Consider the following 115343-nt stretch of genomic DNA (forward strand, 5'->3'; position numbering starts at 1 on the left):
CAGAAGTGAAACGCCGTAGCGCCGATGGTAGTGTGGGGTCTCCCCATGTGAGAGTAGGGAACTGCCAGGCATCAATTAGAAGAACCCCGTACCGAAAGGTACGGGGTTTTTTGCTTTTGTTTTTCCCTCTTCCCCTCCTTGAAACTTTCTCACCTTCTGCTTGCAGACTCGACATTCAAACTATTTCTGGGTATCGTTAGCTGTCTGGATGTCTAAACGTTTATACGTATGCTGTGAGGATATAAAGTTATGCCGATTCGGGTGCAGGACGAGCTACCAGCCGTCAATTTCTTGCGTGGAGAAAACGTCTTCGTTATGACGGCTTCGCGTGCGACAGGTCAGGAAATTCGCCCGCTGAAGGTGCTTATTCTCAATCTGATGCCAAAAAAGATCGAAACAGAAAACCAGTTCCTGCGTCTTCTGTCGAACTCCCCTCTGCAGGTTGATATTCAGCTGCTGCGAATCGATGCCCGTGAGTCACGTAACACGCCTTCTGAGCATCTGAACAATTTCTACTGTAACTTCGATGATATTCAGGGGGAAAACTTCGACGGACTGATCGTGACCGGCGCGCCGCTCGGTCTGGTGGAATTTAACGATGTCGCTTACTGGCCGCAGATCAAACAGGTTCTGGAGTGGGCAAAAGATCACGTTACCTCCACATTGTTTGTCTGTTGGGCGGTACAAGCCGCGCTGAATATTCTTTATGGCATCCCCAAGCAAACCCGTACTGAAAAGCTCTCCGGCGTATACGAACATCACATTCTTCAACCGCACGCGTTGCTGACGCGCGGTTTCGATGACTCCTTCCTGGCCCCGCATTCTCGCTACGCCGATTTCCCTGCCCAGCTGATTCGTGATTACACCGATCTGGAGATCCTGGCCGAAACGGAAGATGGAGATGCTTATCTGTTTGCCAGCAAGGATAAACGCATTGCTTTTGTGACCGGGCATCCTGAGTACGATCCGCATACCCTTGCGTCAGAGTATTTCCGTGATGTCGAAGCGGGTCTAAATCCGGATGTACCGTACAACTATTTCCCGAAAGACGACCCGCAAAACAAACCGAGAGCAACCTGGCGCAGCCACGGGAATTTGCTTTTCACTAACTGGCTCAACTATTACGTCTACCAGATAACGCCATACGATCTGCGTCACATGAATCCGACGCTGGAGTAATCTTCTGCACTAGACGATCCTAAAGCGTTTCAGCTATTCAAATCAGGCACCTTCGGGTGCCTTTTTTATTTTCGAAATGTCGCTCACCATTCAATAAAACTTTAATTCCAATAAAATCAGATAATTAATTTCATATTTACATTAAAATGGAAATTGTTTTTGATTTTAGAAAAAATATAGATAGTCTTAATTCTGCTGAGCGAAAACTACCCAACGATCTTTCGTTCGCATCGGGGGCGTGATTTTGGATCTTTGATGAGGAGCAGAGTAATGACTCAACAGGCAACGACGGTCGATGAACTGGCCTTTACCCAGCCGTATGGCGAGCAAGAACAGCAGGTTTTGACGGCGGAAGCGGTAGAATTTCTGACTGAACTGGTGACTCGCTTTACGCCGCAGCGTAATAAGCTGCTGGCGGCACGCATTCATCAGCAGCAGGAAATTGACGATGGCAAGTTGCCTGGCTTCATTTCGGAAACCGCTTCCATTCGTCGCGGTGAGTGGAAAATCCGAGGCATCCCTGAAGATTTACAGGATCGTCGCGTTGAGATCACCGGTCCGGTAGAGCGCAAAATGGTGATCAACGCCATGAACGCCAACGTTAAAGTCTTCATGGCCGATTTTGAAGACTCTCTGGCGCCGGACTGGCGTAAGGTCATCGAGGGGCAGATCAACCTGCGCGACGCCGTGAACGGCACCATCAGCTATACCAACGAAGCCGGTAAAATTTACCAGCTCAAACCGAACCCGGCGGTGCTGATCTGTCGCGTACGCGGCCTGCACCTGCCTGAAAAACATGTCACCTGGCGTGGGGAAGCCATTCCGGGCAGCCTGTTTGATTTCGCGCTTTATTTCTTCCATAACTACAAGAATCTGCTGGCTAAAGGCAGCGGCCCTTATTTCTATCTGCCAAAAACGCAGGCCTGGCAAGAAGCGGCCTGGTGGAGCGAAGTGTTCAGCTACGCGGAGGATCGTTTCAACCTGCCGCGCGGTACCATCAAGGCCACCCTGCTGATTGAAACGCTGCCTGCCGTGTTCCAGATGAATGAAATTCTGCACGCCCTGCGCGACCATATTGTCGGCCTGAACTGCGGACGCTGGGACTATATTTTCAGCTACATCAAAACCCTGAAAAACTATCCCGATCGCGTACTGCCGGATCGCCAGGTTGTGACCATGGATAAACCGTTCCTGAGCGCCTACTCGCGTCTGCTGATCAAAACCTGCCACAAGCGCGGCGCCTTTGCGATGGGCGGCATGGCGGCTTTTATCCCGAGCAAAGACGCAGAGCGGAACAATCAGGTGCTCAACAAGGTGAAAGCCGATAAAGAGCTTGAAGCCCGTAACGGTCACGACGGCACGTGGATTGCCCATCCCGGCCTGGCCGATACGGCGATGGAGGTCTTCAACCGCGTTCTCGGCGACAATAAAAATCAGCTGTTCGTCACGCGTGAAGACGATGCCCCAACGGCTGAAGAACAGCTGCTGGCACCGTGCGCGGGCGAGCGTACGGAAGAGGGCATGCGTGCCAATATTCGCGTCGCGGTCCAGTACATCGAAGCGTGGATCTCCGGCAACGGCTGTGTGCCTATCTATGGACTGATGGAAGATGCCGCGACGGCGGAGATCTCACGTACCTCCATCTGGCAGTGGATCCACCATCAAAAAACGCTCAGCAACGGCAAGCCGGTGACCAAATCTCTGTTCCGCCAGATGCTGGCCGAAGAGATGCGGGTGATCCAGGACGAGCTGGGCGAACACCGCTTCAGCAGCGGACGTTTTGACGACGCTGCGCGCCTGATGGAGCAAATCACCACATCAGATGACTTAATCGACTTCCTGACCCTGCCGGGCTACCGCTTCCTGGCGTAACTCACCGCATAACAATATGGAGCATCTGCACATGAAAACCCGTACCCAACAAATCGAAGAGTTAAAGAAAGAGTGGACACAACCTCGCTGGGAAGGCATCCGCCGTCCTTACAGCGCGGAGGAAGTGGTGAAATTACGCGGCTCGGTCAATCCGGAATGCACGCTGGCACAGAACGGTGCGGCGAAAATGTGGAAGCTGCTGCACGGTGGCTCTAAAAAGGGCTACATCAACAGCCTCGGCGCGCTGACCGGCGGTCAGGCGCTGCAGCAGGCGAAGGCCGGTATTGAAGCTATCTATCTTTCCGGCTGGCAGGTCGCGGCGGATGCCAACCTGGCGTCCAGCATGTACCCGGATCAGTCGCTCTATCCGGCTAACTCCGTGCCGTCGGTGGTGGATCGGATCAACAACACCTTCCGCCGTGCGGATCAGATCCAGTGGGCTGCCGGTATCGAACCTGGCGATCCGCGCTTTACTGACTACTTTCTGCCGATCGTCGCGGATGCGGAAGCAGGTTTCGGCGGCGTGCTGAACGCCTTCGAGCTGATGAAATCGATGATTGAGGCCGGTGCAGCGGCCGTTCACTTCGAAGATCAGCTGGCATCAGTGAAGAAATGCGGACACATGGGCGGTAAGGTGCTGGTTCCTACACAGGAAGCCGTACAGAAGCTGGTTGCCGCGCGTCTGGCTGCTGACGTGCTCGGCGTGCCGACGCTGGTGATTGCCCGTACCGATGCGGACGCGGCGGACCTGATCACCTCTGACTGCGACCCGTACGACAGCGAATTCATCACCGGCGAGCGCACCAGTGAAGGCTTCTATCGTACCCACGCGGGTATCGAGCAGGCAATTAGCCGCGGTCTGGCGTACGCGCCGTACGCGGACCTGGTCTGGTGTGAAACGTCTACGCCGGATCTGGCGCTGGCAAAACGCTTTGCCGACGCCATCCACGCGAAGTATCCGGGCAAACTGCTGGCCTATAACTGCTCGCCGTCCTTCAACTGGCAGAAAAAGCTGGATGACAAAACCATCGCCAGCTTCCAGCAGCAGCTGTCCGACATGGGCTACAAATACCAGTTCATTACCCTGGCAGGTATCCACAGCATGTGGTTCAACATGTTCGACCTGGCGCACGCCTATGCGCAGGGTGAGGGCATGAAGCACTACGTTGAGAAGGTGCAGCAGCCGGAGTTTGCGGCGGGCAAAGACGGTTACACCTTCGTGTCTCACCAGCAGGAGGTGGGGACCGGCTACTTTGACAATGTGACCACGATTATTCAGGGCGGCACCTCCTCCGTCACTGCCTTAACGGGTTCAACGGAAGAAGCACAGTTCTAAACTTTTCCCCCTCTCCCCTCTCGGGGAGAGGGTTGGGGTGAGGGGGAATATATGTCGCGTGGCCTGGAATTGCTGATTGCCCAAACTATTTTGCAGGGCTTCGATGCCCAGTATGGTCGTTTTCTTGAAGTGACATCCGGCGCGCAGCAGCGCTTCGAACATGCAGACTGGCATGCGGTTCAGCAGGCCATGAAGCAGCGTATCCATCTCTATGACCACCACGTGGGTCTGGTGGTGGAGCAGCTGCGCTGTATTACCGACGGTAAAAGCCCGGACGCGGAATTTTTACTGCGCGTGAAGGAGCACTACACCCATCTGTTACCCGATTACCCGCGCTTCGAGATTGCGGAGAGCTTTTTCAACTCCGTCTATTGCCGGTTATTTGACCACCGCTCACTATCTCCTGAGCGGTTATTTATCTTCAGCTCCCAGCCCGAGCGACGCTTTCGAACCATTCCCCGTCCGCTGGCGAAAGATTTCTTTCCCGATCGCGGATGGGAAAAGCTCCTGCACCGCGTGCTAACGGATCTGCCGCTGCGCCTGCCCTGGGAGAATAAAGCCCGGGATATCGGTTATATCCACGCGCATCTCAACGAAACCTTCGGCGCGGAGGTGCTTAGCCATAGCCATTTGCAGGTGGCCAACGAGCTTTTCTACCGCAATAAAGCCGCCTGGCTGGTCGGCAAACTGGTTACGCCGACCGCCATTGTGCCTTTTCTGCTGCCCATTCACCGTACCGACGACGGGGAACTGTTTGTCGATACCTGCCTGACCACCGGCGCCGAGGCCAGCATCGTGTTTGGCTTCGCCCGCTCCTATTTCATGGTGTACGCCCCGCTGCCTGCCGCGCTGGTGGAGTGGCTGCGAGAGATCCTGCCGGGCAAAACCACCGCCGAGCTGTATATGGCCATTGGCTGCCAGAAGCACGCCAAAACGGAAAGTTACCGGGAGTACCTGCGCTATGTCACCACGGCCGATGAGCAGTTTATCGAAGCGCCAGGCATTCGCGGCATGGTGATGCTGGTCTTTACGCTGCCGGGTTTCGACCGGGTCTTTAAGGTGATTAAAGACAGATTCGCGCCGCAGAAAGAGATGACCGCCGCGCACGTTCGCGCCTGCTATCAGCTGGTCAAAGAGCACGATCGCGTCGGGCGCATGGCGGATACTCAGGAATTCGAAAACTTTGTGCTGGATAAACAGCAGATTGACCCAGCGCTCATGACGCTGTTAATGCAGGAAGCACCTGCGAAAATCACCGATCTGGGTGACAAAATCGTGATTAGCCATCTCTACATTGAGCGCCGCATGGTGCCGCTGAATATCTGGCTTGAGCAGTCCGAAGGCCAGGCGCTGCGGGATGCCATTGAAGAATACGGCAACGCGATTCGCCAGCTTGCCGCCGCCAATATTTTTCCGGGCGACATGCTGTTTAAAAACTTCGGCGTCACCCGTCACGGGCGCGTGGTGTTTTACGATTACGACGAAATTTGCTACATGACCGAAGTGAATTTCCGCGATATACCACAGCCCCGCTACCCGGAAGATGAGCTTTCAGGTGAGCCGTGGTACAGCGTCTCGCCGGGCGATGTGTTTCCGGAGGAGTTTCGCCACTGGCTGTGCGCCGACCCGCGCATCGGGCCGCTATTCGAAGAAATGCATGAGGATCTGTTCCGCGCCAGCTACTGGCGCGGGCTGCAAACGCGGATCAAAAATGGGCATGTCGAAGATGTGTACGCTTACCGCCGCAAGCAGAGGTTTTGCATTAGGTTTGCACCTTCTCTCGCAGGATGAGGACATCATGTTTGCACCCTCTCTCGCAGGGTGAGGGCATCATGTTTTCTCCCTCTCCCTGTGGGAGAGGGCCGGGGTGAGGGCATCAGGCCACAGTGTAACCCCATCGCCCGGTGGCGCTGCGCTTACCGGGCCTACGGTTCGAATGTTCGCCGGAACCCAACTTAGCGAATCCCACCATACGCCAGCGTTACCTCTTTCGCCGCCTTAATCACCAGCGCACCCAGCTCGGTCACGCGGTCGTCGGTCATCCGCGAAATCGGCCCGGAGATGGAGATAGCGGCAAACGGCTCGCGGTGCTCGTCAAAAATGCAGGCCGCGAGGCAGCGCAGGCCCAGGGCATGTTCTTCATCATCAAACGAATAGCCACGCTTGCGGGTCAGGGCCAGATCTTCTTTCAGATGCACGGGCGACACCAGCGTGGCGTGGGTGTAGGCGTGCAGCCCTTTACGGTGCAGCAGCCCCGTCACCTGCTCTTCGCTCAGCTGCGAGAGAAACGCTTTCCCCGCCCCGGAGGCATGCATCGGCAGCTTGCCGCCAATCGGTGCGGACATACGCATCAGCTGCGTGCACTGCACCTGGTCGATAATAATCGCCTGATGGTCGCTTTGGTCCAGCACCGCGAGGTTGACCGTCTCGCCGGACTCCTCCATCAGCTTGCGCAGAATCGGGTGCACAATCGCCAGCAGGTTGCGGCTCTGCAGGAAGCTGCTGCCGACGATAAACGCATGCGCGCCCACCGCCCAGTGCCCCAGCTCGCCGACCTGGCGGACAAAGCCCAGCTGCTGCATGGTGGTCAGCAGGCGATGCGTCGTGGAGTTCGGCAGGCCAGCCTGCTGGGCCAGCTCCGTCAGGGCCACGCTGCCGTGCGACTCGGCTATCCACTCCAGCAGCTTCAAACCGCGCGTGAGCGATTGAACCTGTCCGCCCTGTTGTGCGGCGGCGGCGGTGGCAGCAGGTTTTCTGCCGCGTTTAGCGGGAACGCTCGCGACCATGACGATCTCCTTTTTCTGTATCGTGGAAATCATTTTCGTTTTATTTGGTGAATTTGCAACCGTTATCCTGACTGATCGGAGGAGTGATGGTGAACATGTCTCATGTTACCGCTGTGCGGCTTTTCCACCCTGCGAGATTGTGCCAGTATGGAACGCAGCCTTTTGGCCTTGTTGAGCGTTGTCGGGAGCAAGTGTGAGCAGCAAAGTAGAGCAACTGCGTGCGCAGTTAAATGAACGAATTCTGGTGCTGGACGGCGGCATGGGCACCATGATCCAGGGGTATCGTCTGAGTGAAGACGATTTCCGCGGCGAGCGCTTTGCCGACTGGCCCTGCGACCTGAAAGGGAACAACGATCTGCTGGTGCTCAGCAAGCCGTCAGTTATTAAGGATATCCACAACGCCTACTTCGAAGCGGGTGCGGATATCGTTGAGACCAACACCTTTAACTCGACAACCATCGCCATGGCGGATTACCAGATGGAATCCCTGTCGGCGGAAATCAACCTGGAAGCCGCGAAGCTGGCGCGCGCCTGCGCCGACGAGTGGACGGCACGCACGCCGGACAAGCCTCGCTACGTTGCCGGGGTGCTTGGCCCGACGAACCGAACCGCGTCGATTTCACCGGACGTCAACGACCCGGCGTTTCGTAATATCACCTTCGATCAGCTCGTTACGGCCTACCGTGAATCGACCAAAGCGCTGGTGGAAGGCGGTTCCGATCTGATCCTGATTGAAACCGTATTCGACACCCTCAACGCCAAAGCCGCGATTTACGCGGTGAAAGAGGAGTTTGAGGCGCTGGGCGTTGACCTGCCGATCATGATTTCCGGCACCATCACCGACGCCTCCGGCCGTACTCTGTCCGGTCAGACAACCGAAGCGTTTTATAACTCTCTGCGCCACGCCGAAGCGCTCTCCTTTGGCCTGAACTGCGCGCTGGGGCCTGATGAGCTGCGCCAGTACGTGCAGGAGCTTTCCCGTATCGCGGAATGCTACGTCACCGCCCACCCGAACGCCGGTCTGCCGAACGCGTTCGGTGAATACGATCTCGATGCCGACACCATGGCGGCGCAAATCCGCGAGTGGGCCGAGTCTGGCTTCCTGAACATCGTCGGTGGCTGCTGCGGCACCACGCCGGAGCACATCGCGGCCATGAGCAACGCCGTCGCCGGACTGCCGCCGCGCAAGCTGCCCGAGCTTCCGGTTGCCTGTCGTCTGTCCGGCCTTGAGCCGTTGACCATCGGCGACGACAGCCTGTTTGTGAACGTGGGTGAGCGTACTAACGTCACAGGTTCTGCAAAGTTCAAGCGCCTGATCAAAGAAGAGAAATACAGCGAAGCGCTGGACGTTGCCCGCCAGCAGGTGGAAAGCGGCGCGCAGATTATCGATATCAACATGGACGAGGGGATGCTCGACGCCGAAGCGGCGATGGTGCGTTTCCTCAACCTGATCGCCGGTGAGCCGGACATCGCCCGCGTGCCGATCATGATTGACTCCTCCAAGTGGGAGGTCATCGAAAAAGGGCTGAAGTGCATTCAGGGTAAAGGCATCGTCAACTCTATCTCAATGAAAGAGGGCGTTGATATCTTTATTCACCACGCGAAGATGGTCCGCCGCTACGGTGCCGCCGTGGTGGTGATGGCCTTTGACGAGGTGGGCCAGGCGGATACCCGCGAGCGTAAAATTGAGATATGCCGCCGCGCGTACAAGATTTTGACCGAAGAGGTGGGCTTCCCGCCGGAAGACATTATCTTTGACCCGAATATCTTCGCCGTCGCGACCGGGATTGAAGAGCACAATAACTATGCCCAGGACTTTATCGGGGCATGTGAGGACATCAAGCGCGAGCTGCCGCACGCGCTGATCTCCGGCGGCGTATCGAACGTGTCGTTCTCGTTCCGCGGTAACGACCCGGTGCGCGAAGCGATCCACGCCGTGTTCCTCTACTACGCCATCCGCAACGGCATGGACATGGGGATCGTTAACGCCGGCCAGCTGGCGATTTACGACGATCTCCCTGCCGAGCTGCGCGACGCCGTAGAGGACGTGATCCTTAACCGCCGCGACGACGCCACCGAGCGCATGCTGGACCTGGCGGAGAAATACCGCGGCAGCAAATCGGATGAGGCGGCAAACGTTCAGCAGGCCGAGTGGCGTTCCTGGGACGTGAAAAAGCGTCTGGAATACTCGCTGGTCAAAGGCATCACCGAATTTATCGAGCTCGATACCGAAGAGGCGCGCCAGCAGGCAGACCGCCCGATTGAGGTGATCGAAGGCCCGCTGATGGACGGCATGAACGTGGTCGGCGATCTGTTCGGTGAGGGCAAAATGTTCCTGCCGCAGGTGGTGAAATCCGCCCGCGTGATGAAGCAGGCGGTAGCGTATCTTGAGCCCTACATCGAAGCCAGCAAAGAGAAAGGTTCCAGCAACGGCAAGATGGTTATCGCCACCGTGAAGGGCGACGTGCACGACATCGGCAAGAACATCGTCGGCGTAGTGCTGCAGTGTAATAACTACGAAATTATCGACCTCGGCGTGATGGTCCCGGCGGACAAAATCCTCAAGACCGCGCGCGAAGTGAACGCCGACCTGATTGGCCTCTCCGGCCTGATTACGCCGTCGCTCGACGAAATGGTCAACGTGGCAAAAGAGATGGAGCGGCAGGGCTTCACCATTCCGCTATTGATTGGCGGGGCGACCACCTCAAAAGCGCACACGGCGGTGAAAATCGAGCAGAACTACAGTGGCCCGACGGTGTACGTGCAGAACGCCTCGCGCACGGTGGGCGTAGTCTCCGCGCTGCTCTCCGACACCCAGCGCGACGATTTTGTGGCGCGCACCCGCAAAGAGTACGAAACCGTTCGCATCCAGCACGGCCGTAAGAAGCCGCGCACCCCGCCTGTTTCGCTTCAGGCGGCGCGCGACAACGATCTGGCCTTCGACTGGTCCAGCTATACGCCACCGGTGGCACACCGTCTGGGCGTGCAGGACGTGACGGCCAGCATCGAGACGCTGCGTAACTACATCGACTGGACGCCGTTCTTTATGACCTGGTCGCTGGCGGGCAAATATCCGCGCATCCTGGAAGATGAGGTGGTCGGCGAGGAGGCGAAGCGCCTGTTTAAAGATGCCAACGACATGCTCGACACGCTGAGCGCAGAGAAAACCCTCAACCCGCGCGGCGTGGTGGGCCTGTTCCCGGCGAACCGCGTGGGCGACGACATCGAAATTTATCGCGATGAAACCCGCACCCACGTGCTGGCGGTCAGCCGGCATCTGCGCCAGCAAACGGAGAAAGTGGGCTTTGCCAACTACTGCCTGGCCGATTTCGTCGCGCCGAAGCTGAGTGGTAAAGCCGACTATATCGGCGCCTTTGCGGTAACCGGCGGTCTCGAAGAAGATGCGCTGGCGGACGCGTTCGAAGCGCAGCACGATGATTACAATAAAATCATGGTGAAAGCGATTGCCGACCGCCTGGCGGAAGCCTTTGCCGAGTACCTGCACGAGCGCGTACGTAAGGTGCACTGGGGCTACGCGGCGAATGAGAACCTCAGCAATGAGGATCTGATCCGCGAAAACTACCAGGGGATTCGCCCGGCGCCGGGCTATCCGGCCTGTCCGGAGCACACCGAAAAAGGCACTATCTGGAAACTGCTGGATGTGGAAGCCCATACCGGCATGAAGCTCACCGAGTCGTTCGCCATGTGGCCAGGCGCGTCCGTCTCAGGCTGGTACTTCAGCCATCCGGACAGCAAGTACTTTGCCGTGGCGCAGCTGCAGCGGGATCAGATTGAAGATTACGCCCTGCGCAAAGGGATGAGCGTGTCTGAAGTGGAGCGCTGGCTGGCGCCAAATCTCGGCTACGACGCAGACTAAAATCACTTTTCCTTACAACAAACAGGGCGCTCATTGGGCGCCCTGTCTCTTTCTTACGTTTAAACCCTTATACTGGAAGAAGGTTCTTATCTTTTGCCCGGTGGCGCTGCGCTTACCGGACCTGCGCGTAGGCCGGATAAGGCGTAGCCGCCATCCGGCAAGACAATGCGCAACAAACCTCAGGAAAACACATAACGATAAGGAGGAAAAACTTCCGTGCTGACGTTGTTACACCTGCTCTCTGCAGTCGCACTGCTCGTATGGGGCACCCATATCGTCCGTACCGGCGTGATGCGCGTATTTGGCGCGCGCTTACGTACCGTTCTCAGCAGCAGCGTTGAGAAGAAGCCGCTCGCCTTCTGCGCGGGCATTGGCGTAACGGCACTGGTTCAGAGCAGTAACGCCACGACCCTGCTTGTCACCTCCTTTGTGGCGCAGGATCTGGTGGCGCTGGCCCCGGCGCTGGTGATTGTGCTGGGGGCGGATGTAGGTACCGCGCTGATGGCGCGTATCCTGACCTTCGATCTCTCCTGGCTGTCGCCGCTGCTGATTTTTATCGGCGTTATCTTCTTCCTCGGCCGCAAGCAGACGCGCGCCGGACAGCTCGGGCGCGTAGGGATAGGCCTGGGGCTGATCCTGCTGGCGCTGGAGCTGATTGTGCAGGCGGTCACGCCAATCACCGAGGCCAACGGCGTGCAGGTCATCTTCGCCTCCCTGACCGGGGACATCATGCTTGACGCGCTGATTGGCGCGGTGTTTGCCATCGTCAGCTACTCCAGCCTGGCGGCGGTTCTTCTGACGGCGACCTTAACCGCCACAGGGGCGATCTCCTTCCCGGTGGCGCTGTGTCTGGTGATCGGGGCCAACCTCGGCTCCGGCCTGCTGGCGATGCTCAATAACAGCGCGGCCAACGCCGCAGCCCGCCGCGTGGCCCTCGGCAGCCTGCTGTTTAAGCTGGTGGGCAGCCTGATTATTCTGCCGTTCGTTCACCCGCTGGCGAACCTGATGGACAACCTACCGCTGCCGAAGGCGGAGCTGGTGATCTATTTCCACGTGTTCTACAACCTGGTGCGCTGCCTGGCGATGGTGCCGTTTGCCGCGCCGATGGCCCGCTTCTGCGAACGCCTCATTCAGGACGAACCGGAGCTGGATGCGCGCCTGAAGCCGAAGCACCTGGATACCTCCGCGCTGGATACCCCGGCGCTGGCGCTGGCGAACGCCGCGCGCGAGACGCTGCGCATGGGCGACGCAATGGAAACCATGCTCGAAGGCTTGCAAAAGGTGATGCACGGCGAGCCGCGTGAAGAGAAAGAACTGCGCAGACTGGCGGACGATATCAACGTGCTCTATACCGCCATTAAGCTTTACCTGGCGCGTATGCCGCAGGACGAGCTGGCGGAGGAGGAGTCCCGCCGCTGGGCGGAAATTATCGAGATGTCGCTTAACCTTGAGCAGGCCTCGGATATCGTGGAGCGTATGGGCAGCGAGATCGCCGACAAATCCCTTGCCGCGCGTCGTGCGTTTTCAGGTGAAGGCCTGAAGGAGCTGGAAGCGCTGCACGAACAGCTGGTCAGCAACCTCAAGCTGGCGATGCTGGTCTTCTTCTCCAGCGACGTGCCGAGCGCGCGCCGTCTGCGTCGCAACAAGCATCGTTTCCGTATTCTGAACCGCCGCTACTCGCATGCCCACGTTGAGCGTCTGCACCAGCAGAACGTGCAGAGTATCGAGACCAGCTCCCTGCATCTGGGGCTGCTGGGGGATATGAAGCGTCTCAACTCGTTGTTCTGCGCGGTGGCGTACAGCGTGATGGAACAGCCGGATGAAGACGACGAGCGGGATGAGTATTAATCTCCGGAAGCGCCTCGCAAAACCGTTTTGCGGGGCGTGACACCTTATAAAGCGCCATTTACTCTTCAGACCTTACATTTTGAAGGGAATAGAAAATGCTCGTTTATTACGCTACACTTCGCCAATTCATGCGCATTCCGATGGGAGTTCTCATGCGCGCTACTCATGGCATCAAAAAATCAGTCAATGTGTCGTTAGCACCAGAAATCCTTGAAGAGGCGCGTCGGCTTAAACTTAATCTCTCTGCTGTACTCACGGCTGCGCTGCAAGAGCAGTTTCGGGCGCATCAGCGCGCAGAGTGGTTAGCAGAAAATAAAGCTTCTATCGAGGCCATTAACCAGTGGGTTGATGAAAACGGCTCCTTTAGTGATTCTCAGAGATCGTTCTGATGGAGCAATATTTTGCTTATGAGAATGAAGGTAAGGGGAAAACTGCCTATCCCTGGCTAATCAATATGCAGCATCCCGTGGCCAATGTGATGAAGCATGTCCTGGTCGCACCAGCAGTTGAGCTTAGCAACCTGGGAGGCATTCAGCCGCCTGCGAAAGTGTGCCCTGTCGTTGAGATAGCGGGTAAGCCCTGCGTGGTCATGATGCACATGATGGCTGGCATATCGCCAAAAGAGTTAGGTGAGCGTGTTGCCGATCTTACGCAAAACCGGGCTTCATTGCGGGATGCACTCGATTTTTTGATCAACGGCTACTAACACTTTTTTGTCAGCCGCAAGGTAAGGTATATTTCGCCCTTCACAGGAGAAACTATGCTGCCAACTCAATCAACCCGATTAAACAAATACATTAGCGAGAGCGGGATCTGCTCACGTCGCGAGGCTGACCGTTACATTGAACAAGGTAACGTGTTTCTTAACGGCAAACGCGCCACCATCGGCGACCAGGTGGTGCCTGGCGATGTAGTTAAAGTGAATGGTCAGGTCATCGAACCGCGTGATGCTGAAGACCTGGTGTTTATCGCGTTGAACAAACCGGTTGGGATTGTCAGCACCACGGAAGACGGTGAGCGGGACAATATCGTTGATTTCGTGAACCACAGCAGCCGTATCTTCCCGATTGGCCGTCTGGATAAAGACTCACAGGGGCTGATTTTCCTCACCAACCACGGCGATCTGGTCAACAAGATCCTGCGTGCCGGTAACGACCACGAGAAAGAGTACATTGTGACGGTGAACAAGCCGGTCACGGACGAATTTATTCGCGGCATGGGCGCCGGCGTGCCGATCCTCGGCACCGTCACGAAAAAGTGTAAGGTGAAGAAAGAAGCGCCGTTCGCGTTCCGCATTACGCTGGTTCAGGGCCTGAACCGCCAGATCCGCCGTATGTGCGAGCACTTCGGTTATGAAGTGACGAAGCTGGAACGCACGCGCATCATGAACGTCAGCCTGTCAGGCATCCCGCTGGGCGAGTGGCGCGATTTAACGGATGACGAGCTGATTGAACTCTTCAAGCTTATCGAGAATTCCTCGTCCGAAGCGAAGCCGAAGGCCAAAGCAAAACCGAAAACCCAGGCGATTAAGCGCCCGGTGGTGAAGGCGCCGCAGGCGGAAGATAAGGGGCGAGGCAAGCCGGGTAATGGAAAACGCTTTACCCAGCCGGGACGCAAAAAGAAAGGGCGCTGATTAGCGCCTTCCACGTGTAGACGTTGTGGCCGACCAGGAAAATGTCGCCTCTGCATCGGGTTTATAAGCCTGCTCTTTTTTCAGCTTGCGGGCTTTTTTCGCCGCGGCGTCACGCTGCGCCATCAGCTTATCGATGTACTCTTTTTTCACCTGATTGGTTTCGGCGTTCGTCAGCGTGCGGCCATGTGCGATACGGGCGCGGTCGAGAAGCGTTTTCAGTTCGCGCTGCTCGGCTTCCGTCATGTCTTTCTGGGTCAAACGTGGTGTAGCCATTGCTGAAGCCTCCTGATAGAGAGGCTTCAGTGTAAAGCAAGCCGCGCAAATTAACCCTGCTTCACCGCATCTTTTTTCGTTTGTTCATCAATCGGTTTGCCGGACCAGTATCCCGCCAGTAGCGAGCCGGAGAGGTTATGCCAGACGGAGAACAGCGCGCCAGGCAGGGCCGCCAGCGGGGAGAAGTAGATTTTACCGAGCGCCGCCGCCAGGCCGGAGTTCTGCATGCCTACCTCGATTGCCAGCGTGCGGCAGGTAGATTCGTCAAAACCGAACAGCTTCCCACCCCAGTAGCCGCCCAGCAGGCCAATCGTGTTATGCAGCACCACGGCGATGATCACCACAAAGCCCACGGAGGCAATGTGCGATGCGGAACCCGCCACCACGGCGCTGATGATCGCCAGAATGCAGACCATCGAAAACGCGGGCAGGTACGGCTCAACGGCCTTCACCACGCGCGGGAAAAGATGGTGAATGACCAGCCCCAGCGCAATCGGGATCACCACAATCTGCAGAATGCTGAGCAGCATGCCCATCACGTCCACCTGAATATGCGCGTCCACGTACAGGCGGGTTAACAGCGGTGTGGCAACGACGCCCACCAGCGTCGAAACGGACGAGATCGTGACGGAGAGCGCCACGTCGCCTTTCGCCAGGTAGATCATGACGTTGGACGCCGTGCCGCTGGCCACGCTGCCCACCAGCACCATCCCGGCCGAGAGATCGGGCGGCATCTTAAAGGCCATCGCCAGCAGCCACGCCGCAAGCGGCATCACCAGGTAGTGCAGGAAGATCCCTGCTGCGACGGGCGCAGGGCGAGACAGCACGCGTTTAAAGTCGTCAATTTTCAGATGCACGCCCATACCGAACATGATCAGCATCAGCAGCGTGGCGACCCACGGACCAATGCCCGTGAACGTGGCGGGGGTGTAATACGCGAGTACGGAGAGCAGCAGCGCCCATAACGGGAACAGCCGCGTAACGGCGGATAACATAGTGGATTCCTTGCAGTATTGTCGTGTTGTTTAGTTATGAAAAAGCCGGGTCTGTGCCCGGCTTATAGGTATTGTTTATCGTGCTAACGAATTTTATTCAAACAAATTCTGATGAAGTTTCTGCACGACCTGCTCGGCCTGATCGGCAGGCACCAGGAAGCAGAGGTTATAGCTGGATGCGCCGTAGCAGATCATGCGGATGCTGAACGGGTCGAGCACGCCGAACACCTCTTTACCCACGCCGCAGGCGCGCGACAGCTTGTTGCCGATGATGGCAACCAGCGCCAGGTCTTCTTCCACTTCCACGCGGCACAGCTCAGACAGCTCAATCAGCAGCGACTGCGTCAGCAGCGTGTCGCCGGTGGAGGTCGAGCCGGTGGTGTCCAGCGTTAGCGCAATGCTCACTTCAGAGGTGGTGATCAGATCGACTGAGATATTATGGCGCGCCAGAATGCCAAACACTTCCGCCAGGAAACCGCGGGAATGCAGCATATTGTGGCTGTGGAGCGTCACCAGCGTCTGACGACGGCGCAGGGCCAGGGCGCGGAACAGCGGTGGGTTTTCCGTTTTCTTGCAGACCAGCGTCCCGCCCGCTTTCGGATCTTTACTGGAACCCACGAAGACCGGAATATCGCTGCGCACTGCCGGCAGCAGCGTTGCCGGGTGCAGCACTTTCGCGCCGAAGGTGGCCATTTCCGCCGCTTCTTCAAAGGCGATCACATCAATACGTTTAGCCGCGGAAACGACGCGCGGGTCGGTGGTGTAAATGCCCGGAACGTCCGTCCAGATATCCACGCGCGTTGCATGCAGGGCTTCGCCCAGCAGCGCGGCGGTGTAGTCGCTGCCGCCGCGGCCAAGCGTGGTGGTGCGGCCTTTCGCTTCACTGCCGATAAAGCCCTGGGTGATCACGATACCGTCTGCCAGGCGTGGTGCCAGCTGCTGATTGGTCAGCTCCGCCAGCGCCTCAACGTCCGGCTCGGCACGACCAAAGCGATCGCTGGTACGCATCACTTTACGCACGTCAAACCACTGCGCCTGAACGTTACGCTCGCGCATGATTTCGACAAACAGCAGGGTGGACATCAGCTCGCCGTGGCTGACCAGTTCGTCGGTCAGGGCGGTGGAGGTGGCCAGAGAAGCCGCTTCTGCCAGAGTGGTAATATTTTCCAGCAGACGCTCCACTTCCTCGCGGATGACGTTCGGGTTCTGCAGACGCTCAAGAATGTCGAACTGAATTTTGCGCAGTGCATCCAGCTTCACGAAACGTTCTGTCGCTTCCAGTCCTTCAGACAGAGAAACCAGCAGGTTCGTCACGCCGGCGGATGCTGAGAGCACCACCAGGCGGGTATTCGGATCGGCCAGCACCACATCGGCGCTGCGGTTCATGGCATCGTAATCAGCCACACTGGTGCCGCCAAATTTGGCGACCACAAAACTCGTCATAACAACCTCGTGTCAGGGAATGAATAAGCGACCTTGGCACAAGAGTGAAACGAAAACAGGTGCAGGCGCAAAATACGGCCCTATAAATAAAATGCGGGGGAGGTCCTGTCAATGCTGGGATTATGCGGATTTTTTATGGGGGGGTACCCCTGAGAAACAGGACTTATAACAGCGCCAGATTTTATGCTCCGTTTTAGGGCTTTTTGACCGACATTTCGCCGCCCCAGGAGGCTCCGTCAGCAGCTATACTTTTCGGGTCTTTTCACCTGTGTTTGATGCAGGCCAGGGCAATGGCATAAAAACCATCACAATTTTTATTTGCAGGCGCTACAATCGACCGCAGTCACAATTCTCAAATCAGAAGAGTATTGCTAATGAAAAACATCAACCCAACGCAGACCGCTGCCTGGCAGGCACTCCAGAAACATTTTGATGAAATGAAAGACGTCACCATCGCGGATCTGTTCGCGAAGGATGCCGATCGTTTCAACAAGTTCTCCGCGACCTTCGACGACCTGATGCTGGTGGATTTCTCTAAAAACCGCATTACCGAAGAGACGCTGGCAAAGCTGCAGGATCTGGCGAAAGAAACCGAGCTGGCGGATGCCATCAAATCCATGTTCTCCGGCGAGAAGATCAACCGCACCGAAGACCGTGCAGTGCTGCACGTGGCCCTGCGTAACCGTAGCAATACCCCAATCATCGTTGACGGCAAAGACGTCATGCCGGAAGTGAACGCGGTGCTGGAAAAGATGAAAGCCTTCTCCGAAGCGATCATCTCCGGTAGCTGGAAAGGCTACACCGGCAAAGCGATCACCGACGTGGTGAACATCGGTATCGGCGGTTCTGACCTCGGCCCGTTCATGGTGACCGAAGCGCTGCGCCCGTATAAAAACCACCTCAATATGCACTTTGTGTCTAACGTCGATGGCACCCACATCGCCGAAGTGCTGAAGAACGTGAACCCGGAAACCACCCTGTTCCTGGTTGCGTCCAAAACCTTCACCACTCAGGAAACCATGACCAACGCCCACAGCGCGCGCGACTGGTTCCTGAAAACCGCGGGCGACAACAAGCACGTGGCGAAACACTTCGCGGCGCTGTCTACCAACGGTAAAGCGGTCAGCGAGTTCGGCATTGATACCGCGAATATGTTCGAGTTCTGGGACTGGGTCGGCGGCCGCTACTCCCTGTGGTCTGCGATCGGTCTGTCCATCATCCTGTCCGTGGGCTTCGACAACTTCGTTGAGCTGCTCTCCGGCGCGCACGCGATGGATAAACACTTCTCCACTACCGCACCAGAGAAAAACCTGCCGGTGCTGCTGGCGCTGATCGGTATCTGGTACAACAACTTCTTCGGCGCTGTAACCGAAGCGATCCTGCCGTATGACCAGTACATGCACCGCTTCGCAGCCTACTTCCAGCAGGGCAACATGGAATCCAACGGTAAATACGTTGACCGTAACGGCAACGCGGTGGATTACCAGACTGGCCCAATCATCTGGGGCGAGCCGGGCACCAACGGCCAGCATGCCTTCTACCAGCTGATCCACCAGGGCACCAAAATGGTACCGTGCGATTTCATCGCCCCGGCTATCACCCATAACCCGCTGTCCGACCACCATCCGAAGCTGCTGTCGAACTTCTTTGCGCAGACCGAAGCGCTGGCGTTCGGTAAATCTCGCGAAGTGGTTGAACAGGAATACCGTGACCAGGGTAAAGATCCGGCAACCCTGGACCACGTTGTGCCGTTCAAAGTGTTCGAAGGCAACCGCCCAACCAACTCCATCCTGCTGCGCGAAATCACGCCGTTCAGCCTGGGCGCGCTGATTGCCCTGTACGAGCACAAGATCTTCACGCAGGGCGCCATCCTGAACATCTTCACCTTTGACCAGTGGGGCGTTGAGCTGGGCAAACAGCTGGCAAACCGTATTCTGCCAGAGCTGGGTGACGATAAAGCGATTGCCAGCCATGACAGCTCGACAAATGGTTTGATCAACCGTTATAAAGCATGGCGCGCGTAATTAAAACGTCATGAAAACGTGCCGGCTTAATGCCGGCATTTTTTTATCGGATAATTCCTGATGTCTGTTAGTTAACTCAAATTCTGAATCTGAGTTTAATCCGAAAAAGACGCTTAACCCGTTAATTGCTGCGGTTTATTTTAAGAAAATACGCAGTAATCCATTAATATCTTTATATTATAAATTGTTGATTTTTATAATTTATGTATTAATGCTATTTGTCTTTCATTTCCATTTTAACCATTAGTCCGAAAACCCCCTCCCTATTTCCCCTTACGGCAAACCCACGGCACTAGTTGTGTATACTCGATTCCGCCTGAAATTCTTTTCGGGCAAATCTCCATTCATTCATTGAAGGGAAATTGTTATGAAGAAAGTACTGTATGGCATTTTTGCCATATCTGCGCTTGCGGCGACATCTGTCTATGCAGCTCCGGTTCAGGTCGGGGAAGCGGCAGGTTCGGCTGCGACGTCTGCGTCTGCGGGAAGTTCTACCGCAGCCAGCGCCAGCACCGTAAGTTCAGCCGTGGGTGTCGCGCTGGCGGCAACCGGTGGCGGTGATGGCTCCAATACCGGAACCACGACCACCACGACAACCAGCACCCAGTAATAGCGGGTGTTTTAATCATAACCACACTTCGGTGTGGTTATTTCGCCCCTTCGGAGAAGAGTCGTGAAGCGACCTGCAATCATTCTGATTTGCCTGCTGCTGCAGGCGTGCTCGGCCACCACCAAAGGGCTGGGAAACTCACTGTGGGAAAGCATGTTCGGCACGCCGGGCGTGCATCTGACCGATGACGAACTTCAAAACATGCCCTATGCCAGTCAGTACATGCAGCTAAACGATGGCCCGCAGCTGTTTGTGGTGCTCGCTTTCGATGAAAACGGGCAGCAGAAATGGGTGACGCAGGATCAGGCCACCATCGTGACGCAGCATGGCCGTATCGTGAAAACCCTGTTGGGCGGCGATAACCTGCTGGAGGTGAATAATATCGCCGACGACCCGCTAATCAAGCCGAACCAGATCGCCGACGGCGCAAGCTGGACGCGCACGATGGGCTGGACCGAACATAAGCAGGTGCGTTACGCCACGGCACGCTCGACCTTCCGCTGGGACGGCACGGACAGCGTGAAAGTCGGCAGCGACGAAACCCGTGTCCGCGTGCTGGATGAAGAAGTCACCACCGACCAGGCCACCTGGCACAACCGCTTCTGGATCGACGAGGAAGGGCAGATCCGCCAGTCCCTGCAGTATCTCGGTGCCGGATTCTTCCCGGTGAAAACCACCCTGATCAAGGTGGCGAAATCATGAAAACGCTCATCCACGTTGCGCTTCTCGCCAGCCTCGCCGCGCCGCTGGCATGGTCCGCAGGGACTGTGAAGGTCTACACGCCGGACAGTGAAAAACCCAAAACCTTAACCCACGCTGAGCATCTGCTCGATCTCGTCGGGCAGCCAAGGCTCGCCAACAGCTGGTGGCCGGGGGCAGTGATCGCTGAACGTCAGAAGACCGCTGAAGCGGAACAACAGCACAAGGCGCTCCTTGCCAGGCTGACGGGGTTAGCGGAACAGGAAGATGGCGACGACGCGGCGGCGATTAACAGCGTTCGCCAGCAGCTGCAGGCGCTGAAGGTGACGGGCCGTCAGAACGTGAACCTTGATCCCGACGAAGTGCGCGTTACGGAAAAGGGTAATCCCACGCTTGAAGGGGAGTATACGCTCTGGCTGCCGGAGAAGCCGACGACGGTGACCGTAATGGGGCTAATCAGCAGCCCGGGTAAAAAGCCCTTTACGCCCGGTCGTGACGTGGCGAGCTACCTCGACGAGCAGAGCCTGCTGAGCGGTGCCGATAACAGCTACGCCTGGGTGGTTTACCCTGACGGGCACACGCAGAAAGCCCCCGTCGCTTACTGGAATAAACGGCATATCGAACCTATGCCAGGCAGCATCATTTTTGTCGGTTTTGCCGACCATTTCTGGACGAAGGCGTATGACGGGCTTAACGCCGATATCCTTCACTCCCTGATTCAGCGGATACCGGAATAATGAAAAAAACCTATCTCTACAGCATGCTGGCGCTCTGCGTGAGTGCCGCCTGCCATGCAGAAACGTATCCGGCACCCATTGGCCCGTCTCAGTCAGACTTCGGCGGCGTCGGTTTACTGCAAACGCCCACCGCGCGTATGGCGCGCGAAGGGGAAATTAGCCTTAACTACCGTGATAACGACCAGTATCGCTACTACTCCGCCTCGGTACAGCTGTTCCCGTGGCTTGAAACCACGCTGCGCTATACCGACGTGCGTACGAAACAGTACAGCAGCGTAGAGGCGTTCTCCGGCGATCAGACCTACAAAGATAAAGCCTTCGACGTCAAGCTGCGCCTGTGGGAAGAGAGCTACTGGATGCCGCAGGTGTCCGTGGGCGCCAAAGATATCGGTGGTACCGGTCTGTTTGATGCGGAATACATCGTGGCCAGCAAAGCCTGGGGACCGTTCGACTTCTCGCTCGGCCTGGGATGGGGCTATCTCGGCACCAGCGGTAACGTGAAAAACCCGTTTTGCTCCTACAGCGACAAATACTGCTATCGCGATAACAGCTATAAGAAAGCGGGCTCCATTAACGGAGACCAGATGTTCCACGGTCCGGCGTCGCTGTTTGGCGGCGTAGAGTATCAAACGCCCTGGCAGCCATTACGCCTGAAGCTGGAGTATGAAGGGAATGACTACTCGCAGGACTTCGCCGGGAAGATTGAGCAGAAGAGCAAGTTTAACGTCGGCGCCATTTATCGCGTCACCGACTGGGCCGACGTTAACCTCAGCTACGAGCGCGGCAATACGGTGATGTTTGGCTTCACGCTGCGCACCAACTTTAACGACATGCGGCCGCACTACAATGATAACGCGCGCCCTGCTTACCAGCCGGAGCCGCAGGATGCGATTCTGCAGCACTCCGTGGTGGCAAACCAGCTGACGCTGCTGAAATACAATGCCGGCCTGGCGGATCCGAAGATTCAGACCAAGGGCGACACGCTTTACGTCACCGGCGAGCAGGTAAAATACCGCGACTCACGGGAAGGGATCGAACGCGCCAACCGGATCGTGATGAACGATCTGCCGGAGGGGATCCGAACGATCCGCGTGACGGAAAACCGCCTCAACCTGCCGCAGGTCACAACCGAAACGGACGTTGCCAGCCTCAAGCGCCATCTGGAAGGCGAGCCGCTCGGGCATGAGACCGAGCTGGTGCAAAAACGCGTAGAGCCGATCGTGCCGGAAACCACCGAGCAGGGCTGGTATATCGACAAATCGCGCTTCGATTTCCATATCGATCCGGTGCTGAACCAGTCCGTCGGCGGGCCGGAAAACTTCTACATGTATCAGCTGGGCGTCATGGCGACGGCGGATCTGTGGCTCACCGACCACCTGCTGACCACCGGCAGCCTGTTCGGCAACATCGCCAACAACTACGACAAATTCAACTACACCAACCCGCCAAAAGACTCGACGCTGCCGCGCGTGCGTACCCGCGTGCGTGAGTATGTGCAGAACGATGCTTACGTGAACAACCTGCAGGCCAACTACTTCCAGTACTTCGGCAACGGCTTCTACGGCCAGGTGTACGGCGGGTATCTGGAAACCATGTACGGCGGCGCGGGGGCGGAAGTGCTTTATCGTCCTGTCGACAGCAACTGGGCGTTCGGGGTGGATGCCAACTACGTCAAGCAGCGTGACTGGCGCAGCGCGCAGGACATGATGAAGTTCACCGACTACAGCGTCAAAACGGGCCATCTGACCGCCTACTGGACGCCGTCGTTCGCACCTGACGTGCTGGTGAAAGCCAGCGTCGGTCAGTACCTGGCGGGCGATAAGGGCGGCACGCTCGATATCTCTAAACACTTCGACAGCGGCGTCGTGGTGGGCGGCTACGCCACCATCACCAACGTCTCGCCGGACGAATACGGGGAAGGGGACTTCACTAAAGGGGTCTACGTGTCGATTCCGCTGGATCTGTTCTCGTCAGGCCCAACCCGCAGCCGCGCGGCGATTGGCTGGACGCCGCTGACGCGTGACGGGGGTCAGCAGCTTGGACGTAAGTTCCAGCTGTATGATATGACGAGCGATAAGAACATTAACTTCCGCTGATGCTTCACGCCGGGCGGCACCGCGTTTGCCCGGCCTGCTATTTTGTAGGCCCGGTAAGCGCAGCGCCACCGGGCGAATCACAAGCGGCGTAGTAGCCTCGCCGGGTTCCCGGCATAGACACCTTTCTCGACGATCGATTTTGTTACCACGCTCCCTGCACCAATCACCGCACCGTCGCAGATGGATACCGCCAGAATGGTCGCTCCACTGCCTATCGAAACATCATTCCCCACGGTAATATGGCCCCAGCTCTCACGGTCGGCGTTTGGTTTCCCCTCCCGAAACATATCGTTGGCAAACATCACGCCATGGCCAACAAAGCAACGCTGACCAATAGTGACATACTCGCAGATGAAGGTGTGCGACTGGATTTTGCAGTCGTCACCGATGCGCGTATTGCCCTGGATTTCAACAAACGGGCCGACGAATACGCCGTTGCCCAGCACACAGTCGTAAAGGTTAGCAGGTTCATATACGATCACATTGTCGCCACAGGTCACGTTGCGAACCCCGGTTTGTTTACGCTCCATCGGTTTTCTTCCTACATAAAACATAATTAAAAAATATAGATCCCCGTCACATTTTTGCGTTATACAGGAACCTCGCCCTGGAGAATGAGGTGCTGTATGACATCCCTGACTCGCCCGCGCGTTGAGTTTATCTCAACTATCCTCCAGACCGTGCTGAACCTCGGTCTGTTGAGCCTTGGCCTGATACTGGTCGTCTTTTTGGGTAAAGAGACGGTGCATCTTGCGGATGTACTGTTCGCCCCTGAACAAACCAGCAAATATGCGCTGGTGGAAGGACTGGTGGTCTACTTTCTCTACTTTGAATTTATCGCCCTGATTGTGAAGTATTTTCAGTCCGGCTTTCACTTCCCACTACGTTATTTTGTCTACATTGGGATCACCGCCATTGTGCGGCTGATCATCGTCGATCATAAATCCCCGCTCGACGTGCTGATCTACTCGGCGGCGATCCTGCTGCTGGTGATCACCCTCTGGCTGTGCAACTCGAAGCGGCTGAAACGCGAATAAAAAAATGGCGCTCCGAAGAGCGCCTAACAACAGTCACAAGTTTACTCTTCATATTTTACGCTGCTGATGCGTTGGCTGCGTTCGCTCACCCCAGTCACTTACTTTAGTAAGCTCCTGGGGATTCACTCACTTGCCGCCTTCCAGCACCGCAAAATATTTTGAGTATTGGGTCAATACAATACGTCTAAAGTTGAGGGTTGCAGTGGCATAACAAAATGAAACTTAACCTTTCACACCGCCCGCCGTCAGGCCGTTCACCAGCCAGCGCTGCGCCAGCAGGAACACCACGGTAATCGGGATGGCGGAAAGTACGGCCGCCGCGGCAAAGTCGCCCCACAGGTAGTTTTGCGGGTTGAGGTATTGCTGCATACCTACGGCCAGGGTGTAGCTGTTCACATCACGCAGTAACAGTGAGGCAACCGGTACTTCGGTGATCGCAGCGATAAACGACAGGATAAACACTACCGCCAGAATCGGCACCGACAGCGGCAGCAGCACCAGGCGGAACGCCTGCCACGGGGTTGCGCCATCCAGCGCGGCCGCTTCTTCCAGCGAACCGTCGATAGTTTCGAAATAGCCTTTAATGGTCCATACATGCAGTGCGATACCGCCAAGATAGGCGAAGATCACGCCGCCGTGGGTGTTCAGGCCGATAAAGGGTACGTACTGGCCCAGACGGTCAAACAGGGCATACAACGCCACCAGCGACAGCACGGCCGGGAACATCTGGAAAATCAGCATCCCTTTCAGCAGCGTCGCTTTCCCCGGGAAACGCATGCGGGCGAAGGCGTAGGCGCAGGTGGTGGAAAGTGCCACGATACCAATGGCGGTAATGCCTGCGATTTTCACCGAGTTCCACAGCCACAGCAGCACCGGGAACGGCGGCGGCGTGACGCGGCCATCCGCGTGTTCCACGCTGAAGCCCAGCGCGAGCTTCCAGTGCTCCCAGGAGATTTCGTCCGGGATCAGGCTCCCCGTCGCGAAGTTACCTGAACGCAGGGAGATGGCGATAACCATCAGCAGCGGGAACATGATCGCCGCGATGAAAATCAGCAGGCCTAAGTGCGTCGCCAGGAGGCGCAACTTCTGAGATTTGGGTTGTACCATAGCCATGATTGATGCCTTCCTTAATCAAATTTCATACGTGTGGCTTTCAGGTTCACAATCGCCAGAGCGCCTACCAGCAGGAAGATCAGGGTGGCAATCGCTGCCGCCAGACCGAAGTCCTGGCCGCCGCCGCCTTCGAAGGCGATACGGTAGGTGTAGCTCACGAGCAGGTCGGTATAGCCTGCTGGCGTCGTGGTGCCAAGGCGGTCCGGGCCGCCGTTGGTCAACAGCTGAATCAGCACGAAGTTGTTAAAGTTAAAGGCGAAGCTGGCAATCATCAGCGGCGTCAGCGGCTTAATGAGCAGCGGCAGCGTAATTTTAAAGAAGTTCTGGAACGGGCCCGCGCCGTCCATCGCTGAGGCTTCGTACAGATCGTCCGGGATAGCCTTCAGCAGGCCCATGCACAGGATCATCATGTACGGATAACCGAGCCAGGTGTTCACGATGATAATCATCGAGCGAGCGGTGGTCGGGTCGCTGAACCAGGCTGGTTTGATGCCGAACAGGGCGCTCAGCATCATGTTGATTTCACCGAAGCTCTGGTTAAACAGCCCTTTGAAAATCAGAATCGAGATAAACGACGGTACGGCATACGGCAGGATCAGCAGCACGCGGTAAACCGCTTTGCCTTTCAGGGATTCCCACTGGACCAGGCAGGCCAGCACCATGCCCACGGCCACGGTCAGGATCACCGTCAACACCGAGAAGACCACCGTCCAGACGAAGATGGCGAAGAACGGCTTCTGAATGCCTTCGTCGGTAAACACACGGGTAAAGTTGTCCCAGCCGATGGTGACGGTATAGCCAGGGCTGAGCTTGTCATCACCCCATTTGCCGTCGGCAGTAATGGACTGATAGAAACCAATGTCGTTATTCGGACGGTACTTCACGCCGCTCTGGTTGTTGGTCAGCGTGCCGTCGTCCGCCAGGGTATACAGCGGCTGCGTGCCGGAGAACTGACGCAGCGAGCTCATGGTCACCTTGCTTTCGTCTGGCAGCACGGCGGTGAGCTGGGTCAGCGCCTGGCGGTTCTGGGTAATGACGCGCAGGTTGGCACGTTCACCTTCCGGCAGAGCCTGTGCCTCTTTTAAGGCCAGCTTCTGCTCGCCGCCAAATTTGAAGGCGTCAGAGACGAAGTATTTCCCGCTTGCTTCGTCAGTAAGCGCTAACTTCCACTCGTTCCCGGCAGGATAGAGGCCGAAGTTAAAGGTCTTGCCTGCCTGATATGAGCGATCCAGCAGGACCTGCTGCGCGCGTTCCTGCGCAAGCTGGTTGGTGCTGCTGTAGTTGGTGAACGCAATGGCGATGGTACAAATCAGCGGGAACAGGACAAACAGCCCCATCCCGGCCACGCCCGGGTAGACATAGCGCCAGGCATAGGCTTTACGATTAGCGAAAATATACAGGCCAGCAGAGCTTAAAATCAGCGTCATGATGGCGAACAGATATTCCCCTTGTACGTACATTAAAACAACAAGGTAACCCACCAGCAGGCACAGCAGACCGATCGCTGACCACTTCAGCGCGTCGCTTTGCCACCAGCGTTTCTTTTTAATGACATCCATGGGGTTTTTCCTCTACAACGTTTGATCTTTTCTCCCTCTCCTGGGGGAGAGGGCCGGGGTGAGGGCGTGCGGATAGCGCCAACCCTCACCCTAACCCTCTCCCAAAGGGAGAGGGGACTACGTCATTACTTAGTAATACGACCCTGAGCATCTTTCAGCGCGGCATCGACAGTCTGACGACCGCTTGCAGCGTTGATGACCGCGGTACGCGTGGCGTACCAGAACGCGGCCATCTGTGGGATGTTCGGCATGATTTCGCCTTTCTGGGCGTTATCCATAGTGGCCGCGATACGTGGGTCTTTCGCCAGCTGATCCTGGAAGGATTTCAGCGCGACGGCGCCCAGCGGTTTGTCCTTGTTCACTTCATCCAGACCCTGATCGGTCAGCAGGTAGTTTTCCAGAAACTCTTTCGCCAGCTCTTTGTTCGGGCTGGCGGCGTTGATGCCTGCGCTCAGCACGCCAACGAACGGTTTAGACGGCTTGCCTTTGAAGGTTGGCAGCAGCGCTACGCCGTAGTTGACTTTGCTCTTGTCGATGTTGGTCCAGGCCCACGGACCGTTGATGGTCATCGCGGTTTCGCCTTTGTTGAACGCCGCTTCCGCGATGGAGTAGTCGGTATCCGCGTTCATGTGTTTGTTCTTGATCAGATCCACCAGGAAGGTCAGACCCGCTTTCGCGCCAGCGTTGTCCACGCCCACGTCTTTCACGTCATATTTGCCGTTTTCAAACTTGAACGCGTAACCGCCGTCGGCAGCAATGAGCGGCCAGGTGAAGTACGGCTCTTGCAGGTTGAACATCAGGGCGGATTTACCTTTCGCCTTCAGCTCTTTATCCAGTTTCGGGATCTCTTCCCAGGTTTTCGGTGGGTTTGGTACCAGGTCTTTGTTGTAAATCAGAGACAGGGCTTCAACCGCGATAGGGTAAGCGATCAGCTTGCCGTTATAGCGAACGGCATCCCAGGTGAACGGGAACAGCTTGTCCTGGAAGGCTTTATCTGGCGTCACTTCTGCCAGCAGGCCAGACTGCGCGTAACCCCCGAAACGGTCATGCGCCCAGAAGATGATGTCCGGGCCGTCGCCGGTTGCTGCAACCTGCGGGAACTTCTCTTCCAGCTTGTCCGGGTGTTCTACGGTAACTTTGATGCCGGTATCTTTTTCGAATTTTTTGCCCACTTCGGCCAGGCCGTTATAGCCCTTGTCGCCGTTAATCCAGATAACCAGCTTGCCTTCTTCAATTTTGGCGAGCGCTGGGGCGGAAACCATCATTGCTGCAAGGGCGGACAATGCGAAAACGCGTGCGCCAGTCTTGATATTCATATCTGCCATCCTTTTTGGTGATGTGCTCGTGGATACATAAGGTGGTTCAACGTGACTCAGTCTCCTTATTTGACATCCTCTTTCCATCCTCCCAACCCCTACGCCCCACCCCCCGTTTGTGTGATCTCCGTTGCATAAATTTAAGTTATGAGTGCTGGCGCACATAAAAAACCACCGAATTTTGCAGGCGGCTTCACGAATTTTGCCTCAGCCCGCCCGCGGCGGTCGCAGAGCCTGCTCCCTCATCCTCCCGCCTCCTCCCCCATAAAAAAGGCGGGGGGTGGAGGATTCGTGAAAGTAATGGATACCCCATAGTGAACTTATCTTGAATGTTTCTGTCGGTGACAGGTTGTAACGAAGGGAGAAGGGCATGGCGAGCGTACAGCTGCGTAATGTAACGAAAGCCTGGGGTGACGTTGTGGTGTCGAAAGACATCAATCTGGACATCAACGAAGGTGAATTCGTGGTGTTTGTTGGCCCATCAGGCTGTGGTAAATCTACTCTGCTGCGTATGATTGCCGGTCTTGAAACGATTACCAGCGGCGACCTGCTGATTGGTGATACCCGAATGAACGACATCCCGCCTGCCGAACGTGGCGTCGGTATGGTGTTCCAGTCTTATGCACTCTATCCACACCTTTCCGTTGCCGAAAATATGTCCTTTGGCCTGAAGCTGGCCGGCGCGAAGAAAGAGGTCATTAACCAGCGCGTGACGCAGGTGGCGGAAGTGTTACAGCTGGCCCACCTGCTGGAGCGTAAACCAAAAGCGCTTTCCGGTGGTCAGCGTCAGCGTGTGGCGATTGGCCGTACCCTGGTGGCCGAACCGCGCGTGTTCCTGCTTGATGAACCTCTCTCTAACCTGGATGCCGCCCTGCGCGTCCAGATGCGTATTGAAATCTCCCGTCTGCACAAGCGTCTTGGCCGAACGATGATTTACGTCACTCACGATCAGGTGGAAGCGATGACCCTCGCCGACAAAATCGTGGTGCTGGATGCCGGCCGCGTGGCGCAGGTGGGTAAACCGCTGGAACTGTACCACTACCCGGCTGACCGCTTTGTTGCGGGCTTTATTGGCTCGCCAAAGATGAATTTCCTGCCCGTCAAAGTGACCGCGACAGCCATTGAACAGGTACAGGTGGAGCTGCCAAACCGCCAGCAGGTCTGGCTGCCGGTCGACAGCGCCAACGTACAGGTCGGGGCAAACATGTCCCTCGGTATTCGTCCTGAGCACCTGCTGCCGAGCCACATCGCTGATGTGACCCTGGAAGGTGACGTTCAGGTCGTCGAACAGCTTGGTCACGAAACACAGATTCATATCCAGATCCCCGCCATCCGTCAGAACCTGGTCTACCGCCAGAACGACGTGGTGTTGGTAGAAGAGGGTGCCACATTCGCTATCGGCTTGCCGCCAGAGCGTTGCCATCTGTTCCGTGAGGATGGCACTGCATGTCGTCGGTTGCACAAAGAGCCAGGCGTTTAAGCAATCCCAAAAGAAGACACGAAACCGACAGGTCAAGTGTTCAAAGAAAAGCAATGATCTCAGGAGATAGAATGATGATTACTCTGCGCAAACAAGTCCCTCTGGCAATCGCCGTTGCGGCAGGCATCCTGTCTGCCCAGGCAGGCGCCGTGGACTTTAAAGGTTATGCTCGTTCCGGCATTGGCTGGACCGGGAGTGGCGGTGAACAACAATGTTTCCAGACCACCGGTGCGGATTCTAAATATCGTCTTGGTAACGAGTGTGAAACCTATGCGGAAGTTAAATTAGGCCAGGAAGTGTGGAAAGAAGCGGACAAGAGCTTCTATTTCGATTCCAACATCGCCTATAAAACTGCTCAGCTTAACGACTGGGAAGACAGTAACACGCCAGCAGTGCGTGAGTTTAACGTCGTAGGTAAAAACCTGATTGATTCACTGCCAGGGGCAAATATTTGGGCAGGTAAGCGTTTCTATCAACGTCATGACGTTCACATGATCGACTTCTACTACTGGGATATTTCTGGTCCTGGTGCAGGTCTGGAAAACGTTGATGTCGGTATAGGTAAACTCTCTCTCGCAGCAACTCGTTCTTCTGAATCCGGCGGCTCCTCGGCTTTTGGCGATCGCGATCCGAATACCGGTCTGCGTACCTATAACAACAAAGTGCCAAACGACGTGTTTGATGCGCGTTTAGCCGGTATGGAAATTAACCCGGGCGGTACTCTGGAACTGGGTGTTGACTACGGCCATACCAACATTCCTGACGATTACTACCTGCAGCCTGGTGCATCGAAAGATGGCTGGATGTTCACTGCAGAACACACCCAGAGCATGATGAAAGGCTTCAACAAGTTTGTGGTGCAGTACGCCACCGACTCCATGATTTCTCAGGGTAAAGGTCAGGCGCGTGGGGGTGCTGTTGATAATGACGGCAGCCTGATCCGTATCCTCGACCACGGTGCGATCACGCTGGCGGATAAATGGGACCTGATGTACGTCGGTATGTATCAGGATATCGATCGTGACAACAATCAAGGTACCACCTGGTACACCGTGGGCGTGCGTCCAATGTATAAATGGACGCCTATCATGAGCACCTTGCTGGAAGTGGGATATGACAACGTCAAATCTCAGCAAACCGGCGATCGTAACGACCAATACAAAATCACTCTGGCACAACAGTGGCAGGCGGGTGACAGCATCTGGTCCCGTCCAGCGATTCGCGTGTTTGCTACCTACGCCAAGTGGGATGAGAAATGGGGTTACGTGAAGACCGACTCTGAGGGTAACTTCTCTTCCACTGCTGCAAGCAACAGCACTGTAACTCCGTTCGGTACGACCAGCCGTGGTGACAGCGATGAGTGGACCTTCGGCGCTCAGATGGAAATCTGGTGGTAATTTTAGACGTTAATGTATTTAAAAGAGGGGCTTAGGCCCCTCTAACTCATAACGCATTTCTCGGAAAGTATGCGCTATTGCCTGGCTACCATGCTTTCGAATAATGAGGTCATAACGATGAAAAAAAGTCTCTTAGCACTCTGTCTGACGGCGGGCATGTTTGCTGCATTACCAGCAGTGAGCTTGGCTGATGTCAATATCGTTCCGCAGAACACGACTGCTGCGCCTGCGATCCCCTCTGCCACACTGCAAAGTCTGAACTGGGTGCCCGTGAATGTGGCACAAACCCAGACCATCGAGTTGGGGAATACAGGACAGACCCTGAATGTACCGGGAATTTCAGGACCGGTTGCTGCATGGAGTGTCCCTGCAAATGTGGGTGAGTTAACGTTAACGCTTGTCAGTGAAGCCGACAAAACACCCTCTGTATTTGCACCAAACGTGTTAGTGCTTGATCAAAACATGTCGCCTTCAGCTTTTTTCCCAAGCAGTTATTTTACCTATCAGAAACCCGGCGTCATGTCGGCTGACCGCCTTGAGGGCATACTGAAACTGACACCCGCTTTAGGCCAGCAAAAGATTTATATCCTCGCGTTTACTACGCCCGAAGATCTGCAGCGCACCACCAAAATGATTGATCCGGCAAAATCCTATGCTCAGGGGGCGGGTAACGCTATTCCTGATATTCCTGATCCGGTCGCACGCCATGTGACGAACGGTACGCTAAAACTCAAAGTTCAAACAAACACCAGCTCCAGTATTCTGGTCGGGCCGTTATTCGGATCCTCTGGCCCTGCTGCTGTCACCGTTGGCAACACTGCGGCACCTGCACCTGCCTATACCGCACCCGCTGCCACGGCAGCCGCACCGGTAGCGACTGCAGCGCCTGCCTCGGCGAAGAAAGCCGAGCCGGTACTGAACGACACCGAAGAGTACTTCAACAACGCCATTAAGCAGGCGGTGAAGCGCGGCGATGTCGATAAAGCGCTGAAGCTGCTTGATGAAGCCGAACGTTTAGGTTCAACCACTGCCCGTTCCACCTTTATCAGCAGTGTAAAAGGCAAGGGGTAACCGTTTCCCCACAGTGCTGATTTGTTAGTAGTTTGGTGCGCCTGAGTGGGCGCACTTTTTTTCGTATCGGCCAGGCTGTTGCGCCCATGTTGCGATCGTGATCGTTAAATAACGTTTGGCCCCCCTCAATCCGTGTTTCTGCGATACAATGCCATTACGTTATGTATCGGAGAGTCTGGCATGTCACACCCTGCGCTAACGCAACTGCGTGCGCTGCGCTATTTCGACCAAATACCTGCGCTTGATCCGCAGCAGCTGGACTGGTTGCTGCTGGAAGATTCCATGACGAAACGTTTTGAGCAACAGGGTAAAACGGTCACGGTGACCCTGATTCAGGAAGGGTTTGTCTCTGGCGATGAGATCGCCAACGAGCTGCCGCTGCTGCCGCACGAGCCACGTTACTGGCTGCGCGAAATTTTGCTCTGTGCCGATGGCGAGCCGTGGCTTGCCGGACGGACGGTAGTGCCCGAGTCCACCCTTTCCGGGCCAGAACTGGCACTGCAACGTCTGGGGAAAACGCCTCTGGGGCGTTACCTTTTCACCTCGTCTGAGCTTACCCGGGATTTTATTGAGATTGGTCGTGATGCTGAACTGTGGGGGCGTCGTTCCCGCCTTCGCCTGAGCGGTAAACCGTTAATACTGACGGAGCTTTTTTTACCGGCATCACCGTTGTACTAAGAGGAAGAAAAAATGGAGTGGAGCCTGACGCAGAATAAGCTGTTGGCGTATCACCGCTTAATGCGTACCGATAAACCCATTGGCGCGTTACTGTTGCTGTGGCCGACCCTGTGGGCGCTGTGGCTCGCCACGCCGGGCGTGCCGCCGCTGTGGATCCTGGCCGTGTTCGTTGCCGGCGTCTGGCTGATGCGCGCGGCGGGCTGCGTGGTGAATGACTATGCCGATCGTAAATTCGACGGTCATGTTAAGCGTACTGCCGGTCGTCCGTTACCCAGCGGGCAGGTCACCGGGAAAGAAGCCCGTGTGCTGTTCATTGTTCTGGTGCTGCTCTCTTTCCTGCTGGTGTTAACCCTCAACACCATGACCATTCTGCTTTCCGTTGCGGCGCTGGCGTTAGCCTGGGTTTATCCGTTTATGAAGCGCTATACCCACCTGCCTCAGGTGGTGCTGGGCGCAGCGTTTGGCTGGTCGATTCCGATGGCGTTTGCGGCGGTTAGTGAGTCCTTACCGCTCAGCTGCTGGCTGATGTTCCTGGCGAACATTCTCTGGGCCGTGGCGTATGACACGCAATACGCGATGGTAGATCGCGACGATGACCTGAAGATTGGCATCAAGTCCACCGCCATCCTCTTTGGTCGTCAGGACAAGCTGATTATCGGTATCCTGCAGGTTGCGGTACTGGCGCTGATGGTTGCGATCGGTCGCCTGAACGGGCTGAACTGGGAGTTTTACTGGTCCGTGCTGGTGGCGGGACTGCTGTTTGCTTATCAGCAGAAGTTGATCGCCAGGCGTGAACGTGACGCCTGTTTTAAAGCGTTTATGAACAATAACTACGTTGGTCTGGTGCTGTTTTTAGGCCTGGCGATGAGCTATTTCTTATAAAAAAGTCGGGTGGCGGCTTCGCCTTACCCGACCTACGAGTTAGCAGGACATGGAGGCCCGGTAAGCGCTAGCGCCACCGGGCTTTTTTTATCGGCGACGCAGCAGCCGGAGCGCGTTCGCCGTCACCAGTACCGTTGCCCCGGTATCCGCCAGCACCGCCAGCCACAATCCGGTCATGCCGAGCAGGGTCGTCACGAGGAAAATTCCTTTCAGCCCGAGCGCAATGCCGATGTTCTGACGGATGTTGGCCCGCGTCGCGCGCGCCAGGCTAATCATCTGCGCCAGCCCGGTCAGGCGGTTGTGCGTCAATGCCGCGTCGGCCGTTTCCAGCGCCACGTCGGTACCGCTGCCCATCGCTATACCGATGGTGGACGCTTTCATCGCCGGGGCATCGTTAATCCCGTCACCGACCATTGCCAGCGGCGCGCGAGCGTTCAGCTCCGTCACGGCGCTGACCTTATCCGCAGGCAACAGTCCGGCTTTAAACTCCAGCCCCAGCTCACCGGCAATCGCTGCCGCCGCGCGAGGGTTATCACCGGTGAGTATAACGCCCTGCACGCCCAGCTTGTGCAGCGCCGCCACGGCTTCTTTGGCGTCATCGCGCAGGGTATCGCGCAGCGCCAGCATCCCTTTCGCGACGCCGTCCTGCATAACGGTCACGACGGTTTGTCCGGTCTGTTCTAACGCCTCAACCTCTGGATTAGAAGACTTGCCCGCCGCGACAATCAGCACCTTTTTACCGTCAACGATGGCCTCAATCCCTGACCCGACCAGCGCCCGCTGGGCGGTTGCCGGAGGGATGTCCAGCCCGCGCGCCTGCGCTTCACGCACAATCGCCTGCGCCAGCGGGTGAGTGGACCCCTGTTCAACGGCGGCGGCCAGGGTCAGCAGCTCATCTTCACTGATTTCCTGCGGATATACGCCGGTTACCTGCGGCTTACCCACGGTTAACGTACCGGTTTTATCGAAGGCGATATGCTGGACCTGGCTCAGCTGCTCCAGCGCCGCGCCGCCCTTAATCAGCGCGCCGCGACGCGCCGCCGCCGCAAGACCTGAGGTAATCGCAGCCGGGGTGGAAATCACCAGCGCGCACGGGCAGCCAATCAGCAGCAGCGTCAGCCCTTTATAAATCCAGCCCTCCCACGGCGCGCCAAGTAACAGCGGCGGGACGACGGTGACCAGCAGGGCAACCAGCATGATGGCAGGGGTATAAATTCGGCTGAAGCGATCGATAAAGCGTTCGACCGGCGCGCGGCGCTCTTCGGCCTCTTCAATCAGCTTCAGGATACGGTCGATGGCGCTGTCGCCCGGCTCGGAAAGCACGGTGAGCTGCACCAGACGGTCGACGCTGGTGGCGCCAGCAGGTACTTTTTCACCCGCGGCACGCTCTACCGGAATGGATTCCCCGGTCAGGGCGCTTTCATCAAAGCTCGCGGTGGCGATAAGCAGCGCGCCGTCTGCGGGCAGACGCCCCCCTGCGGCCACCTCAATCACGTCGCCCGGGCGCAGCGTATTGATGGCGACCGTTTCACGCGTGCCGATTATCACGCGAGTGGCGGTTTCCGGCTTCAGCGCCATCAGCGCGCTGACCCCTTTACGCGCCCGGCTCGCCGCCCAGCCCTCAAGACGTTCGCCGATTAAGAACAGCAGCAGCACCATCGCCGCTTCTGCCGTCGCGCCAATGAACAGCGCGCCGATTGCCGCCACGCTCATCAGCGTTTCGATTGCAAACCAGCTGCCGCTTTTCATCAGGCGCAGCGCCTGACGGGCAATCGGGAACAGGCCGACCAGCGTGGTGGCGATAAACGCCAGATTGCCGAACGGATGATTAATCTGCTCCAGACCCCAGCTCAGGGCCATCATGATGGTGAGGGTAATGAGCGGCAGGTTTTCTTTCAGGGAGGAGGCTTTTTCAACGGGCGCCGTTTCGCTGCGCAGGGTATAGCCCGCCTTGCTGACGGCGGCTTCAATCTGTTTGCTGACGTCGCTATCGGCGCTGACCAGCAGCTTTTCGGTGGCGAACAGCACCTGAACGTGACTCACGCCCGGCACCTGCTTGACGGCGTTTTCCACCTTGCGGGCGCAGGCCGCGCAGTCCATTCCGTTGACGACCCAGCTGTAGCGGTTGCCGCTTTCAGGAAGGGGTTGAGTTGGCGTTTCGCACGCGCCTTCGCAGCAGCAGTCGTCTTTCGACGGAGCCGGGCTGAGCTTAAGTGCCGAGAATTGAGGAACTTTTTTAGGTATTTCTGGAGTCGACATGGCAGTCTCCGGCAATGATAATTTTCTCATTAACCGCAGCATACACTCTGGAGTCGACTCCAGAGTCAAGCGCTATTTAGATATACAGCGAACGCACAATCAGGAAATGCCCGGCAAAGTAACAGGCGGAGGCTATCGCGTTATCCGCCCGGAAGCGGCGGCGATAGTGGCTGCCCAGCCACACGATATTCCCGATCAGCAGCAGCGCGGCGCCGAAGAACGCGGACATCGCCGGAGCGGTCGGACGGAAGAACCACAGCTCGCCCGCCAGCCACACCATCACCAGCGTCATGGCGATAAACGTACAGACCGGCAAACGCATCTCTTCCAGACGTGACCAGATCACCGCAATCAGCAGCGCGCCAATCACCAGCAGCACCAGCGGCAGCGGCCAGAAGAAGGAGAGCGTCATCTGGCTGGCAAAGTAGATGGTATAGAGCAGATGCGACAGGAAGAACGCCCCAACGGCGTAGAGCAGGCGCTGGCGTGGCAGCAGGGTTAAGGCATCGCCAATCAGGGATGCACACAGTCCGGCGAGCACCAGATAGCTGACGGCGTTGAACATCGGCGCTTGCCAGGCCAGCAGCAACAGGAGCAACAGCGTGACGGGTTTAAACAGCCAGCGCTGCCAGGTGGGACCACGGTACGACGCATCGACATAAAGCCATGCGGAAAAACAGACAGCGATAAATGACCAAAGCATATTAACTCCCTGTATCTGTTAAGTCTGAATAATCAGTTTCTGATCCAGTGTAGTGACGCGGGCGGGCGTTTGGCAATGCCGGGGAAGGCAGGGTATCCTGAATTCCGCATAATCTGATGGGATTGTAGAATGAGCAAGATGCCGCTGTTTTTCATTATCGTGGTAGCGATTATCGTCATTGCCGCCTCGTTCCGCTTCGTGCAGCAGCGCCGCGAGAAGGCGGATAACGATGCCGCGCCGCTGATGCAAAAGCGCGTGGAGGTGACCAACAAACGCGAAAAACCGCTCAACGACCGCCGCTCGCGCCAGCAGCAGGTGACGCCTGCGGGCACAGCAATGCGCTATGAAGCGAGCTTTAAGCCGGAAGCGGGCGGCCTGGAGATAACCTTCCGCCTGGAGGCGCAGCAGTATCATCAGCTGACGGTGGGGGAGAAAGGGACGTTGAGTTACAAAGGGTCGCGGTTTGAAGGGTTTGAACCGGAGCGGTAATTTTCCCCTCACCCCGGCCCTCTCCCCTTGGGAGAGGGTTAGGGTGAGGGCATCAGGCCGCGCCTTACTTCTTCACCTGCGCCTTAAACTTCTTCATCCATACCAGCAGCTCAAACACGCCGAAAATAAACACGCGCAGCTGCTGCCAGCCCGTCATCTGCGGGCCGTCTTTCGGCAGACCGTTTTTCAGCATCACCATCTGCAGGGCGTGCATGAACGACGTGAAAATCAGCGCGACGTTAACGAAAATATTCATCGGGCGCGGGAACGGGTGCACCAGATTTAAAATCAAAAATGCCCAGACGCCCAGCATCAGCAAACGTCCCAGGTTAATCAGTACCGGCATCGGAGCCTCCTTGTGCCTGACGGTGATAAAGACGATAGGCCACCTGACCAGCGACCTTTTCGCGGTGCAGATCCCAGTGGGCGGGAACCGGCGGCAAACCTTTTTCCACTTCGCTTTCAACGTAAATTAGCGCGTCATCCGCCAGCCAGCCGTTTTGCTCCAGCAGGGATAACGTCTCTTCCAGCAGCCCCTTGCGGAACGGCGGATCGACAAACACCACGTTATGCGGCGTGCCTTTCTGCGCAAGAAAACTCAGCGTGTTGGTGTTCACGACTTTGGCGTTGCTCGCCTTTAGCGTCGCCAGATTTTGCTGCAGCGTCTGCGCAACGCCGCGCTCCATCTCCAGCAGCGTGGCGCTGGCGGCATAGCGCGACAGCGCTTCAAGCCCCAGCGCGCCGCTTCCGGCGAAGCAGTCCAGGCAGTGGGCGTCTACCATTGACGGGGCCAGCCAGTTAAACAGCGTCTCGCGCACGCGGTCGGTAGTAGGGCGTAAACCGGGGCTGTCCGGCACCGGTAATTTCCGGCCTCGCCACTGACCGCCGATAATACGAATTTGACCGGCCGGGGCGCGGTTGGGTTTCTTCATCTCAGGAAAGCTCTGTTAACAATTGGCCTGCGATTGCGGGCGGTGATGTCAATTAAGTAAAGTGTTAGACTATTTCATCATTTTTTTAGCTTCCATGTATATAGCGCCGCGAGGAGTGTAGTCGCAGATGGCAAAACAAAAAAAACGTGGCTTCTTTTCCTGGCTGGGCTTCGGTGAAAAAGAGCAAGAAACAGAACAGAAAACCGAAGAGCAACAAGCCGTTGAAGAGCAGTCGCAGCCTGAAACGCCTGTAGAAACCGCCGCGGTTGTCGAAGCGGAAGAAACGGCGCACAGCAAAGAAGAGATTGAAACCTTTGCTGAAGAGGTGGTTGAGATCACTGAACAGGTTCAGGAGAGCGAGAAGCCAGAACCGGTTGTCGTCGAAGCCGTTACCGAAGCGCCACAGGCCGCTATCGAACACGAAGAGCTTACGCTGCCGGAAGAGGTCAAAGACGAAGAGGTTTCTGCCGAAGAGTGGCAGGCGGAAGCGGAAACCGTTGAAATTGTTGAGGCGGTGGAGGAAGACGCGGCACTTGAGCCAGAGCTGACCGACGAAGAGCTGGAAGCCCAGGCGCTGGCGGCAGAAGCCGCGGAAGAAGCGGTCATCGTCGTGTCGGTAGAAGAGCAGGCCGAAGAAGAGAGCGTCCAGGAGCAGGAAAAACCGACCAAAGAAGGTTTCTTCGCGCGCCTGAAGCGCAGCCTGCTCAAAACCAAAGAAAACTTAGGTTCCGGATTTATCAGTCTGTTCCGCGGTAAGAAGATCGACGACGATCTCTTTGAAGAGCTGGAAGAACAGCTGCTGATTGCGGACGTCGGCGTGGAAACCACCCGTAAGATCATCGCCAATCTGACCGAAGGGGCGAGCCGCAAACAGCTGCGCGACGCCGAAGCGCTGTACGGCCTGCTGAAAGACGAGATGGGCGAAATTCTCGCAAAAGTTGACGAACCGCTTAATATTGAAGGCAAAACGCCATTTGTTATTCTGATGGTTGGCGTGAACGGCGTGGGTAAAACCACCACCATCGGCAAGCTGGCGCGTCAGTTCGAGCAGCAGGGCAAATCGGTGATGCTGGCGGCGGGCGATACCTTCCGCGCGGCAGCGGTTGAGCAGCTGCAGGTTTGGGGCCAGCGCAACAACATTCCGGTGATTGCCCAGCATACCGGCGCGGATTCCGCGTCCGTGATCTTCGATGCCATCCAGGCGGCGAAGGCGCGCAACGTGGACGTGCTGATTGCCGATACCGCAGGGCGTTTGCAGAACAAATCGCACCTGATGGAAGAGTTGAAGAAAATCGTCCGCGTCATGAAGAAGCTGGACGAAGACGCGCCGCATGAAATTATGCTGACCATTGATGCCAGCACCGGACAGAACGCCATCAGCCAGGCGAAGCTGTTCACTGAAGCGGTAGGACTGACCGGGATCGCGCTGACCAAGCTGGACGGCACCGCGAAAGGCGGGGTGATCTTCTCCGTGGCCGATCAGTTCGGCATTCCTATCCGCTACATCGGTGTGGGCGAGCGTATTGAGGATTTACGTCCGTTTAAGGCGGACGACTTTATTGAGGCATTATTTGCCCGAGAGGACTAACAATGATTCGCTTTGAACACGTCAGCAAGGCCTATCTCGGTGGGAGACAAGCGCTGCAGGGGGTGACATTCCACCTGCAGCCGGGCGAGATGGCATTCCTGACCGGCCATTCCGGCGCGGGGAAAAGTACCCTGCTCAAGCTTATCTGTGGGATCGAGCGGCCAAGCGCCGGGAAAATCTTTTTCGGCGGTCATGAGATCAGCCGCCTGAAAAACCGCGAAGTGCCGTTCCTGCGTCGTCAGATCGGCATGATTTTCCAGGATCACCACCTGCTGATGGATCGCACCGTTTTCGATAACGTGGCCATTCCGCTGATTATTGCCGGCGCCAGCTATGACGATATCCGCCGTCGCGTTTCTGCGGCGCTGGATAAGGTCGGGCTGCTGGACAAAGCGAAGAACTTCCCGATCCAGCTCTCCGGCGGTGAACAGCAGCGCGTGGGCATCGCCCGCGCGGTGGTGAACAAGCCTGCCGTACTGCTGGCGGATGAACCGACCGGTAACCTGGACGATGCTCTGTCAGAAGGGATTTTGCGTCTGTTTGAGGAATTTAACCGCGTAGGAGTCACCGTATTGATGGCGACGCACGACATCGGGCTCATTTCCCGTCGTTCGTACCGCATGCTGACCCTGAGCGACGGGCATTTGCACGGAGGCCACGGTGAACAAGCGTGATGCAATAAACCAGATTCGGCAGTTCGGGAACCGGTTTGACCGTTTCCGTAAGCCGCAGGGCGGTGGTGACGGCAATCGTAATGCGCCGAAGCGCCAGAAGGCCGCGCCAAAACCGGCCTCCCGTAAAACCAACGTGTTCAACGAGCAGGTGCGCTACGCTTTCCACGGCGCGCTGCAGGATCTGAAAAGCAAACCGCTGGCGACGTTCCTGACGGTGATGGTGATCGCCATCTCCCTGACGCTGCCAAGCGTCTGCTATATGGTCTATAAAAACGTCAACCAGGCGGCCTCACAGTATTATCCGTCTCCGCAGATCACGGTCTATATGGATAAAGCGCTCGATGATAACGCCGCCGCGCAGGTGGTTGGGCAAATCCAGGCCGAGCAGGGCGTGGAGAAGGTCAACTATCTCTCACGTGAAGACGCGCTGGGCGAGTTCCGTAACTGGTCTGGCTTTGGCGGCGCGCTGGATATGCTCGAAGAGAACCCGCTGCCCGCCGTTGCGGTGGTGATCCCGAAGCTGGATTTCCAGGGGACCGATTCGCTTAACACCCTGCGCGATCGCATCACGCGCATTAAGGGCATTGATGAAGTGCGCATGGACGACAGCTGGTTTGCGCGTCTCTCTGCCCTGACCGGGCTGGTAGGACGCGTCGCGGCGATGATTGGCGTGCTGATGGTGGCGGCGGTCTTCCTCGTCATCGGTAACAGCGTGCGCCTGAGCATTTTCGCCCGTCGCGATACCATCAACGTGCAGAAACTGATTGGTGCAACGGATGGTTTCATCCTCCGACCGTTCCTTTACGGCGGTGCACTGCTCGGTTTTTCCGGCGCATTTCTTTCACTGATATTGTCAGAAATTTTGGTGATGCGGCTTTCGTCTGCCGTCACTGAAGTGGCGCAGGTTTTCGGAACAAAGTTTGATATCAGTGGCTTAGGCTTCGATGAGTGCCTGTTGCTGCTGCTGGTGTGTTCGATGATTGGGTGGGTGGCAGCCTGGCTGGCAACCGTTCAACATTTACGTCACTTTACTCCCGACTAATAAAAGCGTGATATAATCTTTCCCTGCACCGAGATGCTCGCTCTGCAGGGAAAGCGTCCCTGTTGTCGCTTCCCCTGTTATCATCTCCATGTCACAATTTGTGCGTAATTTATTCACCGTTGCACCTGGAACTTGTGGATAAAATCACTGTCTGATAAAAGAGTGAATGCTAATCTCGTTGCTCAAACGCTTTGGCATGGTTGTTGCCTGACGGGGACGACCAGGACCAGAAGAAACATTGAGAGGAATGAATGACCAAAGAAATGCAAACTTTAGCTTTAGCCCCTGTTGGTAACCTGGAATCTTATATCCGGGCTGCGAACACCTGGCCGATGTTAACGGCCGAGGAAGAAAAGGAGCTTGCTGAAAAGCTGCATTACCAGGGCGATCTGGAAGCAGCGAAAAAGCTGATCCTGTCTCACCTGCGCTTTGTTGTTCACATTGCTCGTAACTATGCGGGCTATGGCCTGCCGCAGGCGGACTTGATTCAGGAAGGTAACATCGGCCTGATGAAGGCTGTGCGTCGCTTTAACCCGGAAGTGGGTGTGCGACTCGTCTCCTTCGCTGTGCACTGGATCAAAGCAGAAATTCATGAATACGTGCTGCGCAACTGGCGTATCGTGAAAGTCGCCACGACAAAAGCGCAACGCAAACTGTTCTTCAACCTGCGTAAAGCCAAGCAGCGTCTGGGCTGGTTCAACCAGGATGAAGTGGAAATGGTGGCGCGCGAGCTGGGCGTAACCAGCAAAGACGTGCGTGAGATGGAATCCCGTATGGCCGCGCAGGACATGACCTTTGATATGTCCTCCGACGACGACGCATCTGACAGCCAGCCGATGGCACCGGTTCTGTATCTGCAGGATAAAACCTCGAACTTTGCTGACGGCATCGAAGAGGATAACTGGGAAGATCAGGCCGCGAACAAGCTGACCCATGCGATGGAAGGCCTCGACGAGCGTAGCCAGGATATTATCCGCGCCCGCTGGCTGGACGAAGACAACAAGTCCACGCTGCAGGAGCTGGCCGACCGCTACGGCGTTTCTGCGGAACGTGTCCGTCAGCTTGAAAAGAACGCCATGAAAAAACTTCGCGCCGCTATCGAAGCGTAATTTCCGCGAAGTACACCGAGAACCCCTGGATGAAAGTCTGGGGGTTTTGTTTTTTTAGCGCCCGCTCTGGCGAATTCCCTCCCCCTGGCAAACACTTACTGATGCGCTAAGCAGGCGNTTTTAGCGCCCGCTCTGGCGAATTCCCTCCCCCTGGCAAACACTTACTGATGCGCTAAGCAGGCGACTTTCTCAGGGGGACAGGGTGAAAAATAACGAACTGAACGACCGGCGTTTACAGGCGACGCCGCGCGGCATCGGCGTAATGTGTAACTTCTATGCTGATAAAGCTGAAAACGCCACGGTGTGGGACGTGGAAGGCAACGAGTACATCGACTTCGCCGCCGGGATCGCGGTGCTGAATACCGGCCATCGCCATCCAAAAGTCATTTCCGCTATTGAAAAACAGCTCCACGCGTTTACCCATACGGCGTACCAGATTGTGCCGTACGAAGGCTATGTCGCGCTTGCCGAGCGCATCAACCAGCGCGTGCCCGTTGACGGTCCGGCCAAAACCGCGTTCTTCTCCACGGGGGCAGAGGCGGTCGAAAACGCGGTCAAAATTGCCCGGGCGTACACCAAACGTCCAGGCCTTATCACCTTTGGCGGCGCGTTCCACGGTCGCACCTTTATGACCATGGCGCTGACCGGCAAAGTTGCGCCGTATAAGATCGGCTTTGGCCCGTTCCCCGGTTCGGTGTATCACGCGCAGTATCCGAATGAACTGCACGGCGTCAGCACGGCGGAAGCGTTGAAAAGCCTGGAACGCATCTTTAAAGCGGATATCGCACCCGACCAGGTCGCGGCCATTATTCTCGAACCGGTTCAGGGAGAGGGCGGTTTCAACATTGCGCCAGCTGATTTTATGCAGGCGCTGCGCGCCCTGTGCGACACCCACGGTATTTTGCTGATTGCCGACGAGGTGCAAAGCGGCTTCGCCCGTACCGGCAAGCTGTTCTCGATGGAACACCACTGCGTGAAGCCCGATCTAATCACCATGGCGAAAAGCCTGGCGGGCGGGATGCCGCTTTCGGCGGTTTCTGGCCGTGCGGAGGTGATGGACGCACCCGCGCCTGGCGGGCTGGGCGGTACCTACGCCGGAAACCCGCTGGCGATTGCGGCGGCACATGCCGTGCTCGACGTGATTGATGAAGAGGATCTCTGCACGCGCTCGGCGCATCTTGGCCACCACCTGGTGGAAGTGCTGAATAAGGCGAAGGAACGCTGCCCGTATATCGCTGACATTCGCGCGCAGGGCTCGATGGTGGCGGTGGAGTTTAACGACCCGCAAACGGGGCAGCCTTCGCCGGAATTTACCCGCCAGGTGCAGGATCGCGCGTTGCAGGAAGGGCTGCTGCTGCTGAGCTGCGGCGTCTACGGCAACGTCATTCGTTTCCTCTATCCGCTGACGATTCCTGAAGCGCAATTCCGTAAAGCGCTGGACATTATCTCCGCGTCGCTGACACGTTAAAGCCATATGCCCGGCGAAAATCCCTGCCGGGCTTATCATATATTCATTTCAAATTAGCTATTCCAAAATCATAAAAATCGGGTATGTTTTAGCAGAGTATGCTGAAAAAGCGCGGACAGCACACCTATAACTGACATAAAGCGCTGCACAACAACATCACAACAATCGTAATAACCATAATAATGGGGAATCTCAGGATGAACATGAAGGGTAAAGCGTTACTGGCAGGATGTATCGCGTTGGCATTCAGCACCATGGCACAGGCAGACATCAAGGTGGCTGTGGTTGGCGCAATGTCCGGTCCGGTAGCACAGTACGGCGACCAGGAATTTACCGGCGCTGAACAGGCGGTTGCAGACATTAATGCTAAGGGCGGTATCAAAGGCGAAAAACTGCAGATCGTAAAATATGATGATGCCTGTGACCCGAAACAAGCGGTCGCGGTCGCGAACAAAGTGGTGAACGACGGGATCAAATACGTTATCGGTCACCTGTGCTCTTCCTCTACTCAGCCCGCGTCTGACATCTACGAAGACGAAGGTATTCTGATGATCACCCCGGCAGCGACCGCACCGGAGCTTACCGCGCGTGGCTACAAGCTGACCCTGCGCACCACCGGCCTGGACTCAGACCAGGGCCCAACCGCGGCGAAATACATCGTTGAAAAAGTGAAGCCGAAGCGCATTGCCATCGTTCATGACAAGCAGCAGTACGGTGAAGGTCTGGCGCGTTCAGTGCAGGATAACCTCAAGAAAGCGAATGCCGACGTGGTGTTCTTCGACGGGATCACTGCCGGTGAGAAAGACTTCTCCACCCTGGTAGCGCGTCTGAAGAAAGAGAATATTGATTTCGTTTACTACGGTGGCTACCACCCGGAAATGGGCCAGATCCTGCGCCAGGCGCGCGCTGCGGGCCTGAAAACCCAGTTTATGGGGCCGGAAGGCGTAGCGAACGTTTCCCTGTCCAACATTGCGGGTGAATCAGCCGAAGGCCTGCTGGTAACCAAACCGAAGAACTACGATCAGGTCCCTGCGAACAAACCTATCGTAGATGCCATCAAGGCGAAGAAACAGGATCCAAGCGGCGCGTTCGTCTGGACCACCTACGCGGCGCTGCAGTCGCTGCAGGCGGGCCTGAACCAGTCGGCCGATCCGGCTGAGATTGCCACCTGGCTGAAAGCGAATACCGTCGAGACCGTCATGGGACCACTCTCCTGGGACACGAAGGGCGACCTGAAGGGCTTTGAGTTCGGCGTGTTTGACTGGCATGCTAACGGCACGGCGACAGACGCAAAATAAAAGCAAAAAGGCAACGTAAGTTGCCTTTTTTAATGTTTTCTCCCTCTCCCCGTGGGTGAGGGCATCAGGCAGCACAAATCAGCCCTGGCGCTTCTCCCAACCGCTCTCCTGCGCCGTAAACCCTAACGCCTGCATAAACGCCGCCATCACGCCGCGGTCTTCCACGCCCACGTCAGCCATCCACCATGAGGTCACGCTCGGGTTTTCGCGGATCACTTCTTCAATTAAATACTGTCCCACACCGCGACGACGGGTGACGTCACGCACGCGCAGCGAGTCCAGCGCCCCTTCTGTACCACTCAGGGTGACGCGAACCGCAGCCAGCAGGCGTTCGTTAAAACGCGCGGCATAAATGCGGTGGGTCTCATCAACGCGCAGCGACGAAGGGGAATATTCCGGCCAGATCTTGCCCAGGTCGATATGATCCTGGTCGCTAAAGGTCACCAGACGCACGATAGTCAGTTTCATTAGCCACTTGTCCAAATCAGATTGAGTAGGGGCAGTGTACTCAATTTATTCACTCAGCGGCTTCCTCTTTTTATTCTCATTAACCAGGTGATTAGTTTTTTGGCAACGCGATGGGCAGTTTGAAAACACATGGATCGAAAAATAAGCAGAATTTTAACCTGAACGGTAGTGATTTATTCGGCGCTTTGTACCGTTATTTTATGCTGCAAACTGCACTTTTATTTGTTTATCTCTGCCTGATTTCAGAATATTATCTTTTCTTAATCGCCTGAAAAATAGAGATTTTAGTCTGGTTTTTGACAAAAAACTGCGCTAAACCATTAAAGGCACTGGTAAAAATAGCGTTGTTCATTAAAAGTACAGAATGCTTTTTAACCATAATAAAACAAAATATAAACACGACATCACGAATGGGGATTCAGAGATGAAAAGGAACGCGAAGACGTTAATCGCGGGGATGGTCGCACTGTCGATCTCGCATGCCGCTATGGCAGACGACATTAAGGTTGCGGTAGTGGGGGCGATGTCCGGCCCTGTTGCCCAGTGGGGTGACATGGAGTTCAACGGCGCGCGCCAGGCCATCAAAGACATCAACGCTAAGGGCGGCATCAAAGGCGACAAGCTGGTGGGCGTGGAATATGACGACGCCTGCGATCCTAAACAGGCCGTCGCGGTCGCCAACAAAATCGTCAATGACGGTATCCAGTATGTGATCGGCCACCTGTGCTCATCCTCCACGCAGCCTGCGTCTGATATCTACGAAGACGAAGGCATACTGATGATCACCCCAGGCGCAACGAACCCGGAACTGACCCAGCGCGGCTACCAGCACATTATGCGTACCGCCGGTCTGGACTCCTCGCAGGGCCCCACCGCCGCCAAATACATCCTCGAGACCGTTAAGCCACAGCGCATTGCCATTATTCATGACAAACAGCAGTACGGCGAAGGCCTGGCGCGCTCCGTGCAGGACGGCCTGAAAAAAGGCGGCGCGAACATCGTCTTCTTCGACGGCATTACCGCCGGTGAGAAAGACTTCTCCGCGCTGATTGCCCGCCTGCAAAAAGAGAATATCGACTTTGTTTACTACGGCGGCTACTACCCGGAGATGGGGCAGATGCTGCGTCAGGCGCGCGCCACCGGTCTGAAGACCCAGTTTATGGGGCCAGAGGGCGTGGGCAATGCCTCTCTGTCGAACATCGCCGGGGATTCTGCTGAAGGCATGCTGGTGACGATGCCAAAACGCTATGACCAGGATCCGGCCAACAAGGCTATCGTGGATGCGCTCAAGGCGCAGAAGAAAGATCCGAGTGGTCCGTATGTCTGGATCACCTACGCGGCCGTACAGTCTCTGGCCACCGCGCTGGATCGCTCCGGCAGCAAAGAACCGCTGGATCTGGTTAAAGATTTAAAAGCACACGGGGCGAACACCGTGATTGGGCCGCTGAACTGGGATGAGAAAGGCGATCTGAAGGGATTTGAGTTTGGTGTCTTTAAGTGGCACGCCGACGGTTCATCCTCGGCCGCCAAATAATCATCCCACCGCCCGGCATGACGGGCGGGTATAAAAAGGTTTGCATATGTCCGAGCAGTTTCTCTATTTCCTGCAGCAGATGTTTAACGGCGTTACGCTGGGAAGCACCTACGCGCTGATCGCCATCGGCTATACGATGGTTTACGGCATTATCGGCATGATCAACTTCGCCCACGGCGAGGTGTACATGATCGGTAGCTACGTCTCTTTCATGATTATCGCCGCCCTGATGATGATGGGCATCGACAGCAGCTGGCTGCTGGTCGCCGCCGGGTTTGTTGGCGCGATTGTGATTGCCAGCGCCTACGGCTGGAGCATCGAGCGCGTGGCCTACCGGCCGGTGCGCAGCTCCAAGCGTCTGATTGCGCTGATTTCCGCGATCGGGATGTCGATCTTCCTGCAAAACTACGTCAGCCTGACCGAAGGCTCGCGCGACGTGGCGCTGCCAAGCCTGTTTAACGGCCAGTGGATTGTGGGGGCCAGTGAAAACTTCTCGGCCTCTATCACCACCATGCAGCTGGTTATCTGGGTCGTGACCTTTATTGCGATGCTGGCCCTGACGCTGTTCATCCGCTACTCGCGGATGGGACGCGCCTGCCGCGCCTGCGCAGAAGACCTGAAGATGGCGAGCCTGCTCGGCATCAACACCGACCGCGTGATTGCCCTGACCTTCGTAATTGGCGCCGCGATGGCGGCCGTCGCAGGCGTGCTGCTCGGCCAGTTCTACGGCGTGATCAACCCGTACATCGGCTTTATGGCCGGGATGAAAGCCTTCACCGCGGCGGTTCTGGGCGGTATCGGCAGTATTCCGGGGGCGATGATCGGCGGCCTGATCCTGGGCGTGGCGGAAGCGCTCTCCTCGGCGTATCTGAGCACGGAATATAAAGACGTGGTGTCGTTTGCCCTGCTGATTCTGGTTCTGCTGGTCATGCCTACCGGCATTCTGGGCCGTCCGGAGGTAGAGAAAGTATGAAACCGATGCATTTTGCAATGGCGCTGCTCTCTGCCGCCATGTTCTTCGTGCTGGCAGGCGTCTTTATGGGCGTCCAGTTAGGTCTGGACGGGACGAAGCTGGTGGTGGATACCGCCCCCGACATCCGCTGGCAGTGGGTATTTATCGGCACTGCCGTGGTGTTCCTGTTCCAGCTGCTGCGTCCGCTGTTCCAGAAGTCGCTGAAAAACGTCTCCGGGCCGAAATTCGTTCTGCCGGCCATCGACGGGTCTACGGTTAAGCAGAAGCTGTTCCTCGTGGCGCTGCTGGTGGCCGCCGTGGCGTGGCCGTTTGTGGTGTCTCGCGGCACCGTGGATATCGCCACTCTGACCATGATCTACGTGATTCTCGGCCTCGGTCTGAATGTGGTCGTGGGGCTCTCGGGCCTGCTGGTGCTGGGCTACGGCGGCTTCTACGCCATCGGCGCCTATACCTTCGCGCTGCTGAACCACTATTACGGCCTCGGCTTCTGGACCTGCCTGCCGCTGGCGGGGCTGGTCTCTGCCGCTGCTGGCTTCCTGCTTGGCTTCCCGGTGCTGCGCCTGCGCGGTGACTACCTGGCGATTGTGACCTTAGGCTTCGGAGAAATCGTCCGTATCCTGCTGCTGAATAACACCGAAGTGACCGGCGGCCCGAACGGCATCAGCCAGATCCCGAAACCGACCTTCTTCGGCCTGGAGTTCAGCCGTACCGCCCGTGAAGGCGGCTGGGATACCTTCAGTAACTTCTTCGGCGTGAAGTATGACCCGTCCGACCGCGTAATCTGGCTCTATCTGGTGGCGCTGCTGCTGGTGGTGATCACACTGTTCGTGATTAACCGTCTGCTGCGCATGCCGCTGGGCCGCGCGTGGGAAGCGCTGCGTGAAGATGAGATCGCCTGCCGCTCCCTGGGCCTGAACCCGACCCGCATCAAGCTGACCGCGTTCACCATCAGCGCCGCGTTTGCCGGTTTCGCCGGAACGCTGTTTGCCGCCCGTCAGGGCTTCGTTAGCCCGGAATCGTTCACCTTTGCCGAATCCGCCTTTGTGCTGGCGATTGTGGTGCTCGGCGGGATGGGCTCGCAGTTCGCCGTTATCCTCGCGGCCATCCTGCTGGTGGTCTCGCGCGAGCTGATGCGCGACTTTAACGAATACAGCATGCTGATGCTGGGTGGTTTGATGGTGCTGATGATGATCTGGCGTCCGCAGGGCTTGCTGCCGATGACTCGTCCACAGCTGAAGCTGAAGAACGGGCAAGCGAAAGGAGATCAGGCATGAGTCAGCCATTATTATCCGTTAACGGTCTGATGATGCGTTTTGGCGGCCTGCTGGCGGTCAACAATGTGTCACTGGATCTGCACAAGAAAGAGATTGTCTCCCTGATTGGTCCGAACGGCGCCGGGAAAACCACGGTCTTTAACTGCCTGACCGGCTTCTACAAGCCGACGGGCGGCACCATCCTGCTGCGCGACAAGCACCTTGAAGGGCTGCCGGGCCAGCAGATTGCCCGCATGGGCGTGGTGCGTACCTTCCAGCACGTGCGTCTGTTCCGCGAGATGACGGTGATTGAGAACCTGCTGGTTGCGCAGCATCAGCAGCTGAAAACCGGGCTTTTCTCCGGCCTGTTGAAAACCCCGGCCTTCCGCCGCGCCCAGGATGAAGCGCTCGATCGCGCCGCCACCTGGCTCGACCGAATTGGCCTGCTGCAGCACGCTAACCGCCAGGCGAGTAATCTGGCCTACGGCGACCAGCGTCGTCTGGAGATTGTGCGCTGCATGGTCACCCAGCCGGAAATCCTGATGCTCGACGAACCGGCGGCGGGCCTCAACCCGAAAGAGACCAAAGAGCTGGACGAGCTGATTGCCGAGCTGCGCGACAGTCACGACACCACCATCCTGCTGATTGAGCACGACATGAAGCTGGTGATGGGCATTTCGGACCGTATCTACGTGGTAAACCAGGGCACGCCGCTGGCTAACGGCACGCCGGAAGAGATCCGCAACAACCCGGACGTGATCCGCGCATACCTTGGTGAGGCATAAGATGGAAAAAGCGATGTTAACGTTCGACAAGGTCAACGCGCACTACGGCAAGATCCAGGCGCTGCACGACGTCAGCCTGCATATCAATCAGGGTGAAATCGTGACCCTGATTGGCGCCAACGGCGCGGGCAAAACCACGCTGCTCGGCACCCTGTGCGGCGACCCGCGCGCCACCAGCGGGCGTATTGTGTTCGATGGTAAAGACATTACCGACTGGCAGACCGCCAGAATCATGCGCGAGGCGGTGGCGATTGTTCCGGAAGGGCGCCGCGTATTCTCGCGTATGACGGTGGAAGAGAACCTGGCGATGGGCGGTTTCTTCGCTCACCGCGATGAATACCAGACCCGCATCAAGTGGGTATACGAACTCTTCCCGCGCCTGTGGGAGCGCCGCATCCAGCGTGCGGGCACCATGTCCGGCGGTGAGCAGCAGATGCTGGCGATTGGCCGCGCGCTGATGAGCCAACCGCGCCTGCTGCTGCTGGACGAACCGTCGCTCGGTCTGGCGCCGATCATCATCCAGCAGATTTTTGACACCATTGAGCAGCTGCGCAAAGAGGGGATGACTATCTTCCTCGTCGAGCAGAACGCCAACCAGGCGCTGAAGCTCGCCGACCGTGGCTACGTGCTGGAGAACGGCCGCGTGGTGCTGGAGGATACCGGCGACGCGCTGCTGGCGAACGAGGCGGTGCGGAGCGCGTACCTGGGCGGATAGGTAAAAGCAAAAAGGCAACGCAAGTTGCCTTTTTTAGTGTTTGCTCCCTCTCCCCGTGGGAGAGGGTCGGGGTGAGGGCTCCAGACCGCACGAGGTAAAAGCAAAAAGGCAACGCAAGTTGCCTTTTTTAGTGTTTGCTCCCTCTCCCCGTGGGAGAGGGTCGGGGTGAGGGCTCCAGACCGCACGAGGTAAAAGCAAAAAGGCAACGCAAGTTGCCTTTTTTAATGTTTGCTCCCTCTCCCTGTGGGAGAGGGCTGGGGTGAGGGCACCAGACCGCACCTAACCCCCATCCCCCTTCACACAACCATCATCCCCCTGACGCCTGGCTGTCACTTATCTGTAAACAAACAGTTATTTTTCTGTAATTCGAGCATGTCATGTTACCTCGCGAGCATAAAACGCGTGATATCGCGCATCCGGCACAATAAGAGAGATGACAATGACATCGTTACGACACACAGCTTTGGGTCTGGCACTGGGTCTGGCTTTTGCGGCGAACGCAATGGCTGTGACCACCATTCCGTTCTGGCATTCCATGGAAGGGGAGTTGGGTAAAGAAGTTGACTCCCTGGCGCAGCGTTTCAACGACGCCCATCCGGATTACAAAATTGTGCCGGTGTACAAAGGTAACTATGAGCAGAGTCTGAGCGCGGGCATCGCCGCCTTCCGTACCGGCAACGCGCCAGCGCTGTTGCAGGTTTATGAAGTGGGTACCGCCACCATGATGGCCTCCAAAGCCATCAAGCCGGTCTATGAAGTGTTCAAAGAAGCGGGCATCAACTTCGATGAGTCGCAGTTCGTGCCGACCGTAGCGGGTTACTACACCGATTCCAAAACCGGCCATCTGCTGTCTCAGCCGTTTAACAGCTCCACGCCGGTGCTGTACTACAACAAAGACGCCTTCAAAAAAGCCGGTTTAGACCCGGAGCAGCCGCCAAAAACCTGGCAGGACCTGGCGGAGTACACCGCGAAGCTGAAAGCGGCGGGGATGAAGTGCGGCTACGCCAGCGGCTGGCAGGGCTGGATCCAGATTGAAAACTTCAGCGCCTGGCATGGCCTGCCGGTGGCGACCAAAAATAACGGCTTCGACGGCACCGATGCGGTACTAGAGTTCAACAAGCCGGAGCAGGTGAAGCACATCGCGCTGCTTGCCGATCTGAACAAGAAGGGCGACTTTAGCTACTTCGGGCGTAAAGACGAATCCACCGAGAAGTTCTACAGCGGCGACTGCGCCATTACCACCGCCTCTTCCGGCTCGCTGGCGGATATCCGCCACTACGCCAAATTCAACTACGGCGTGGGCATGATGCCGTACGACGCTGACGTGAAGGGCGCGCCGCAGAACGCCATCATCGGCGGAGCGAGCCTGTGGGTGATGCAGGGTAAAGACAAGGGCACCTACAAAGGGGTGGCCGAGTTCCTCGACTTCCTGGCGAAGCCTGAAAACGCCGCCGAATGGCATCAGAAGACCGGCTACCTGCCGATCACCAAAGCCGCGTACGACCTGACCCGCGAGCAGGGCTTCTACAGCAAGAACCCAGGGGCGGACATCGCGACGCGTCAGATGCTGAACAAGCCGCCGTTGCCGTTCACCAAAGGCCTGCGTCTGGGCAACATGCCGCAGATCCGCACCATCGTGGATGAAGAGCTGGAAAGCGTGTGGACCGGTAAGAAAACGCCACAGCAGGCGCTGGATTCTGCGGTAGAGCGCGGGAATCAGCTGCTGCGCCGCTTTGAGCAGTCGACGAAATCGTAAAAAAATGCCCGGTGACGCGCAGCGTTCCGGGCCTACGGATTAATGCGGCCTGATGCCTCACCCCAACCCTCTCCCCAGGGAGAGGGAGAAAACAGAAATCGCCAGGAACCAAATCTCAATGTCATCATCCCGTCCGGTGTTCCGTTCCCGCTGGCTTCCGTACCTGTTGGTCGCGCCGCAGCTGGTCATCACCGTTATCTTCTTTATCTGGCCTGCGGGCGAAGCGCTGTGGTACTCGGTACAAAGCGTCGATCCGTTCGGGCTCTCCAGCCAGTTTGTTGGCCTGGACAACTTTACCGCGCTGTTCCATGACAGCTACTACCTGGACTCCTTCTGGACGACGATGAAGTTCAGCGCGCTGGTGACCGTCAGCGGTCTGGTTGCCTCGCTGTTTTTCGCCGCGCTGGTGGACTATGTAGTGCGCGGCAGCCGTATTTATCAAACCCTGATGCTGCTGCCTTACGCCGTGGCTCCCGCCGTCGCTGCCGTGCTGTGGATCTTCCTGTTTAACCCCGGGCGCGGGTTGATTACCCACTTCCTGGCCGAACTGGGCTACGACTGGAACCACGCCCAGAACAGCGGCCAGGCGATGTTTCTGGTGGTGTTCGCCTCGGTGTGGAAGCAGATCAGCTACAACTTCCTGTTCTTCTTTGCCGCGCTGCAGTCCATCCCGCGCTCGCTGGTGGAAGCCGCTGCCATCGACGGGGCTGGGCCCATTCGTCGTTTCTTCAGACTGTCGCTGCCGCTGATCGCCCCGGTGAGCTTCTTCCTGCTGGTGGTTAACCTCGTGTACGCCTTCTTCGACACCTTCCCGGTGATCGATGCGGCGACCGCAGGCGGTCCGGTACAGGCGACCACGACGCTGATTTACAAAATCTACCGCGAAGGCTTTGCGGGGCTGGATCTCTCCGCCTCCGCCGCGCAGTCGGTTGTGCTGATGTTCCTCGTCATCATCCTCACGGTGGTGCAGTTCCGCTATGTCGAAAGTAAGGTGCGCTACCAATGATTGAGAACCGTCGCGGGCTGACGATTTTCAGCCATACCATGCTGATTTTAGGGATCATCGTCATCCTCTTCCCGCTGTACGTGGCGTTCGTCGCCGCCACGCTGGACACCAAAGCGGTGTTCGACACGCCGATGACGCTGCTCCCCGGCGGGCATCTGTTCGAGAACATGAAGACCATCTGGACCCAGGGAGTGGGCGCCAACAGCGCGCCGTTCTGGCTGATGATGCTCAACAGCTTCATCATGGCGTTTGGCATTACGGTCGGCAAAATTACGGTGTCGATGCTTTCGGCCTTCGCCATCGTCTGGTTCCGCTTTCCGCTGCGTAACCTCTTCTTCTGGATGATCTTCATTACGCTGATGCTGCCGGTAGAGGTGCGTATCTTCCCGACGGTGGAGGTGATCGCCAACCTGAAGATGCTCGACAGCTACGCGGGCTTAACCCTGCCGCTGATGGCCTCGGCGACCGCCACCTTCCTGTTCCGCCAGTTCTTTATGACTCTGCCGGACGAGCTGATTGAAGCGGCACGCATCGACGGCGCGTCGCCGATGCGCTTCTTCCGCGACATCGTGCTGCCGCTGTCGAAAACCAACCTTGCGGCGCTGTTTGTGATCACCTTTATATACGGCTGGAACCAGTACCTGTGGCCGCTGCTAATTATTCAGGACGTCAACCTCGGCACCGCCGTGGCGGGCATCAAAGGCATGATCGCCACCGGCGAAGGCACCACCCTCTGGAACCAGGTGATGGCGGCGATGCTGCTCACCCTTATCCCACCCGTAGTCATTGTTTTAGCCATGCAGCGCGCGTTTGTCCGCGGCCTGGTCGATAGCGAGAAATAAGATGGCAGGTTTAAAACTTCAGGCAGTAACCAAAAGCTGGGATGGTAAAACCCAGGTGATTCAGCCGCTGACGCTCGACGTGGCGGACGGGGAATTCATCGTGATGGTCGGCCCGTCCGGCTGCGGCAAATCCACCCTGCTGCGCATGGTGGCGGGGCTGGAGCGCGTAACCTCCGGGGATATCTGGATTGATCGTCAGCGCGTCACCGAGATGGAGCCGAAAGACAGAGGCATTGCGATGGTGTTCCAGAACTACGCCCTCTATCCGCACATGAGCGTGGAAGAGAACATGGCCTGGGGGCTGAAAATCCGCGGCATGGGCAAAGGCCTTATCGACGAGCGGGTGAAAGAGGCGGCGCGTATTCTCGAGCTGGACGGCCTGCTGAAGCGCCGCCCGCGCGAGCTCTCCGGCGGCCAGCGCCAGCGCGTGGCAATGGGGCGCGCCATCGTGCGCGATCCGGCGGTATTTCTGTTCGATGAGCCGCTGTCTAACCTCGACGCCAGGCTGCGCGTGCAGATGCGTCTTGAGCTGCAGCAGCTGCACCGTCGTCTGAAAACCACCTCTCTGTACGTCACCCACGATCAGGTTGAAGCCATGACCCTCGCCCAGCGCGTGATGGTGATGAACAAAGGCGTTGCCGAGCAGATTGGTACCCCGGTGGAGGTCTACGAGAAACCGGCCACCCGTTTCGTGGCGAGCTTTATCGGCAGCCCGGCGATGAATCTGCTGGAAGGGCGTATCAGCAATGCGGGCACGCACTTTGAGCTGGAAAGCGGGATGGCATTGCCGATCAACTGGTACTATCGTGGCCACGCCGGGCGTAAGATGACGCTTGGTATCCGCCCGGAACATATTGGTTTAACCTCTCAGGCGGAAGGCGGCGTGCCGCTGGTGATGGACACGCTGGAGATGTTGGGTGCAGATAACCTGGCGCACGGGCGCTGGGGCGAGCAAAAAATGGTGGTGCGGCTGGCACATCAGGAGCGCCCTAAAGCAGGCAGCACGCTTTGGCTACACCTGCCGGAAAATCATCTGCACCTGTTTGACGGTGAAACAGGACAACGAGTATGAGCAACTGGCCTTATCCCCACGTCGTCGCCCACCGCGGCGGCGGTAAGCTGGCGCCGGAAAATACGCTGGCGGCGATTGACGTTGGCGCACGCTACGGTCACACGATGATCGAGTTCGACGCCAAGCTGTCGAAAGACGGCGAGATTTTCCTGCTGCATGACGATAACCTCGAACGCACCAGCAACGGATGGGGCGTGGCTGGCGAGCTGCCGTGGCGCGATCTGTTGAAGGTCGACGCCGGAAGCTGGTACAGCGGCGAATTTAAAGGCGAACCGCTGCCGCTGCTGGCGGAAGTGGCCGATCGCTGTCGCCTGCACGGGATGATGGCCAACATCGAAATCAAACCGACCACCGGCACCGGGCCGCTGACGGGCAAAGTCATTGCCCTGGCCGCGCGCGAGCTGTGGGAAGGGATGACCGCGCCGCTGCTGTCATCATTTGAAATCGATGCGCTGGAGGCCGCACAGGCGGCCGTGCCGGAGCTGCCGCGCGGGCTGCTGCTTGACGAGTGGCGCGAGGACTGGCGCGAGCTGACGACACGCTTAGCGTGCGTTTCTATCCATCTCAACCACAGGCTGCTGGATGAGGCGCGGGTGAAGATGCTGAAGGACGCGGGTCTGCATATTCTGGTCTACACGGTTAACAAACCCCAGCGCGCAGCCGAACTGCTGCGCTGGGGCGTGGATAGCATCTGTACCGATGCAATCGACCTGATCGGCCCGGATTTTAGTTCTGCGGATTAAGCATACTGCCATTCGACTGCGGCGGCAGCATGTGCTGCTGTCCGCTGCCTGACGACGTCATTCCCCCTAACATCCCGCCGTTTTTATTCGGCAACGGCTGCTCGCGCACCTGACCCTGCTGTACGCGCTGGGTGTTGGCGTTCATCTGATTTTGCAGGCTTTGCTGCTGCATCTGGGTCTGCGTTTTAAGCTGCTGATTAAGCATCCCTTTCTGCTGCTGTTGCTGGCTCATCATCTCCGTCTGCATACGCTGCTGGCTCGGGATGACATAACCCTGCTGGTTTGGGTTGTTCATGGTGTTAAGCGGCTGTGCGAGCGCGGCAAACGGGATCAGCGCCGTAAGGATCCATAAGCGTTTCATTGTCATTTCCTCCTTTTGAGGTCTCTCTTAAGTTTACCCCGATTTCACCATGACGATGATTTTTTAGGAGTTGTGAACCAGGCTTAAGCGGGGAATATGGATCCCTTCACCTGGAGAACAATAATGATGAAACCAACGTTTTTGCGCTGGGTCGCCATCGCCGCGCTGATGGCAGGCGGTACATTTAGCGTGGCGGCCAACCCGCCAGCGGCGCCTCCGGTCTCTTACGGCGTTGAGGAAGATGTTTTTCATCCCGTGCGGGCAACCCATGGCATGGTGGCGTCAGTGGATGCCCTGGCAACAAAAGTGGGCGTCGATATTCTCAGGCAGGGCGGTAACGCGGTGGATGCAGCGGTCGCCGTCGGCTATGCGCTGGCGGTGACGCATCCGCAGGCGGGGAACCTGGGCGGCGGCGGTTTTATGATGCTGCGCACCAAAGACGGCAAAACCACCGCCATCGACTTCCGCGAAATGGCCCCTTCTCAGGCGTCCCGCGATATGTTCCTCGACGATCAGGGTAACCCTGACAGCAAAAAATCCCTGACCTCGCATCTTGCTTCCGGCACGCCGGGTACCGTCGCGGGCTTCTCGCTGGCGCTGGAAAAATACGGCACGATGCCGCTGAACAAGGTGGTGCAGCCTGCCATCAAGCTGGCGCGCGACGGCTTTGTGGTAAACGATGCGCTGGCGGACGATCTCAAGACCTACGGCAGCGAAGTCATTCCGAATCACGAAAACAGCAAGGCCATCTTCTGGAAAGACGGTGAGCCGCTGAAGAAGGGCGACCGGCTGGTGCAGAAGAACCTCGCCAAAAGCCTGGAGCTGATTGCGGAGCACGGCCCGGACGCCTTCTACAAAGGGGCGATTGCCGACCAGATTGCCGAAGAGATGCAGAAGAACGGCGGGCTCATCACCAAAGCGGATCTGGCGGAATACAAGGCGGTGGAGCGCGAGCCGATTAGCGGCACCTATCGCGGATACGAGGTCTTCTCCATGCCGCCGCCGTCCTCCGGTGGGATCCACATCGTGCAGATCCTCAATATTCTCGAAAACTTCGATATGCACAAGTTCGGCTTCGGCAGCGCGGACGCCATGCAGGTGATGGCGGAAGCGGAAAAACGCGCCTACGCCGACCGGTCGGAATATCTCGGCGATCCGGACTTCGTGAAGGTGCCATGGCAGGCGCTGACCAACAAGGCCTATGCCAAATCCATTGCCGATCAGATCGACATCAACAAGGCCAAACCGTCGAGCGAGATCCGCCCCGGCAAGCTGGCGCCGTACGAAAGCAACCAGACCACCCACTTCTCGGTGGTGGATAAAGACGGTAACGCGGTGGCGGTGACCTATACGCTCAATACCACTTTCGGTACCGGGATTGTGGCGGGCAACAGCGGCATTCTGCTGAACAACGAGATGGATGACTTCTCTGCCAAACCGGGCGTGCCGAACGTCTACGGGCTGGTGGGCGGCGATGCGAATGCGGTAGGGCCGAAGAAACGTCCGCTGTCGTCCATGTCGCCCACCATTGTCGTGAAAGACGGGAAAACCTGGCTGGTAACCGGCAGCCCTGGCGGCAGCCGTATTATCACCACCGTGCTGCAGATGGTGGTGAACAGCATCGACTTTGGGATGAACGTCGCCGAAGCGACCAACGCACCGCGTTTCCATCACCAGTGGCTGCCGGACGAGCTGCGCGTGGAGAAGGGCTTTAGTCCGGACACCATCAAGCTGCTTGAACAGCGCGGGCAGAAGGTGGCGGTGAAGGAGGCGATGGGCAGCACCCAGAGCATTATGGTCGGGCCGGACGGGGCGCTGTTTGGCGCGTCGGATCCGCGGTCGGTGGATGATTTGTCGGCGGGGTATTAACGATTCCCTTCACTCTAACCCTCTCCCCGCAGGGGAGAGGGGATTGCACGGTGCGGTCTTTTCTCCCTCGCCCCTGTGGGGAGAGGGCCGGGGTGAGGGGAGTGTGTCACTTCATTCTCGCCATATAATACGCATCCACATACTCACCGTTGCGCAGGGCAAATTTCCTGCCGGTCCCTTCGATTTCAAAACCAAAATTTTTATAGAGCGCAACAGCCGCTGGATTATCGGCAAAGACCGTCAGTTCGATACGTTCAATGCGTAACCAGTTGTCACACAGATTGATCATCTCGCTCATGAGCCTGCGGCCTACGCCGCGACCCTGCATATCCGCAGCCACGCTGATACCGAATGTGGCAACGTGGCCGCGACGCGGGTTTTCCATTACGTCCAGCGCCATATGTCCAATAACGCGCTGGTCCAGACAGGCAACAAGATGGCGCCGGCCTGGTTTTGTCGCAACGCGTTCGTGCCACATTTCCATAGAAGGATGAGGGAGCTGTAGCGTGTCGTGATACACATCAGGATGCGACATGATGTCGCGCAAAGCTTCTGCATCGCTGGGTTCGATGTGGCGTATCACTATCTCACTCATTCCTTATTCCTCAGTCATTTAAACGTCCCTTCCAACATCAATGACTTTAAAACTTGAGTCAACCGCTATTTTTTGCAAAAAGTATTGGACAAGTGCGAATGAGAATGATTATTATTGCTCTGCATTCAGGAAGACCGCTACGGGAACCTGAAAGCACGACATTGCTCACATTGCTTCCAGTATTACTTTAGCCAGCTTTTAGCTGGCTTTTTTTTTGTTATGGTTAGACTCAGTAACCTTCCAAAAGGACTGAGCCATGACACTACATTGCGCATTTATTGGATTTGGTAAAAGTACGACCCGCTACCACCTGCCGTATGTTCTCAACCGTAAAGACAGCTGGCACGTCGCGCACGTCTTCCGCCGCCGCGCGAAGCCGGAAGAGCAATCCCCGCAGTATTCTCATATCCATTTCACCAGCGATCTTGATGAAGTGCTTAACGACCCGCAGGTCAAACTGGTTGTCGTCTGCACCCACGCCGACAGCCATTTTGACTATGCGAAACGCGCGCTGGAAGCGGGCAAAAACGTGCTGGTAGAAAAACCGTTCACCCCGACCATCGCCGAAGCAAAACAGCTGTTCGCGCTGGCGAAAAGTAAAGGCCTGAACGTTACGCCGTATCAGAACCGTCGCTTTGACAGCTGCTTCCTGACGGCAAAAAAGGCGATTCAAAGCGGCAAGCTGGGCGATATTGTGGAAATCGAAAGCCACTTCGATTACTACCGTCCGGTAGCGGAAACCCAACCCGGCCTGCCGCAGGACGGCTCGTTCTATGGTCTGGGCGTGCATACTATGGACCAGATCATCTCTCTGTTTGGCCGACCGGATCATGTCACATACGACATCCGCAGCCTGCGTAATAAAGCCAATCCGGACGACACCTTTGAAGCGCAGCTGTTCTACGGCGACCTGAAAGCCATCGTCAAAACCAGCCATCTGGTGAAAATCGACTATCCGAAATTTATCGTTCACGGAACCCGAGGCTCGTTCATCAAGTACGGCATCGACCAGCAGGAGACCAGCCTGAAGGCCAACATCATGCCGGGTGAACCGGGCTTTGCGGCGGATGATTCCGTGGGCATGCTGGAGTACGTGAACGATGAGGGCGTGACGGTGAGAGAAGAGTTGAAACCGGAAATTGGCGACTATGGCCGCGTCTACGATGCGCTGTATGAAACTCTCACAACTAGCGCGCCGAATTACGTCAAGGAATCTGACGTTCTGACCAACCTGGAAATCCTCGAGCGGGCCTTCGAGCAGGCTTCTCCTGCCACGGTAACCCTCGCGAAATAAGCAAAAACGGCTCCTCTGCGCTTGTTCATAATTTTTGAACAGAGGAGTCAATTTTCACCCTCTATGATCCCAGGCGGTTTGCGTCCACACTTACTCCATCGAAACGAACTGAGGGTGAAAACAATGATCTACTTACGCAAAGCAAACGAACGTGGTCACGCGAATCATGGCTGGCTGGACTCATGGCATTCATTCTCGTTTGCCGACTACTACGACCCGAACTTCATGGGCTTCTCCGCACTGCGCGTGATTAACGAAGACGTGATTGATGCAGGCCAGGGCTTCGGTACCCACCCGCACAAAGACATGGAAATCCTGACCTATGTGCTGGAAGGGGCGGTTGAGCACCAGGACAGCATGGGTAACAAAGAGCAGGTTCCGGCGGGCGAGTTCCAGATTATGAGCGCGGGTACCGGGGTGCGTCACTCCGAGTACAACCCGAGCAAAACGGAAAAACTGCACCTGTATCAAATCTGGATCATTCCAGAAGAGACCGGCATCACGCCGCGCTACGAGCAGCGCCGCTTCGACGCGAAACAGGGCAAACAGCTGGTGCTGTCCCCGGATGCGCGTGAAGGTTCCCTGAAGGTGCATCAGGATATGGAGCTGTACCGCTGGGCGCTGGCGAAAGACGAACAGTCTGTGCACCAGATTGCCGCCAACCGCCGCGTCTGGATCCAGGTGGTGAAAGGTGAAGTGTCCATCAACGGCACCAAAGCGACAACCGCCGATGGTCTGGCCGTCTGGGATGAGCAGGCGCTCTCCGTGCATGCCGACAGCGAAAGTGAAATTCTGCTGTTTGACCTGCCGCCGGTGTAATAAATCATAAATAAATGCCCATCCTTCCCTTTGACAGGGGAAGGATGGGCTTTGTCCGTGATAAACTGAGCAAATCTCTCACTTCAAGATTTCTCAGGACGATGAAAAAGAAACGCCCCGTACTTCAGGATGTCGCCGATCGCGTCGGTGTGACCAAAATGACGGTCAGCCGTTTTTTACGTAACCCGGAGCAGGTTTCCGTGGCGTTACGTGGCAAGATTGCCGCAGCCCTTGATGAACTGGGTTATATCCCCAACCGCGCGCCCGATATTCTCTCCAATGCGACCAGCCGTGCGGTGGGCGTCCTGCTTCCTTCCCTGACCAACCAGGTTTTCGCCGAAGTTTTGCGCGGCATTGAAAGCGTCACCGATGCTTTTGGCTATCAGACCATGCTCGCCCACTACGGGTACAAGCCGGAGCTGGAAGAAGAACGTCTTGAATCGATGCTTTCCTGGAACATCGACGGCCTGATTTTAACGGAACGTACCCACACTGCCCGCACGCTCAAAATGATCGAAGTGGCCGGTATCCCGGTGGTGGAGCTGATGGACAGCCAGTCGCCGTGCCTCGATATCGCCGTGGGGTTCGATAACTTCGAAGCGGCGCGTCAGATGACGGCGGCCATCATCGCCCGTGGGCATCGTCATATTGCCTATCTGGGTGCGCGTCTTGATGAACGTACTATCATCAAACAGAAGGGATACGAGCAGGCGATGCTCGACGCGAACTTAACCCCCTACAGCGTGATGGTGGAGCAGTCCTCTTCCTATACGTCGGGTATTGAACTGATGCGTCAGGCACGACGCGAGTATCCGCAACTGGACGGTATTTTCTGCACCAACGATGACCTTGCGGTCGGCGCGGCGTTTGAGTGCCAGCGTCTGGGGCTAAAGATCCCTGATGATATGGCGATCGCCGGTTTCCACGGCCACGACATCGGCCAGGTGATGGAGCCGCGTCTGGCGAGCGTCCTGACCCCGCGTGAACGTATGGGCCGCATTGGCGCAGAACGCCTGCTGGCGCGCATTCGTGGCGAGACGGTGACCCCAAAAATGTTAGATTTAGGTTTCACCTTGTCACCGGGTGGATCTATTTGAACTGACAAATTTGAAGTAGCTCACACTTATTCACTTCGCGCACGTTTGGATATTGCTTCTCTTTTGCCCCGGCAGGACAATGTTACCGATAACTGTTACCCGTAACAATTGACTGAGGGACACCCTTTGAGCACGACTAATCACGATCACCACGTCTACGTCCTGATGGGCGTTTCCGGTAGCGGGAAATCAGCCGTAGCCAGCGAAGTGGCGCATCAACTCCAGGCTGCGTTTCTTGATGGCGACTTCCTCCATCCGCGCAGCAATATCATGAAAATGGCCTCCGGCGAGCCGCTGAACGATGACGACCGCAAGCCGTGGTTGCAGGCGCTGAATGACGCCGCGTTCGCTATGCAGCGCACCAACAAAGTCTCCCTGATCGTCTGTTCCGCGCTGAAAAAAACCTACCGCGACCTGCTGCGCGACGGCAACCCGAACCTCTCTTTCATCTACCTGAAAGGGGATTTCGAGGTGATTGAAAGCCGCCTGAAGGCGCGTAAAGGTCACTTCTTCAAAACCCAGATGCTGGTGACGCAGTTCGAAGCGCTGCAGGAGCCGGGTGAAGACGAGAAAGACGTCTTAGTGGTTGATATCGATCAGTCACTGGAGGGTGTTGTTGCTAGCACCATCGAGGTCATTAATAAAAGGCAGTAAGTTTTGAGTACATTAACGCTAGTTTTGACAGCAGTGGGTTCCGTGTTGCTGCTGCTGTTTTTAGTGATGAAGGCGCGTATGCACGCTTTTGTCGCTTTGATGGTGGTTTCTATAGGTGCAGGTCTCTTTTCCGGTATGCCGCTCGACAAGATCGCCGCGACGATGGAAAAAGGGATGGGAGGCACGCTGGGCTTCCTGGCGATTGTGGTCGCCCTTGGCGCGATGTTTGGCAAGATTTTGCACGAGACGGGCGCGGTCGACCAGATTGCCGTCAAGATGCTGAAATCCTTCGGCCACAGCCGCGCGCACTACGCGATTGGTCTGGCGGGCCTGATTTGCGCGCTGCCGCTGTTCTTCGAAGTGGCCGTTGTGCTGCTGATAAGCGTCGCGTTCTCCATGGCGCGCCATACCGGCACTAACCTCGTGAAGCTGGTTATTCCGCTGTTTGCGGGCGTGGCGGCGGCCGCAGCGTTTCTGCTGCCTGGGCCTGCGCCGATGCTGCTGGCGTCCCAGATGCACGCCGATTTTGGCTGGATGATCCTGATTGGCCTGTGCGCGGCAATTCCGGGGATGATTATTGCCGGTCCGCTGTGGGGCAACTTCATCAGCCGTTACGTTGAGCTGCATATTCCGGATGACGTCACCGAGCCGCACCTGGGCGAGGGCAAAATGCCGTCCTTCGGCTTCAGCCTGTCGCTGATCCTGCTCCCGCTGGTTCTCGTGGGTCTGAAAACCATCGCCGCGCGCTTTGTGCCGGTGGGTTCCAGCGCCTATGAATGGTTTGAGTTCATCGGTCACCCGTTCACGGCGATCCTGGTGGCGTGTCTGGTGGCGATTTATGGCCTGGCGATGCGTCAGGGGATGCCGAAAGACCGGGTGATGGAGATCTGCGGCGCGGCGCTGCAGCCGGCGGGTATTATCCTGCTGGTGATCGGTGCAGGCGGCGTGTTCAAGCAGGTGCTGGTGGATTCCGGCGTGGGTCCGGCTCTGGGCGAAGCGCTGACCGGAATGGGCCTGCCGATTGCGGTAACTTGCTTTGTGCTGGCCGCGGCGGTGCGTATCATTCAGGGTTCCGCAACCGTGGCGTGCTTAACCGCCGTGGGTCTGGTGATGCCGGTGATTGAACAGCTGAACTACTCGGGTGCGCAGATGGCCGCGCTGTCTATCTGTATCGCGGGCGGTTCGATTGTGGTCTCTCACGTTAACGACGCGGGCTTCTGGCTGTTCGGGAAATTTACCGGCGCTACCGAAGCGCAAACCCTGAAAACCTGGACGCTGATGGAAACCATCCTCGGCACGACGGGTGCGATTGTCGGGATGATTGCTTTCACATTGCTGAGCTGAACGCGGTGATTTAACAAGGCTCAAAAATAAGGCCCGGTAGCGTTAACGCTTACCGGGCCTTTATATTATGCAGAACGCCAGGCCGGGTCAGGTGAAACCCCATCCGGCTTTTTTACATCACTCGCCCTGCGTCGCGCTCTCGATCGTCAAACGCACATCCGACGTAATGAGTTCGGCCAGCATCTGGTACACCTTCAGCGTCTCTTCCGGCTCGGCATCGCCCGTATCGCTGATGTAGCCTTCGTCACGCAGAGTCAGGACCAGAGAGCTGAAGACCGCTTTGTCGAAGAACTCCGGGGCGTTAATGCCGTGCAGAACGGACAGGCGCTGTGCCAGCGTCCGGCTCTCTTTCTCCAGCGTACCGCGGTTGATAGACGGGTTCGCACTCAGCAGCCAGAACGTAATGGCGTAGCGCTGCAGCGTTTCGCGCGCGCCGGCCGCCAGCAGTTGCAGGGTACGGGAACGCGACGGATTGATGTGCAGCTCGTCGTTTGAGACGGCGATCAGCCCCTGACGACGCAGCTCTTCCGTCAGTTTCTCCAGTTCGCCCGCCAGCTCATCCTTGCTCCAGCGCAGGAATAGTTCCGCTTTCAGCATCGGATAGAGCGTCTCAACGTGACGCAATAGCTCCTGACGCGAAATACTGCGGTGCTGGGTGATGATAGCCGCCATGAGCGACGGCAGCATCAGCATATGGGTGATGTTGTTGCGGTAGTAGGTCATCAGCACTGCCTGTTCGCGCGGCAGAATGATGATGTCGCCGATCGTGTCCTTTTCGACTTCAAACTTGTTCATCTGCAACGCGTGATCGATAAGCTCACTGGCGGTAGCAGAAGGCACGGTTGAATCAACGGAATACGGCACGTTGCGCATCATGTCCAGATAGCAATCCAGCTGCTCCGTGAGCTGTTCGCGGGTCAGCGAGCGCTGACGCGAGGCCAGAAGCGCCGTACAGCACAGGTTCATGGCGTTAGCCGCACCGGCGTTGTTAATGCGCACCATCAGCTCGGACGCGATGCCGTTAACCGTTGGCGTCAGCCAGGCTGGACGAATCGCTTCGATTGGATCGATGGATTCACGCCACTCGGGAACGTGATGGTTCAGATACGTCATCAGCGGCATCGGCTCGCCGAAGTTCACGTAGCCCTGACCGAGGTTGCGTAGCTTGCTCAAGCCGCGCAGCATCTGCGGCAGGCTTTCTTTCTCTTTGGTCGCACCGCGCAGCTCTTTCGCGTACGTGCCCACTTCCATTACGTGCTCATAGCCAATGTAGATTGGCACCAGCGTGATTGGACGGGTTCCTCCGCGCAGCATCGCCTGAATGGTCATCGACAGCGTGCCGGTCTTCGGATCGAGCAGACGTCCGGTACGGGAACGACCGCCCTCCACGAAGTACTCAACGGAATAGCCGCGGCTGAACAGCTCGCCCAGATATTCGCGGAACACGGTGGAGTAGAGCTTGTTGCCCTTGAAGGTACGACGGATAAAGAACGCGCCCAGGCGGCGGAAAATCGGACCTGCTGGCCAGAAATTCAGGTTGATACCGGCAGCAATATGCGGCGGTACCAGCCCCTGGTGATAGAGCACGTAGGAAAGAAGCAGGTAGTCCATGTGGCTGCGGTGGCAGGGAACATAGACAATCTCATGGCCATCATGCGCCAGCTGGCGTACGCGCTCGGCGTTATGAACGTTGATACCCTGATACAGGCGGTTCCAGGTAAAGCCGAGAATACGATCGGACAGGCGAATCATCTCGTAAGAGAAGTTCGCTGCAATCTCTTCCATCAGCGCAATGGCGTTCTGCTGGGCTTTCTCATGCGATATTTTCTTGCTGCGCGCTTCGTCTTCAACGGCGCGAGCAATCGCTTTGGAGGCCAGCAGCTTGTTGAACAGATCCTGACGCGCCGGAAGACGCGGCCCTACGGCAGCCAGGCGCTGGCGGGCGAAGTGCATACGCGCCACGCGCGCCAGTTTCTGCGCGATGATCTTGTCGGTTCCATGCTCGTCCGCCATTCGACGCAGCGAAACGGAAGGGGAAAAACGCACAAAGCTGTCGCGTCCCAGCCAGGAGACCGCGAAAAACTTCTGGATGCCGTTAAGCATGCGCAGCGGCGGGTTCTCTTCGCCTTTTTCACGGCCCGGACGACGACCAAACATCACCGATACCGGCACCATCTGCACATCCAGATCGGGGTTGCTGCGGTGCAGGTCGAGATAGTCGTGGAACAGCTTGATGGACTCTTCTTTTGGCGTGTAGTAGGTAAACACGCGCGGTCCACCGTGAATGAACACGTAGCGCGGCAGTAAAGTGCCGTCAACTTCAAGCGGTTCAAGCGGGTCAGGTAAGTCATGCGCCAGACACTGGGCGCGAAGCGTCAGTAAGTCTGCCTTCGAGTTATAAGGCAAAACGTACATAATAGGACGCGACGTATCGAGCCCCAATTCCAGCGCGGGTTCTGCTGGGATAGACTTGCTTTTTACCAGGATGCTTAATGGTAAATTAAGTAATTTGTAGTAAATTCGTGGCCAGCCGGACATAAACGATGTAAAGCCTCTGGTTAATAATGCAATTGCGGCGCAAGGATAACAGAAAGCGCGCAAAATTTCTGTTGTTACCCGTCATACTTCAGGCTGTAGCGAAACGCGCTACAGTTCCTGTTACTGACGCTTTTTTTCATAAAAGGTTCTTTTAATGGCCAATAATACCACTGGGTTAACGCGTATCATCAAAGCCGCCGGCTATTCATGGAAAGGTTTCCGTGCCGCGTGGATCAACGAAGCTGCCTTTCGCCAGGAGGGCGTCGCCGCAATCATCGCGGTGATTATCGCCTGTTTCCTTGATGTTGATGCTATTACCCGCGTACTTCTTATCGGTTCCGTACTTCTGGTGATGATAGTGGAAATTCTTAATAGCGCTATTGAGGCCGTTGTTGATCGCATTGGTTCAGATTTCCACGAGCTTTCTGGTCGCGCAAAAGACATGGGATCTGCTGCCGTGCTGCTGGCGATTATCACTGCCGTTATCACCTGGGTCACGCTGCTTTGGTCACATTTCCGATGAGCCTCGAGGAATAATTAAGTCCCTGGTTTTTTGTGCAGTTTTTGGTTCCAAAATCGCCTTTGACTGTATATACTCACAGCATAACTGTATATACACCCAGGGGGCGGAATGAAAGCGTTAACGACCAGGCAGCAAGAGGTGTTTGATCTCATCCGGGATCATATCGGCCAGACGGGTATGCCACCCACGCGTGCGGAAATCGCGCAGCGTCTGGGCTTCCGTTCTCCGAATGCTGCTGAAGAGCACCTGAAAGCGCTGGCGCGTAAAGGCGTGATTGAGATTGTTTCAGGCGCGTCACGCGGTATCCGCCTGCTGGTGGAAGAAGAGACGGGCATTCCGCTGATAGGCCGTGTTGCTGCCGGTGAGCCTTTACTGGCACAGCAGCATATTGAAGGCCACTACCAGGTCGATCCTAGCATGTTCAAACCGAGCGCTGATTTCCTGCTGCGCGTCAGCGGTATGTCGATGAAAGACATCGGTATTCTTGACGGCGATCTGCTTGCGGTGCACAAAACGCAGGATGTGCGTAACGGCCAGGTGGTTGTCGCGCGCATTGATGATGAAGTCACCGTCAAGCGTCTGAAAAAACAGGGTAACACCGTTCAGCTACTGCCTGAAAACAACGAGTTCTCCCCGATTGTGGTCGATCTCCGCGAACACAACTTCTCTATCGAAGGACTGGCGGTTGGGGTCATTCGCAACGGCGAATGGCTGTAACCTCTTCCTGACAGGCTATGGCGCCGCTGTAGCCTGCTTCATTCTCGACTCCCGGTATTTTTCATGTCACTGCTGACGGCATCCGATAAGGCATTGTGGCGTCTTGCTCTGCCGATGATTTTCTCCAATATTACCGTTCCCTTGCTGGGTCTGGTCGATACTGCCGTTATTGGCCACCTTGATTCGCCTGTTTATCTTGGCGGCGTGGCGATTGGCGCGACGGCAACCAGCTTCCTGTTTATGCTGCTGCTCTTTTTGCGCATGAGCACCACCGGGCTCACGGCCCAGGCTTATGGTGCAAAAGATCCGCTGCGTCTGGCGCGCGCGCTGGTCCAGCCGCTGATCCTTGCGCTCGGTGCAGGGGCGTTCATCGTTTTATTGCGGGCACCCCTGATCGATCTTGCGCTTCATATTGTTGGCGGCAGCGAGGCGGTACTGGCTCAGGCGCGACGTTTCCTTGAAATCCGCTGGCTCAGCGCGCCCGCCTCGCTGGCAAACCTGGTTCTGCTGGGGTGGCTCCTGGGCGTTCAGTACGCCCGTGCACCAGTGATTTTGCTGGTGGTAGGCAACCTTCTCAACATTGTGCTGGATGTCTGGCTGGTAATGGGCCTGCATATGAACGTGCGGGGCGCGGCGCTGGCAACGGCGATTGCCGAATACGGAACCTTTATTATTGGTCTGTGGATGGTCTGGCGCGTGCTGGCGATGCGCGGCATCTCCCTGGCGCTGCTCAAAACCGCATGGCGCGGCAATATCCGTAGGCTGCTGGCGCTTAATCGTGACATCATGCTGCGCTCGCTGCTGCTTCAGCTCTGCTTCGGCGCGCTGACGGTTTTCGGGGCGCGACTGGGGCCAGAAATCGTTGCGGTCAACGCGGTATTGATGACGCTACTGACCTTTACCGCCTACGCGCTGGACGGTTTTGCCTATGCGGTAGAAGCGCATTCCGGGCAGGCTTACGGCGCGCGCGAAAGCGGGCAGCTGCGGGACGTCTGGCGGGCAGCCTGCCGCCAGTCTGGGCTGGTGGCGCTGGCGTTCGGCCTGGTTTATGCCTGCCTTGGTGAGCAAATCGTCGCGTTGCTTACGTCTATCCCTGCGCTGCGCGAGCTGGCGAGTCACTATCTCATCTGGCAAGTCATCTTACCGGTGATCGGCGTCTGGTGTTATCTGCTGGACGGCATGTTTATTGGTGCGACGCGCGGAGCGGAAATGCGTAACAGCATGGCGGTCGCGGCGGCCGGGTTTGGCCTGACGCTGCTGACGCTTCCCTGGCTGGGTAATCACGGTTTGTGGCTGGCCCTGGCCGTTTTCCTCTCGCTGAGAGGGATATCGCTGGCTTTTATCTGGCACCGCCACTGGCAAAACGATACCTGGTTCCCTTCACGTCACGATATATCGTGATGGTTAAAGATTCCGAATATGAAATCAACTGCCGAATCCTTAACTACAATAATTATCACGTCCAGCAGAAAAGAACGTAACGGACGTTACGACCCGACGCTTAACTAAGAGGACACGATGATGAATAAAGACGAAATCGGCGGCAACTGGAAGCAGTTCAAAGGTAAAGCCAAAGAACAGTGGGGTAAGCTGACTGATGACGATATGACCGTCATTGAAGGTAAACGCGATCAGCTTGTCGGTAAAATTCAGGAACGTTACGGCTACGCGAAAGACCAGGCGGAAAAAGAAGTGGGCGACTGGGAAAAACGCAACGACTACCGCTGGTAACCGGGCTTTACCCGCAAGTACAAGGAAGTACACCCTGAGGGCGGCCATGAGCCGCCTTTTCTTTTGCCGTTAACGCGGTTTTTTCTTCACAAGAATAGAGTGGTCGTGCTGACACGCGTCCTGATGACGACAGGCTTCCACTTCCACGCAGGCAGAGCACAGTCCGTGCGCTTCAATCACGTTATGACGCAGGGCAAAACCCATTTTTGCTGCCAGCGTATGCATAATATCTTCCACACCTTCCGCAGCCTCTTCTTTCACCACGCCGCATCGGTCACAGATAAACATCGCCGATGTGTGGGTAGGCTGATCGAACAGATGGCACAACACATAGCTGTTTGTGGACTCAACTTTATGCACGAATCCTTGTTCCAGCAGGAAATCCAGGGCACGATACACGGTCGGTGGTTTCGCCTGCGGTTCGCTTTCGCGGAGCAGGTCGAGCAGATCGTAGGCGCTGATAGCACCCTGCTGCAGGCTCATCAGACGTAAGACTTCAAGGCGCTGCGGAGTCAGGCGCACATTGCGTTGCGCACATAGCTTTTCGGCCTGCGCTAACAGCTCTTTTGTGGACTTATCCATTTAGCACCCCGGATGTTATAGGACGGAAACCCCCACTTTATCATGTTCTGGTAAAAACGCCGAGATCCGCCAGTCTGTGCTATACCTGACCCATTACAAACCGGGAAATAAACAATGAAAAAACCTGACTGTATTCGGCACTGGCGCGACGTTGAAGGCGCGGATGATTCGACCTACCCAGATAGCGATGAGCGTTTTTCTATCGGCGCCCCGTTGGCTCGCAAGCTTGGGCTCGGGCGCATTGGTATCCATCATGAGCGTTTACCGCCCGGGCGCAGGACGTCCTATCCGCATGCGGAAAGCGATGAAGAAGAGTTCGTTTATGTGCTCGAAGGTCATCCAGAAGCGTGGATTAATGGCTATTTATGGAAACTTGAACCGGGCGACAGCGTGGGGTTTCCTGCCGGAACGGGTATTTGCCATACCTTTATCAACAACACGGACGAAGAGGTGCGGTTACTGGTCGTTGGCGAGGCCAACAAGAAACACAATCGCATCTACTATCCGCTCAACCCGGTGTATGCCGCTACCCGTGAGGATCGCTGGGTAGACCACCCGCCCCAGTTTTTTGGACCGCATGATGGAAAACCTGGGAAAAAATAATTTCCTCTTCTATAAATATTGAGGGCCGTCACAAAATATAACAGGCCGTAAGGAAGTTTTACTTAGGGATAGAAATAGCGGGTCTTTTACTACTTATTCACAGCAATAGTTCGTTCCTGTTTGGGTGATAACAGACAGGGGTTATTTCATAACAGACTATAACGGGCATACTGTGAAAAAATATTTTAAATTTTCGGTGGTGAGTATCGCTGTTTCCTTGTTTATGGCAAATCAGGCGGGAGCAGCCAATACCTGGACAGAATCACGGAGTGACGCAATGGGTGGCACTGGCGTTGCCTCCGGGAGCTATGGTAGCGGGGCGTTAATCAACCCCGCGTTGCTGGCAAAGGCAAAACCGGACGATGATGTGACGGTCATTTTGCCGGCCGTTGGCGTTCAGGTGACGGATGAGGACAATCTTCAGGATGAGATTGATACCATCAACGACAAAATTAATCACTATAAGGATGTGGTTGATAACCTTACGCCAATTCAGGTCATCACCAATCCGTTAGGTTCCATTAATCAATTCCAGGGCGCGGCCAAAGATCTGGCCGATGAGCTGGACTATCTCAAGGGCAAAACCGCACGCGCGACGGCAGGCGCAGGGCTTGCCGTGAGTATTCCTAACGATGTGCTTTCCGTGGCCTTTATGGCGAAAGGGTACGCCCATGGCCGGGTGAGTTCGTCTATCGATCAGCAAGATATTGATTATCTGCGCGGTATTCAACGAAGCAATGTGGTGGCTGCCGGTGTTGCCCTGGACGCTGCGCTGAACGGTACGGATCAGATCACTAAAAATCTCAACTCAACGGCGTCTGGCCGGGCAGCGATTGTGTCCGACTATGGTGTTGCCGTTGCCCGTCAGTTTGACCTCGGCGGCGTCCCGGTTTCCGTGGGCGTGACGCCAAAACTGCAAAAAACCTGGGTCTATAACTACACCACGTCAATCTACGATTATGACAGTAACAAGTGGAACGACAGCCGCTACCGCACGGACGACACGGGCTTCAACGTCGATGCCGGTATTGCGGCTGATTTCGGCGAACACTGGACGGTCGGCGTGAGCGGCCAAAACCTGATGTCGCGCGATATCGACACCAAAGATATCCGTATCCGCAACGGCCGGACGGGAGAAGTGGTGAGCTATAAAGACACCTACCAGATCCGTCCGCTGGTGACCGCCGGTGCCGCCTGGCACAACGACCTGGTGACGCTGACCGCCGATGGCGATCTGACGGAAACCAAAGGCTTCAAGAGCGAAGATACGTCGCAGTACGTGGGGGTCGGTGCCGAGGTTACGCCGCTCAGCTGGCTGGCGGTGCGTGCGGGTTATCGCGCGGACGTGAAGGGTAACGACAGCAATGTCTTTACCGGCGGTGTCGGTTTCGCGCCGTTCAGTACCGTTCATGTTGATCTGATGGGCCTGTACGGCGAGGACGAAACCTGGGGTGCCGGGGCTCAGCTGAGCATGACGTTCTAAAGTCCACCGGAGGCGCTGCGCCTCCGGCTTTTCTTTGTGCTATAGTAGCGCCCCTTTTCCACCAGATGCTTAAAACTTCGCCATGTCGTCAGAATTACAGACCGCTTTCCCTGCACACCGTTTCTCCATTGCGCCGATGCTCGACTGGACGGACAGACACTGCCGCTATTTCCTGCGCCAGCTCTCCCGCCATACGCTGCTGTACACCGAAATGGTGACCACGGGCGCAATCATTCACGGGAAGGGCGACTATCTGGCCTATAGCGAAGAAGAGCATCCGGTTGCCCTGCAGCTGGGTGGCAGCGATCCGGCCGCGCTGGCGCAGTGCGCGAAGCTGGCGGAAGAACGCGGCTACGACGAGATCAACCTGAACGTTGGCTGCCCGTCCGACCGCGTGCAGAACGGCATGTTTGGCGCCTGCCTGATGGGGAATGCACAGCTGGTAGCGGACTGTATCAAGGCGATGCGCGATGTGGTCTCCATTCCGGTCACGGTCAAAACCCGTATCGGCATTGACGATCAGGACAGCTACGAATTCCTGTGCGACTTCATCAACACGGTATCCGGGAAAGGCGAGTGCGAGATGTTCATCATTCACGCGCGAAAAGCCTGGCTCTCCGGCCTCAGCCCGAAAGAGAACCGTGAGATCCCGCCGCTGGACTATCCGCGCGTGTATCAACTGAAGCGTGACTTCCCGCACCTGACGATGTCCATCAACGGTGGCATCAAGTCGCTGGAAGAGGCCAAAGCGCATCTGGCGCATATGGATGGCGTGATGGTCGGGCGCGAGGCGTATCAGAACCCGGGCATTCTGGCGACGGTCGATCGCGAAATCTTTGGTATCGAAGGCGCGGACACCGATCCGGTTGCGGTCGTGCGTGCGATGTACCCTTACATTGAGCGCGAGTTGAGCAATGGTACCTATCTCGGCCATATCACCCGCCATATGCTTGGTCTGTTCCAGGGGATTCCGGGCGCGCGTCAGTGGCGCCGCTACCTGAGCGAGAATGCGCATAAAGCCGGTGCCGATATTGAGGTGCTGGAACATGCGCTGCGACTGGTGGCGGACAAGCGATAACTTTCGCTAAAAGTTCGTCAAATTCACCACGCCCTGCGAACGTTCGCGGGGCGTTTTGCTTTAATAACAACAGTTTAATACTGGCATGATTCTTGTAATGCTGACTGCATTACTCGGGAACTCGTGGGAGAGCACCATGCTGGAACTACTTTTTGTGATTGGCTTTTTTGTCATGCTGTTAGCGACAGGCGTTTCGCTGCTCGGCATTCTGGCGGCTATCGTGGTGGCGACGGTGGTCATGTTTATTGGCGGACTGTTTGCGCTGACGATCAAACTGTTGCCGTGGCTACTGCTGGCCATTACGGTCGTGTGGGTGATTCGGGCGATTAAAGCGCCAAAAGTGCCCAGTTATCAGCGCAATAACCGCTTCCGTTACTAAGGTATTGAGGGGTTCGTCACATACTTGTAACTTTTCCGGCGGCATGGCTTAGAACAGAATAGGATTTAGTTATCGAATCTGTCACTATGACTGCCGTTAAAGAATTCATCGAGCTGTACCCTACATACAGCCGAACTAAAAAAAGAAAGGGCTTCCCACGGGAAGCCCAATTTCTTTTTGGGACTCAGGGAATCAACAAGCTCGACCCCTGCGTCGCCCGGCTCTCCAGCACCTCATGCGCGCGCCGCGCATCGGTCAACGCGAATTTCTGCGCATCAGCCACATCCACTTTGATGACGCCGCTGGCGATCAGCGAGAACAGCTCGTTGCTGGCTTCCTCAAGTTCTTCCCGGTTGGTGATGTATCCTTGCAGGGAAGGGCGAGTCACATACAGCGAACCTTTCTGGTTCAGTATGCCGAGGTTAACGCCGGTTACCGCGCCTGACGCATTGCCGAAGCTGACCATCAGACCACGGCGCTGCAGACAGTCCAGCGACGCTTCCCAGGTGTCTTTCCCAACCGAGTCATACACGACGCGCACCTTTTTGCCGCTGGTGATCTCCTTCAGCCGTTCGACAATGCTCTCTTCACGGTAGTTAATCACCTGCCAGGCGCCCGCCTGCAGCGCGCGCTGCGCTTTTTGGGCATTGCCCACGGTGCCGATCAGTTTTGCGCCCAGGGCTTTTGCCCACTGACAGGCGATGAGCCCGACGCCGCCCGCCGCGGCATGAAACAGGAACTGCTCGTCGGGTTTAATTTCATAGGTTTTACGCAGCAGGTAGTAAACCGTCAGACCTTTCAGGAACGAGGCCGCCGCCTGTTCGAAGGAGATAGCGTTAGGCAGCAGGGCGGTTTTATCCGCCGGAACGTTGTGGACGGAGCTGTAAGCGCCCAGCGCAGACTGCGCGTATACCACGCGATCGCCCTCTTTAATATGCTTAACCGCGCTGCCCACTTTAACGACGACACCGGCCGCCTCGGTGCCCAGGACGCTCGGCATCGACGGAGGCGGGTAGAGACCGCCGCGAATATAGGTGTCGATGTAGTTAATGCCGATGGCTTTGTTTTCAACCTGCACTTCGTTTTCGCCAGGCGCGGCAGGTGTGAACTCCACCGCTTTCAGTACGTCTGGCCCACCGTGTTTCTGGAATTCAATGCGCGTTGCCATGCTCCCTCCGTAAGAAAAATATGGTAATCTTTCGACCCACTCTTTATCTCGGTAACTCCATTCACTATGGCAGGAAACAAACCCTTCAACAAACAGACTGAACCTCGAGAGCGTGATTTCCAGGTCGCAGGGTTAAAGGTCCCGCCGCACTCGATTGAAGCGGAACAGTCGGTGTTGGGCGGTTTAATGCTGGATAACGAGCGCTGGGACGACGTCGCCGAGCGCGTCGTGGCGGAAGATTTCTACACCCGCCCGCACCGCCACATCTTTACTGAAATGGCGCGCCTGCAGGAATCGGGCAGCCCGATCGACCTGATCACGCTCGCGGAATCGCTGGAGCGTCTTGGTCAGCTCGACAGCTGCGGCGGGTTTGCCTATCTGGCGGAACTGTCAAAAAACACGCCTAGTGCGGCGAACATCAGCGCTTATGCCGATATCGTGCGCGAACGTGCCGTCGTCCGCGAGATGATCTCGGTGGCGAATGAGATCGCCGAGGCCGGTTTTGATCCGCAGGGGCGCACCAGCGAAGACCTGCTCGACCTGGCTGAATCCCGCGTCTTTAAAATCGCCGAAAGCCGCGCCAATAAAGACGAAGGCCCAAAAAACATCGCCGATGTCCTCGACGCCACCGTTGCCCGTATTGAACAGCTGTTCCAGCAGCCGCACGACGGTGTGACCGGGGTAAACACCGGCTATGACGATTTGAACAAGAAAACCGCCGGCCTGCAGCCGTCGGATTTGATTATCGTCGCCGCGCGTCCGTCGATGGGTAAAACTACCTTTGCGATGAACCTCGTCGAAAACGCGGCGATGTTGCAGGATAAGCCGGTGCTGATCTTCAGCCTTGAGATGCCCTCCGAGCAGATTATGATGCGTTCTCTGGCGTCGCTGTCGCGCGTAGATCAGACCCGCATTCGTACCGGCCAGCTCGATGATGAAGACTGGGCGCGCATCTCCGGCACCATGGGCATTCTGCTGGAAAAACGTAACATCTATATCGATGACTCGTCCGGCCTGACGCCGACGGAAGTGCGCTCCCGCGCGCGCCGTATCGCCCGTGAACACGGTGGCATCGGCCTCATCATGATCGACTACCTTCAGCTGATGCGCGTCCCGTCGCTTTCCGACAACCGTACGCTTGAAATTGCGGAGATTTCCCGCTCGCTCAAGGCGTTAGCCAAAGAGCTGCACGTACCGGTAGTCGCGCTGTCGCAGCTGAACCGCTCTCTGGAACAACGTGCCGACAAGCGCCCGGTCAACTCTGACCTGCGTGAGTCTGGCTCCATCGAGCAGGATGCCGACTTAATTATGTTTATCTACCGTGATGAGGTTTATCACGAGAACAGCGACCTGAAAGGGATCGCCGAAATTATTATTGGTAAACAACGTAACGGCCCAATCGGGACGGTGCGTCTGACCTTTAACGGACAGTGGTCGCGTTTCGACAACTATGCCGGTCCTCAATATGATGATGAGTAATTTCTAAGGAATTCAAATGCAAGCGGCAACTGTTGTTATTAACCGCCGCGCTCTGCGACACAACCTGCAACGTCTGCGTGAACTGGCGCCTGCCAGCAAGCTCGTTGCAGTCGTGAAAGCGAACGCTTACGGACACGGTCTTCTTGAGACCGCGCGAACGCTCCCCGATGCCGACGCCTTTGGCGTCGCCCGTCTTGAAGAAGCCCTCCGCCTGCGCGCGGGCGGTATTACTCAACCCATACTGCTCCTCGAAGGCTTTTTCGAAGCCAGCGATCTGCCGACCATTGCTGACCAGCATCTGCACACGGCGGTACATAATGAAGAACAGCTAACCGCACTCGAAACCGCCGAACTGAGCGAGCCGGTGAACGTCTGGATGAAGCTCGACACGGGCATGCACCGTCTTGGCGTGCGTCCGGAAAGCGCGGAAGCGTTTTATCAGCGTTTATGCCGGTGCAAAAACGTGCGTCAGCCGGTGAATATCGTCAGCCACTTCGCCCGTGCCGATGAGCCCGAGTGCGGTGCGACCGAGCGGCAGCTGGATATCTTTAACACCTTCTGCGAAGGCAAGCCGGGGATGCGCTCGATTGCGGCATCCGGCGGGATTCTGCTGTGGCCGCAGTCGCATTTCGACTGGGCGCGACCAGGCATTATTCTCTACGGCGTGTCGCCGCTGGAGAACAAACCCTGGGGGCCGGACTTTGGCTTCCAGCCGGTCATGTCGCTGGTCTCTAACCTGATTGCCGTGCGTGACCATAAAGCAGGTGAGCCTGTGGGCTACGGCGGTACCTGGACCAGCGAGCGTGATACCCGTCTCGGCGTGGTGGCGATGGGTTATGGTGACGGCTATCCGCGCGCCGCGCCTTCGGCCACGCCAGTTCTGGTCAACGGTCGCGAGGTGAAGATTGTTGGCCGCGTGGCGATGGACATGATTTGTGTCGATCTCGGGCCTGAAGCCCAGGATAAGCCCGGCGACGATGTCGTGATGTGGGGGGAAGGTTTGCCCGTTGAACGCATTGCTGAAATTACGAAAGTGAGTGCTTACGAACTTATCACGCGCCTGACGTCAAGGGTGGCGATGAAGTACATCGACTAACATTTCATTCCAGGGAAGGATAATGCCCCCTTCAGAAATCGCGGCTTGTCTGGCCTATGCGCTCTCCGTCTGGCTGGCCGCCAGAAATAACATCCATACGTGGTGGATTGGCATCATAGGCAGCGGGCTTTATGCCTGGGTCTTTTATTCTGTGCAGCTTTATGCTGACGTTACGCTTCAATTCTTCTTCATTGTTACGAGCATAACCGGCTGGTTGCACTGGCTTAAAGGCAACCATGGAGAGGTATTGCCTGTTCGTCGTACCAAACCGGGGCATTTCTTGATGCTCCTGGCCTGTGCCGTGAGCGTGGCGGCGGTGTATGGACTGATATTGCATCTCTATACGAATGCCTGGGCTCCCTGGCTGGATTCCATCATTTTGACATTCAGCGTTCTTGCTCAGTTTATGCTGATGGGACGACGTCTGGAAAACTGGTACGTCTGGATTGCCGTTAACACGCTGGCGGTACCGCTGTATGCGATGAGGGACCTGCATCTGACCGCCGGGTTATATTTGCTATTTTGGTTTAATGCATGGCATGGACTGTATCAGTGGCGTAAGGAGATCCGCGCGCAATGAAGCGTTATGCCAGCGGCCTGGTTGTGGGCAAATTTGCACCTTTGCATTCAGGGCATGAAGCGCTTATCAATGCGGCTCTTGAGCAGTGCGAGACGGTCTGTATCATCAGCTATTCGTCGCCGGAAATACGCGGTTACGAACCTGAAAAGCGGCTTAACTGGTTAACAACGCGCTTCCCGCAATGTCGCCACCTCGTGCTTTCGCCGCAAGTGTTGGCTTCATATGGCCTTGCGCCACATCCACCGAATGACGCTGATGACGATCTTCACCGGCATTATGTTGCAACGCTATGTGAGGACATTTTGCATTGTCAGCCAGAGGCGGTATTTACTGCCGAAGACTATGGAGACGGGTTTGCTAGTGTGTTGAGCCAACGTTTCGGACGACCGGTTGCGCACGTTCGTCTCCAGCGTCCACTGGGACCTGATGCCCCTTCGGGAACGCGCATACGTTCTGATGTTCATCGTTATCGTAAGATGATGTCCCCAGAGGTGTACCGAAGCTTTGTTTTTCGTATCTGCTTATTAGGTGGAGAATCGACGGGCAAAAGCACGCTAGCAAAGGCACTGGCGCAGACGCTAAACGTTCCGTACGTTGCAGAGTATGGTCGTGAACACTGGGAAGCGAAGAACGGCATCCTGGAGCTGGAGGATTTGCTGCATATTGCCCGCGAGCAAGTGCGCCGGGAAGCATTAGCCTGCACGGCGCCTTATCTGGTCTGTGATACGTCACCTTTAACGACCCTGTTTTACACACTCGATCAGTTTGGCAGCGCGCCGCAGGCGTTAAAGGAGTTAGCTGAACGAGACTATGCACTGGTCGTACTTTGCGGAGATGAATTTCCGTTTGTACAGGATGGCACCCGGCAGGGCGAGGCGTTTCGCCACAGACAGCAGGTATGGTATGAAGCAGAGCTATCGGCACGAAATATTCCTTTTCTGCGCGTGCAGGGCTCACTGCCTGAGCGAATCGATCAAATTTGCCGATATATCCAGGGGCTGGCCTGATATCGCTCTCGACCTTCTCCTACTTCCGGTTTATTGTTGAAATCCCTGCCTCATCGAATTCCGGAGAACCATCGCGTGTTTCAGAAAGTTGACGCCTATGCCGGCGACCCTATCCTCTCCTTAATGGAGCGTTTCAAAGAAGATCCTCGCAGCGACAAAGTGAACCTCAGCATCGGTCTGTATTACAACGAGGATGGCATCATTCCTCAGTTAAAAGCCGTTGCCGAAGCCGAAGCGCGTCTGAATGCTGTTCCACACGGTGCTTCTCTTTATCTGCCGATGGAAGGGTTAAACGCCTACCGCAACACCATCGCTCCGCTGTTATTCGGTGCCGATCACGCGGTGCTCGCGCAAAAACGCGTGGCGACCATCCAGACGCTGGGCGGCTCGGGTGCGCTGAAAGTGGGTGCAGACTTCCTGAAAAAATACTTCCCGGATTCAGGCGTGTGGGTCAGTGACCCGACGTGGGAAAACCACGTTGCGATCTTCGAGGGCGCAGGTTTCAGCGTGGCGACCTATCCGTGGTTCGACAGCGAAACGAACGGCGTGCGCGTCGAAGCACTGCTGGAAAAACTGAACACCCTGCCGGCGCGCAGCATTGTGCTGCTGCATCCATGCTGCCATAACCCGACCGGGGCGGATCTCACCAACGCCCAGTGGGATGCGGTGATTGAGGTACTGAAGGCCCGCGACCTGATTCCGTTCCTCGACATTGCCTACCAGGGCTTTGGCGCGGGCATGGAAGAAGATGCTTACGCCATCCGCGCCGTGGCCAGCGCAGGTCTGCCAGCGCTGGTAAGTAACTCCTTCTCTAAAATCTTCTCCCTGTACGGTGAACGCGTTGGCGGTCTGTCCGTGGTCTGTGAAGACGCCGAAGCGGCGGGTCGCGTGCTCGGCCAGCTGAAAGCGACGGTACGCCGTATCTACTCCAGCCCGCCAAACTTTGGTGCGCAGGTGGTGGCGACGGTTCTCGGTGACGAGCAGCTGAAAGCGTCCTGGCTTGGCGAAGTGGAAGCGATGCGTAAGCGCATCCTGTCTATGCGTCAGGAACTGGTTAACGTCCTGAAAGAGGCGGTGCCGGGACATAACTTCGACTATCTGCTCAAGCAGCGCGGGATGTTCAGCTATACCGGACTGAGCGCGGCGCAGGTCGATCGCCTGCGCGAAGAGTTCGGCGTTTATCTCATTGCCAGCGGCCGTATGTGCGTGGCGGGTCTGAATTCCAGCAACGTTCATCGCGTGGCGCAGGCGTTTGCCGCTGTAATGTAAGTACTCACTATTCATTTCCCCCTCTCCCTGTGGGAGAGGGTTGGGGTGAGGACATCAGGTCGTACAAGAATCTTGCCCGGTGGCGCTTCGCTTACCGGGCCTACGGGCTGGGTGTTCTCCCTCTCCCTGTGGGAGAGGGCTGGGGTGAGGGCATCAGGCCGCAGAAAATCTTGCCCGGTGGCGGCTGCGCCTTACCGGGCCTACATCACTCATCCACTCTTTGTGATCATCTTCTTTTTATTCCGCTTCATAAGCAAAAACTCCTTCCCTTCACCTCCCGCTGGGGTTATGGTCGGATAGTTTTTTGACCATCTACTCAAATTAAAACGATAACAAACTGAATATTCAGGGGAAAATATGCGCAAGATCACACTGGCGCTCAGCGCCGCCTGCTTATTGTTCTCGCTTAATAGCGCCGTCGTCGCGCGAGCTTCTGCCCCGACGCCGCTTTACACCGGCACCACCGCCGCCATTCTCGCCGAGCAGGCACCCATTCACTGGGTTTCCGTGGCCCAAATCGAAAACAGCCTGATCGGCCGCCCGCCAATGGCCGTGGGTTTTGACATTGACGATACAGTGCTGTTCTCAAGCCCCGGCTTCTGGCGCGGGAAGAAAACGTATTCACCCGACAGCGAAGCGTATCTGAAGAACCCGGAATTCTGGGAAAAAATGAATAACGGTTGGGACGAATTCAGCATCCCGAAAGAGGTTGCCCGTGCGCTTATTGCTATGCACGTGAAGCGCGGTGACAGCATCTACTTTGTCACCGGCCGCAGTCAGACCAAAACCGAAACCGTCTCTAAAACGCTGCAGGATGATTTCCAGATCCCGGCAACCAGCATGAATCCGGTCATTTTTGCCGGTGACAAAGAAGGGCAAAACACCAAAACCCAGTGGCTGGAAAAGAAAAATATCAAAGTATTCTACGGCGATTCGGATAACGACATCACCGCCGCGCATGACGTGGGAGCCAGAGGGATCAGGGTGTTGCGCGCCTCTAACTCGACCTATCGACCGCTTCCGATGGCCGGAAAGTTTGGCGAAGAGGTGATCGTCAATTCGGAGTATTAAGTACATGGCAGCGGGTTTGACTCTTTTTTAATCAAATCTCGCTGCTGCGGGTTTTACCTTTCGTCTTCTTGCTGCACACTTAGAAAGATTCATCTTTCATCACGGAGCAGCACATGTGGTATCAACAGACCCTGACCTTAAGCGCTAAACCACGCGGATTTCACCTGGTGACGGATGAAGTCATCGGTCAACTCCGCGACCTGTCGCGGGTGAAAACGGGTTTGCTGCATCTGCTGCTTCAGCACACGTCCGCCTCTCTCACGCTTAATGAAAATTGCGATCCCACCGTCCGGTCCGACATGGAGCACCATTTTCTGAAGAGCGTCCCGGACAACGCGCCTTACGAGCATGACTATGAGGGGGCGGACGATATGCCTTCGCATATTAAATCCTCCCTGCTGGGCGTATCGTTGATGCTGCCGGTTCACAACGGGCGGTTGCTGTTGGGAACGTGGCAGGGGATCTGGCTGGGAGAGCATCGCATTCACGGTGGTTCGCGTAAAATTATCGCCACGCTACAAGGGGAATAAAGATGACAATTTCGGAGATACTTCAGTACTGCATGAGCAAGCCCGGCGCGGAGCAGAGCGTTCATAGCGACTGGAAAGCCACGCAGATTAAAGTGGGAGATGTCCTGTTTGCGATGGTGAAAGAGGTGGAAGGCCGTCCGGCGGCGTCGCTGAAAACCAGCCCTGAACTGGCGGATTTGCTACGTCAACAGCATGATGACGTGAGGCCGAGCAAGCACCTCAATAAGGCGCACTGGAGCACCGTCTATCTGGATGGATCGATTCCAGGCTCACAGATCTACTACCTGGTGGATGCGTCCTATCAGCAGGCGGTTGAGCTGCTGCCGGAAACCACCCGACAGCAACTCTCCGTGTGACAATTACAGCAACGGTTTAAGGAAGCGCGCGGTGTGCGAGGCTTCGCACTCTGCAACGGTCTCTGGCGTACCGGAGACGAGAATTTCACCGCCGCCGCTGCCGCCTTCCGGGCCGAGATCGACAATCCAGTCCGCGGTTTTAATCACGTCCAGGTTATGTTCGATGACCACGATAGTGTTGCCCTGATCGCGCAGCTGATGCAGAACCTCGAGCAGCTGCTGGATGTCGGCAAAGTGCAGGCCCGTAGTCGGCTCGTCCAGAATGTAGAGCGTCTGACCTGTGCCGCGTTTTGACAGCTCACGCGCCAGCTTCACGCGCTGCGCTTCACCGCCGGACAGCGTGGTTGCCGACTGCCCCAGACGAATGTAGGTCAGGCCTACGTCCATCAGCGTCTGCAGCTTACGCGCCAGCGCAGGGACGGCGTCAAAGAACTCGCGCGCCTCTTCGATGGTCATGTCCAGCACTTCGTGGATGGTCTTGCCTTTGTACTTAATCTCCAGCGTTTCGCGGTTATAGCGTTTGCCTTTGCACTGGTCGCACGGCACGTAGATATCCGGCAGGAAGTGCATCTCAACCTTGATCACGCCGTCGCCCTGGCACGCTTCGCAGCGGCCACCGCGCACGTTAAAGCTGAAGCGTCCTGGCGTATAGCCGCGTGAACGCGCTTCCGGCACACCGGCAAACAGTTCACGTACGGGCGTGAAGACGCCGGTATAGGTTGCCGGGTTAGAGCGCGGGGTACGGCCAATCGGGCTCTGGTCAATGTCGATAACTTTATCGAAATGCTCCAGACCCTGGATATCGCGGTACGGTGCAGGCTCGGCCAGCGTCGCGCCGTTCAGCGCCGTCTGCGCAATCGGGAACAGCGTATCGTTGATCAGCGTCGATTTACCGGAACCGGACACGCCGGTGATACAGGTAAACAGGCCAACCGGCAGCGTCAGGGTGACGTCTTTCAGGTTGTTGCCGCGCGCGCCGGTCAGCTTCAGCACTTTTTCCGGATCTGCCGCTACGCGCTGTTTCGGCACTTCAATCTTGCGCTTGCCGCTCATGAACTGGCCGGTCAGCGATTCGGGTACCGCCATAATGTCCTTCAGCGTCCCTTCCGCGACTACCTGACCGCCGTGCACGCCAGCGCCTGGGCCAATGTCGATGACGTGGTCAGCCGCGCGGATCGCATCTTCATCGTGCTCGACCACAATTACCGTGTTGCCGAGGTTGCGCAGGTGAACCAGCGTCCCGAGCAGGCGCTCGTTGTCGCGCTGGTGCAGGCCGATGGACGGCTCATCCAGCACGTACATCACGCCTACCAGACCCGCACCAATCTGGCTCGCCAGACGGATACGCTGGGCTTCACCGCCGGAGAGCGTTTCTGCCGAGCGGGAAAGCGTCAGGTAGTTCAGGCCGACGTTCACCAGGAACTTCAGGCGATCGCCGATCTCTTTCAGCACTTTTTCGGCAATTTTCGCGCGCTGGCCGGAGAGCTTCAGGTTGTTGAAGAAGTCCATCGCATGGCCGATGCTCATGTCTGAGATGGTCGGCAGCGCGGTGTTTTCCACAAACACGTGGCGCGCTTCGCGACGCAGACGCGTGCCCTCACAGGTGGCGCAGGAGCGGTTGCTGATGAACTTTGCCAGCTCCTCGCGCACCGCGCTGGATTCGGTCTCTTTGTAGCGGCGCTCCATGTTGTGCAGCACCCCTTCGAACGGGTGGCGACGCACGGAGGTATCGCCGCGATCGTTCATATACTTGAACTCGATGTTCTCTTTGCCGGAACCGAACAGGATCACTTTGTGCACGTTCGGGGTCAGGCTCGCCCACGGGGCTTCGACGTCGAACTTATAGTGCTCTGCCAGCGATTTCAGCATCTGGAAGTAGTAGAAGTTACGCTTGTCCCAGCCGCGAATGGCGCCGCCCGCCAGCGACAGTTCCGGGTTCTGAATCACGCGGTCCGGGTCGAAATACTGCTGGACGCCCAGGCCGTCACAGGTCGGGCACGCGCCCGCCGGGTTGTTGAATGAGAACAGGCGCGGTTCCAGCTCGCGCATGCTGTAGCCGCAAATCGGGCAGGCGAAGTTGGCGGAGAAGAGCAGCTCTTCCGCTTTTGGGTCGTCCATGTCGGAGACCACGGCCGTGCCGCCAGAAAGTTCCAGCGCCGTTTCAAAGGATTCCGCCAGGCGCGTGGCGAGATCGTCGCGCACCTTAAAGCGGTCAATCACCACCTCGATGGTGTGCTTCTTCTGCAGCTCCAGCTTTGGCGGATCGGACAGGTCGCACACCTCGCCGTCGATACGGGCGCGGATATAGCCCTGGCTTGCCAGGTTTTCCAGCGTTTTGGTGTGTTCGCCTTTTCGCTCTTTAATGATCGGCGCCAGCAGCATCAGGCGTTTGCCTTCCGGCTGCGACAGCACGTTATCCACCATCTGGCTGACGGTCTGGGCCGCCAGCGGGACGTCGTGGTCCGGGCAGCGCGGCTCGCCCACGCGGGCATACAGCAGACGCAGGTAGTCATGAATTTCGGTAATGGTACCGACCGTTGAACGCGGGTTATGCGAGGTGGACTTCTGCTCAATAGAGATAGCAGGGGACAACCCTTCAATGTGGTCGACATCCGGTTTTTCCATCAGCGACAGGAACTGACGCGCGTACGCAGAGAGCGATTCAACGTAACGACGCTGTCCTTCGGCATACAAAGTGTCGAAAGCCAGTGAGGATTTGCCAGACCCCGAAAGCCCGGTCACGACAATGAGTTTGTCGCGAGGGATTATGAGGTTGATATTCTTGAGATTGTGGGTGCGGGCGCCCCGAACTTCGATCTTATCCATTCACCTTTCCCGGTTGGAACACGGATTGCCTGATTTGTTTGAAGGACAAACGGCTGTCAGAAACGGCTAATTATGACACAATTTGACCTGTTTGAATATACAGTATTGGAATGCATTTTCTGATTGGCTGTGTAACAATGTGGAGTTGCGAGAGAACTCTGGAACGTGCTACGCAACTATCAAAGTGCAGCATGGAAATGGTACACTCGCGCGTTTACACTATTAAGAAACGTATTCAGGAGACACGAACATGGCCAGCAGAGGCGTAAACAAGGTGATTCTCGTCGGTAATCTGGGCCAGGACCCGGAAGTACGCTACATGCCGAGTGGTGGCGCAGTTGCCAACATTACGCTGGCTACTTCCGAATCCTGGCGTGATAAAGCGACCGGTGAGATGAAAGAGCAGACCGAATGGCACCGCGTTGTGCTGTTTGGCAAACTGGCCGAAGTGGCCGGTGAGTATCTGCGTAAAGGTTCTCAGGTCTATATCGAAGGCCAGCTGCGTACCCGCAAATGGACCGATCAGTCCGGTGCTGAGAAGTACACCACGGAAGTCGTGGTCAACGTGGGCGGTACCATGCAGATGCTGGGTGGCCGTCAGGGCGGTGGCGCACCGGCTGGCGGCGGTCAGAGCCAGCAGCAGGGCGGTTGGGGTCAGCCTCAGCAGCCGCAGGGCGGCAACCAGTTCAGCGGCGGCGCGCAGTCTCGTCCGCAGCAGCAGTCTGCTCCGGCGCCGTCTAACGAACCGCCAATGGATTTCGACGACGACATTCCGTTCTGATTTCCGCGTGCTGAAAACAAAAAACCCAGACTATCGTCTGGGTTTTTTTATTCCGTCAGGGATCAGGTAATCACCATCGGCCAGTCTGGCGGCGTGTGGCTCATCGCCTCAACCATCACCACTTTAATATTTTCCCAGACGGCGGCGATATCCAGCAGGGTGATGCCAAGCAGACCCGTTGCAAACCAGCAGGCTGCACCCAGCCCCAGCAGGGTGCTGATGACAGCAAGACCCGCATAGTCAGATTTACGAAACTGAATATTCAGCGTGCTGGCTAAAAACATCAGTACCGCACTCAACAAAGGCCAGCGCAGGAGAACCATGCTGGTAGTAATGGTTGCCATAAAACCCATCCTCTACAAAACAGACGAACTGAATGAAACGGTGTTTCTCGTTACAAAATATGTGTGAACTATATCACATTTGTTGATTTATTCGCCAGTGTCTGAGTGATCAAAAAAGAGGATTTTATTCTTCAGAAAAGGCGATTGCGCGGGTTGGTTCGGCCTTCGGCGCACGAGGAGGTGGGCACACAGCGTGCCGGAAACGCACATCGGGCAGGTGGTGATACCGCAAATTCGGTTTTTATAAGAGGGACGTTATTCTCACCCAATCCTGAAAATATTGTGGTGAAGGCTGACTATTTATAAATCAACGAACACAATGCCTCCGAGCAAATAGTATAAAACGTCCCGATGAAGTTGTACTTTTTTCATGCTGTCAGACGTTTGGCTTAATCAACGATCGTCTGTTGTGTTATCTTCCCGTCAGCCCTAACGGGCTGGATAATTATTTTCCTTAATTGAAACGGAACGAATACTTACAGTTTAACTTACGGGAAAATATTATCGGCATAACGAAATTTAAGATTTTTAATACTAAAAGTCAGTTGCTAACTTCGCATGATTCATGCAACGTAATCACCTGTTTAACAAAGCATCCGGCCTTCATTACTACAGGCGTACAACATGCAGGGATATAGGGCGGGAAATGAATCGTAGCGCGCGGCGCAAAATGCTCAGGGTGGTAGGGATCATCATGGTAGTTATGCTGCCGGTGATGCTTGCGCTATGGTTTGCCCAGCTACGAGCCGTTTCTGAAACAAGCGCCCAGCTACGCACATTTGCTGAACTGGCTTTAGACAAAACAGAGCTGGTTATTCAACAGGTTGAGCTGGCCAGGGACGAGGCGGTAAAATATCAGGGCGAGCTTTGCACGCCGGGACACCGTCAATATATGCTGAACGTTGTTCGTGGCCGCCTGTTTGTCGCCGATTTAATTTACGCTGAAGGTCAGAATTTTCTTTGTTCGACCGTTTTTACACCGGATCACCCCTACGCCATTCCTGTCGCTAATTACACGCGTAAACCTGACGTCGCTATCTATTATTATCGCGACACCCCATTTTATACTGGCTATAAAATGACATATATGCAGCGCGGAAATTATGTGGTTGTCGTCAACCCGCTTTCATACAGCGAAGTCATGTCCGCGGATCATTCTCTCTCCTGGGGTGTGTACGACACGGTAACCAATGCTTTCTTTTCCGTCAGCCAGAAAGCCAATGTTTCTTTATTAAATTCGATGATTCGGGATAAGGAATCGGTATTTCAAAAAGATAACCGCTTTTATACGATCGTAACATCTCCCAAAAGACCGATTGCGGCCATTGTCTCGACATCAAATAAACGCTTTTATGAAACGCTTTATCACCAGGCGACGTTGACGCTGCCGCTGGGCATGATCTGCAGCATTATTATTTTGCTGGTATGGTCCCGTACCCATCGTGAGCTTAATTCGCCGGGGCGCTTACTGCACCGCGCGCTGAACAAACGACAGCTTTGCGTCCACTATCAGCCGATTATTGATATTAAGAATAACCAGTGTGTGGGCGCGGAGGCGCTGTTACGCTGGCCTGGCTTTAACGGGCAGGTGATGAGCCCGGCTGAGTTTATCCCGCTGGCGGAAAGTGAGGGAATGAGCGAGCGGATTACGGACTATGTCGTTGAGGAGGTGTTCAACGATCTGGGTCATTTCCTGGCCGAGCATCCGCATCTCTATATTTCGATTAACCTGTCGGCCACGGACTTCCACTCCTCGCGGCTGATCGCCATGATTTCCGAAAAGGCCCGCCACTACGCGGTCCGTGCGCAGCAAATCAAAATAGAAGTGACGGAACGCGGTTTTATCGATGTGCCAAAAACCACGCCGGTGATTCAGGCTTTCCGTCAGGCGGGTTATGAAGTCGCGATCGATGATTTCGGTACCGGCTACTCGAACCTGCACAACCTCTACTCGCTGAACGTGGATATTCTGAAAATCGATAAATCGTTTATCGATACCTTAACGACCAACAGTACCAGCCACCTGATCGCCGAGCATATTATCGAGATGGCGCAAAGCCTGCGGCTGAAAACCATTGCGGAAGGGGTAGAGACGGCAGAGCAGGTGAGCTGGCTGTTGAAGCGCGGCGTCCAGTTTTGTCAGGGATGGCACTTCGCGAAAGCGATGCCGCCCCAGGAATTTATGACCTGGCAGCAGCAGCCTTTGCACTGAGGGTGATTAATTCAACTGGTGGCGATAGTCGCTCGGCGTGCGGTCAAACTCGCGGCGAAACACGCGGGAAAAGGTTTGTTGCGACACATAGCCAAGGTCCATCGCGATATCAAAAATGGGCCGCTGCGTGGAGCGTAGCGCCTGCGCCGCCAGCAGCAGTCTGCGCTGGCGAATGTACTCGCCCAGCGTCTGATGCATGACCGTGCGGAACATTCTCTGTAAATACCATTTCGAATAGCCCGACTTTTTAGCGACCACATCAATGTTCAACGGTTGGTCGATATGTTCATCAATCCATTCAATAAGCGTCTGAATAATCTGCTGATGCGACATAAGGTTGCCCCTCTGTAGATACAACTATCTCGGTTAATTCGTCGTTTTCTCTGCGGGCGAGTATAATTCCTCAAGTTAACTTGAGGTAAAGAGGTTTTATGGAAAAGAGATTGCCGCGAATTAAAGCGCTTTTAACCCCCGGCGAAGTGGCGAAGCGAAGCGGCGTTGCGGTATCGGCGCTCCACTTCTATGAAAGCAAAGGGTTAATTAAAAGCATCCGCAACGGCGGCAACCAGCGCCGCTATACCCGAGACGTGCTCCGCTACGTGGCGATTATCAAAATTGCGCAACGAATCGGAATCCCCCTGGCCACCATCGGCGAGGCGTTTGGCGTGCTGCCTGAAGGGCATACGCTGAGCCCGAAAGAGTGGAAAGAGCTGTCTTCCCAGTGGCGTGAAGAGCTGGACCGGCGTATTCATACGCTGGTCGTCCTGCGTGATGAGCTGGACGGTTGTATCGGCTGCGGCTGCCTGTCGCGTAGCGATTGTCCGTTGCGTAACCCTGGCGACAGGCTGGGTGAGCAGGGGACGGGGGCGCGGCTGCTGGAAGAGGATTGAGTTTGTGCGGCCGGCAAAAAGCATAATAAAGAACTAAAGCGCCACATAAGGGCGCTTTAGTTTTTCCCGGTCTTTGTCTTTCACTCTATCCCGCTGGTTCACGGGAGGGTTTCCCCCGACATCAGCACCCCTCAGTGTCGAGCTGGTTGGGGAGGTTCCGGATTGTGCTGACACTTTAATTCTATGCAAGACCCGTTTTTTCGCCAGCCTCACCGACCGTTTTTTAGACGAATTTTTTTCGCGGTGTTGTTCAATTTTCTATAGTTAAAAAGTATGAATAACAGGAGAAAGCCATGCTCACGGTACACCACCTTAACCAGTCGCGCTCGCACCGCGCGATCTGGGCGCTGGAAGAACTCGGCCTGCCTTATGAGATCGTCCACTACCAGCGCGAAAAGAACATGCTGGCGCCGGAGGCTCTTAAAAAGGTGCATCCGTTGGGCAAATCGCCGGTCATCGAAGATAACGGACTGATTCTTGCGGAGTCTGGCGCCATTCTGGAATATCTGCAGGAAGCGTACGATGCCGAGTCTCGGCTTAAGCCTTTGGATCCCGCGCATAAGGTGCAATACCGCTTCTGGCTGCATTACGCCGAAGGATCGCTGATGCCGCTGCTGTTAATGAAGCTGGTCTTCAACAGCCTCGGCAAGCCGCCGGTGCCGTTTGGTATCAGAACCCTGGGCAAAGCGCTGGGGCAGGGGGTGCAGAAAGCGTATCTCAACCGTCAGCTGGAGACCCATGCGCGCTTTATTGAGTCACATCTTGCCGAAAACAGCTGGTTTGCCGGGGATTCGCTCAGCATGGCCGATATCCAGATGAGCTTTCCGATCTTTGCGCTGCTGGCGCGCGGCGGTATCGCTAATCTGCCGCATATTCAGGCATGGAAGGCAAAAGTTGAGAACACCCCAGGCTGGCAAAGAACCCTGGAACAAGGTGGACCGTTATCTATTCCCGGTGAGGACTGAAATGTAAACAAATTGCGCATAGACGATAACGTTTGCGCATCCTCTGTTTATTTCTTCAGCGTCATAAGTGAATTTTAGAGAAAAACGAGAAAGTTCAGTTGAAAAGGGCGGGGATTACGCTAGATAATCGTTTGCCTTAATTTGACCACCCGTTTGTAAGCGCGGAGCTAAACGTTTGCTTTTTTTGTGACGCCCTTTCGTCACAAACGCAACACAAGGATTTGACGTTCAGCTGGCAGTGGCGTCTCCACCTCGCTTACAAACTTCCTAAAAAACTCTCAGGGGATGTTTTCTATGTCTACGCCATCTGCGCGTACTGGCGGTTCACTTGACGCCATGTTTAAAATTTCGGCCCGCGGCAGCACCGTGCGCCAGGAAATTGTTGCCGGTTTGACAACGTTTCTGGCGATGGTTTATTCCGTCATCGTTGTGCCGGGCATGCTGGGCAAAGCAGGCTTCCCGCCAGCGGCCGTCTTTGTGGCGACCTGCCTCGTGGCCGGCGTGGGCTCCATCGTGATGGGCCTGTGGGCGAACCTGCCGTTGGCGATTGGTTGCGCCATCTCTCTGACCGCGTTTACCGCGTTCAGCCTGGTGCTGGGTCAGCACATCAGCGTACCGGTTGCGCTGGGTGCCGTGTTCCTGATGGGTGTGCTGTTTACCGTGATTTCGGCGACCGGCATCCGTAGCTGGATTTTGCGCAACCTGCCGCAGGGCGTGGCGCACGGTACCGGCATCGGTATCGGCCTGTTCCTGTTGCTGATCGCCGCCAACGGCGTCGGTCTGGTCATCAAGAACCCGCTGGACGGTCTGCCGGTGGCGCTGGGCCACTTCGCCAGCTTCCCGGTGATTATGTCGCTGATCGGCCTGGCGGTGATTATCGGTCTGGAAAAACTGAAAGTCCCGGGCGGCATTCTGCTGACCATTATCGGTGTATCCATCGTCGGCCTGATTTTCGATCCAACCGTACACTTCTCCGGTATCTTCGCCATGCCGTCGCTGAGCGATGACAAAGGCAACTCCCTGATTGGCAGCCTGGATATCGTTGGCGCGCTGAACCCGGTGATCCTGCCAAGCGTGCTGGCGCTGGTCATGACCGCCGTGTTTGACGCGACCGGTACCATTCGTGCGGTGGCCGGTCAGGCGAACCTGCTGGATAAAGACGGTCAGATTATTGACGGCGGCAAAGCGCTGACCACTGACTCCCTGAGCAGCGTCTTCTCTGGTCTGGTGGGCGCGGCGCCTGCGGCGGTGTACATCGAGTCCGCAGCGGGTACGGCGGCAGGCGGTAAAACCGGCCTGACGGCGATCACCGTCGGCGTGCTGTTCATGCTGATCCTGTTCCTCTCTCCGCTCTCCTATCTGGTTCCGGCGTATGCGACCGCGCCAGCGCTGATGTACGTTGGCCTGCTGATGCTGAGCAACGTGGCGAAAATCGACTTTGCGGATTTCGTGGACGCCATGTCTGGCCTGATCACCGCGGTCTTCATCGTCCTGACCTGTAACATCGTGACCGGCATTATGATTGGCTTCGCGTCGCTGGTGATTGGTCGTCTGGTTTCCGGTGAATGGCGCAAGCTGAATGTTGGCACCGTGATTATCGCCGTTGCGCTGGTGGCGTTCTACGCGGGCGGCTGGGCAATCTGAGTTGTCCTTTGATGCGAAAACGGGTGGCTCAGGCCGCCCGTTTTTATTTTCAGGACTCATCCTGTTGCCTTTTGCGTTACTCTGGGGAAGATAGAATAAAAGGCACGACGCCTTCCGGAGTAAATAAGCAACACAGCAAACAGGGAACGCATGGAAATCTTCTTCACAATACTCATCATGACCCTTGTGGTCTCGCTATCCGGGGTGGTTACACGCGTACTGCCCTTTCAGGTCCCCCTGCCATTAATGCAAATTGCCATCGGCGCGCTGCTGGCGTGGCCGACGTTTGGCCTGCACGTGGAATTTGACCCCGAACTGTTCCTCGTGCTGTTTATCCCGCCGCTGCTGTTTGCCGATGGCTGGAAAACGCCCACGCGCGAATTCCTTGAGCACGGGCGCGAGATCTTCGGCCTGGCGCTGGCGCTGGTGGTGGTCACCGTCGTCGGGATTGGTTTTCTGATCTACTGGGCGGTACCGGGTATTCCATTAATACCGGCTTTTGCGCTGGCCGCCGTGCTGTCGCCAACCGATGCCGTGGCGCTGTCCGGCATTGTGGGTGAAGGCCGTATTCCGAAGAAAATCATGGGGATTTTACAGGGTGAGGCGCTGATGAACGACGCCTCCGGCCTGGTTGCCCTGAAGTTTGCCGTGGCCGTTGCGATGGGCACGATGGTCTTTACCGTCGGCGGCGCGACGCTGGAATTCTTCAAGGTGGCGATTGGCGGTATTCTCGCAGGCTTCGTGGTGAGCTGGCTGTACGGCCGCTCATTGCGCTTCCTCAGCCGCTGGGGCGGCGATGAGCCCGCAACGCAGATCGTACTGCTGTTCCTGCTGCCGTTTGCCTCTTATCTGATTGCCGAACATATCGGCGTGTCGGGCATTCTGGCAGCGGTTGCGGCGGGGATGACCATTACCCGTTCCGGCGTAATGCGCCGCGCGCCGCTGGCCATGCGTCTGCGTGCCAACAGCACCTGGGCCATGCTGGAATTTGTCTTTAACGGCATGGTGTTCCTGCTGTTGGGCCTGCAGCTGCCGGGCATTATGGAATCCTCGCTGGTGGCGGCCGAAGCCGATCCGAACGTTGAGGTCTGGATGCTGTTTACCGACATCGTGCTGATCTACATGGCGCTGATGCTGGTGCGTTTCGGCTGGCTGTGGACGATGAAAAACTTCAGCGTACGTTTCCTGAAGAAAAAGCCGATGGAGTTTGGTTCGTGGACAACGCGTGAACTGCTGATCGCCTCTTTTGCGGGCGTACGCGGGGCGATCACCCTTGCCGGTGTACTCTCCATTCCGCTGCTGCTGCCCACGGGCGATGTCTTCCCGGCGCGCTACGAGCTGGTCTTCCTGGCGGCGGGCGTGATTCTGTTCTCCCTGTTTGTCGGCGTGATTATGCTGCCGATTTTACTCCAGCATATTGATGCCGGTGATTCGACCCAGCAGCATAAAGAGGAGCGTATTGCCCGGGCAGCCACCGCAGAAGTGGCAATTGTCGCGATTCAGAAGATGGAAGAGCGTCTGGCCGCGGATGCGGAAGAGAACATCGACAATCAGCTGCTGACGGAAGTCAGTTCCCGCGTGATTGGTAACCTGCGCCGCCGCGCGGACGGGCGTAACGATGTGGAAAGCTCGCTGCAGGAGGAAAACCTGGAGCGCCGGTTCCGCCTGGCGGCGCTGCGCTCAGAGCGCGCCGAGCTGTACCATCTACGCGCCACGCGGCAGATCAGCAACGAAACGCTGCAAAAGCTGCTGCACGATCTGGACCTGCTGGAAGCGCTGCTGATAGAGAATCAGTAGCGCTGTTTTTGCCCCTCACCCTAGCCCTCTCCCCACAGGGGAGAGGGAACCGATCGAGCCCAGGGGTTAGGGTGACCGCACCCAAAACCCCTCACAACACTGCAGCCACGCCTGCGCGCTCTGCGATAAATACACCCCTTCACGCCAGATCATCCCCAGCTGCCAGTGCAGGTCGCTCTCCAGCGGGATCCAGCGCAGCGTGTTTTTATCAAGCCGCTCGCAGATAGGCTGCGGCAGAATCGCAATCCCCACGCCGGCCTGCACCATTGCCGCCAGGAAATCCCACTGTCCGCTGCGCACCGCTATGCGCGGCTTGACGTTATGCTGGTTAAACAGCGTCATCAGCTGGCGGCTGAGAGCGAAGTCTTCGTTGTAGATCAGCAGAGGGTGCTCGCCGAGCAGTTCAGGTCTCACCGAGTCTAACTTCAGCCAGTCGCCGGAGCGGGGAACCAGCACGCACAGCGGGTGGCTAAAGAGCGGAAGCGTCGCCAGACCGCTCTCTTCCTCAACGGGAAGGGCGGTCATTGCCACGTCGAGCTCGCCGTTGGTGACGGCCTGCTGGACGGTTAACCCACCAAACTCCGAAATCTTCAGCTCAACGCCGGGATAACGCTGGCGAAACAGGCTAATCGGCCCGGCCATCATCATCCCCACCATTGGCGGAATGCCGAGGCGAAGGACACCTTTCTTCAGATGATTGATATCGCCCAGCTCTGCTTCCAGCTGGCGAAACTCCGCCAGAATCGCCAGCCCGCGTTCGAACACCACGCGTCCGGTGTCGGTCAGCAGCAGCTTGCGCCCGTCGCGGATCAGCAGGGTACAGTTCAGTTCATCTTCGAGGTTTTTCAGCATCTTGCTGATGGTGGGCTGGGTAACAAACAACTTCTCCGCTGCGCGGGTAAAACTTTGCTGACGAACCACTTCGACAAAATAGCGCAGCGTTCTTATGTCCATGATTATTCCTCGAAACTATACCTTTGATGATTTTAATTCATTTCAGTCCATACCGTGCGCTCTCTATACTGGCGCCTCGTCTCATTTTTGAGGAAAACCCCCATGGCCGTGGCGTTAAGCCGTGTTACGCCTGCCGTTGTGCAACGACTCCAGGTCCCGGTGCAGGTACTGCTCTACGCGGGACTGTTTGTTTTCGCGGAATATCTTGTCGGCTGGCTGCATCTGCCGCTGCCCGCCAATCTTGTCGGGATGCTGCTGATGCTGACGCTTATTCTGTGCCGCGTAATCCCCCTTAACTGGGTACGCGCCGGGGCGCGCTGGCTGCTGGCGGAGATGCTGCTGTTCTTTGTTCCGGCGGTGGTGGCGGTGGTGAACTATGCGCAGCTGCTGATGGTGGACGGCTGGCGAATCTTTGCGGTTATCGCGCTGAGTACGCTGATGGTGCTGGGGGCGACCGCCTGGGTGGTGGATAAAGTGTATCGCTTTGAAATCAGCAGGCACAAACATGACTAACTTTCAGATCAGCGTCTTGTGCCTGATTGCGACGCTGGCGATCTACTTCGCCAACAAGCGGCTCTATCGCCGCTTTCATGCCCTGCCGCTGATGCCGCTGGTCTTCACGCCGATCCTGCTGGTGCTGATGTTGGTCTTCGGCCACATCTCCTGGCAGAACTACATTGGCGAATCCCACTGGCTGCTGTGGCTGCTCGGCCCGGCGACCATCGCTTTTGCCGTCCCCGTTTACGACAACCTCGCCATTATCAAACGCCACTGGATGTCGCTCAGCGCGGGTGTAATCACCGCCACGGTGGTGGCGGTGTGTAGCTCCGTCTGGCTGGCGCGGCTGTTTACGCTGCCCGATGAAATTCAGCGCAGCCTGGCAGTGCGTTCGGTAACCACGCCGTTTGCGCTGGCGGCTGCTAAACCGCTCGGCGGGCAACCGGATCTGGTGGCGCTGTTTGTGGTGGTGACGGGCGTCTTTGGGATGGCCGTCGGGGATATGCTCTTTCTGCGGCTTTCTATCCGGGAAGGGATGGCGAAAGGCGCGGGGTTTGGCGCGGCATCGCATGGGGCGGGCACGGCACGTTCGTATGAGCTGGGGCAGCAGGAGGGCGTTGTCGCGAGCCTGGTGATGATGCTTTCGGGCGTGGTAATGGTGCTGATTGCGCCGCTGGTGGCGTGGGTGATGTTCTAAGCTCCCCGGCCAGAATGACCGGGGAGAAAGGCTTAGTGCGCGCGGCCCTGCTCGACGCCCAGGCCGGTTTGCGAGCGGATAAACTGGGCGCGGAATTTCTCACGCTCCAGGTTACCCTCCGGCGAATTGTCGGTGGCCGAGAAGAACCAGATGCCGATAAACGCCACGGCGATCGAGAACAGCGCCGGGTATTCATACGGGAAGATAGCGCTTGCGTGACCGAGGATCTGCACCCAGATGGTCGGGCCCAGAATCATCAGGATCACCGCCGTCAGCAGCCCCAGCCAGCCGCCAATCATCGCGCCACGGGTGGTCAGCTTCGACCAGTACATGGAGAGCAGGATGATCGGGAAGTTGCAGCTTGCCGCAATCGAGAAGGCCAGCCCCACCATAAAGGCGATGTTCTGCTTCTCAAACAGAATGCCTAACAGAATCGCCACGACGCCCAGCACCAGCACGGTGATTTTCGAGACCTTCAGCTCGTCGCGCTCGCTCGCGCCTTTGCGGAAGACGTTGGCGTAGAGGTCATGCGATACCGCAGACGCGCCTGCCAGCGTCAGCCCTGCAACCACCGCAAGAATGGTGGCGAAGGCCACGGCGGAGATAAAGCCGAGGAACAGGTTACCGCCCACCGCGTCCGCCAGGTGCACCGCCGCCATGTTGTTACCGCCAATCAGCGCGCCCGCCGCGTCTTTAAACGCCGGGTTCGCCCCCACCAGCATGATCGCGCCAAAGCCGATGATAAAGGTGAGGATATAGAAGTAACCCATGAAACCGGTGGCGTAAAAGACGCTCTTACGCGCTTCACGCGCATCGCTCACGGTGAAGAAACGCATCAGGATATGCGGCAGGCCCGCAGTACCGAACATCAGGCCGAGACCGAGCGAGAGCGCGGATATCGGGTCTTTCACCAGCCCGCCCGGGCTCATGATCGCTTCCCCTTTCGGGTGGACCGCCATCGCTTCGGTGAACAGGTTATTGAAGCTGAACCCGACGTGCTTCATCACCATAAAGGCCATAAAGCTGGCGCCGAACAGCAGCAATACCGCTTTGATGATCTGCACCCAGGTGGTTGCCAGCATGCCGCCGAACAGGACGTACATCACCATCAGCACGCCAACCAGCACCACCGCGACGTGGTAGTTCAGGCCGAACAGCAGTTCGATCAATTTACCCGCGCCCACCATCTGCGCAATCAGGTACAGCGCCACCACCACCAGCGAACCGCAGGCGGAGAGGGTGCGAATCGGACCCTGCTTCAGGCGATACGAGGCCACGTCTGCGAAGGTATAACGGCCCAGGTTGCGCAAGCGTTCGGCAATCAGGAACAGGATGATCGGCCAGCCGACGAGGAAGCCGAGGGAGTAGATCAGGCCGTCATAGCCGGAGGTGTAGACCAGCGCGGAGATCCCGAGGAACGAGGCGGCGGACATAAAGTCACCCGCGATCGCCAGCCCGTTCTGGAAGCCGGTAATGTTGCCGCCTGCGGTGTAGTAATCGTTACGGGAGCGCACGCGTTTCGACGCCCAGTAAGTGATATACAGCGTCAGCACCACAAAAATCAGGAACATCACAATCGCCTGCCAGTTGGTTGGCTGGCGCTGTACCTCGCCGGTAATCGCATCCGCCGCGTGGGCGGCAAAGGGAAGCGTGGCGGCGAGCGCCGTCAGAATTCTCTTCATGATGCTTTTACCTCTTGCAGTACCGCTTTATTAAGTCGATCGAATTCACCGTTCGCGCGCCAGACGTAAACGCCGGTCAGCACAAATGAAATCACAATTACGCCAATGCCAATGGGAATACCGCGCGTCACGCTGGTCCCCTCGTGCAGCGGGGTGCCCAGCCAGTGCGGCGCAAAGGCGATCAGCAGAATAAAGCCGACATAGATAATCAGCATGATGATGGAAAGGATGAAGGCAAACCGTTGCCGCTTATCGACGAGCTCCCTGTAGTGCGCACTATTCTCTATCTGCTGACAAATATCGTTATTCATCACAGAGTCTCCAAAGGTAAGGTAGGTTTGTTTTTAGTCCCCTCTCCCCTTTGGGGAGAGGGTTAGGGTGAGGGGAGGAAGGTGCGGTCTGATGCCCTCACCCCAGCCCTCTCCCACAGGGAGAGGTAGAAAACACTAGGAAGGCATCGCGATGGCCTGCTTCTCTTCGAGCAGTTTTTCCACCACGCCAGGATCCGCGAGCGTTGAGGTATCGCCGAGGTTGCTGGTGTCTCCAGCCGCGATTTTGCGCAAGATACGACGCATAATTTTGCCGGAACGGGTTTTCGGCAGCGAGTCGGTCCAGTGCAGCACGTCCGGCGTCGCCAGCGGGCCAATCTCTTTACGCACCCAGTTGCGTACCTCAGCGTAGAGCTCAGGCGACGGTTCTTCACCGTGGTTCAGGGTGACATAGGCGTAAATCGCCTGGCCTTTGATGTTGTGCGGAATGCCCACAACCGCCGCTTCGGCAATCTTCGGATGCGACACCAGCGCCGATTCAATCTCAGCGGTGCCCAGACGGTGGCCGGAGACGTTCAGCACGTCGTCCACGCGCCCGGTTATCCAGTAATAGCCATCTTCGTCACGACGCGCGCCGTCGCCGCTGAAGTACATGTTTTTAAAGGTCGAGAAGTAGGTCTGCTCGAAGCGATCGTGATCGCCGAACAGGGTACGCGCCTGACCAGGCCAGGAGTCAGTGATCACCAGGTTGCCTTCGGTGGCGCCTTCCAGCGGGTTGCCTTCGTTATCCACCAGCGCAGGCTGCACGCCGAAGAACGGACGGGTTGCGGAACCGGCCTTCAGCTGCGTGGCGCCCGGCATCGGGGTGATCATGAAGCCGCCGGTTTCGGTCTGCCACCAGGTGTCCATCACCGGGCATTTCTCGTTGCCGATTTTCTTCCAGTACCACTCCCAGGCTTCCGGGTTGATTGGCTCACCCACGGAACCGAGGATGCGCAATGAAGAGCGGTCAGTGCCTTCGATGGCTTTATCGCCTTCCGCCATTAATGCGCGGATCGCCGTTGGCGCAGTGTAGAGAATGTTGACCTGGTGTTTGTCGACCACCTCACACATACGCGCCGGGGTCGGCCAGTTTGGTACGCCCTCAAACATCAGCGTTGTTGCGCCACAGGCCAGCGGGCCGTACAGCAGGTAGCTGTGTCCGGTAACCCAGCCCACGTCGGCGGTACACCAGTAGATGTCGCCCGGATGGTAGTCGAAGACGTATTTGAAGGTGGTGGCCGCATAGACCAGATAGCCGCCGGTGGTGTGCAGTACGCCTTTCGGCTTACCGGTGGAGCCGGAGGTATAAAGAATGAATAGCGGATCTTCTGCGTTCATCTCTTCCGGTTGATGCTGGTCGCTCGCTTTCTCGATCAGGTCGCTCCACCACAGGTCGCGCCCCTCGTTCCAGTCGATTTTGCCGCCGGTACGCTTAAGGACGATGACGTTACTGACCGTTTTGACGTTCGGGTTTTTCAGCGCTTCGTCGACGTTTTTCTTCAGTGGGATACCGCGCCCGGCGCGCACGCCTTCATCGGCGGTGATCACCAGTTTTGAACTGGAATCGACAATACGGCCCGCAACCGCCTCTGGCGAGAACCCGCCGAAAATCACCGAGTGGATCGCACCGATACGCGCGCAGGCCAGCATGGCCACCGCCGCTTCCGGCACCATCGGCATATAGATAGCGACCACATCGCCTTTTTTAATGCCTTTTTCCAGCAGGACGTTGGCGAAGCGGCACACGTCGCGGTGCAGCTCTTTGTACGTAATATGTTTGCTTTGCGAGGCGTCATCGCCTTCCCAGATGATGGCTGTCTCATTCCCGCGCTCGGCGAGGTGACGATCGAGGCAGTTCGCCGCCAGGTTAAGGGTGCCATCTTCATACCATTTAATGGAGACATTGCCGGGCGCAAAGGAGGTGTTCTTCACCTTCTGATAAGGTTTGATCCAGTCAAGGATATGGCCCTGCTCACCCCAGAAGGTGTCCGGGGCGGTGATAGACTGCTGATATTTCTCGTGGTACTGCTCCGGGGTGATCAGGCAACGGTCCGCAATATTTGCGGGAATGTCGTGTTTATGTATTTGGCTCATGGCTTTTTTTCTCCTTGTAAGATGTTAATAATATGTCGCAAAAACGTTAATTGTAGGGGCTTTACAAGCTTTGTTTATTATTTGGGCTACAGATCACGCATTGTTTGAAGAGTATGAAAAATGAGCGAATGAAACTTTGAAGGAAAATAATTGATGCTAACGATTATTCACATTTATGTTTAAAAAAGCGTTTTTATAACAAAAGGTTATTTATCAGAATTAGAACAAACTCCCGTCATCGTCGCTTTTGTGAGTGAAACGCGTCGTTCTTTAAGGCTTGCGCAACAGGTCGCGCAAATGATACTCATACGCCGCGTTAAAAAATCCCATAAACCAACGCAACACAATTCATACCCTTTCAGTATGTCTCCCTGTTCATGCAGTTTGAATGAATAAGGCGCTTCATTGAGGAAGTCAGTTTCTATGAAAAACGTTAAAGTCAGCCTTGCCTGGCAGATCTTAATCGCCCTTGTGCTGGGCATCTTGCTGGGCAGTTACCTCCACTATCATAGCGACAGCCGCGAATGGCTGATTGCGAACCTGCTCTCTCCGGCAGGGGATATCTTTATTCATCTGATCAAGATGATTGTGGTACCGATTGTGATCTCGACGCTGGTGGTCGGTATTGCGGGCGTCGGCGATGCGAAGCAGTTAGGCCGTATTGGTGCGAAAACCATTATCTATTTCGAAGTGATCACTACGGTTGCGATTATCCTCGGTATCACGCTGGCGAACGTGTTCCAGCCGGGTTCCGGGATCGATATGTCGCAGCTGGCCACGGTGGATATTTCGAAATACCAAAGTACGACCGCTGACGTGCAGAGCCATGCGCATGGCCTGATGGGCACTATCCTGTCGCTGGTGCCGACCAACATCGTGGCGTCGATGGCGAAGGGCGAGATGCTGCCTATCATCTTCTTCTCGGTGCTGTTTGGTCTGGGGCTCTCTTCTCTGCCGGCGACGCACCGTGAGCCGCTGGTGACCGTGTTCCGCTCTATCTCCGAAACCATGTTTAAAGTGACCCACATGGTGATGCGTTACGCGCCGGTAGGGGTGTTTGCGCTCATCGCGGTCACCGTGGCGAATTTCGGTTTTGCCTCTCTCTGGCCGCTGGCGAAGCTGGTGCTCCTGGTTCACTTCGCCATTCTGTTCTTCGCGCTGGTGGTGCTGGGGGTCGTGGCGCGTCTGTGCGGGCTGAGCATCTGGATCCTGATTCGCATCCTGAAAGATGAGCTGATTCTGGCGTACTCCACGGCAAGTTCTGAGAGCGTGCTGCCGCGCATCATTGAGAAGATGGAAGCCTACGGCGCGCCAGCCTCTATTACCAGCTTCGTGGTACCGACCGGCTACTCCTTTAACCTGGACGGTTCGACGCTGTACCAGAGCATCGCCGCCATCTTTATTGCGCAGCTGTACGGCATTGACCTGTCGCTGTGGCAGGAGATCGTGCTGGTGCTGACGCTGATGGTGACGTCTAAAGGTATTGCAGGCGTTCCGGGCGTCTCCTTCGTGGTGCTGCTGGCAACGCTTGGCAGCGTCGGTATTCCGCTGGAAGGTCTGGCGTTTATCGCCGGTGTCGACCGTATCCTCGACATGGCGCGTACCGCGCTGAACGTGGTGGGGAATGCCCTGGCGGTGCTGGTTATCGCCAAGTGGGAACACAAATTCGATCGTAAAAAAGCGCTGGCGTATGAACGCGAGGTGCTGGGTCGTTTTGATAAGACGGCCGACCAGTAACATCCTAAGCCCGGTGGCGCTGCGCTTACCGGGCCTAGGAGTTTTGTAGGCCGGGTAAGGCGAAGCCGCCACCCGGCACTTTACTCTCCGCTCAGCGCATCAAACTCTTCGCATCCGGTATCAAAGCCTTCAGTGCAGCTCAGGTTCAACCAGTACAGCGCTTTCTGTTTATTGGGCGTGATAAAGCCTTTCTCACCCTGCCTGAACAACATCCCTGCCCAGTACTCGGAGTAGCCCGTGCGTGAAAGTGCCGAGCTCCGCTTGAACCACGAGGCGGCCTGCACGTCGTCCTGGGCCACTTCAACGCCGTTGGCATAAATCAGCCCCAGCAGCATTTGCGCATCTACCGCAGAGTCGTTGTCAATATCTTCGGCCGCCGTTTGCAGCAGTTTGATGGCCTGAGGATAGTCAGTTTTACCTGCCTGAGTGTTGACCAGCACGCGCGCCAGCATGATCGCGCCGCGTTTGCTGCCTGCGATGGTTGCCTGCTGCGCCAGTGCCTTAGCTTGCGCATAATTTCCCTGGGTAAAGAGGATTTGCGAGAGCAGTCCCATGGCGTCGACGTCGCCACCTTTAGCGGCTTTCTCGGCCCACAGCGCGGCCTGCTTGCTGTCACCGGAGCTAAAGTATGTATCGGCCAAATAATACTGGGCACGGGCGTCACCCGCTTCAGCCTGTTCTTTGTACTGGCTGCCAATCTCGTCGGCACGGACAAGCGATGTAAAAAGTAACAACAACAGAAAAATATGTTTCATGGGTTCTTATCATCGGGGTACACGCCGCGCAGTATAATCGCGGCGACAGAAGAAAAAAATGGGTGCATTAAGACCTCAGCATCCTGCAAGCCGGGCGGAACAGTGGTTCCGCCCGTAGAGGTTAGCCTGCGTTACAGGCTAATTTAGCCGCCACCTCCTGATGTTTACCCTTTATTGAAAACTCGCATAACTTACCTCGAGTAATAAAGGTAAAGATCACTATCGTCAGGCAAATAATAAAGACGATGCCTAACGCAGTTTTTAATGGCGTCATGCCTTTTACTCCTTGTCAAAAAAAGAATAAGAGGCTACTCTCAACTTGTTCGGAGTTGAGGGAGTAGCCTCGGGTAAATGAAAATTTCCCGGGGCTTTCTACTTTCTGTCCCTCAACAATGCTCAAGACAGAAAGTCTTAAGCACCCGCCGCACATCTTATCCCTCTGAATTAAAATGAAAAGATGTAATTCTTTTTCGCGAAAATTACATTATTTCTGCGAGCCGCTTTCCAGACTAATAATTGATTTATTTGATGAGTTAATCAGAAATAAAAAGGGAGTGAATATCTCACTCCCTTTTTTCACTGATGAATTAACGGCTTCAACCCATTGCGCTTTCGCGCAGTCGGGCTTTCAGCTTGTTATATTCGTCGATGACGTACTGTTCCGCTGCGTGCTGATCCGCAATCGGCTCCACGCGTACGGCGCAGTATTTATACTCCGGCGTTTTGGTTATCGGGCTTAAGTTCTCCGTGACCAGCTCGTTACAGGCGCCAATCCACCACTGGTAGGTCATATAGACCGCCCCTTTGTTCGGACGATCGCTGACCTGCGCACGGGTAATGATCCGGCCTTTGCGCGAGTTCACCCACACCAGCGCTTCATCCTCAATGCCGAGGCGCGCTGCGTCGGCGGTGTTGATTTGCGCGTAGCCCGGTTCGTCCGCCAGCGCCGCCAGCGCGGCGCAGTTACCCGTCATCGAACGACAGGAGTAGTGGCCCACTTCACGCACGGTGGAGAGCACCATCGGATACTCGTCAGTGAGTTTATCGATCGGCGCGACCCAGTCGCAGGTGAAGAACTGCGCCAGCCCGTTCGGGGTGTCGAACTTCTCTTTAAAGAGGTATGACGTCCCCTGGTCGGCTTCTGACTCATCGCGACATGGCCACTGGATGTACCCCAGCTCACCCATTTTTTCATAGGTTGCCCCGTAGAAGTCCGGACACAGATTGCGCAATTCGTCCCAGATCTCCTGAGTGTTGTTGTAGTGCATCGGGTAGCCCATGCGGGTGGCGATTTCGCTGATGATCTGCCAGTCCGTTTTCAGATCCCACTTCGGCTCGACCGCCTTAAAGAAGCGCTGGAAGCCGCGGTCCGCCGCCGTGTAGACGCCTTCATGCTCGCCCCAGGAGGTCGACGGTAAAATCACATCCGCCGCCGCCGCGGTTTTGGTCATGAAGATATCCTGGACAATCACCAGCTCCAGATCCTCAAACCCTTTGCGCACCGCAGACAGCTCGGCGTCGGTCTGGAGCGGATCTTCACCCATGATGTAGGCCGCACGCACCTCGCCGTGCGCCGCGCGGTGCGGCAGCTCGCTGATGCGATACCCGGTGTGTTCCGGCAGGCTTTCCACGCCCCAGGCCTTCGCGAATTTCTCGCGGTTTTCCGGGAACTTCACGTACTGGTAGCCCGGATAGGTATCCGGCAGCGCGCCCATATCGCAGGCACCCTGAACGTTATTCTGACCACGCACCGGGTTAACGCCGACGTGCGCTTTACCCAGATTGCCGGTCAGCATCGCGAGGCTGGTCAGGGAACGCACGGTTTCCACGCCCTGGTAGAACTGGGTCACGCCCATGCCCCACAGAATGGCGGCGGTTTTCGCCCCGGCATACATCCTGGCCGCCTGACGAATCTCCTGCGCGCTGACGCCGGTGATCGCTTCGACGGATTCAGGCGTATAGCCTTCGACTATTTTCTTATACTCTTCAAAGCCTTCCGTACGGGTGGCGACAAACGCCTGGTCGTACAGGTTCTCCTCAATAATGACGTGCCCCATTGCGTTCAACAGCGCGATGTTCGAGCCGTTTTTCAACGCGATGTGCATGTCCGCAATGCGCGCGGTTTCAATTTTGCGCGGATCGCAGACGATGATTTTCGCCCCGTTCTGCTTAGCGCGAATAACGTGGTTCGCGACGATAGGATGAGAATCCGCCGGGTTATAACCAAAGATGAAGACGAGATCGGTGTTATCTATCTCGTTGATGGCATTACTCATTGCGCCGTTACCGACCGACTGGTGCAGACCTGCAACCGATGGGCCGTGTCAGACGCGAGCGCAGCAGTCGACGTTATTGGTTCCAATAACGGCGCGCGCGAATTTTTGCATCACATAGTTGGTTTCATTCCCCGTCCCGCGTGAAGAGCCGGTGGTCTGAATCGCATCCGGGCCATACTTGGCCTTGATGGCGCTCAGACGCGTGGCGACGTAATCCAGCGCCTCGCTCCAGGAGACGGCTTCCAGCTTGCCGCCGCGCTCGCGGCGGATCATAGGGGTTTTCAGGCGCGGGGTGAGGATTTGGGTATCGTTAATAAAATCCCAGCCGTAGTAACCTTTCAGGCATAGCGTGCCCTGGTTGGTTTTCCCCTGTGCGGCCTCCGCCCGGACGATTTTGCCGTTATCGACCACCAGGTGGATCTTGCAACCTGAGGCACAATAAGGGCAAACCGTGACGACTTTTTTCATCAGTCTGCTCCAGTTAATCGAATCATTCGCACCCACTATGCAGCTTCTATGCCATGTTTTTTGTATGGGTACACCTTGACTTTACGGTCCCTTCGCGGTGAAAACCCTGACAAAAAGCAGCCAATCGTCAAAATTGACGTGTCGACAGGGCAGCGGATGTGACGTGGGTTGAATTTCCGTCACTGAAAAAACCATTTGACTGGAGCCGACGGCAGAATGGTTCAGACTTAACATAATCCCCTGACGGAAGCATACGATGAAACCGGCGATCCTGGTGGTTGATGATGATACGGCAGTCTGCGAACTGCTTCAGGACGTGCTGAGCGAGCACGTCTTTAGCGTGCTTGTCTGCCATAACGGCCAGGATGCACTGCGGCAGGTACAGCAGGAGCCAAATATCGCGCTGGTGCTGCTGGATATGATGCTGCCTGATATCAATGGCTTACAGGTTTTGCTGCAGTTGCAAAAGCAGCGCCCGGCGCTACCGGTGATCATGTTAACCGGGCTGGGCAGTGAGTCAGACGTGGTGGTGGGGCTGGAGATGGGGGCCGATGATTATATTGGCAAACCGTTCAATCCGCGCGTGGTGGTCGCCCGCGTGAAAGCGGTGCTGCGCCGTACGGGCGTGCTGGCGGCAGAAGCCCCCGCAGCGCCGGTCGCGGGCATTGCTTTTAACGGGTGGACGCTCGATACCACCCGCTGTGAGCTGAGCGATCCGCAGCGCAATCCCGTCCCCTTAACCCAGGGCGAGTACGGCCTGCTGCTGGCGCTCACGCAAAATGCCCGTCGGGTGCTGAGCCGAGACAGGCTGCTTGAGCTGACCCACAGCGAAAGCGCCGACGTGTTCGATCGCACGATTGACGTGCTGATCATGCGCCTGCGCCGGAAAATAGAGGCTAACCCGCATCAGCCTGCGCTCATCAAAACGATCCGCGGGCTGGGTTACGTGTTTGCTACCGATGTGAGCCGGCCCGAGCAGGCGGCATAAGGCTTACGTTATCGCCGGAACAATGATGGCGGCAAAAATTGCGACGATGCACAGATACTTGAGGGCGTAATAGGCTTTACGGTTCCTTTTTTTCAGACGCTGTCCTCGTTCGCGGGCCGCATGAACGTATTTAAAAATGCGGTTAATGCCGCCGGTGCTGTCATTCTCGTCATTCGGTGAGCTGGCTGCGGACATCAGTGTGGTTCCCACCCAATGGTTAACCGCCTGCGCCCAGCGCCATTTCATCGGACGTTCAATATCACAGAAAAGAATAATGCGCGTTTGATCCGATTTATTCTCTGCCCAGTGGACGTAGGTCTCATCAAAAATAACGGCTTCACCATCCCGCCAGCTGTGGCGCTGCCCGTCGACTTCAATAAAGCAGCGGTCGTCATTCGGTGTGAATAAGCCCAGATGGTAACGAACCGAGCCCGCATACGGATCCCGGTGCTTGCCAAGCTTTGCACCCGCCGGCAGCTCGGCAAACATGGCCGCCTTCACCGAGGGGATTTCACTCACCAGCCGGGTCGTCACCGGGCATAAAGACTGCGCAGAGGGGTGGGCATCGGCATACCATTTCAGATAAAAACGTTTCCAGCCGCGTTTAAAAAAAGTGTTAAAGCCAGCGTCGTTATTATTTTGCGCCGCCTTAATATGATGCTGTAAACGCAGGGCCTCTTCGCGAATAACCAGCCAGTTTTCCGTCAGCTTATTTAATTCCGGGAAGCGTTCTGTTTCAAAGAATGGCTGCCTGGCGGGCAGGGAAGAAAACGCCGTCATAAACATATTGATGGGCGCCATGAACGTCGAATGGTCAAAGAGCTGACGAGAAAGCGTCTGTTTTTCTTTGCCGCGTGAATGCGCATAAATAACGCTGATAATGAAAATACCGATGATGATGGCTGCGAACATTTTTCCCTTGTCCTCTTTCTATCTCATTTCGGAAAAGCGTGCGGACAGAGTGCTGCCCACGCCGAATATGCCAGATGGAGAGAGTGTAGTTCGGAGATATAAAATTCATAGAACTGTAATGAAAAATCGCAATTTTTGTTAAATTAAGTGCTCTCGCGAATAAACGCCTGCAGCTCGGCCAGCGTTTTCGCGCCGTCAATTGCGTTGGCGGCCAGCAGGCTTGCTCGCGCGCAGGCGTGTGCCAGATAAATGCTCTCCGTGAGCGGGAGCGATTCGTGGCAGCCGTATAAAAACCCCGCGCAAAACGCATCGCCCGCGCCGACGCTGCCGACAATGTCTTTCTGCTCCAGCAACCATGATGGGATCCAGCGGCCTTGCTCACCCGGCGCTTCACCCCATGCGCCTTCCGGACAGTGGATCACCACCCGCTGACGCACGCCTGCCGCCAGCAGCTGCGTCGCGGCATCGGCGATATGGGCGATATTCAGCGCATCGTCGCCGTCGCGCATCTCAAGCCCGCTAAACTCCCCGGCTTCCAGCTCGTTAATCACCAGATAATCCAGATGGCGCAGGGCAGGGAGCACCAGCGGCTGATAGCGCGGGTCGCCCTTGCGGGACACCAGATCGAGCGACGTTTCATACCCCTGGTCGCGCATCTGCGCCAGCAGGCGCGCGCTGCGGGTGCCGAACTCGTCATCGGGCATATCCAGGCTGTCGAGCAGCAGCAGGTAGCCGAGATGGAAGATCTTCATCGATCCGTCTAAGCGATCGAAGGCGGGAAGATCCAGCAGGCGGTTGGCGCCCGGCGAGTGGAAGAAGGTGCGCTGTCCGCTGGGATCGGTCATGACCTGCGACATGGAGGTCGGGGCAAAGGTGGTGCGCTGCACGCGCTGGCGGTTGACGTGGTACTGGTCGAGCATCGCCAGAATGTAGTCCCCGTCGGCATCTTCACCAATCAGCCCCACTGCCTGCAGCGGCAGGCCAACGTGCATTTTTGCCAGCGTCAGCAGCACGTTGAGCGGCGCGCCGCCGGTTGAGCGTTCGCTGTGGGTGATTTCCGCCAGCCAGCCGCGCTCCGGCCACTGCACGATCTGGTGGACGTGATCCACCAGCATGTTGCCTGCGGCGATGATGCCTTTGCGTTCCATTATGCCTGCCCCGCGCTGCCGAAGATGCGCATCTGTTCGGCGACCGTATCGGTAATCGCCTCTTCTATCCCCAGCAGCAGCTCGGCAAACTCATCGTACAGCGGCTGGCGGTTCGCCATGCGCTGCTCCACGGCGGCGAGTGCGGCCTGCGACATGCCGGTATAGAAGTTTATTTTATGAATGCCCAGCTCGATGGCGCGGCGGAAGTCGGCATCGCTAATCCCGGAGCCGCCGTGTAAAACCAGCGGCAGCCCCGTCTGCTGGCGAATGGCGTCCAGGCGTGGAAAATCGAGTTTCGGCTCGCCCTTGTATTTGCCGTGCGCGTTGCCGATGGCAACCGCCAGCGCGTCAATGCCGGTTGAATCGACAAATTCGCGCGCCAGCTGCGGGTCGGTAAAGAACGCTTCATCCGCATGCCCGTACAGCGCGCCGCCTTCATCGCCACCGACCGCGCCCAGCTCCGCTTCCACCGACACGCCGACCGCGTGGCACATCTTCACTACCTCCCGCGTCTGGCGAATGTTCTCCTCATAGATTAGCGTAGAGCCGTCAAACATCACCGAGCTGAACCCTAAGCGCAGGGCGCGCACCACCGCCTCGAAATGCAGGCCGTGGTCGAGGTTGAGCACCACGGGAATATCGTGACGGGCGGCCTCGAACTTCACCGCTTCGACAAGCGAATCCAGAGACACATACTTAAAGTGTACTTCGGCGATGTTGATGATAAACGGCGAGCGTTCCTGCTTCGCGGCGGCGAACAGCGCGCGCAGGAAGTGGGAGTCGAGCACGTTAAACGCGCCCAGCGCGTAGCGATGCGCTCTGGCGTGCTCCAGACCGTCGGCAAGAGAGATCAATGGCATCATTTACTCCTTATATCCGAAACAGGTTGTACTCGTTGCACAGCACCAGCAGCGCCGGTTCGTCTTCTTCGATGTTGTTATAGCGGGCAATGGGCTGCAAAAAGTGGTTGTCGTGCTCGTCGTCGTTTACCGATGACACCTCCCCAACCAGCACGTCGCCGAAGCCGCGTTCGCCCCAGAAGCTGTGGTACAGACCGGGTGTTAGACAGATGCTTTCCCCTGGCATGAGGCGCAGCTGGCTGCCGGGCGCGTGGGTCTGACGACAGCCGTCGACGGTGACCGTCACGTCGGTGTTTTCCGTCTCTTCATGCGCCCCGGCATTCCATAACTCAATAATCAGATTCCCGCCGCCCCGGTTGATGATGTCTTCCCGCTTGCGCCAGTGAAAATGCATTGGCGTCACCTGGCCGTCACGCACGTGCATAATTTTTTCGGCATAGCACTTTTCATATGGCACGCCGTTGGGCGAGCCGTTGCGCAGGGTAAACAGCGTCAGGCCCTCAGCGGCAAAGCTGTTGCCGCCGAACGCCGTCACGTCCCAGCCGAGCTTGAGGTCGAACACTTCCTGCCAGGCGGCCTGGTCAAGCTGCTGCCATTTTGTGGGCGGGAAGCTGGCAAACGGCGGGAGATGCACGTCGTGCATGGAAAAGAACTGTCGCGTGTGGCCGAGAATTTCATTGATGTCGGAGCGTTTCATGGGGACTCCTGGCTTTTATTGCAAAACCTTAGCACTCACCCGGCCCTCTCCCTTGAGGGAGAGGGGGAGTAAGTTCCCTCTCCCTGTGGGAGAGGGGTAGGGTGAGGGCATCAGGCCGCACCGAAGTTACTTAACCGTCCAGCCCTTATAGGTACCGACGTTCTTTTTATCGATCATCGTCACCGGGATTAGCACAGGCGCTTTCGGCGCAGGTTTACCCTGTAGAATGTCATAGCCGATCTCCACCGCTTTTGCCGCCATCACCTGCGGATCCTGCGCCGGGGTTGCGACAAACAGCGAGTTTTCGCGCTTCAGCGCTTCCTCACCGTCCGGGGAACCATCCACGCCGACGATAAAGAACTCGTTGCGCTGAGCCTGCTTCGCGGCCAGATCGGCACCGATCGCCGTCGGATCGTTAATCGCAAACACGCCGTCGATCTTCGGATTGGCCGCCAGCAGGGAGGTCATGACCTCCAGGCCGCCTTCACGACTGCCCTTGGCGTTTTGGTTATCCGAAAGCACCTTGATATCCGGATGTTTTTTGAATTCCGTCTGACAGCCTTCCACGCGGTTTTGCACCGCAGAGACCGGCGGTCCGTTGATGATCACCACGTTGCCTTTTCCCTTCAGGCGATCGGTAATGTATTTACAGGCCATTTCGCCCGCCTGGGTGTTATCGGAGGTGATGGTCGCATCCGCCCCTTCCGCCGCCACGTCAACCGCAACGACCACGATCCCGGCGTCTTTCGCGCGCTTCACCGCCGGGCCGATCCCTTTGGAATCCGCAGCGTTGAGGATGATCATGTCCACCTTCGCAGCAATAAAGTTGTCGATCTGCGCCACCTGCTGGCCCAGATCGTAACCGCTGGAGACCAGCGTCACCTTGACGTTATCACCAGCCAGCTTGCGCGCTTCCAGCTCGGCACCTTTGGTGATCTGCACGAAGAACGGGTTGGCCAGGTCGCCCACCGTCACGCCGATGGACTTCAGATCTTTTGCCTGCGCAAACGGCGTTGCGGCAAGCAGCGCGCCAGCACAGAGCGCGGTCACTAACGGTTTCAAACGCATATGGTTTTCCTCGAAGCTGTAGGGTTTTGTTGTTATGCACTTTGATGGTGTCGGGTACGGTATTTGTCGATCAGCACCGCTATGATGATCACCGCCCCTTTGATCACCAGCTGCCAGAAGTAGGAGACGCCCATCAGCGTCATGCCGTTATTGAGTGTGGCGATGATCAGCGCGCCGACCAGCGTGCCGGTGATCGTGCCGATCCCGCCGACGAAGCTGGTGCCGCCGAGGATCACCGCCGCAATCGCATCCAGCTCGTAGCCCGTGCCGAGGTTGCCGTTGGCGCTGTAGAGGCGCGAGGCGCTCATCACTCCGCCAAGCCCGGAGAGCAGGCCGCTCATGCCGTAGACAAACAGCAGCACCAGCCAGACCTTAATGCCGGTCAGTCGCGCTGCCTGCATGTTGCCGCCCACCGCATAGATGTGGACGCCGAGCGTGGTGCGGCGCAGGATGAACCAGCAGATAGCAATGACCGCCAGCGCGATTACCACCAGCCACGGGATCGGGCCGAGGTAGTTATTGCCGATCCACTCGAAGCTGATGTTGGAGTTAATGACCGTCGTGCCGTCCGCCAGCAGATACGCCGCGCCGCGCAGCGCCGTATAGGTGCCGAGCGTCACGATAAAGGGCGGCAGCCCCGCAAAGGCCACCAGCGCGCCGTTGAACAGTCCCAGCACCATGCCGAGCATCAGCGCGGCCGGAATGGAGAGCATGGCAAATTCAGGGATAAGCGAGACCACCATCGCCGCTACCGCCGTGGTGCCCAGAATCGAGCCCACGGAGAGGTCAATCCCGCCGGTTAGGATGATGAAGGTCATTCCCGCCGCCAGCACGATGTTGATCGACGCCTGACGGGTAATGTTGAGCAGGTTGCTCTCGGTGAAGAAGTTCGGGGCGATAAAGCCAAATACCGCCACAATCAGGATAAGAATCGGCAGGATACCGACCGTTTGCATCAGATCGCTCATCAGCATTTTTTTGGCGGAGGCGGATTTCGCCACCTGCTGCGGATGGGTTGGAGTTGTCATGATTGCACCGCCTGATGATGAGTGTCGTTCACGCCGGTTGCCAGCGTCATAATGTTTTCCTGAGAGATGTCGCGCCCGTGGAGTTCACCCGCAATGCTGCCTTCCCGCATCACGTACACCCGGTCGCTCATGCCCACCACTTCCGGCAGCTCGCTGGAGATCATTAAAATCGCCACCCCTTTGCGCGCCATCTGGTTCATGATGCGGTAGATCTCACTTTTCGCCCCGACGTCCACGCCGCGCGTGGGTTCGTCCAGGATCAGAATGCGCGGGCCGATGGCCACCCAGCGGGAGATCAGCAGCTTTTGCTGATTGCCGCCTGACAGCCCGCCCGCGCGCACCTGCGAATGGGGCACGCGGATGTTGAGCAATGCAATGGCGTCATCGGAAATCGACTGGGCTTTTTTGCGGTTTAACATACCGAAGGTCGCGTCGCGCTCCAGCGTCGCCATGGTGATGTTCTCCTGCGCCGCCAGCTCCAGAAACAGCCCCTGCTCCTTGCGGTTTTCGGTGAGAAAACCGATGCCGTTTTCGATGGCCGCACGCGGGGAGTGGATCACCACCGGCTCGCCGTCGACCTCAATCATGCCGCCGGTGGCTTTACGCACGCCGAAGATAAGCTGCGCCAGCTCGGAGCGTCCGGCCCCGACCAGGCCCGCCAGCCCAACGATTTCACCGGAACGCACCTGCAGGCTGCACGGCTGTACTTTTTTACCGTCGGTGAGGTGGTGGACGTTGAGACGCGGGCTGCCGAGGGGAATATCACGCTCCTTGTTGAACAGGTCGCTTAACGGGCGGCCCACCATCATGCGCACCAGCTCGGAGGCGTTTAGCTTGTCGCGCGTCAGGCTGCCGACGTACTGCCCGTCGCGCAGAACGCTGACGCGGTCAGAAAGTTCATACACTTCCGCCATGCGGTGGCTGATATAGATGATCGCCATCCCTTCATCGCGCAGGCGCAAAATCAGTTCAAACAGGCGGTGGGTTTCCCGCGAGGAGAGGGCGGCGGTGGGTTCATCCATCACCAGAATGCGGCTGTTGCGGTGCAGCGCGCGGGCAATTTCCACCTGCTGCTGCTCGGCAATGGTCAGCTTCATCACCAGGTCGGTAGCATTGAACTGTGCGCCGAGGCGCTCAATCACCGCCTGCGCCTGGGCGGCCATCTCTTTGCGCTGCACCATCCCGCCGCGCGACAGCTCGCTGCCAAGAAAGATATTTTCGGCAACGGTCAGGTTGGGCGCGAGCTGCATCTCCTGATAAATCAGGGTAATGCCTGCGGCCAGCGCATCTTTCGGCCCTTTAATGTGAAACGGCTGACCGTCGATCAGGATCTCACCGCTGGTGGCGGTATAGGCTCCCGCGAGGATTTTCATCAGCGTGCTTTTTCCCGCGCCGTTTTCGCCCATCAGCGCGTGGATCTCTCCGGGAAAGACCGTCAAATCCACACCCTTGAGCGCGTGGAAACTGCCAAACGTTTTGGCAATGCTGCGCATCTCTAAAACCGGGGTTCTGCTCATGGCGGATCTCCTGCGAATGCCGATATCTGCACTTCATCACAGGTGCGTAAATGCAAAATGTCAGAAGCTGTTCATATTTGTCATAGTTATGAATAGCTAATCGCCATCACATTTTCCTTTTCCCTCTCCCGGTGGGAGAGGGCCAGGGTGAGGGCACCAAACCACTCAGGAGCCCAAACCCATGCCATCACGCCGTCCGCCCTTTTTCGCCAGCGCCCGAGGCCGACTGCTGATTTTTAATCTGCTGGTGGTCGCCGTGACGCTGATGGTGAGCGGCGTGGCGGTGCTCGGCTTTCGTCACGCCAGTCAAATCCAGGAGCAGGTTCAGCAGCAAACGCTGGATGACATGACCGGCAGCATGAACCTGGCCCGCGATACCGCCAACGTGGCGACGGCGGCGGTGCGGCTTTCACAGGTCGTCGGGGCGCTGGAGTACAAAGGCGAAGCCGAGCGCCTTAAGCAGACGCAAATGGCCCTGCGCCGCTCGCTGGAACAGCTTGCGGATGCGCCGCTGGCGCAGCAGGAGCCGGCGCTGGTGGCGCGCATTATTCAACGAAGCAATGAGCTACAGCAGAGCGTGACGGAGATGCTTGAGCGCGGACAGCGCCGCCATCTGGAGCGTAACGCGCTGCTGAGCTCGCTGTATCAAAGCCAGAGCTACCTGCGTCATCTTCAGGACATCAACCGCCGTTACGACAGCAACGTGCCGGATGCGCAGCAGCTGATGGAGATGGACCGGCTGATCGCCGCCGCCATCGACACTCCTTCGCCGCGCGCGACCGTTCAGCAGCTGGACGCCGTGGCCGCAGCGCTGCCCCGGAGTGCCGTACAGCCGGTCGTGAAGGGGGTTCTGCCAGATTTTAATGCCGAGTTAGGCAAGCTCGCCCCGCTGTCGAAGCAGCTGGAAGAGAGCGACCTGGCGATAAGCTGGTATATGTTCCACATCAAGGCGCTGGTGGCGATCCTCAACAGCGATATTAATCAGTACGTCGGGCAGGTGGCGCAGGCCTCCCGGCTTCGCACGGCCCAGAGCCATCACGAGCTGCAGTCCATTAGCGTGTTTATCAGCATCTTCGCCGTGCTGGCGCTGATCATCACCGGGTGCGCCTGCTGGTATATCTACCGCAATCTGGCCTCTAACCTGACGGCGATTTCCCGGGCGATGTCGCGCCTTGCTCACGGCGAACAGGACGTGTCCGTTCCTGCCCTCCAGCGGCGCGATGAGCTCGGTGAACTGGCGCGCGCGTTTAACGTGTTTGCCCGCAATACCGCCTCGCTTGAGCACACCACGCGCCTGCTGAAAGAGAAAACCACGCAGATG

105 protein-coding genes (1 of these 105 running past the window's edge) are annotated in these 115343 nt (G+C 56.8%); 70 read left to right on the forward strand and 35 right to left on the reverse strand.

Annotated features, from left to right (window positions below; translation table 11 throughout):
- Positions 1-249: 249 nt before the first annotated feature.
- From metA to aceK, 4 genes are all read left to right on the forward strand, one after another.
- Positions 250-1179, forward strand: a complete 930-nt coding sequence (gene metA, locus SPG90_RS19545; RefSeq protein ID WP_126304253.1) for a homoserine O-acetyltransferase MetA — start codon at positions 250-252, stop codon at positions 1177-1179.
- A gap of 270 nt (positions 1180-1449) precedes the next feature.
- The gene (aceB, locus tag SPG90_RS19550; RefSeq protein WP_023309985.1) at positions 1450-3051 is read left to right on the forward strand and encodes a malate synthase A; all 1602 of its coding nucleotides are present in this window, start codon (positions 1450-1452) and stop codon (positions 3049-3051) included.
- Between the two features lie 31 nt (positions 3052-3082).
- Positions 3083-4387 carry an isocitrate lyase gene (aceA, locus tag SPG90_RS19555; protein ID WP_023309986.1) on the forward strand — a complete coding sequence of 435 codons (1305 nt, stop codon included), beginning with the start codon at positions 3083-3085 and terminating at the stop codon, positions 4385-4387.
- Between the two features lie 51 nt (positions 4388-4438).
- Complete coding sequence (gene aceK, locus SPG90_RS19560) at positions 4439-6178, forward strand: bifunctional isocitrate dehydrogenase kinase/phosphatase (protein WP_045402577.1); 1740 nt, start codon at positions 4439-4441, stop codon at positions 6176-6178.
- Positions 6179-6342: 164 nt separating this feature from the next.
- Here aceK and iclR read toward each other — a convergent pair whose 3' ends face one another.
- Positions 6343-7173, reverse strand: a complete 831-nt coding sequence (gene iclR / locus SPG90_RS19565; RefSeq protein ID WP_047173840.1) for a glyoxylate bypass operon transcriptional repressor IclR — start codon at positions 7171-7173, stop codon at positions 6343-6345.
- Positions 7174-7366: 193 nt separating this feature from the next.
- On the opposite strand from iclR, the gene metH reads away from it, so the two are divergent.
- The 5 genes from metH (at position 7367) to rluF (ending at position 14531) form a co-directional block, all read left to right on the forward strand.
- Positions 7367-11050 carry a methionine synthase gene (metH, locus tag SPG90_RS19570; RefSeq protein ID WP_322408283.1) on the forward strand — a complete coding sequence of 1228 codons (3684 nt, stop codon included), beginning with the start codon at positions 7367-7369 and terminating at the stop codon, positions 11048-11050.
- A 216-nt stretch (positions 11051-11266) separates the two neighbouring features.
- Positions 11267-12898, forward strand: a complete 1632-nt coding sequence (locus SPG90_RS19575) for a Na/Pi cotransporter family protein (RefSeq protein WP_023309990.1) — start codon at positions 11267-11269, stop codon at positions 12896-12898.
- Between the two features lie 95 nt (positions 12899-12993).
- Positions 12994-13287, forward strand: a complete 294-nt coding sequence (locus SPG90_RS19580) for a type II toxin-antitoxin system CcdA family antitoxin (protein WP_032662656.1) — start codon at positions 12994-12996, stop codon at positions 13285-13287.
- The gene (locus tag SPG90_RS19585) at positions 13287-13604 is read left to right on the forward strand and encodes a CcdB family protein (RefSeq protein WP_023309992.1); all 318 of its coding nucleotides are present in this window, start codon (positions 13287-13289) and stop codon (positions 13602-13604) included. The genes SPG90_RS19580 and SPG90_RS19585 overlap by 1 nt, the downstream gene beginning before the upstream one ends.
- A gap of 54 nt (positions 13605-13658) precedes the next feature.
- Positions 13659-14531, forward strand: a complete 873-nt coding sequence (gene rluF, locus SPG90_RS19590) for a 23S rRNA pseudouridine(2604) synthase RluF (RefSeq protein ID WP_023309993.1) — start codon at positions 13659-13661, stop codon at positions 14529-14531.
- Here the strand turns inward: rluF and SPG90_RS19595 are convergent, their stop codons facing one another.
- From SPG90_RS19595 to lysC, 3 genes are all read right to left on the reverse strand, one after another.
- Entirely contained in the window at positions 14532-14804 is a 273-nt protein-coding gene (locus SPG90_RS19595) for a DUF3811 domain-containing protein (protein ID WP_023309994.1), read from the reverse strand.
- A 50-nt stretch (positions 14805-14854) separates the two neighbouring features.
- On the reverse strand, positions 14855-15799 hold the full coding sequence (panS, locus tag SPG90_RS19600) for a ketopantoate/pantoate/pantothenate transporter PanS (protein ID WP_029740629.1): 945 nt from the start codon (positions 15797-15799) through the stop codon (positions 14855-14857).
- Positions 15800-15892: 93 nt separating this feature from the next.
- Positions 15893-17242 (reverse strand): lysine-sensitive aspartokinase 3, encoded by a 1350-nt coding sequence (lysC, locus tag SPG90_RS19605; RefSeq protein WP_023309996.1) that lies wholly within the window; start codon positions 17240-17242, stop codon positions 15893-15895.
- 374 nt (positions 17243-17616) lie between these two features.
- Between lysC and pgi the strand changes: the two genes are divergently transcribed.
- The 5 genes from pgi (at position 17617) to SPG90_RS19630 (ending at position 23408) form a co-directional block, all read left to right on the forward strand.
- Positions 17617-19266, forward strand: a complete 1650-nt coding sequence (gene pgi / locus SPG90_RS19610; RefSeq protein WP_322408284.1) for a glucose-6-phosphate isomerase — start codon at positions 17617-17619, stop codon at positions 19264-19266.
- 367 nt (positions 19267-19633) lie between these two features.
- Positions 19634-19876, forward strand: coding sequence for an exopolysaccharide production protein YjbE (gene yjbE / locus SPG90_RS19615; RefSeq protein WP_008503423.1), 243 nt, complete (start codon positions 19634-19636; stop codon positions 19874-19876).
- A 63-nt stretch (positions 19877-19939) separates the two neighbouring features.
- The gene (locus tag SPG90_RS19620; protein ID WP_047174691.1) at positions 19940-20578 is read left to right on the forward strand and encodes a YjbF family lipoprotein; all 639 of its coding nucleotides are present in this window, start codon (positions 19940-19942) and stop codon (positions 20576-20578) included.
- The gene (locus SPG90_RS19625; protein WP_023334129.1) at positions 20575-21312 is read left to right on the forward strand and encodes a capsule biosynthesis GfcC D2 domain-containing protein; all 738 of its coding nucleotides are present in this window, start codon (positions 20575-20577) and stop codon (positions 21310-21312) included. The genes SPG90_RS19620 and SPG90_RS19625 overlap by 4 nt, the downstream gene beginning before the upstream one ends.
- A complete protein-coding gene (locus SPG90_RS19630; protein ID WP_047174690.1) occupies positions 21312-23408 on the forward strand; it encodes a YjbH domain-containing protein in 2097 nt (698 codons plus the stop codon). The genes SPG90_RS19625 and SPG90_RS19630 overlap by 1 nt, the downstream gene beginning before the upstream one ends.
- Positions 23409-23485: 77 nt before the next feature.
- Here SPG90_RS19630 and SPG90_RS19635 read toward each other — a convergent pair whose 3' ends face one another.
- Positions 23486-23938, reverse strand: coding sequence for an acyltransferase (locus tag SPG90_RS19635; RefSeq protein ID WP_045355214.1), 453 nt, complete (start codon positions 23936-23938; stop codon positions 23486-23488).
- Between the two features lie 96 nt (positions 23939-24034).
- On the opposite strand from SPG90_RS19635, the gene psiE reads away from it, so the two are divergent.
- Positions 24035-24445, forward strand: a complete 411-nt coding sequence (psiE, locus tag SPG90_RS19640; RefSeq protein WP_000202963.1) for a phosphate-starvation-inducible protein PsiE — start codon at positions 24035-24037, stop codon at positions 24443-24445.
- A gap of 222 nt (positions 24446-24667) precedes the next feature.
- Here the strand turns inward: psiE and malG are convergent, their stop codons facing one another.
- The 3 genes from malG to malE form a co-directional block, all read right to left on the reverse strand.
- On the reverse strand, positions 24668-25558 hold the full coding sequence (gene malG, locus SPG90_RS19645; RefSeq protein WP_023310002.1) for a maltose ABC transporter permease MalG: 891 nt from the start codon (positions 25556-25558) through the stop codon (positions 24668-24670).
- A 14-nt stretch (positions 25559-25572) separates the two neighbouring features.
- Positions 25573-27117, reverse strand: a complete 1545-nt coding sequence (gene malF, locus SPG90_RS19650) for a maltose ABC transporter permease MalF (RefSeq protein WP_045402554.1) — start codon at positions 27115-27117, stop codon at positions 25573-25575.
- A gap of 125 nt (positions 27118-27242) precedes the next feature.
- Complete coding sequence (gene malE, locus SPG90_RS19655) at positions 27243-28433, reverse strand: maltose/maltodextrin ABC transporter substrate-binding protein MalE (protein WP_023310004.1); 1191 nt, start codon at positions 28431-28433, stop codon at positions 27243-27245.
- 370 nt (positions 28434-28803) lie between these two features.
- On the opposite strand from malE, the gene malK reads away from it, so the two are divergent.
- The 5 genes from malK (at position 28804) to ubiA (ending at position 33941) form a co-directional block, all read left to right on the forward strand.
- On the forward strand, positions 28804-29913 hold the full coding sequence (malK, locus tag SPG90_RS19660) for a maltose/maltodextrin ABC transporter ATP-binding protein MalK (RefSeq protein WP_023310005.1): 1110 nt from the start codon (positions 28804-28806) through the stop codon (positions 29911-29913).
- A gap of 71 nt (positions 29914-29984) precedes the next feature.
- Complete coding sequence (locus SPG90_RS19665) at positions 29985-31310, forward strand: maltoporin (protein WP_045402550.1); 1326 nt, start codon at positions 29985-29987, stop codon at positions 31308-31310.
- A gap of 111 nt (positions 31311-31421) precedes the next feature.
- Complete coding sequence (malM, locus tag SPG90_RS19670; RefSeq protein ID WP_045402588.1) at positions 31422-32381, forward strand: maltose operon protein MalM; 960 nt, start codon at positions 31422-31424, stop codon at positions 32379-32381.
- Between the two features lie 180 nt (positions 32382-32561).
- Positions 32562-33059, forward strand: a complete 498-nt coding sequence (gene ubiC / locus SPG90_RS19675; protein ID WP_021242729.1) for a chorismate lyase — start codon at positions 32562-32564, stop codon at positions 33057-33059.
- A 12-nt stretch (positions 33060-33071) separates the two neighbouring features.
- Positions 33072-33941: a 4-hydroxybenzoate octaprenyltransferase gene (gene ubiA, locus SPG90_RS19680; RefSeq protein ID WP_023310009.1), complete on the forward strand. Its 870-nt coding sequence runs from the start codon at positions 33072-33074 to the stop codon at positions 33939-33941.
- Positions 33942-34028: 87 nt separating this feature from the next.
- Here the strand turns inward: ubiA and zntA are convergent, their stop codons facing one another.
- Entirely contained in the window at positions 34029-36200 is a 2172-nt protein-coding gene (gene zntA, locus SPG90_RS19685) for a Zn(II)/Cd(II)/Pb(II) translocating P-type ATPase ZntA (RefSeq protein WP_126304268.1), read from the reverse strand.
- A gap of 76 nt (positions 36201-36276) precedes the next feature.
- Positions 36277-36903: a lysoplasmalogenase gene (locus SPG90_RS19690; RefSeq protein ID WP_023310011.1), complete on the reverse strand. Its 627-nt coding sequence runs from the start codon at positions 36901-36903 to the stop codon at positions 36277-36279.
- Between the two features lie 129 nt (positions 36904-37032).
- Here SPG90_RS19690 and SPG90_RS19695 point away from each other — a divergent pair, with 129 nt between their 5' ends.
- On the forward strand, positions 37033-37392 hold the full coding sequence (locus tag SPG90_RS19695) for a DUF2500 domain-containing protein (RefSeq protein ID WP_045402536.1): 360 nt from the start codon (positions 37033-37035) through the stop codon (positions 37390-37392).
- Positions 37393-37456: 64 nt separating this feature from the next.
- Here SPG90_RS19695 and SPG90_RS19700 read toward each other — a convergent pair whose 3' ends face one another.
- Together SPG90_RS19700 and rsmD are read right to left on the reverse strand one after the other, a co-directional pair.
- Positions 37457-37738: a DUF1145 family protein gene (locus SPG90_RS19700; protein ID WP_010436509.1), complete on the reverse strand. Its 282-nt coding sequence runs from the start codon at positions 37736-37738 to the stop codon at positions 37457-37459.
- Complete coding sequence (gene rsmD / locus SPG90_RS19705) at positions 37722-38324, reverse strand: 16S rRNA (guanine(966)-N(2))-methyltransferase (protein WP_047173661.1); 603 nt, start codon at positions 38322-38324, stop codon at positions 37722-37724. The genes SPG90_RS19700 and rsmD overlap by 17 nt, the downstream gene beginning before the upstream one ends.
- 127 nt (positions 38325-38451) lie before the next feature.
- Here rsmD and ftsY point away from each other — a divergent pair, with 127 nt between their 5' ends.
- From ftsY to livJ, 6 genes are all read left to right on the forward strand, one after another.
- Positions 38452-39912, forward strand: coding sequence for a signal recognition particle-docking protein FtsY (gene ftsY, locus SPG90_RS19710; RefSeq protein ID WP_126304270.1), 1461 nt, complete (start codon positions 38452-38454; stop codon positions 39910-39912).
- Between the two features lie 2 nt (positions 39913-39914).
- Complete coding sequence (gene ftsE, locus SPG90_RS19715; protein ID WP_023310016.1) at positions 39915-40586, forward strand: cell division ATP-binding protein FtsE; 672 nt, start codon at positions 39915-39917, stop codon at positions 40584-40586.
- On the forward strand, positions 40573-41628 hold the full coding sequence (gene ftsX, locus SPG90_RS19720; protein WP_023310017.1) for a permease-like cell division protein FtsX: 1056 nt from the start codon (positions 40573-40575) through the stop codon (positions 41626-41628). The genes ftsE and ftsX overlap by 14 nt, the downstream gene beginning before the upstream one ends.
- Before the next feature lie 251 nt (positions 41629-41879).
- A complete protein-coding gene (gene rpoH, locus SPG90_RS19725; RefSeq protein ID WP_023310018.1) occupies positions 41880-42737 on the forward strand; it encodes an RNA polymerase sigma factor RpoH in 858 nt (285 codons plus the stop codon).
- Between the two features lie 202 nt (positions 42738-42939).
- Positions 42940-44205: a 4-aminobutyrate--2-oxoglutarate transaminase gene (locus tag SPG90_RS19730; protein ID WP_045402525.1), complete on the forward strand. Its 1266-nt coding sequence runs from the start codon at positions 42940-42942 to the stop codon at positions 44203-44205.
- A gap of 197 nt (positions 44206-44402) precedes the next feature.
- Positions 44403-45503: a branched chain amino acid ABC transporter substrate-binding protein LivJ gene (livJ, locus tag SPG90_RS19735; protein WP_021242735.1), complete on the forward strand. Its 1101-nt coding sequence runs from the start codon at positions 44403-44405 to the stop codon at positions 45501-45503.
- Positions 45504-45581: 78 nt separating this feature from the next.
- Here livJ and panM read toward each other — a convergent pair whose 3' ends face one another.
- Positions 45582-45971 carry an aspartate 1-decarboxylase autocleavage activator PanM gene (panM, locus tag SPG90_RS19740; protein ID WP_023310021.1) on the reverse strand — a complete coding sequence of 130 codons (390 nt, stop codon included), beginning with the start codon at positions 45969-45971 and terminating at the stop codon, positions 45582-45584.
- A 424-nt stretch (positions 45972-46395) separates the two neighbouring features.
- Here panM and livK point away from each other — a divergent pair, with 424 nt between their 5' ends.
- From livK to ugpQ, 10 genes are all read left to right on the forward strand, one after another.
- On the forward strand, positions 46396-47505 hold the full coding sequence (gene livK / locus SPG90_RS19745; RefSeq protein ID WP_039264148.1) for a high-affinity branched-chain amino acid ABC transporter substrate-binding protein LivK: 1110 nt from the start codon (positions 46396-46398) through the stop codon (positions 47503-47505).
- Between the two features lie 46 nt (positions 47506-47551).
- Positions 47552-48478 carry a high-affinity branched-chain amino acid ABC transporter permease LivH gene (livH, locus tag SPG90_RS19750; protein WP_013099131.1) on the forward strand — a complete coding sequence of 309 codons (927 nt, stop codon included), beginning with the start codon at positions 47552-47554 and terminating at the stop codon, positions 48476-48478.
- The gene (gene livM, locus SPG90_RS19755; RefSeq protein ID WP_322408285.1) at positions 48475-49752 is read left to right on the forward strand and encodes a branched chain amino acid ABC transporter permease LivM; all 1278 of its coding nucleotides are present in this window, start codon (positions 48475-48477) and stop codon (positions 49750-49752) included. Before livH ends, livM begins: the two co-directional genes overlap by 4 nt.
- Positions 49749-50516 (forward strand): high-affinity branched-chain amino acid ABC transporter ATP-binding protein LivG, encoded by a 768-nt coding sequence (gene livG / locus SPG90_RS19760; RefSeq protein WP_322408286.1) that lies wholly within the window; start codon positions 49749-49751, stop codon positions 50514-50516. The genes livM and livG overlap by 4 nt, the downstream gene beginning before the upstream one ends.
- Before the next feature lies 1 nt (position 50517).
- Positions 50518-51231 (forward strand): high-affinity branched-chain amino acid ABC transporter ATP-binding protein LivF, encoded by a 714-nt coding sequence (gene livF, locus SPG90_RS19765; RefSeq protein WP_008500102.1) that lies wholly within the window; start codon positions 50518-50520, stop codon positions 51229-51231.
- Positions 51232-51670: 439 nt separating this feature from the next.
- The gene (gene ugpB, locus SPG90_RS19770) at positions 51671-52987 is read left to right on the forward strand and encodes a sn-glycerol-3-phosphate ABC transporter substrate-binding protein UgpB (protein ID WP_226483398.1); all 1317 of its coding nucleotides are present in this window, start codon (positions 51671-51673) and stop codon (positions 52985-52987) included.
- A gap of 118 nt (positions 52988-53105) precedes the next feature.
- Entirely contained in the window at positions 53106-53993 is an 888-nt protein-coding gene (ugpA, locus tag SPG90_RS19775) for a sn-glycerol-3-phosphate ABC transporter permease UgpA (RefSeq protein WP_023310026.1), read from the forward strand.
- Positions 53990-54835 carry a sn-glycerol-3-phosphate ABC transporter permease UgpE gene (ugpE, locus tag SPG90_RS19780; RefSeq protein ID WP_045402515.1) on the forward strand — a complete coding sequence of 282 codons (846 nt, stop codon included), beginning with the start codon at positions 53990-53992 and terminating at the stop codon, positions 54833-54835. Before ugpA ends, ugpE begins: the two co-directional genes overlap by 4 nt.
- Before the next feature lies 1 nt (position 54836).
- Positions 54837-55907 (forward strand): sn-glycerol-3-phosphate import ATP-binding protein UgpC, encoded by a 1071-nt coding sequence (locus SPG90_RS19785; RefSeq protein ID WP_045355230.1) that lies wholly within the window; start codon positions 54837-54839, stop codon positions 55905-55907.
- Positions 55904-56650, forward strand: coding sequence for a glycerophosphodiester phosphodiesterase (gene ugpQ / locus SPG90_RS19790; RefSeq protein ID WP_045355232.1), 747 nt, complete (start codon positions 55904-55906; stop codon positions 56648-56650). The genes SPG90_RS19785 and ugpQ overlap by 4 nt, the downstream gene beginning before the upstream one ends.
- Here ugpQ and SPG90_RS19795 read toward each other — a convergent pair.
- Complete coding sequence (locus tag SPG90_RS19795; RefSeq protein WP_033144399.1) at positions 56634-57011, reverse strand: DUF2756 family protein; 378 nt, start codon at positions 57009-57011, stop codon at positions 56634-56636. The two genes, ugpQ and SPG90_RS19795, sit on opposite strands and share 17 nt — an antisense overlap.
- Before the next feature lie 123 nt (positions 57012-57134).
- Here SPG90_RS19795 and ggt point away from each other — a divergent pair, with 123 nt between their 5' ends.
- The gene (ggt, locus tag SPG90_RS19800; protein ID WP_183128644.1) at positions 57135-58880 is read left to right on the forward strand and encodes a gamma-glutamyltransferase; all 1746 of its coding nucleotides are present in this window, start codon (positions 57135-57137) and stop codon (positions 58878-58880) included.
- Positions 58881-58986: 106 nt separating this feature from the next.
- Here the strand turns inward: ggt and yhhY are convergent, their stop codons facing one another.
- Complete coding sequence (yhhY, locus tag SPG90_RS19805) at positions 58987-59475, reverse strand: N-acetyltransferase (protein WP_045402502.1); 489 nt, start codon at positions 59473-59475, stop codon at positions 58987-58989.
- Positions 59476-59731: 256 nt separating this feature from the next.
- On the opposite strand from yhhY, the gene SPG90_RS19810 reads away from it, so the two are divergent.
- The 5 genes from SPG90_RS19810 (at position 59732) to gntU (ending at position 64683) form a co-directional block, all read left to right on the forward strand.
- Positions 59732-60769: an oxidoreductase gene (locus SPG90_RS19810; protein WP_045402500.1), complete on the forward strand. Its 1038-nt coding sequence runs from the start codon at positions 59732-59734 to the stop codon at positions 60767-60769.
- A 123-nt stretch (positions 60770-60892) separates the two neighbouring features.
- Positions 60893-61588, forward strand: coding sequence for a pirin family protein (locus SPG90_RS19815; RefSeq protein ID WP_322408287.1), 696 nt, complete (start codon positions 60893-60895; stop codon positions 61586-61588).
- 101 nt (positions 61589-61689) lie between these two features.
- On the forward strand, positions 61690-62685 hold the full coding sequence (gene gntR / locus SPG90_RS19820; RefSeq protein WP_021242747.1) for a gluconate operon transcriptional repressor GntR: 996 nt from the start codon (positions 61690-61692) through the stop codon (positions 62683-62685).
- A 126-nt stretch (positions 62686-62811) separates the two neighbouring features.
- Entirely contained in the window at positions 62812-63339 is a 528-nt protein-coding gene (gene gntK, locus SPG90_RS19825) for a gluconokinase (RefSeq protein ID WP_008503362.1), read from the forward strand.
- Between the two features lie 3 nt (positions 63340-63342).
- Complete coding sequence (gntU, locus tag SPG90_RS19830; protein ID WP_023310036.1) at positions 63343-64683, forward strand: gluconate transporter; 1341 nt, start codon at positions 63343-63345, stop codon at positions 64681-64683.
- Positions 64684-64800: 117 nt separating this feature from the next.
- On the opposite strand, the gene plsB is transcribed toward gntU, so the two are convergent.
- Positions 64801-67221, reverse strand: coding sequence for a glycerol-3-phosphate 1-O-acyltransferase PlsB (gene plsB / locus SPG90_RS19835; protein ID WP_126304279.1), 2421 nt, complete (start codon positions 67219-67221; stop codon positions 64801-64803).
- 154 nt (positions 67222-67375) lie between these two features.
- Between plsB and SPG90_RS19840 the strand changes: the two genes are divergently transcribed.
- From SPG90_RS19840 to SPG90_RS19855, 4 genes are all read left to right on the forward strand, one after another.
- Positions 67376-67744, forward strand: coding sequence for a diacylglycerol kinase (locus SPG90_RS19840; RefSeq protein ID WP_023334158.1), 369 nt, complete (start codon positions 67376-67378; stop codon positions 67742-67744).
- A 108-nt stretch (positions 67745-67852) separates the two neighbouring features.
- A complete protein-coding gene (gene lexA, locus SPG90_RS19845) occupies positions 67853-68461 on the forward strand; it encodes a transcriptional repressor LexA (RefSeq protein ID WP_126304281.1) in 609 nt (202 codons plus the stop codon).
- Between the two features lie 63 nt (positions 68462-68524).
- On the forward strand, positions 68525-69862 hold the full coding sequence (dinF, locus tag SPG90_RS19850; RefSeq protein ID WP_045402492.1) for an MATE family efflux transporter DinF: 1338 nt from the start codon (positions 68525-68527) through the stop codon (positions 69860-69862).
- Between the two features lie 120 nt (positions 69863-69982).
- Positions 69983-70192, forward strand: coding sequence for a CsbD family protein (locus SPG90_RS19855; RefSeq protein WP_014830284.1), 210 nt, complete (start codon positions 69983-69985; stop codon positions 70190-70192).
- A gap of 69 nt (positions 70193-70261) precedes the next feature.
- Here the strand turns inward: SPG90_RS19855 and zur are convergent, their stop codons facing one another.
- Positions 70262-70774: a zinc uptake transcriptional repressor Zur gene (gene zur, locus SPG90_RS19860; protein ID WP_008503369.1), complete on the reverse strand. Its 513-nt coding sequence runs from the start codon at positions 70772-70774 to the stop codon at positions 70262-70264.
- A 114-nt stretch (positions 70775-70888) separates the two neighbouring features.
- On the opposite strand from zur, the gene SPG90_RS19865 reads away from it, so the two are divergent.
- From SPG90_RS19865 to pspG, 4 genes are all read left to right on the forward strand, one after another.
- Positions 70889-71377 (forward strand): cupin domain-containing protein, encoded by a 489-nt coding sequence (locus SPG90_RS19865; protein WP_023310041.1) that lies wholly within the window; start codon positions 70889-70891, stop codon positions 71375-71377.
- 223 nt (positions 71378-71600) lie between these two features.
- Positions 71601-72860, forward strand: a complete 1260-nt coding sequence (locus tag SPG90_RS19870) for a conjugal transfer protein TraF (protein WP_126304323.1) — start codon at positions 71601-71603, stop codon at positions 72858-72860.
- Positions 72861-72942: 82 nt separating this feature from the next.
- The gene (gene dusA, locus SPG90_RS19875) at positions 72943-73938 is read left to right on the forward strand and encodes a tRNA dihydrouridine(20/20a) synthase DusA (RefSeq protein WP_045355242.1); all 996 of its coding nucleotides are present in this window, start codon (positions 72943-72945) and stop codon (positions 73936-73938) included.
- A 136-nt stretch (positions 73939-74074) separates the two neighbouring features.
- Positions 74075-74317: an envelope stress response protein PspG gene (gene pspG / locus SPG90_RS19880; RefSeq protein ID WP_126304325.1), complete on the forward strand. Its 243-nt coding sequence runs from the start codon at positions 74075-74077 to the stop codon at positions 74315-74317.
- A gap of 184 nt (positions 74318-74501) precedes the next feature.
- On the opposite strand, the gene SPG90_RS19885 is transcribed toward pspG, so the two are convergent.
- Positions 74502-75485, reverse strand: coding sequence for a quinone oxidoreductase (locus SPG90_RS19885; RefSeq protein WP_126304283.1), 984 nt, complete (start codon positions 75483-75485; stop codon positions 74502-74504).
- 66 nt (positions 75486-75551) lie between these two features.
- Between SPG90_RS19885 and dnaB the strand changes: the two genes are divergently transcribed.
- The 8 genes from dnaB to SPG90_RS19925 all read left to right on the forward strand — a co-directional run bounded on the left by dnaB (position 75552) and on the right by SPG90_RS19925 (position 82873).
- On the forward strand, positions 75552-76964 hold the full coding sequence (dnaB, locus tag SPG90_RS19890) for a replicative DNA helicase (RefSeq protein ID WP_023310046.1): 1413 nt from the start codon (positions 75552-75554) through the stop codon (positions 76962-76964).
- 16 nt (positions 76965-76980) lie between these two features.
- Positions 76981-78060, forward strand: a complete 1080-nt coding sequence (gene alr / locus SPG90_RS19895; RefSeq protein ID WP_126304285.1) for an alanine racemase — start codon at positions 76981-76983, stop codon at positions 78058-78060.
- Positions 78061-78082: 22 nt separating this feature from the next.
- A complete protein-coding gene (gene pnuC / locus SPG90_RS19900) occupies positions 78083-78640 on the forward strand; it encodes a nicotinamide riboside transporter PnuC (protein ID WP_322408288.1) in 558 nt (185 codons plus the stop codon).
- Positions 78637-79647 (forward strand): AAA family ATPase, encoded by a 1011-nt coding sequence (locus SPG90_RS19905; RefSeq protein ID WP_126304287.1) that lies wholly within the window; start codon positions 78637-78639, stop codon positions 79645-79647. Before pnuC ends, SPG90_RS19905 begins: the two co-directional genes overlap by 4 nt.
- A gap of 75 nt (positions 79648-79722) precedes the next feature.
- The gene (gene tyrB / locus SPG90_RS19910; protein WP_126304289.1) at positions 79723-80916 is read left to right on the forward strand and encodes an aromatic amino acid transaminase; all 1194 of its coding nucleotides are present in this window, start codon (positions 79723-79725) and stop codon (positions 80914-80916) included.
- Between the two features lie 357 nt (positions 80917-81273).
- Positions 81274-81987 (forward strand): acid phosphatase AphA, encoded by a 714-nt coding sequence (aphA, locus tag SPG90_RS19915; RefSeq protein ID WP_045355260.1) that lies wholly within the window; start codon positions 81274-81276, stop codon positions 81985-81987.
- A 113-nt stretch (positions 81988-82100) separates the two neighbouring features.
- The gene (locus tag SPG90_RS19920) at positions 82101-82517 is read left to right on the forward strand and encodes a secondary thiamine-phosphate synthase enzyme YjbQ (protein ID WP_023310052.1); all 417 of its coding nucleotides are present in this window, start codon (positions 82101-82103) and stop codon (positions 82515-82517) included.
- A gap of 2 nt (positions 82518-82519) precedes the next feature.
- A complete protein-coding gene (locus SPG90_RS19925; RefSeq protein WP_023310053.1) occupies positions 82520-82873 on the forward strand; it encodes an MmcQ/YjbR family DNA-binding protein in 354 nt (117 codons plus the stop codon).
- Between the two features lie 3 nt (positions 82874-82876).
- Here SPG90_RS19925 and uvrA read toward each other — a convergent pair whose 3' ends face one another.
- The gene (gene uvrA / locus SPG90_RS19930) at positions 82877-85699 is read right to left on the reverse strand and encodes an excinuclease ABC subunit UvrA (protein ID WP_045355262.1); all 2823 of its coding nucleotides are present in this window, start codon (positions 85697-85699) and stop codon (positions 82877-82879) included.
- 250 nt (positions 85700-85949) lie between these two features.
- Here uvrA and ssb1 point away from each other — a divergent pair, with 250 nt between their 5' ends.
- Positions 85950-86480 carry a single-stranded DNA-binding protein SSB1 gene (ssb1, locus tag SPG90_RS19935; RefSeq protein ID WP_023310055.1) on the forward strand — a complete coding sequence of 177 codons (531 nt, stop codon included), beginning with the start codon at positions 85950-85952 and terminating at the stop codon, positions 86478-86480.
- 62 nt (positions 86481-86542) lie between these two features.
- Here the strand turns inward: ssb1 and SPG90_RS19940 are convergent, their stop codons facing one another.
- Complete coding sequence (locus tag SPG90_RS19940) at positions 86543-86824, reverse strand: YjcB family protein (protein ID WP_008503385.1); 282 nt, start codon at positions 86822-86824, stop codon at positions 86543-86545.
- A 646-nt stretch (positions 86825-87470) separates the two neighbouring features.
- Here SPG90_RS19940 and SPG90_RS19945 point away from each other — a divergent pair.
- Complete coding sequence (locus SPG90_RS19945) at positions 87471-89036, forward strand: EAL domain-containing protein (protein ID WP_045402478.1); 1566 nt, start codon at positions 87471-87473, stop codon at positions 89034-89036.
- A 6-nt stretch (positions 89037-89042) separates the two neighbouring features.
- Here SPG90_RS19945 and soxS read toward each other — a convergent pair whose 3' ends face one another.
- Positions 89043-89369: a superoxide response transcriptional regulator SoxS gene (gene soxS, locus SPG90_RS19950; protein ID WP_013095071.1), complete on the reverse strand. Its 327-nt coding sequence runs from the start codon at positions 89367-89369 to the stop codon at positions 89043-89045.
- 98 nt (positions 89370-89467) lie between these two features.
- Between soxS and soxR the strand changes: the two genes are divergently transcribed.
- From soxR to SPG90_RS19970, 4 genes are all read left to right on the forward strand, one after another.
- Entirely contained in the window at positions 89468-89926 is a 459-nt protein-coding gene (soxR, locus tag SPG90_RS19955; RefSeq protein ID WP_023310057.1) for a redox-sensitive transcriptional activator SoxR, read from the forward strand.
- A 293-nt stretch (positions 89927-90219) separates the two neighbouring features.
- Positions 90220-90891, forward strand: a complete 672-nt coding sequence (locus tag SPG90_RS19960) for a glutathione S-transferase family protein (protein WP_047173678.1) — start codon at positions 90220-90222, stop codon at positions 90889-90891.
- Between the two features lie 294 nt (positions 90892-91185).
- Complete coding sequence (ghxP, locus tag SPG90_RS19965; protein ID WP_023310059.1) at positions 91186-92535, forward strand: guanine/hypoxanthine transporter GhxP; 1350 nt, start codon at positions 91186-91188, stop codon at positions 92533-92535.
- Between the two features lie 150 nt (positions 92536-92685).
- A complete protein-coding gene (locus SPG90_RS19970; RefSeq protein ID WP_023310060.1) occupies positions 92686-94332 on the forward strand; it encodes a Na+/H+ antiporter in 1647 nt (548 codons plus the stop codon).
- 66 nt (positions 94333-94398) lie between these two features.
- Here SPG90_RS19970 and SPG90_RS19975 read toward each other — a convergent pair whose 3' ends face one another.
- Positions 94399-95286, reverse strand: a complete 888-nt coding sequence (locus SPG90_RS19975) for a LysR family transcriptional regulator (protein WP_045402475.1) — start codon at positions 95284-95286, stop codon at positions 94399-94401.
- A 102-nt stretch (positions 95287-95388) separates the two neighbouring features.
- Between SPG90_RS19975 and SPG90_RS19980 the strand changes: the two genes are divergently transcribed.
- Positions 95389-95799 carry a CidA/LrgA family protein gene (locus SPG90_RS19980; protein WP_021242769.1) on the forward strand — a complete coding sequence of 137 codons (411 nt, stop codon included), beginning with the start codon at positions 95389-95391 and terminating at the stop codon, positions 95797-95799.
- Positions 95792-96481, forward strand: a complete 690-nt coding sequence (locus SPG90_RS19985) for an LrgB family protein (protein WP_023310063.1) — start codon at positions 95792-95794, stop codon at positions 96479-96481. Before SPG90_RS19980 ends, SPG90_RS19985 begins: the two co-directional genes overlap by 8 nt.
- Positions 96482-96513: 32 nt before the next feature.
- Here SPG90_RS19985 and actP read toward each other — a convergent pair whose 3' ends face one another.
- The 3 genes from actP to acs all read right to left on the reverse strand — a co-directional run bounded on the left by actP (position 96514) and on the right by acs (position 100568).
- Positions 96514-98163, reverse strand: a complete 1650-nt coding sequence (gene actP, locus SPG90_RS19990; RefSeq protein WP_023310064.1) for a cation/acetate symporter ActP — start codon at positions 98161-98163, stop codon at positions 96514-96516.
- On the reverse strand, positions 98160-98474 hold the full coding sequence (locus tag SPG90_RS19995) for a DUF485 domain-containing protein (protein ID WP_028017918.1): 315 nt from the start codon (positions 98472-98474) through the stop codon (positions 98160-98162). The genes actP and SPG90_RS19995 overlap by 4 nt, the downstream gene beginning before the upstream one ends.
- Positions 98475-98609: 135 nt before the next feature.
- Complete coding sequence (gene acs / locus SPG90_RS20000) at positions 98610-100568, reverse strand: acetate--CoA ligase (RefSeq protein ID WP_126304293.1); 1959 nt, start codon at positions 100566-100568, stop codon at positions 98610-98612.
- 423 nt (positions 100569-100991) lie between these two features.
- Between acs and gltP the strand changes: the two genes are divergently transcribed.
- Positions 100992-102305 carry a glutamate/aspartate:proton symporter GltP gene (gltP, locus tag SPG90_RS20005; protein WP_045355265.1) on the forward strand — a complete coding sequence of 438 codons (1314 nt, stop codon included), beginning with the start codon at positions 100992-100994 and terminating at the stop codon, positions 102303-102305.
- 80 nt (positions 102306-102385) lie between these two features.
- On the opposite strand, the gene SPG90_RS20010 is transcribed toward gltP, so the two are convergent.
- From SPG90_RS20010 to fdhF, 3 genes are all read right to left on the reverse strand, one after another.
- The gene (locus SPG90_RS20010; protein WP_023310068.1) at positions 102386-103060 is read right to left on the reverse strand and encodes a tetratricopeptide repeat protein; all 675 of its coding nucleotides are present in this window, start codon (positions 103058-103060) and stop codon (positions 102386-102388) included.
- A 121-nt stretch (positions 103061-103181) separates the two neighbouring features.
- Positions 103182-103334 (reverse strand): Hok/Gef family protein, encoded by a 153-nt coding sequence (locus tag SPG90_RS20015; protein ID WP_047173681.1) that lies wholly within the window; start codon positions 103332-103334, stop codon positions 103182-103184.
- Between the two features lie 322 nt (positions 103335-103656).
- On the reverse strand, positions 103657-105804 hold the full coding sequence (gene fdhF, locus SPG90_RS20020) for a formate dehydrogenase subunit alpha (protein WP_134866898.1): 2148 nt from the start codon (positions 105802-105804) through the stop codon (positions 103657-103659).
- A gap of 256 nt (positions 105805-106060) precedes the next feature.
- Between fdhF and SPG90_RS20025 the strand changes: the two genes are divergently transcribed.
- Positions 106061-106792, forward strand: coding sequence for a response regulator (locus SPG90_RS20025; RefSeq protein ID WP_126304297.1), 732 nt, complete (start codon positions 106061-106063; stop codon positions 106790-106792).
- Between the two features lie 3 nt (positions 106793-106795).
- Here SPG90_RS20025 and lpxO read toward each other — a convergent pair whose 3' ends face one another.
- The 7 genes from lpxO to SPG90_RS20060 all read right to left on the reverse strand — a co-directional run bounded on the left by lpxO (position 106796) and on the right by SPG90_RS20060 (position 114022).
- The gene (gene lpxO / locus SPG90_RS20030) at positions 106796-107704 is read right to left on the reverse strand and encodes a lipid A hydroxylase LpxO (protein ID WP_023310073.1); all 909 of its coding nucleotides are present in this window, start codon (positions 107702-107704) and stop codon (positions 106796-106798) included.
- Positions 107705-107847: 143 nt separating this feature from the next.
- Positions 107848-108852 (reverse strand): carbohydrate kinase family protein, encoded by a 1005-nt coding sequence (locus SPG90_RS20035; protein ID WP_023310074.1) that lies wholly within the window; start codon positions 108850-108852, stop codon positions 107848-107850.
- Positions 108852-109712, reverse strand: a complete 861-nt coding sequence (locus SPG90_RS20040) for a ketose 1,6-bisphosphate aldolase (RefSeq protein WP_322408289.1) — start codon at positions 109710-109712, stop codon at positions 108852-108854. The genes SPG90_RS20035 and SPG90_RS20040 overlap by 1 nt, the downstream gene beginning before the upstream one ends.
- Before the next feature lie 10 nt (positions 109713-109722).
- Positions 109723-110409: a D-lyxose/D-mannose family sugar isomerase gene (locus SPG90_RS20045; RefSeq protein ID WP_045402457.1), complete on the reverse strand. Its 687-nt coding sequence runs from the start codon at positions 110407-110409 to the stop codon at positions 109723-109725.
- A 126-nt stretch (positions 110410-110535) separates the two neighbouring features.
- On the reverse strand, positions 110536-111477 hold the full coding sequence (locus SPG90_RS20050; protein WP_021242935.1) for an ABC transporter substrate-binding protein: 942 nt from the start codon (positions 111475-111477) through the stop codon (positions 110536-110538).
- Positions 111478-111509: 32 nt separating this feature from the next.
- Positions 111510-112505, reverse strand: a complete 996-nt coding sequence (locus tag SPG90_RS20055; RefSeq protein ID WP_032662554.1) for an ABC transporter permease subunit — start codon at positions 112503-112505, stop codon at positions 111510-111512.
- Positions 112502-114022: a sugar ABC transporter ATP-binding protein gene (locus SPG90_RS20060; RefSeq protein WP_023310078.1), complete on the reverse strand. Its 1521-nt coding sequence runs from the start codon at positions 114020-114022 to the stop codon at positions 112502-112504. Before SPG90_RS20060 ends, SPG90_RS20055 begins: the two co-directional genes overlap by 4 nt.
- Positions 114023-114203: 181 nt before the next feature.
- Between SPG90_RS20060 and SPG90_RS20065 the strand changes: the two genes are divergently transcribed.
- Positions 114204-115343, forward strand: partial view of an ATP-binding protein gene (locus SPG90_RS20065; protein WP_126304299.1) — the start only. The gene runs 1143 nt beyond the window's last position; 1140 of the gene's 2283 nt are visible here — the first part of the coding sequence; it begins with the start codon at positions 114204-114206; its stop codon lies off the right edge, out of view.

The organism is Enterobacter sp. D2 (assembly GCF_034427575.1).
GTDB classification, from domain to species: Bacteria; Pseudomonadota; Gammaproteobacteria; order Enterobacterales; family Enterobacteriaceae; genus Enterobacter; species Enterobacter cloacae_M.

Coding starts and splice junctions, on each gene's coding strand:
- metA (WP_126304253.1), top strand. CDS start 250: ATGCCGATTCGGGTGCAGGACGAGCTACCAGCCGTCAATTTCTTGCGT.
- aceB (WP_023309985.1), top strand. CDS start 1,450: ATGACTCAACAGGCAACGACGGTCGATGAACTGGCCTTTACCCAGCCG.
- aceA (WP_023309986.1), top strand. CDS start 3,083: ATGAAAACCCGTACCCAACAAATCGAAGAGTTAAAGAAAGAGTGGACA.
- aceK (WP_045402577.1), top strand. CDS start 4,439: ATGTCGCGTGGCCTGGAATTGCTGATTGCCCAAACTATTTTGCAGGGC.
- iclR (WP_047173840.1), bottom strand. CDS start 7,173: ATGGTCGCGAGCGTTCCCGCTAAACGCGGCAGAAAACCTGCTGCCACC.
- SPG90_RS19580 (WP_032662656.1), top strand. CDS start 12,994: ATGCTCGTTTATTACGCTACACTTCGCCAATTCATGCGCATTCCGATG.
- SPG90_RS19585 (WP_023309992.1), top strand. CDS start 13,287: ATGGAGCAATATTTTGCTTATGAGAATGAAGGTAAGGGGAAAACTGCC.
- rluF (WP_023309993.1), top strand. CDS start 13,659: ATGCTGCCAACTCAATCAACCCGATTAAACAAATACATTAGCGAGAGC.
- SPG90_RS19595 (WP_023309994.1), bottom strand. CDS start 14,804: ATGGCTACACCACGTTTGACCCAGAAAGACATGACGGAAGCCGAGCAG.
- panS (WP_029740629.1), bottom strand. CDS start 15,799: ATGTTATCCGCCGTTACGCGGCTGTTCCCGTTATGGGCGCTGCTGCTC.
- lysC (WP_023309996.1), bottom strand. CDS start 17,242: ATGACGAGTTTTGTGGTCGCCAAATTTGGCGGCACCAGTGTGGCTGAT.
- pgi (WP_322408284.1), top strand. CDS start 17,617: ATGAAAAACATCAACCCAACGCAGACCGCTGCCTGGCAGGCACTCCAG.
- yjbE (WP_008503423.1), top strand. CDS start 19,634: ATGAAGAAAGTACTGTATGGCATTTTTGCCATATCTGCGCTTGCGGCG.
- SPG90_RS19625 (WP_023334129.1), top strand. CDS start 20,575: ATGAAAACGCTCATCCACGTTGCGCTTCTCGCCAGCCTCGCCGCGCCG.
- SPG90_RS19630 (WP_047174690.1), top strand. CDS start 21,312: ATGAAAAAAACCTATCTCTACAGCATGCTGGCGCTCTGCGTGAGTGCC.
- SPG90_RS19635 (WP_045355214.1), bottom strand. CDS start 23,938: ATGGAGCGTAAACAAACCGGGGTTCGCAACGTGACCTGTGGCGACAAT.
- psiE (WP_000202963.1), top strand. CDS start 24,035: ATGACATCCCTGACTCGCCCGCGCGTTGAGTTTATCTCAACTATCCTC.
- malG (WP_023310002.1), bottom strand. CDS start 25,558: ATGGCTATGGTACAACCCAAATCTCAGAAGTTGCGCCTCCTGGCGACG.
- malF (WP_045402554.1), bottom strand. CDS start 27,117: ATGGATGTCATTAAAAAGAAACGCTGGTGGCAAAGCGACGCGCTGAAG.
- malE (WP_023310004.1), bottom strand. CDS start 28,433: ATGAATATCAAGACTGGCGCACGCGTTTTCGCATTGTCCGCCCTTGCA.
- malK (WP_023310005.1), top strand. CDS start 28,804: ATGGCGAGCGTACAGCTGCGTAATGTAACGAAAGCCTGGGGTGACGTT.
- SPG90_RS19665 (WP_045402550.1), top strand. CDS start 29,985: ATGATGATTACTCTGCGCAAACAAGTCCCTCTGGCAATCGCCGTTGCG.
- ubiC (WP_021242729.1), top strand. CDS start 32,562: ATGTCACACCCTGCGCTAACGCAACTGCGTGCGCTGCGCTATTTCGAC.
- ubiA (WP_023310009.1), top strand. CDS start 33,072: ATGGAGTGGAGCCTGACGCAGAATAAGCTGTTGGCGTATCACCGCTTA.
- zntA (WP_126304268.1), bottom strand. CDS start 36,200: ATGTCGACTCCAGAAATACCTAAAAAAGTTCCTCAATTCTCGGCACTT.
- SPG90_RS19690 (WP_023310011.1), bottom strand. CDS start 36,903: ATGCTTTGGTCATTTATCGCTGTCTGTTTTTCCGCATGGCTTTATGTC.
- SPG90_RS19695 (WP_045402536.1), top strand. CDS start 37,033: ATGAGCAAGATGCCGCTGTTTTTCATTATCGTGGTAGCGATTATCGTC.
- SPG90_RS19700 (WP_010436509.1), bottom strand. CDS start 37,738: ATGCCGGTACTGATTAACCTGGGACGTTTGCTGATGCTGGGCGTCTGG.
- rsmD (WP_047173661.1), bottom strand. CDS start 38,324: ATGAAGAAACCCAACCGCGCCCCGGCCGGTCAAATTCGTATTATCGGC.
- ftsY (WP_126304270.1), top strand. CDS start 38,452: ATGGCAAAACAAAAAAAACGTGGCTTCTTTTCCTGGCTGGGCTTCGGT.
- ftsE (WP_023310016.1), top strand. CDS start 39,915: ATGATTCGCTTTGAACACGTCAGCAAGGCCTATCTCGGTGGGAGACAA.
- rpoH (WP_023310018.1), top strand. CDS start 41,880: ATGACCAAAGAAATGCAAACTTTAGCTTTAGCCCCTGTTGGTAACCTG.
- livJ (WP_021242735.1), top strand. CDS start 44,403: ATGAACATGAAGGGTAAAGCGTTACTGGCAGGATGTATCGCGTTGGCA.
- panM (WP_023310021.1), bottom strand. CDS start 45,971: ATGAAACTGACTATCGTGCGTCTGGTGACCTTTAGCGACCAGGATCAT.
- livK (WP_039264148.1), top strand. CDS start 46,396: ATGAAAAGGAACGCGAAGACGTTAATCGCGGGGATGGTCGCACTGTCG.
- livH (WP_013099131.1), top strand. CDS start 47,552: ATGTCCGAGCAGTTTCTCTATTTCCTGCAGCAGATGTTTAACGGCGTT.
- livM (WP_322408285.1), top strand. CDS start 48,475: ATGAAACCGATGCATTTTGCAATGGCGCTGCTCTCTGCCGCCATGTTC.
- livG (WP_322408286.1), top strand. CDS start 49,749: ATGAGTCAGCCATTATTATCCGTTAACGGTCTGATGATGCGTTTTGGC.
- livF (WP_008500102.1), top strand. CDS start 50,518: ATGGAAAAAGCGATGTTAACGTTCGACAAGGTCAACGCGCACTACGGC.
- ugpB (WP_226483398.1), top strand. CDS start 51,671: ATGACATCGTTACGACACACAGCTTTGGGTCTGGCACTGGGTCTGGCT.
- ugpA (WP_023310026.1), top strand. CDS start 53,106: ATGTCATCATCCCGTCCGGTGTTCCGTTCCCGCTGGCTTCCGTACCTG.
- ugpE (WP_045402515.1), top strand. CDS start 53,990: ATGATTGAGAACCGTCGCGGGCTGACGATTTTCAGCCATACCATGCTG.
- SPG90_RS19785 (WP_045355230.1), top strand. CDS start 54,837: ATGGCAGGTTTAAAACTTCAGGCAGTAACCAAAAGCTGGGATGGTAAA.
- ugpQ (WP_045355232.1), top strand. CDS start 55,904: ATGAGCAACTGGCCTTATCCCCACGTCGTCGCCCACCGCGGCGGCGGT.
- SPG90_RS19795 (WP_033144399.1), bottom strand. CDS start 57,011: ATGAAACGCTTATGGATCCTTACGGCGCTGATCCCGTTTGCCGCGCTC.
- ggt (WP_183128644.1), top strand. CDS start 57,135: ATGATGAAACCAACGTTTTTGCGCTGGGTCGCCATCGCCGCGCTGATG.
- yhhY (WP_045402502.1), bottom strand. CDS start 59,475: ATGAGTGAGATAGTGATACGCCACATCGAACCCAGCGATGCAGAAGCT.
- SPG90_RS19810 (WP_045402500.1), top strand. CDS start 59,732: ATGACACTACATTGCGCATTTATTGGATTTGGTAAAAGTACGACCCGC.
- SPG90_RS19815 (WP_322408287.1), top strand. CDS start 60,893: ATGATCTACTTACGCAAAGCAAACGAACGTGGTCACGCGAATCATGGC.
- gntR (WP_021242747.1), top strand. CDS start 61,690: ATGAAAAAGAAACGCCCCGTACTTCAGGATGTCGCCGATCGCGTCGGT.
- plsB (WP_126304279.1), bottom strand. CDS start 67,221: ATGTCCGGCTGGCCACGAATTTACTACAAATTACTTAATTTACCATTA.
- SPG90_RS19840 (WP_023334158.1), top strand. CDS start 67,376: ATGGCCAATAATACCACTGGGTTAACGCGTATCATCAAAGCCGCCGGC.
- lexA (WP_126304281.1), top strand. CDS start 67,853: ATGAAAGCGTTAACGACCAGGCAGCAAGAGGTGTTTGATCTCATCCGG.
- dinF (WP_045402492.1), top strand. CDS start 68,525: ATGTCACTGCTGACGGCATCCGATAAGGCATTGTGGCGTCTTGCTCTG.
- SPG90_RS19855 (WP_014830284.1), top strand. CDS start 69,983: ATGAATAAAGACGAAATCGGCGGCAACTGGAAGCAGTTCAAAGGTAAA.
- zur (WP_008503369.1), bottom strand. CDS start 70,774: ATGGATAAGTCCACAAAAGAGCTGTTAGCGCAGGCCGAAAAGCTATGT.
- SPG90_RS19865 (WP_023310041.1), top strand. CDS start 70,889: ATGAAAAAACCTGACTGTATTCGGCACTGGCGCGACGTTGAAGGCGCG.
- SPG90_RS19870 (WP_126304323.1), top strand. CDS start 71,601: ATGGCAAATCAGGCGGGAGCAGCCAATACCTGGACAGAATCACGGAGT.
- dusA (WP_045355242.1), top strand. CDS start 72,943: ATGTCGTCAGAATTACAGACCGCTTTCCCTGCACACCGTTTCTCCATT.
- pspG (WP_126304325.1), top strand. CDS start 74,075: ATGCTGGAACTACTTTTTGTGATTGGCTTTTTTGTCATGCTGTTAGCG.
- SPG90_RS19885 (WP_126304283.1), bottom strand. CDS start 75,485: ATGGCAACGCGCATTGAATTCCAGAAACACGGTGGGCCAGACGTACTG.
- dnaB (WP_023310046.1), top strand. CDS start 75,552: ATGGCAGGAAACAAACCCTTCAACAAACAGACTGAACCTCGAGAGCGT.
- alr (WP_126304285.1), top strand. CDS start 76,981: ATGCAAGCGGCAACTGTTGTTATTAACCGCCGCGCTCTGCGACACAAC.
- pnuC (WP_322408288.1), top strand. CDS start 78,083: ATGCCCCCTTCAGAAATCGCGGCTTGTCTGGCCTATGCGCTCTCCGTC.
- SPG90_RS19905 (WP_126304287.1), top strand. CDS start 78,637: ATGAAGCGTTATGCCAGCGGCCTGGTTGTGGGCAAATTTGCACCTTTG.
- aphA (WP_045355260.1), top strand. CDS start 81,274: ATGCGCAAGATCACACTGGCGCTCAGCGCCGCCTGCTTATTGTTCTCG.
- SPG90_RS19920 (WP_023310052.1), top strand. CDS start 82,101: ATGTGGTATCAACAGACCCTGACCTTAAGCGCTAAACCACGCGGATTT.
- SPG90_RS19925 (WP_023310053.1), top strand. CDS start 82,520: ATGACAATTTCGGAGATACTTCAGTACTGCATGAGCAAGCCCGGCGCG.
- uvrA (WP_045355262.1), bottom strand. CDS start 85,699: ATGGATAAGATCGAAGTTCGGGGCGCCCGCACCCACAATCTCAAGAAT.
- ssb1 (WP_023310055.1), top strand. CDS start 85,950: ATGGCCAGCAGAGGCGTAAACAAGGTGATTCTCGTCGGTAATCTGGGC.
- SPG90_RS19940 (WP_008503385.1), bottom strand. CDS start 86,824: ATGGCAACCATTACTACCAGCATGGTTCTCCTGCGCTGGCCTTTGTTG.
- SPG90_RS19945 (WP_045402478.1), top strand. CDS start 87,471: ATGAATCGTAGCGCGCGGCGCAAAATGCTCAGGGTGGTAGGGATCATC.
- soxS (WP_013095071.1), bottom strand. CDS start 89,369: ATGTCGCATCAGCAGATTATTCAGACGCTTATTGAATGGATTGATGAA.
- soxR (WP_023310057.1), top strand. CDS start 89,468: ATGGAAAAGAGATTGCCGCGAATTAAAGCGCTTTTAACCCCCGGCGAA.
- SPG90_RS19960 (WP_047173678.1), top strand. CDS start 90,220: ATGCTCACGGTACACCACCTTAACCAGTCGCGCTCGCACCGCGCGATC.
- ghxP (WP_023310059.1), top strand. CDS start 91,186: ATGTCTACGCCATCTGCGCGTACTGGCGGTTCACTTGACGCCATGTTT.
- SPG90_RS19970 (WP_023310060.1), top strand. CDS start 92,686: ATGGAAATCTTCTTCACAATACTCATCATGACCCTTGTGGTCTCGCTA.
- SPG90_RS19975 (WP_045402475.1), bottom strand. CDS start 95,286: ATGGACATAAGAACGCTGCGCTATTTTGTCGAAGTGGTTCGTCAGCAA.
- SPG90_RS19980 (WP_021242769.1), top strand. CDS start 95,389: ATGGCCGTGGCGTTAAGCCGTGTTACGCCTGCCGTTGTGCAACGACTC.
- SPG90_RS19985 (WP_023310063.1), top strand. CDS start 95,792: ATGACTAACTTTCAGATCAGCGTCTTGTGCCTGATTGCGACGCTGGCG.
- actP (WP_023310064.1), bottom strand. CDS start 98,163: ATGAAGAGAATTCTGACGGCGCTCGCCGCCACGCTTCCCTTTGCCGCC.
- SPG90_RS19995 (WP_028017918.1), bottom strand. CDS start 98,474: ATGAATAACGATATTTGTCAGCAGATAGAGAATAGTGCGCACTACAGG.
- acs (WP_126304293.1), bottom strand. CDS start 100,568: ATGAGCCAAATACATAAACACGACATTCCCGCAAATATTGCGGACCGT.
- gltP (WP_045355265.1), top strand. CDS start 100,992: ATGAAAAACGTTAAAGTCAGCCTTGCCTGGCAGATCTTAATCGCCCTT.
- SPG90_RS20010 (WP_023310068.1), bottom strand. CDS start 103,060: ATGAAACATATTTTTCTGTTGTTGTTACTTTTTACATCGCTTGTCCGT.
- SPG90_RS20015 (WP_047173681.1), bottom strand. CDS start 103,334: ATGACGCCATTAAAAACTGCGTTAGGCATCGTCTTTATTATTTGCCTG.
- SPG90_RS20025 (WP_126304297.1), top strand. CDS start 106,061: ATGAAACCGGCGATCCTGGTGGTTGATGATGATACGGCAGTCTGCGAA.
- lpxO (WP_023310073.1), bottom strand. CDS start 107,704: ATGTTCGCAGCCATCATCATCGGTATTTTCATTATCAGCGTTATTTAT.
- SPG90_RS20035 (WP_023310074.1), bottom strand. CDS start 108,852: ATGGAACGCAAAGGCATCATCGCCGCAGGCAACATGCTGGTGGATCAC.
- SPG90_RS20040 (WP_322408289.1), bottom strand. CDS start 109,712: ATGCCATTGATCTCTCTTGCCGACGGTCTGGAGCACGCCAGAGCGCAT.
- SPG90_RS20045 (WP_045402457.1), bottom strand. CDS start 110,409: ATGAAACGCTCCGACATCAATGAAATTCTCGGCCACACGCGACAGTTC.
- SPG90_RS20050 (WP_021242935.1), bottom strand. CDS start 111,477: ATGCGTTTGAAACCGTTAGTGACCGCGCTCTGTGCTGGCGCGCTGCTT.
- SPG90_RS20055 (WP_032662554.1), bottom strand. CDS start 112,505: ATGACAACTCCAACCCATCCGCAGCAGGTGGCGAAATCCGCCTCCGCC.
- SPG90_RS20060 (WP_023310078.1), bottom strand. CDS start 114,022: ATGAGCAGAACCCCGGTTTTAGAGATGCGCAGCATTGCCAAAACGTTT.